This window comes from Streptomyces thermocarboxydus (assembly GCF_024760485.1).
In the GTDB taxonomy this organism is placed as follows: domain Bacteria; phylum Actinomycetota; class Actinomycetes; order Streptomycetales; family Streptomycetaceae; genus Streptomyces; species Streptomyces cellulosae.
Map to the genome: position 1 here is coordinate 6725837 of NZ_CP058273.1, position 113219 is coordinate 6839055.

Consider the following 113219-nt stretch of genomic DNA (forward strand, 5'->3'; position numbering starts at 1 on the left):
AGAGGTCCTTCAGGCCCGGCAGCACGCTCAGCCGGATCCCGGCGAACAGCACGGCCAGCACCACCACGGTCGCACCCAGCGCCTTCACCCAGCCGGGCACGCGCGCGGTCGGTCGCTTCACCGGAGTCGTCATGGTGACGGCCCTCCTTCCTCCCGTCCGCATGCCCGCCATCTCAGGGAACAGGCACGGGAGTTGGGGGACCGGCCCTCGCATCGGGGGCACGGAGGGGCGCACGGGCGGGCGGACCCGCGGCGGTTACACCGGCCCGGGCTTCGACTCGGGCGCGGTCAGCGCCGCGTCCAGGGAGGGCCACGGCGGCAGCAGCCGGGTCAGACCGGTGATGCGCAGCATCCGCAGGGTCAGCGGATGGACGCAGACCAACTGCAGCCGCCCGTCGGCGAGACGGTGCCGGGCCCGGTAGAGCAGACGCAGCCCGGAGAGGTCGAAGAACGTGACGTGGGTCAGGTCGACGACGACGCGGGCGTCCGGCTCGGCGGTCGCCAGATCGAGGTGCGGCGTGATCTCCGTGGCGGCGGCGATGTCGATCTCACCGTGGAGCTCCAGCACGGTGTGGCCCCGGTCGCGGCGCACGCGCAGATGCCGCGTCAGCGGCGGGGGTTCGAACCGCACGACGCCATCGCCTCCAGCCAACCGGGTGCTCCGGGGAGGGCCGCCGGCCCCAACACCGGCCCCCGGCGCGCGAGTTACTTGCGGACGACTGCATTTGAGCATGTTCGAATGACATATGTCTTCGTCTTGCGACCGAGTTTTTCGCCACTTTGATCGATGGCTACGTCGTCGATGACTGAAAGGCGGGAGCGCGGACAGGCGTCCATGGGACGGGGCCGGACCGCCCCGCACCCGACTCCGCGGAGGAGACATGGCACTGGTGACCACGGGCGTGGTGGTGCTCGACTGCGCCGAACCCGAGAAACTCGCCGAGTTCTACAAGGAGTTGCTGGAGGCGGAGCATGTCGACGCGACCGCCAACCGGGTGGAGCTCCGCTCCGCCGACGGCTTCCGCCTGGCCCTGCGCCGCGACATGAACGCGACCGCGCCGAGCTGGCCGCGCCCGGAGAACTCCCTCCAGGCGCACCTCGAGTTCGTGGCGGAGGACCTGGACGGGGTGGAGCGGAAGATCGTGAGTCTGGGCGGGCGCCCGACGGAGAGCGGTGATGCGGCCGGCGCCGCGGAGGAACGCGGGTATGCCGACCCTGCGGGTCACAGCTTCACCGTGCGGAGGGGTGTGCCTATGGCACCCAAGCAGGGGTGAGCGTGTCGGGGGCTGCGCCCCTCGCCCCCTTTCGGCCCTGGCGGGCCCCGTCCTCGAACGCCGGACGGGCTACATGCAGCCCGTCCGGCGTTCGAGGACCGGGGCTCGGGGCGGAGCCTCGTGACGGTGACGGTCAGTCGCGGCCACCCGTGTCGGGAACGGGCCACGTCCCCGTGGACCGTTCGATCGCCTTCGCGCCGGCGCGGTCCACCGCACTCCGCACCGCCGCGAAGATCGCCCCCTGAATCGCCGCGGCCAGCAGAATCTCGCCCCAGCCGCGGTCGCGGTCCAGCGCGTCCGGCGCGTTGTCCTCCTTCCTGATCACCTTCCAGGTCTTCTGGAAGGCCATGCCCGCCACGGTGCCGCTGGTCCAGCCCAGCGCGAAGCCGATCGGCTTGTACGCCAGGGGCAGCTTCTTCTTCGCCTTCTTGTTCTTCTTCGCCACGTCGTTCTCCTAGATCGGCTGCGTACCGTCTGCGTCGTCAGGGGTGGTCGGTCAGGGGCGCCCCCGCTCCGGGATCTCCTCGCCGGGCGGCACCGGGCCGGGCGGGGTGCCGTCGCCGAACGGCCGGCCGCCCAGCTCCTCACGGTGGTGGGGAGTCGTCCAGCCGGACAGGTCGGGCCCGAGGGGGACGATGCCGGACGGGTTGATGCCGGTGTGCACCTGGTAGTAGTGCCGCTTGATGTGGTCGAAGTCGACGGTGTCGCCGAACCCCGGCGTCTGGTACAGGTCGCGGACGTACGCCCACAGCACCCGGTTCTCCGCCAGCTTCCACAGGTTGCACTTGAAGTGGCCGTGGTACACGGGGTCGAACCGCACCAGCGTCGTGAACAGCCGGATGTCCGCCTCCGTGATGGTGTCCCCGACCAGGTACCGCTGCCGCTCCAGCCGCCGCTCCAGCGACTCCAGTCGCCGGAACAGCCTCGTGAAGGCCGCCTCGTACTCCTCCTGCCCGGTGGCGAAACCCGCCCGGTACACCCCGTTGTTGACGTCCCGGAAGACATCGTCCATCACCGCGTCGATCTCGTCGCGCAGCTTCTCGGGATACAGGTCGGGCGCCCCCTCGCGGTGCAGGGCCGTCCACTCGGTGGCGAAGTCCAGGGTGATCTGCTGATAGTCGTTGGTGACCAGCTTCCCGCTGGGCACGTCCACGATCGCCGGCACGCTCACCCCGCCCGGGTAGTCCGTCTCCCGCCGGTCGTACGCCTCGCTGAGGTAGCGGATGCCGAGCACCGGGTCGCGTCCGTCCGGGTCCAGGGTGAAACGCCAGCTGCGGTCGTCCTGGACGGGGTCCACGACGGCCAGGGACACCGCGTCCTCCAGCCCCAGCAGCCGCCGCGACACCAGAGCCCGGCTCGCCCAGGGGCAGGCGCGGCTCACCACCAGCCGGTAACGCCCGGCCTCCACCGGCCACCCGTCCCGCCCGTCCGCGGTGATCCGGTCCTGGAAGTGCGCCCGGGACCGCTTGAACGCCTTCCTGCCGTACGCGCTGTTGCCGCCGCCCGCGTCGTCGCGGCCGCTCATGGTGGTCTCCCTCTGTCGTCGTAACTCGTCGGAACTCGTCGGTACGCGTCGGTCCTGCGCCGTCCCTGTCACCGCGTTCCCCGTTTTCCCCCGGCCGCACGGTATGAGCTGCGCCGACCGGGGCAATCGGCCGTCGTGACTACACGATCGGATCGCAAGACACGGCTCACCGTCCTGGTGGCGCTCGCGGCCAACCTCGTGATCGCCGCCGCCAAGGCCGTAGGCGGCCTGGTCGCGTCGTCCCCCGCGCTGCTGTCGGAGGCGGCGCACTCGGTGGCGGACAGCGTGAACGAGGTCTTCCTGCTCGCCGCCCTGCGCCGCAGCCGCCGCCCGGCCGACCGCCGCCACCCCTTCGGCTACGGCAAGGAACGGTTCTTCTGGTCGCTGCTCGCGGCCGTCGGCATCTTCGTGATGGGCGGCTGCTTCTCCTTCTACCAGGGGATCGACGCCCTGCGGAACGGGGGAGAGGAGCACCTGAGCGGTTACGTCGCCGGGCTCGTCGTGCTCGGCGTGGCGTTCCTCGCCGAGGGCGGCTCGCTGCTGCGCGCCCTGTACCAGGTGCGCCGCCAGGGCGGCGGACTGAGCGATCCGGCACTGCGCACGGTCATCGCCGAGGACGGCACCGCGGTCGTCGGCGTCACCCTCGCCATGGCCGGCATGGTCCTGCACATGGTCACCGGGCAGGTGGTGTGGGAGGCGTCCGCCTCGCTCGCCATCGGGCTGCTCCTCGGCTACGTCGCCTACCGGCTCGGCTGCGAGGCCCGCGACCAGCTCATCGGCGAGGCCGCCGACCCGCGGACCGGCGACCGGATCCGGGAACTGCTGCGCGCCCAGCCGGAGATCGACAGCGTGGAGGCGCTGTTCACCATGAAGACCGGGCTGGACACCGCCCTGGTGGCCGCCCGTGTCGACCTGGTGCCGGGACTGGACAGCGAGCGGGTGGAACAGGTCGCCGTGCGCATCAAGCGGTCCATCGTCCGGGTGGTCCCCGAGGCGGCCCAGGTGTTCCTCGACGTCACCGAGCGCGGGGCGGCGGAGGCATGGGAGGGCCCCGCCGCGACGGGGGAACGCGGCGGGGCCTGACGCTCGTGTGCCCGGCGGCCGGGGCTTCATGCGCGGCCGGTCCGAGAAATTCTCGACGTTTCCCGGGACGTCCGCGTCCACCCTCAGCCCTGGTCGGTCCGCTCCAGCACGAAGACCGGAATCTCCCGGCTGGTCTTCTTCTGGTACTCCTCGTACTGCGGGAACGCCTCGACCGCGCGCTTCCACCACACGGCCTTCTCCTCGCCCGTGACCTCACGGGCCGTCATGTCCCACTTGTCGGGGCCGTCCTGGAGCTCGACATGCGGGTGGGCCTTCAGGTTGTGGTACCAGACCGGGTGCTTGGGCGCGCCGCCCAGCGAGGCGACCACCGCGTACCGACCGTCGTGCTCCACCCGCATCACCGGGGTCTTGCGCAGCTTGCCGCTCTTCGCGCCCCGGCTGGTGAGCACGACGACGGGCTTGCCCTGCAGCGTCGTCCCCTCCGTGCCGCCGGACCGTTCGATCAGCTCCACCTGTTCCCGCACCCAGGCCGTCGGGCTGGGCTCGTACTCGCCTTCGAGAGGCATGGCATCCGTCCCATCGTTCTCGCGTTGTGCGGCCGGGTCGATCATCGCTCCGCACCCGCCGCACCCGGAAGTCGTACGGGCCGGGCGTGTCCGGCCGAGGAGGACCAGTGCCCAGGAAACACCGTCCGACCCCGCCGTGCGGGCAGGACGGCCGGGCGAGTTGCGCGCGGCGCCGGGACCCCGTTTCCATGGACCAAGGCCCCTCCGCGCATCGTCGCCCCCCCTTCGGCGGCCCTGACGTGCGGCACAGGTGCGACCGACCCCGGGAGGCTGGACCGTGGCAGCACCGGACGCGCGACCGCCCGGCCCGGAGGAACTCCTCGAGGGCTCCGCCGGACCCGTACTGCGGTCCCTGCTCACGCACGCGGGCCTCGGGCTCGCCGTGTGGGACACCGAGCTGCGCTGCGTCTGGGCCAACGACGTCCTCACCCGGTACGACGGCATCCCCCGCGAGCAGCGGCTCGGCCTGCCGCCCCACGCCTCCCTGTCCGGTGACGCGGCCGCCCTGGAGTCGACCCTCCGCGAGGTGCTCGACACCGGCGCCTGCGTCATCGGCCGCCCCTACCGCGTCCCCGTGGGCCAGGGCGACCGGCGGCCCCGCTTCCTCGCCGCCACCGCCCTGCGCCTGGACGACCCCGACGGCCGCCCGCTGGGCGTGGCCCTGCTGGTGCTGGACGTACGCAGCGGACGCGGTGTGCAGGACCGCCTCGCCGTGGTCAGCGAGGCCGGCGCCCGTATCGGCACCACCCTGGACGTCGTGCGCACCGCGCAGGAACTGGCCGACTTCACCGTGCCGCTGCTCGCCGACTACGTCACCGTCGATCTGACGGAGGCGGTACGGCTCGGAGGCGAGCCGCTGGAACGCCTCGGCACCGCCGACGGACGCGTGCCCACCTTCCGCCGCGCCGGCGTCGCCTCCGTCCACGACGGCGCCCCCGAGTCCCTGTGGGCGTCCGGGGAGGCGGTGTACGTCCCCGAGGCGTCGCCCTTCATGCGGGTGCTGCACACCGGCCGGCCCCTGCTGGAGCCGCACATCGACACCTCGCCCGGCACCTGGCTGGACCACGACCCGGCGCGCGCCGAGAAGATCCGCCGGTTCGGCATGCACTCGCTGCTGATCGTCCCCCTCCAGGCCCGCGGCCTGCTCATGGGCGTGATGGTCCTCGTCCGCGCCGACAACCCGGCCCCGTTCGACGACGGCGACCGGCTGCTCGCCGAGGAGATCGCCGCCCGCGCCGCGCTCAGCCTCGACAACGCCCGCCGCTACACGCGCGAGCGGACCGCCGCGCTCACCCTCCAGCGCAGTCTGCTGCCGCGGCGGGTGGACGGGGGCGACGCCATGGAGGTGGCCGCGCACTACGTCCCCGCCGACGCCGAGTACAGCGCCGGAGGGGACTGGTTCGACGTGTTCGGGCTGTCCGGGGGGCGGCTCGCGCTGGTCGTCGGGGACGTGGTGGGACACGGGATCGCTGCCGCGGCTGCGATGGGGCGGTTGCGGACGGCGATCCGTACGCTCGCCGACCTCGATCTTCCTCCGGCGGAGTTGCTGACCCGGTTGGACCGGGCGTCCGTGCATCTCGTGGAGGCGGACGAGGCGGACGCGGAGTGTTGCTCCGTCGGGGCGACGTGTGTGTACGCCGTGTACGACCCGGCTGCCCGTACGTGCACGGTCGCCCTGGCGGGGCATCCGCCGCCGGCCGTCAGCGGGGCCGACGGGAGCCTCGGCTTCCCCGATCTGCCGCACGGGACTCCGCTCGGGTACGGGCTGCCGCCCTGCGAGGCTGCGGTTCTCGAGCTGCCCCCGGGTGGGCTGATCGCCCTCTATTCGGACGGGCTGGTCGAGGACCGTCGGCACGACATCGACGTCGGGATGGAGCGGGTGCGGAGGGCTCTTGACCGGGCGGGCCGTGATTCCTCCCTGACGGAGTTGTGCACGGCGGTCGTGGACACGCTGCCGCGGGCGCCGGAGGACGATGTCACGTTGCTGCTGGCGCGGGCGCGGTGAGGGTGCGGCGGGGTGCCGCACGAGGTGTTCCGCCCCCGCCGCCCCTTCCCCTACCCGACCCCGGAGCTCCGCCCCGGACCCCGCTTCTCACGTGCCGGAGGGGGTGCGGGTAACCCGGGCTTCGTTCCGGGCGCGGTTCCTCAAGCGCCGGAGGGGGTGGGGTAGTCCGGGGTTCCGTCCCGGACCCGGCTCCTCGCGTGCCGGAGGGGGTGCGGGTGGCCCGGGGCTTCGTTCCGGACCCCGCTTCTCACGCGCCGGAGGGGCTATCCGGGTGCCAACGCCATCCGCAGTGCCAGCGCCGTCATCACCCCGCTCGCCACCAGCGCCGTCGCCAGCCGTCCCCGGTGGCCGGTCAGTGCGTGGCCCAGCAGGGCGCCGCCGCCCGCCAGCAGGACCTGCCAGCTCGCCGAGGCCGCGAAGGCCGCCGTCACGAACACCGACCGCTCCGTCGCCCCGGCCGCCGACCCGCCCTGCGAGCCGAGGACCAGAGCCGCGAAGTAGATCACCGTGGTCGGATTGAGCAGGGTGAGGCCCAGCAGCGCCAGATACGCCCGCAGGGCGCCCGGAGGCGGCGGCGCGGTCCGCGTGGTGAGGCGGCGGCCGCGGTACTGCCGTAGCGCTCCGGCCGCGCCCCATGCCGCCAGGGCGGCCAGGACGAGGACGCACACCCAGCGCAGCGGGCCCAGGGCGGGGCGCAGCGCCGAGGCGAGGGCGGAACCGCCGAGGACCGCGGCGAGCGCGTACAGGCCGTCGGCCGTGGCGACGCCGAGCGCCGCGCACACGCCGGTGCGCAGGGACGTACGGGCACTGAGGGAGACGAGGTAGGTGCCGACGGCGCCCACGGGGACCGCGATGCCGTACCCGGCGAGCAGCCCCGCGAGCAGCGCGGCGGTCACGGACGCGGGCGAGTCGTGCCTTCCCGGGCGCCGGACTGCTGCTGTCGGCCCGCGACGACGGCGAGGGCGGACGGGAGCAGAGGGAACATGTGCGTGGACATGGGAGGGATCCTGGGGGCCGACGCCCGGTACCGGCAAGCGGTTTTCGCTGGCTAGGGTGCCGGGGTGACCGAGAAGCCCTTCCTCTACGTCGTCGTCTGCGCCGCCGGTGTCGCCGCGGACGTCAGCAAGCTGATCACCGCCGCGCAGGAGCGGGACTGGGAGGTCGGCGTCATCGCCACCCCGACCGCGATGAACGGCTTCTTCGACGCGGCCGCCGTCGAGACGCAGACCGGCCGACCGATCCGTTCCGCATGGCGCCGCCCCGACGACCCGCGTCCCTTCCCGGCGCCCGACGCCGTGGTGGTCGCCCCGGCCACCTTCAACACCGTCAACAAGTGGGCCGCCGGCATCGCCGACACCCTCGCCGTCGGCACCCTGTGCGAGGCGGCCGGGCTCGGCGTGCCGATCGCCGTCCTGCCCCGCGTCGCCGACGCGCTGGCCGCGCACCCCGCCTACCAGGACTCCGTCGCCCGCCTGCGCGGCATGGGCGTCCGCTTCGCCGACCCGTACGCGGGGGAGGGGGAAGCAGGCGGCACACAGCGGGAGTTCGGCTGGGAGCGGGTCCTGGACCTGCTGCGCAGCCGCTGAGCGGCACTCCTCTTCGAGTGCGCGCGAAGACGTACGCTCGCTCCTGCGACAGCAACCGTTCCCGACGGCAGGAGCAGCAACGATGCAGTACGTGAAGCTCGGTTCGACGGGCCTGGAGGTCTCGCGCGTCTGCCTGGGCTGCATGACCTACGGCGACCCCGGCCGCGGCAACCACGAGTGGACCCTCGACGAGGAGGCGTCCCGGCCGCTGATCCGGCAGGCGCTGGAAGCGGGGATCACCTTCTTCGACACGGCGAACGTGTACTCGGACGGCACCAGCGAGGAGATCGTCGGCCGGGCGCTGCGCGACTTCGCCCGCCGCGACGACATCGTCCTCGCCACCAAGGTGCACGGGCGGATGCGGCCCGGACCCAACGGCGCGGGCCTCTCCCGCAAGGCGATCATGACCGAGCTGGACCACAGCCTGCGCCGCCTCGGCACCGACTACGTCGACCTCTACCAGATCCACCGCTGGGACCCGCACACCCCGGTCGAGGAGACGATGGAGGCGCTGCACGACGCCGTCAAGGCGGGCAAGGTCCGCTACATCGGGGCCAGTTCGATGTACGCCTGGCAGTTCTCCAAGGCGCAGTACACCGCCGAACTGCGCGGCTGGACGACGTTCGTGTCCATGCAGAACCACTACAACCTGCTCTACCGCGAGGAGGAGCGGGAGATGCTGCCGCTCTGCGCGGACCAGGGTGTCGGCGTGCTGCCGTGGAGCCCGCTCGCCCGCGGCCGGCTCACCCGCGACTGGAACGTCACCACGGAGCGCAGCGCCACCGACCAGTTCGGCAGCACCCTCTACCAGGAGGGCGACCGCGCGATCGTCGAGGCGGTCGCCCGCGTCGCCGAGGCCCGCGGCGTCCCCCGCGCCCAGGTCGCCCTCGCCTGGCTGCTCCACCAGGACACCGTCACCGCACCGATCGTCGGCGCGGCCAAGCCGTCCCACATCGAGGACGCGGTGGCGGCGGTCGACCTCACCCTGACGGACAAGGAGCTCGAGGAGCTCGCCGAGCCGTACACCCCCCACCCGATCGCGGGCCACTGACACGTCCGGCCCCGGCGGGGACCGCCGACCTCCACGGAAGCGGTCCCCGCCGGGGTCACTCCATGTCCGCCAGCGTCAGCTCCGCCCAGATCGTCTTGCCCTCCGCCGTGTGGCGGGTGCCCCAGCGCTGGGTGAGCTGGGCGACCAGGAGCAGGCCGCGGCCGCCCTCGTCCCAGGTCTTGGCGCGGCGCAGATGCGGAGCCGTGTGGTTGGCGTCGGAGACCTCGCAGATCAGGGTCGCCTCGTCATGGATGAGGCGCAGCCGGATCGGCGGGGCGCCGTACCGGATGGCGTTGGTGACCAGCTCGCTCACCACCAGCTCCGCAGTGAACGAGGCCTCGGTGAGCTCCCACGCGGCGAGCTGGTCGAGGACCTGCTTGCGGATGGGCGCCACCAGCGCCGGATCGGCCGGGATGTCCCAGGTGGCGACCTGCGAGGACGGCAGCCCCCGCAGCCGGGCCAGCAGCAGCGCCACGTCGTCCGTCGCGCCGCCCGGCGCCAGCACGCTGTTCAGCACCCGGTCGCACGTCTCGTCCAGCGGACCCGACGCCCCGGACAGCGCCTCCAGCAGCAGGACCTCGCCCTGGTCGGGGTCCCGCCCCCGCGAGGTGACCAGCCCGTCGGTGTAGAACGCCAGCACACTGTCGTCGGCCAGCTCGAACTCCGCCGACTCGAACGGCAGTCCGCCGAGTCCCAGCGGCGGCCCCGACGGCAGTTCCAGATGGTGCGCGGTCCCGCCCGGCGGGATCAGCACGGGCGGCGGATGCCCCGCCCGGGACAGCGTGCAGCGCCGTGACACCGGGTCGTACACCGCGTACAGACAGGTCGCGCCGACCTCTCCGGGCCCGGAGTCGCCGGCGGCCTCCTCCGACAGGTGCAGCACCAGGTCGTCGAGGTGGGTGAGCAGTTCGTCGGGGGCGAGGTCGATGTCGGCGAGGGTGCGCACGGCCGTGCGCAGCCGGCCCATCGTCGCCGACGCCTGGATGCCGTGCCCCACGACGTCCCCGACGACCATGGCGACCCGCATCCCGGACAGCGGGATCACGTCGAACCAGTCGCCGCCCACCCCGGAGCGCGCGGCCGGCAGATAGCGGCTGGCCGCCTCCAGGGCGGCCGTCCGCGGCAGGGTGCGGGGCAGCAGGCTCCGCTGGAGGGTGAGCGTGGTCTCCCTCTCCCGCGAGTAGCGGCGGGCGTTGTCGATGCAGACGGCGGCGCGCGCGGTGACCTCCTCGGCCAGCAGCACGTCGTCGTGGGTGAACGCCTCAGGCTGGCTGAAGCGGGCGAAGGCGGCCACGCCGAGGGTGGTGCCGCGGGCCTGGAGCGGCACGGACAGGATCGCGTGCACGCCGAACTTCTCGATCCGCCGGGCCTGCGTCTCGTCCTCCGACAGCCAGGAGTCCAGATCGCCGGCCGGCACGGAGGCCACGATGCTGTGGCCCGCGGCCAGCGAGTCCGCCTGCGGCGAGTTCTCCGGGTAGACGATCACCTCGCCCACCTGGGCGGAGTCCGAGGGGGTGTCGCGGGTCAGCGCCTGCCGGGCGACCCGGCGCAGCGACACCGGCGGGGTCAGCCGGCCGGACGCCTCGCCCCCGTCCTCCGGCTCCAGCAGTTCCACGGAGACGAAGTCGGCGAGCGCGGGCACGCAGACCTCCGCGAGCTCCTGTGCCGTGCGGGTGACGTCCAGGGTGGTGCCGATGCGGGAGCTGGCCTCGTTGACCAGGAGCAGCCGCTCCCGGGCCCGGTACTGCTCGGTGAAGTCGTGGGCGGTCACGCACACGCCCCGCACCCGCCCCGACCGGTCGGTGAGCGGCGCGAGCCGGGCCAGCCAGGCGTGCGGGTGGGCCTCGGCCCTGGCCTTCATATGGGTCTGCATGTCGTGCGGCCGTCCGGTGCGCAGCACGTGCCGCAGTTGCCGCTCCAGCTCGCTGTGCTGCGCGCGGCCCCCGATGTCGGTGGGCCGCAGCCCGCGCAGATGGTCGGCCGGCAGCCCGAGGAGCCGGGCCATCGCGTCGTTGACCCCGCGTAGCCGCAGCCCCTGGTCGAAGACCATCGTGGCGCAGGGCGACTGGAAGACGGCCTTCCTGACCAGCGGATCGTCGGGCAGGTCGTGGTCGGTGGCCTCCAGCGGGGTGACCGCGAGCCACTCGCCGGGGCCGTCCCCGGAGGGCTGCCGGTGGTGGGCGAGGACCCACGCGCTCACCGTGCCGCCGTCGCGGTGGCGCAGCACCAGCGTGCCGCTCCAGCGGTCCTCGGGCAGCGGGAGCGGTCCCGTGCTGTCGGCCAGCAGGTCGGCGGCGGGGCGGCCGACGACCTCCTCGGGCCGGTGTCCCAGCAGCAGGCGTGCCCCCTCGCTCCACCGCGTGAGCGTGCCGTCGGCGGCGATGACGGCCCGGGCCGTCACCGCATCGTCGAACGGGTCGTCCGGCCTCATCGTCGCCACTCCATCGCGCACACTCACCGTGAACCGGTGTATCGCCAGAGTCCCAGCCTAGTGCGTCCGCGCGCGACATGAACGGGAACCGGTGCTGCCGCCTCCGTACCGCCCCGAAGCGCCCTCTTCGTGTCACGACCGTTGACGGGGTGTCACATCTGCCACAACCATGGGCGGCGCACGGAGTTGGGAGCGCTCCCATTCGCGCCCCTGTACCCCCGTACCTCCGCAGAGGAGCCCAGACGTGAAACGACGCAGAACCGCGCTGCTGACCCTCACCGGTCTGCTGGCGACCGCGCTGGCCGCGATGCCCGCAGCCCCGGCCGGGGCGGACGAGGTCGAGCAGATCCGCAACGGCACGTTCGACAACGGCACCGACCCCTGGTGGGCCTCCGAGGGCGTCACCGCGGGCGTCTCCGACGGCCGCCTGTGCGCCGACGTGCCCGGCGGCACCGCCAACCGCTGGGACGCGATCGTGGGCCACAACGACATCACCCTCCAGGAAGGGGAGACGTACCGCTTCTCCTTCAGCGCGACCGGCTCGCCCGCCGGTCACGTGGTCCGGGCGGTCGTCGGCCTCCAGGTGGACCCGTACGACACCTACCACGAGGTGTCGCCGCAGCTCAGCGCGTCCGGCGACACCTACTCGTACACCTTCACCGCGCCGGCCGGCACGGAGCGGGCCCAGGTCGCCTTCCAGCTCGGCGGCAGTCCCGACCCCTGGCGGTTCTGCGTGGACGACGTGTCGCTGCTCGGCGGCGTCGCCCCCGAGCCGTACGAGCCGGACACCGGGCCGCGCGTCCGGGTGAACCAGGTCGGCTATCTGCCCGACGGGCCGAAGAACGCCACCCTCGTCACCGACGCCACCGAGAAGCTGGCCTGGCAGCTCAAGGACGGCGCCGGCCGGGTGGTCCGCACCGGCTGGACCGTGCCGCGCGGCGTCGACGCCTCCTCCGGGCAGAACGTGCACTCCGTCGACTTCGGCTCCTACCGGGGACGCGGCACCGGATTCACCCTGACGGCGGACGGCGGGACCAGCCACCCCTTCGACATCGACGCGAAGATCTACGAGCGGCTGCGGCTGGACTCGGCGAAGTACTACTACACCCAGCGCAGCGGCGTGGCGATCCGCGAGGACCTGCGCCCCGGCTACGGCCGCGCCGCCGGTCACGTCGACGTCGCCCCGAACCAGGGCGACGGCGCGGTGCCCTGCCGGCCCGGGGAGTGCGACTACACCCTGGACGTCACCGGCGGCTGGTACGACGCCGGCGACCACGGCAAGTACGTCGTCAACGGCGGCATCAGCACCTGGGAGGTGCTCAGCACCTACGAGCGCGCCCAGCACGCCCGCACGGGCCGGGTGCACAAGCTCGGCGACGGGACGCTGAACATCCCCGAGAGCGGCAACAAGGTCCCCGACCTCCTCGACGAGGCCCGCTGGGAGCTGGAGTTCCTGCTGAAGATGCAGGTGCCCGACGGCGAGCCGCTGGCCGGCATGGCCCACCACAAGATCCACGACGAGCAGTGGACCGGGCTGCCCTTGCTGCCGAGCGACGACCCGCAGAAGCGCGAGCTGCACCCGCCGACCACCGCCGCCACCCTGAACCTCGCCGCCACGGCGGCCCAGGCGGCGCGGCTGTACCGCCCCTACGACAAGCAGTTCGCCGACCGCGCCCTGGCGGCGGCGCGCAAGGCCTGGGCGGCGGCGCTGGCCCACCCGGACCTCATCGCGGACCCGGACGACGGCATCGGCGGCGGCGCCTACCCCGACGACACCGTGTCCGACGAGTTCTACTGGGCGGCCGCCGAGCTCTACCTCACCACCGGCGAGCGGAAGTTCAGGGACCACGTGGTGAACTCGCCGGTGCACACCGCGGACATCTTCGGCCCGACCGGCTTCGACTGGGCGCGCACCGCCGCGGCCGGCCGGCTCGACCTCGCCACGGTGCCGAACAAGCTGCCCGGCCTCGACACGGTGCGCCGCTCCGTGGTCGCGGGCGCCGACCGCTACCTGGCCACCCTGAAGGCGCACCCGTACGGCCTGCCGTACGCGCCGCAGGGCAACGTCTACGACTGGGGCTCCAACCACCAGGTGCTCAACAACGCCGTCGTCCTCGCCACCGCCTACGACCTCACCGGCGCGGCGAAGTACCGGGACGGCGCGCTGCAGAGCATGGACTACATCCTCGGCCGCAACGCGCTCAACATCTCCTACGTCACCGGCTACGGCGAGGTCCACGCCAAGAACCAGCACAGCCGGTGGTACGCCCACCAGCTCGACCCGAACCTGCCCAACCCGCCCGCCGGCACCCTGTCCGGCGGACCCAACTCCAGCATCCAGGACCCGTACGCCCAGTCGAAGCTCCAGGGCTGCGTCGGACAGTTCTGCTTCATCGACGACATCCAGTCCTGGTCGACCAACGAGCACACCATCAACTGGAACGCCGCCCTGACCCGCATGGCCGCCTTCGTGGCCGACCAGGGCTGACCGTCCCCCTTCCCGCGCGGGCCGGTGACCACCAGGGTCACCGGCCCGCGCCCGTACTCTCCGGTACCCCGCCGCACCCACTCCGACCTGCGGCTATTTACTGTTCAGTACCCGAGCGGTACCGTAATCCCATGCCAGCTCTCAACGTGGAGTTCAGCGACCGCGAGCTCGAGGACCTGCGGCAGATCGCCAAGGAACGCGGTACGTCCATGAAGGCGCTCGTACGGGAGGCGGCAGCGGCGGACATCGCCCGTCACCGCGCCCTCCAGGAGGGCGCCGAGGCCTTCCGCCGCTTCTTCGCCACGCACGCCGACGAGTTCGCCGCCGCGTTCCCCGACGACGAACCGCCCGCCAAGGGCGCGGGACGGGCCGCCTGACCGATGCCGCCCGTGCTGCACATCGACGTGCCCTGGCTGCTCCAGCGGCACGAGGAGGTCCTCCCGGACCAGCCCACGATCAACGACTTCTCCGCCCTCGTGGCGGCCGTGGCCCGGCACCGCGTCGACCCGCCCCGGCTCGGCGTGAACTCCGACGCCGCCTGGCGGGCCGCCGCCCTGCTGCACACCCTCGCCGTGCTCCGTCCGCTGCCCTCGGCCAACGCCCGCTTCGCCTGCGCCACGGCAGTCGCCTACATGTACGTCAGCGGGGCCGGCATCGACCCGCCCTACGGCGCCCTGGTGGACCTCGCCCGCGTCCTGATCTCCGGCGCGACCGACGTGTACGGCGCCGCCGACCGGCTGCGGTCCTGGCAGATCTGACGCCCGCCCACAGCTGAGAGACGCCTTCCCGTGGCCGCCGGCCGAGGGGCGGGAGGGAGCGGGCCGGCGGCCGGGCGCGCGGAAGTGCCGCCGTCGCCGCGCGTGACCTCCGAGAAGGGTTCCCCCAGTGCACCGCGCCCGCGCGTCCTCCGGCAGCGTGCGCGGCCCGGCGGTGCGGACGCGCCGTTCACACGGGGTGCGCACCGCGGAAAAGACGCACCGGGGGAGTGGCGCGCGCCTTCGCATCACACCTTGGCCACACCTTCCCGTCACCCCTTTTCAGGGAACCCCTCACCGTCCCGGAAAAGGGGCCGTGAATGCCGGAACGCGACGTGCGTAGCGCTTTCTCCTTTTGACTTTCTGTCAACGCGGGGATGTTGCCCGACCGCCTTGTTGGCCGCACACGGGTTGTGCGAGAGTGAGCCACCCGTGAGGGGGTAAAGGCCGGGGACGCTCGCGAGTTGATGAACCGGTTCGGAAGCGCCGCCGACAATTCCCGCCCCCCGCGCCACACCAAGAGGTATGCACCAGTCCTGCATCCCTTTTCGGTGTCGGAAACGCTCGAATGTCACATGCGCTGTGGGAAGGAACCAATCTCAGTGCACACCCCCCACCCCCCTCGTCCTCCCTATCCCCCGCCGGGCGGTGATCCCGGGGAGTCCGACGAGGCGCTGGCCGCGCGGCTGCGGGGACGTCCGGAGGCGGAAGCCGCGCGTTCCGTCGCCCTGCTGACGGCGCGCCACTGGCACGCGATGCACGACTACGCCACCGTGTGCCTCGCCTCCGGCGGGCGGACCGCCGCCATGGTCACCGGGGCCGCCCTGCACCGTGTGCTCGACCGGGTCGCCCTCGGCGAGTCCGCCGTGGCCCTCCGTCCCGTCCTCCTCGTGGGAGTGCGGGACACGGTCCGCGAGTGGGCCGCCGACGACCGTGTGGCCGAGGTGCTGCCGGGGCTGCTGAAGCCGGCGGGCGGACGGGGCATGCGCGCGGCGACGACGATGACGCCGGAGAACCGCACCCTCGCCCAGCGGGCGTACCGGTCCCTGCCCGCGCTCGCCCGCTGCCTGCTCTGGCACGTCGAGGTCGAGGCCGAGCCGATATCCGTGCCCGCCGGACTGCTCGGCACGGACGTCGACCTCGCGTCCGGCGCCCTCGACCAGGCCCGCGACAAGTTCCGCCAGGGACTGGTCCGCGCCCACCAGGAGCTGGCGCCCACGCAGGAGTGCCGCTTCTACAACCGGCTGCTCGACGTGCCCATCCGCCGGGGCGGCGAGCTCCTGCCCGACGTGCGCCGGCACATGGCCGAGTGCCGCTACTGCCGCAACGCGGCCGAGCAGCTCGGCCACTTCGAGTCCGGACTGGGCACGCTCCTCGCGGAAGCGGTGCTGGGGTGGGGGGCCCGGCGCTACCTCGACTCACGACCGGGCCGCGCCGGGTCAGGACCGCGCTCCGGCCGCGCCGGACGCCGCCGTCGCCGTGGCGGCGGGGACGGCCGGGCGGGCGCCCGGGCACCGGCTGCTGTCCCGCATCCCGGTGCCCGACCGGCTCGCCATGGCGCTGCCCGACCCGGTGCGCTCCACCCGCACCCTGCTCACCGGACTCGGCGCGGTGTCCGCGGGCGTGCTGGTCAGCGTGCTCATCGCCGGCTCGTCCACCCCGGACGGCGGCACCGCCGACCCGACCGGAGCCACCGGCGCGGGCGGCCGGGCCGCCGTGCCGTCCGCCTCCCCGCCCGGCGCGGCCGGGCTGCCCTCGGCGCCGGACCGCACCCGGCTGCGCAACATCGCCTCCGGCCTCTGCCTGGACACCCGCGAGGAGCCCCAGGACGGCTCCGGCGCCCGGCTGGCGGAGTGCTCCACGGCGTGGACCCAGCAGTGGACGTACGAGGAGGACGGGCTGCTGCGCAGCGTGGCCGACCCGGGGTTGTGCCTGGACTCCCACAAGGACGCCGGCGTGGTCGTGCTCGGGGCCTGCGCCGACTCCGGCGACCGGACCGCGAACGACGTGCGCTACGACCTCACGGTCCAGGGCGAGCTGGTGCCGCGCTGGGACGTGCAGCTGGCACTCACCCCGGCGACCCCTGACGCGAATGCCGACATCGTCGTCAAGGTGCGCGACCGCACCGTGGAGCAGCGCTGGGCCGCCGAACCGGTCCGGTCCGCCGACGCGTCCAGCGAGTCCCTCTCCGTCACCGGCCCGACGGCCCCCGACGCCCGCTACGCCGGCCTGTCCTGACCGGTGGGCCGGCCCGCGCGCCTCCGGGGCGGCCTCCACGGCCGCCCCGGACGGAACGTCAGGGCGTCGCCTCCGTGAGGTCGCGGGGACCCACCGTGCCCGGGCCTGCGTGGCCCGACAGGGCGAGGGTGAGGTCGAGTTCGGCGAGCAGACAGCGGATCACGTGCTCCACGCCCGCCTGCCCGTCCAGGCCCAGTCCGTACACATAGGGACGGCCCACCAGCACCGCGCGGGCGCCCAGCGCGAGTGCCTTGAAGACGTCGTCGCCGGTGCGCACCCCGCTGTCGAACAGCACGGTGAGCCGGTCGCCGACGGCCCGTACCACCTCGGGCAGCGCGTCCGCCGCGGCGACCGCGCCCGCCACCTGCCGGCCGCCGTGGTTGGACACCACGATGCCGTCCATGCCCGCGTCGGCCGCGAGACGGGCGTCGTCGGGGTGGCAGATGCCTTTCAGGACGATCGGACCGTCCCAGTTCTCCCGCAGGAACGCCAGATCCGGCCAGGTCTTCGCCGGGTCGGCGAACATGCCCACGAAGTGCATCACCGCCGCGTTCGGGTCCTCGTGCACGGGCTTGGCGAGCCCCGCCTGGAACGCCGGGTCGGAGAAGTAGTTGGCGGTGCCCACGCCGTGCAGGAACGGCAGATACGCCTGGTCGAGGTCGCGCGGCCGCCAGGACAGCAGGGGCGTGTCCAGGGTGACGAAGAGCGCGGTGTACCCGGCGGCCTTCGCCCGGTTCAGGAAGGACCGCGCCACCTCCACGTCCTTCGGCCAGTACAGCTGGAACCAGCGTTCCGCGTCCCCCATCGCCTCCGCGACCTGCTCCATCGGCGTGCTGGACGCGGAGGACAGCACGAACGGCACGCCCTGCGCGGCCGCCGCGCGCGCGGCCGCCGGCTCGGCGTCCGGGTGCATGATCGACAGCACCCCGACCGGTGCCAGGGCGAGCGGCGCGGCGAGCTGACGGCCCAGCACCTCCACCGACAGGTCGCGCTCATGGACGTCCCGCAGCATGCGCGGCACGATCCGGCGGCGGTCCAGGGCGGCCCGGTTGGCGCGGGCGGTGCTGCCGTCGCCCGCGCTGCCGGCGACGTACCCGACAGGGCCGGGGCCGAGGCGCCGCTCCGTCAGCTCCTCCAGCCGGGTCAGGTCCGTCGGCAGCCGCGGCACGGCCCCCGTCATCCCGTTCAGGTAGATCTCGTACTGGAAGTCGGCCCAGTGCTTCGCCATCCGTCCCGCCCTGTCTCGTTGCCTCGGGGTGCCTCGTGGCCCCGACGCATACTGGCCGGTATGTGCCGGTCGCGTCCAGCGTCCGGTGACAGGACGTTCCCTCGGGCGCGGGGGACGCGCGGGGTGTTCGGAGATGACCGGGGAGCGTCCCTTTCATGACCGCAAGGGGTTTCTATTCGCCCTGCGCAGGACGGAATCGGAATGTTTCAGGCCGATTAACGGGCGGCGGAAATTCGGCCATCTGGCCACTTCAGTGTCGCGGGAGCCGTGCGATTACCGGGTTGACGCGCGTCCGCTTGGTCACTTCGCGCCACTGATTCAATACGCAATGTTACTGAAATGCATGGGGTCGAGGTGAGTTTCCGCCGGGGACTCGGCAGACTCCGGCACGCCGGTCCGGCACCAACCGAGCACGGGTCGGCAACCGAAGAAACGAAGCGGAAGGATGCACACAATGCGGAACACCGCGCGCTGGGCCATCACCCTCGGTCTCACGGCCACCGCCGTTTGCGCCCCCCTCTCCGGGGTCGCGCTCGCCGCCTCGGGAGATGCCCCGTCCGCGCTCTACGCCCCCTCTGCCCTGGTGCTCACCGTCGGCAAGGGCGTCAGCGCGACGACCGCCACACCGGAACGCGCGGTCACCCTGACCTGTGCCCCGGGTCCCTCCGGCACCCACCCCGCCGCCGGCTCGGCCTGCGCGGATCTGGGCGCCGTCGGCGGTGACCTGAGCGCGTTGACGCGGACCGGGGACGCGCTGTGTCCGATGATCTACGACCCGGTGGTGATCACCGTGGACGGCGTCTGGCAGGGCAAGAGGGTGTCCTACGAGCGCGTCTTCTCCAACGACTGCGAGATGAACGCGCACGGCTCGAGCGTGTTCGCCTTCTAGAGACCGGGATCGCACGGTTCCCGTGACCGCGTGGGGTCCGCGGACTGGGGAGTACGGGGCACCGCGCGGGCAGTGCGATCCCTTTGGGAGGCCGGCGGGCGGAGTGGGGCCGCCCGCCGGCCTCCGGGCTTTTCCGCACGGTTCGCGGGGACCCGTTCAACGCCGTGCGGGTACGCGGCTGGTCGCGCAGTTCCCCGCGCCCCCCTGGGGGTGCTGCCACCACCGCCAGTCGCTGCGGGCAGTCGTGCCTCCCCCAGGGCGATGGGGGTAGCTCCCGCTCGAGCGAAGCCGAGAGTGGGGGAGGGTGGGCGCAGCGGCATCTTTGCGGCGCCGGGTGCGGGTCGCGCGTGGCTGGTCGCGCAGTTCCCCGCGCCCCTGGAGGGTGCCTCCGGCACGGCGCTTGAAGCGCCCCGTCACCGGCAGGCACCCCGCGGCCGAAGGCAGGCTGTGGCTGGTCGCGCAGTTCCCCGCGCCCCTGAGGGGGTGCTTCCACCGCCGCACCTTCGTCACGTCAGCCGCGGTCGCGGTGGCTGGTGTCGCACCAGGGGTAGCGGCGGCTGCGGCGGCAGGTGCACAGGGCCACCTGGAAGCGGTCCGAGGACACGACCGAACCGTCCTCCAGCTCCACCTCCACCGGCCCCTCCACCAGCATCGGCCCCTTCCGCCGCATCACGACCCGGCGAGCCTCGCCGGACGGCCAACGCTCAGGTTCAGACGGGCTGTTCGGCACGGACCACCACCAGCTCCTCGTCGTTCTCGGCCGGGGACAGCAGCCCGCGCTCCCGCAGCCACTCCACCCGCCTCCGCATCACCGGGCCGAAGGCGATCCGCTGCCGCTGTGTCACCGCCGCCTTCAGCCCCGCGGCCCGCAGACAGTCCACGGTCGCTCCGGCATCGCTGAGCGCCGACTGCACCAGCAGCAGCACCCCGCCAGGCCGCAACAGCCCCGGCGCCTCGAGGCAGATACGGTCGAGCACGAGGCGCCCGTCACCGCCCGCGTCCCACGCGCGGGCCGCGCCGCGCGGCGGCCGGTGCGCCGTGGGGGCGGGCACGTACGGGGGGTTGGCGAGGACCAGGTCGAACGACCGTCCCCGCACCGGTTCGAACAGGTTGCCCCGCACGACCTCGACCGGGAGGCCGGCCCGCAGCGCGTTCAGCCGGGCCGCACAGACGGCCCGCCGTGACACGTCGACCGCGGTCACCCGGGCGCCGCGCCGGGCGGCCGTCAGAGCCAGGGCACCGGAGCCGGTGCCGACGTCGAGGACGGCCGCGCCGGGCGCCACCGGCTCGTCGGCCAGGGCCGCCGCCAGCAGCTCGGTGTCCTCTTGAGGGGCGTACACGCCCGGAGGTACCAGACTTTTCACAGGCGGCCGAGTACCCCGTTGGTCAAGAGCCATGGGTGACCTCCTGTGACAGGGGAGTACGCAGGGCGGAGCGGCCCTCGCCCCAGTCGGCGAGCAGCCGGTCGCCGAGCCGGTCCTCCGTGAACACCGTGGCCGCCACACCGAAGGCGACGTCCGCCTCCAGTTGCGGCTCGTCCTCCAGGAGGCCGCCGATGACGTCCTTGCGGACCACCTGCTCATGCACCGCGTCCGCCTCCACGTGCTCGTCGTAGAAATGCTCGGCGGCGGGGCCCGCGCCCGTGCGGCGCATGGCCTCGGCGAGCCGGCGGGACCCCGGCGAGGACGTGATCTCGACCGCCGCGAAGTGGCCCACCAAGGCGCCCCGCAGCGTGCGGTGCAGCCCGAACAGCGACATCAGGTTCACCGTGGCCAGCAGCTCCGCGCAGGCCGCGTCGAGATGGCGGCCGTACGTCGTGTCGAGGCCCAGGTCGTCCATCAGGTCGGCCCACAGCCGGGCGTGCACCCGGTCGGCGCGCCCGCCGCCGTACTCGTCGAACTCCACGGCCGCCATCGCCGCCTTGGCCCGGCCGCGCAGCCGCGGCAGCACCCAGGCGTGCGGGTCGGCCTCCTTCAGGTGGTACAGCGAGCGCAGGGCCGCGTACTCGCGCAGCTGCCACAGCTCGCCCTTGTCGCGCAGGAAGTGGCTGACGCCCGTGCCGTCCACCGGCTCGACGAGGATCCCGGCGAGCGCGTCGTCCACGCTGTCGTGGTGCGGGGCGTCCTCGCGCAGGGCGGCGAGGAAGCGCCGCTCCATGGCGGCCCGGGTCCGCAGCAGGTCCGGGTCCCACTCCAGGGTCGGCGCGACGTCCGCGAAGCCGCGGTAGTGCAGTTCGTAGCAGAGGTAGAGGGCCAGCTGGAGGTCCTCGCCGTACACCGGGGCGGCGGCTGCCTCCGCCTCGGAAGGCAGCGGGCCGGCGCCCCGCAGATACGTCGTCACGGCGCGGCTGAGCGGCCCGCGCGGGGCGGGCAGCAGAGGTTCGTCTCGGGGGTGGTCCATGGACCCCGAGTACCCGGACGGCGCACGGAAACGCCCTGCGGCGTGGCGGGGGCGGGCGCGCGGGGTACCCCATGACCTCATGAAGGCACTGGTGATCAACTGCACGCTCAAGAAGTCCCCGGAACCCTCCAACACCGAGGCGCTGTTCCGGACCGTCACCGAGCAGCTGGAGCGGGAGGGCGTCGGGGTCGACGTCGTGCGCGCCGTGGACCTGGACCTCGCCCCCGGCGTGGTCAGCGAGGCCGTGCACGACGGCGACGACTGGCCCGGGGTGCACGAGAAACTGCTCGCGTCCGAGATCCTCGTCATGGCCTCGCCGACCTGGCTGGGCCAGCCCTCCTCGGTCGCCAAGCGCGTCCTGGAGCGCATGGAGGGGATGATGTCCGAGACCGACGACGACGGACGCCCGGTCGCCTACAACCGGGTCGCCGGCGTCGTCGTCACCGGCAACGAGGACGGCGCCCACCATGTGATCAGCCAGATCACCGGCGGGCTCCAGGACATCGGCTACACCATCCCCGGCCAGGCGTGGACCTACTGGAACCAGGGCCCGGGACCCGGCCCCAGCTTCCTGGAGGGCGGCAGCGGGCACGACTGGTCCCAAAAGACGGGCCGGGCGATGGCCGCGAACCTGCTGGGCGTCGCCCGCGCCCTCGCCGCGAACCCGCTCGGGGCGCCGCCGCAGTAGGGCGCGGTCACATGCCCTCCCGCACCGGGGCGCCGGCGCGCGGCTACTCGCCCTGCGACTCCTCCTGCGCCTGCGTGTTCGGCGTGATCGCCTCTCCCGCCTCGCTTTGGTGGCGGCGGTCCTCGTCGGACTCCTCGGTGCGGCGCTCGGCCTCCTCGACCTCCCGCAGCACCTCCTCGACGGCCGACTCGGTGTGCTTCGGTGTCTCGTCGTGCTCGGACAACGGGGTCTCCTCATCTCGTGCTGGTCGTGCTGGTCGTGCTCGTACCGCTCAGTGCCGGGCGGCGGCGATGCGCAGCGGCACCGGGCCCGCGCCGTCCGGCTCCTTCTCGCTGCGCCGGGCGACCTCCGCCCACCAGGCCGGGCCGTCCTCCACATGGCGCAGCAGCACCCCCTCGCGCAGTGCCCAGGGGCAGATCGTCACCGTCGCCAGGCCGGTCAGCTTCATCGCGGTGTGCGCCACCACGGCGCCCGCCAGGCTCTGCGTCGCGCGGGGCGCGGAGATGCCGGGCAGCCGGGCGCGTTCGGCGGCGGGCAGCGCGGCCAGCCGGTCGACGGCACCGCGCAGGTCGGCGGCGGACAGCACCCGCTCCATGAACGGGCCGTGCCGCCCGGGCGCCGCCCCGCACAGCCGGCCGAGCTGCTGGAAGGTGCGGGAGGTGGCGACCGCCGTGCGCGGGCCCTCCCAGCGGATCCTTGCCGCCGCGTCACGCAGCTGGTGACGGACCCGCCGGCGCAGGGCCCGCACCCGGTCCGGCGAGGGCGGGTCCTCGTCCTCGAAGTACTCGTGGGTCAGCCGCGCCGCGCCCAGCGGCAGCGAGGCGGCGAAGTCGGGCAGCCGGCCGCGCCCGAAGGCGACCTCCAGGGAGCCGCCGCCGATGTCCAGCATCGCCAGCGGACCGCAGCGCCAGCCCATCCAGCGGCGCGCGGCGAGGAAGGTCAGCTCCGCCTCGACCTCGCCGGGCAGGGTGCACAGCTCGACGCCGGTCCGCTCCCGGACCGTGCGCAGCACCTCCTGCCGGTTCGGCGCCCCGCGCACCACCGCCGTGGCGAAGGCGAGGGGACCCGCGGCGCCCCACCGCGCGGCCGCCCGGTCCGCCGCCGCGACCGCGTCCACCAGGTCCTCCACGGCGCGCTCCGGCACCGGCCCGCCGGGCGTGACCTGTTCGGACAGCCGCAGCCGCCACTTGGCGGTGTGCACCGGCAGGGGCGCACCGCCCTCCGTGTCCGACACGACGAGCCGGACGGTCTTCGACCCGACGTCCACCACGCTGGTCCGCATGGCCCGTGGGTACCCACTTCCCGCCCGCTGCAACGGACGGACCGCCCCGCGACGGCGAAGACGCGCCACACGGGAGGGGCCTCCTCAGGCCATCTGGCGGCGTACCAGCTCGTGCAGCCGGCCCTGGGTGTCGGCGAGCAGCTCGGCGGGCGTGCCCTGCTGGACGACCTTGCCGGCCTCCATCACCACCACCCGGTCCGCGTCCAGCACCGTCGACAGTCGGTGCGCGATGACGATGCGGGTCGCCCGCAGCGCCTTGGTGCTCTCGATGACCGTGCGCTGCGTCTCGTTGTCCAGGGCGCTGGTCGCCTCGTCGAAGAACAGGATCCGCGGCCGGCGGATCAGCGCCTGGGCGATCATCAGCCGCTGCCGCTGACCGCCTGAGACCGCGCCGCTGCCGGACACGATGGTGTGCAGCCCCATCGGCATCCGCCGGATGTCGTCCGCCAGACCCGCCATCTCGGCCGCCGCCATCGCCTCCTCCGGCGTGTACGGCTCGCTCCCGCAGATCACGTCCATGATCGACCCGGTGAACGGCTGCGCGTGCTGGAGCACCACACCGCACTGCCGGCGCACCGCCGACTGGTCGAGCGCCGCCAGGTCCTGTCCGTCGTACAGCACGCTGCCGGACTGCGGGCGGTCGAAGCCGATGAGCAGCCGCAGCAGCGTCGACTTGCCGCAGCCGCTGGGGCCGACCACCGCCACGAACTCGCCCGGCCGCGCCTCGAACGACACGTCGTCCAGCACCAGCGGACCGTCGTCGGAGTAGCGGAACGACACCCGCCGCGCCTCGATCGCGCCGGTCAGCGGCCCCGGACGGGTGCTCGCCGTGCGCACCTCGGGCGTCGCGTCGAGGACCGGCCGGATCTGCTCGAACAGCGGCAGCGCCGCGACCGCCGACACGAACGAGCCGGTCAGCTGCGTCACCGACGTCAGCACCATCGTCACCGACGTGTTGAACGTAAGGAACTCCGCCGCCGTCATCGACCCGCGCGCCGGGCCCGCAAGCAGCATGAACATCCCCAGCGTGCACAGCGGCAGATACACAGCGCCCAGCACCGCCGTCAGGTTCTTGATCCGCCCGGCCTTCTGCTGCAGCTCGCGGCTGCGCGCGAACTGCGACGCCCACGCCGCGTACGCGTAGTTCTCCGCCGCGGCCACCCGCAGCTTCGGCAGGCCGCGCAGCGTCTGGAACGCCTGGTTGTTCAGCTTGTTGCTGAGCACCACCAGACGCCGCTGCCAGCGCACCTGCCACAGCCCGAGACCCAGGAACACACCCGCGATCACCACCAGCATGCCCATCGCCGCCAGTGCCATCGGCACGCTGAACCACAGCAGCAGCGCCAGGTTCACCGCGCCCACCGTGAGCGACTGCGTGACCGTGGGACCGACCCCGGCCAGCATCCGGCGGATCGCGCTGATGCCCATCGCCGCGCTCGCCAGCTCACCCGTGGACCGCTCGGTGAAGAACCGGGTCGGCAGCCTGAGCAGCCTGTCCCACACCGCCGGCTGGAGCGTGGCCTCCACCCGGCCCTCGAGCCGCAGCAGCGTGAGGTTCTGCAGCAGCATGAACGCGGCCGCGACCACACTGCTGAGGATCACCGCGAGACACACCTGCACGATCAGGTCCGTCTGCGCCTTCGGCACGTACTCGCCGAGCACCCGGCCCGTCGCCAGCGGCACCAGTGCCCCCAGCACCACCGTCACCAGACCGCTGAGGATCAGCCCCGTCAGGTCGCCCCGGGTGCCGCCCATGCAGAACCGCATCAGCCGCAGCGGGCTCAGCCGCCGCTCGGGCAGCGGACGGTAGAACATCACCGCGCGCGGCTCGAACTCCTCGGCGTTCGCCTTCTCCACCGGGGTCTCCCGGCCCGTCGACGGATGCACGGCCACATAGCCGCCGCGCCGCCACAGCAGCGCCACCGGCGCCCCCGACAGGGCGCGGTGCCCCACCAGCGGCCCCACGTCGTCGCGCCACCAGGGGCCCTCGAGACGCACCACCCGGGTGCGCAGCCGCGAGGCCAGCGCCACCTGCTCCACCGGGTCGAGCCGGTCGGCGCCCGTGCCGGACTGCGCCGGCGAGGCCAGGGTGATCCCTGCCGCCCGCGCCACCAGCTCGCAGGCCGCGTACGTGGCGTCCGCGTCCGCGGCCGTCGTGCGCTGCCCCGACCGCTTGCCGATCGACGCGAGCAGCGTCCGGTCGGCCTGCGCCCGCACCGCCTCACCGGCCGCGATGCCCTGCGCGGTGCGCGACTCGTGCGTCTCCTCCAGCTGCTCGATCCACCGGTCCAGCGTGGTCATGAGCCGGTACTGCTGGTCGACCATGCTCTGCCACAGCGACGGGTCCATCAGCAGGTCGGCCGCGGCCTCCGCGCCGTACAGGGAGCCGTACTGCACGCTGCCCGGCGGCACCTGCATCCAGAACACGTCGTCGTCGGTGGGCGCCGCCGCCCGCTCCGTCGCCATCGGCGCCTGGAACAGCACGGCGAGACTGCGGCCCACGCCCAGCGCGAGCGCGTACTCCAGCGGGCTCGTCGTCGGCGGCACGTACTGCGGGTTGCCGTACTCGTCGTACGACCAGGTCTGGGTGTGCGCCTCCTGGTACAGCTCGCGCAGCGCGATGCGGTGCACCACGCAGTCCCGCAGCGGCCGCGCCACCAGCGTGTGCGCCGGACCCGCCACCGGGCCCAGCACCAGTGAACCCGCCTCCAGACGGCCCAGGTGGTGCCAGTGACCCTGCTGCTCCGCGTCCACCGCGAACAGGTCCACGGCGCCCGACGCGATCAGCCACAGCACCTGCGGCCCCTCCAGGTCCAGCTTCCCGAACCCGGAGCAGTCGATCGGGGTGCCCAGCGCGCCGAGCGCGCCCAGGACGACGTCGCCGCCCTGCCCCTCGTGCACGGCAGTCATCTCATCGCTCCCTGACCAGCGCCGCGTACGCGCCGCCGCGCGCCACCAGCTCCTCGTGCCGCCCGCGCTCCACGACCGTGCCCTGGTCCAGCACGACGATCTCGTCGCTGTCGCGGACCGTGGACAGCCGGTGCGCGATCACCACGCACGCGCAGCCGCGGCGGCGCAGGTTGTCCATCACCACCAGCTCCGTCTCGGCGTCCAGCGCGCTGGTCACCTCGTCGAGCACCAGGATGCTCGGCCGGCGCACCAGCGCCCGCGCGATCTCCAGACGCTGGCGCTGACCGCCGGAGAAGTTCCGGCCGTCCTGCTCGACCGGGCTGTGGATGCCGCCCGGACGGCGCACGATCACGTCGTACAGCGCCGCGTCCTTCAGCGCCTCGACCACCGCCTCGTCCGGGATCGACGGGTCCCACAGCGCCACGTTGTCCCGCACCGTGCCCTCGAACAGGAACACGTCCTGGTCGACGAAGGACACCGACGCGGCCAGCGCCCCGCGCGGGATGTCCTCGATGCGCTGCCCGTCGATCCTGATCACGCCCTCCCACGGGGTGTAGAGCCCCGAGATCAGCCGCGACACGGTCGACTTGCCGCTGCCCGAGCCGCCCACCAGCGCCACCTGCTGACCCGGACCGACCGTCAGGTCGAACCCGGTCAGCAGCGGCTTGTCCAGCGGGTTGTAGCCGAAGGTGAGGTTCTGCAGCTCCACATGGCCGTGCAGCCGCCGGGTCGACGCACCGGCGCCCGGACGCCCGTACAGCGGGTCCGTCCGGAAGTTCTCCACGTCCTTCAGCCGGGCCACGTCGGCGGCGAAGTCCTGGATGCGGCCCGCCACCCCGTTCAGCCGGGTCAGCGGCGCCGTGAACCGGGCGACCAGCGCCTGGAAGGCGACCAGCAGACCGACCGAGATGTGTCCCTCGACCGCCCGCATGCCGCCGATCCAGAGGATCAGCGCGCTGTTCAGCGTGGCCAGCGTCGGCGCGACGACGCCGAGCCACGCGCTCGGCACCCCGAGCCGCTGCTGCTCCTCCAGCGTGGTGGCGTGCTGCCCCGCCCACTTGCGGAAGTAGCCGTCCTCGCCGCCGGTCGCCTTCAGCGTCTCGATCAGCTGGAGCCCCGTGTACGCGGTGTTGGTGAGCCGCGCCGTGTCCGCGCGCAGTTTCGCCGTGCGGGTGGCGCGCAGCCGGATCACGATCCGCATCGCCAGGATGTTCAGCAGCGCCACCCCGATGCCCACGAACGTGAGCTGCGGGTCGTACGTGTACAGCAGCACCGCGTACAGCACGACCACGATCGCGTCGACGCCCGCCGCCGACAGGTCACGGGCCAGCGTCTCGGCCACCGCGTCGTTGGACTGCAGGCGCTGCACCAGGTCGGCGGGGCTGCGCTGGGAGAAGAACGTCACCGGCAGCCGCAGCAGATGGCGCAGGAACCGGGCGCTGGACAGCGTGGACGAGATCAGCCGGCCGCGCAGCAGATTCGCCTGCTGGAGCCAGGTCAGCAGCAGCGTCAGCAGGACGCAGGCGCCCATCGACGCGAACAGCACGTCCAGCATCGACGTCTGCTGCCCGATCAGGAACTCGTCGATGAAGGTGCGGCTCAGGCCGGGCAGTGCCGCGCCCACCGCGACCAGCAGCAGACTGGTCAGCACCACGGCGGGCATGGTGCCCGCGGTGCCGCGCAGCCGGGCCGGCATCGCGCCGAGCACGCCCGGCTTGCGGCCGCCGCGGGTGAAGTCGTCGCCGGGCTCCATCACCAGCACCACGCCGGTGAAGCTGCCGTCGAACTCCTCCAGCGGCACGAACCGGCGGCCCTTGGCGGGGTCGTTGACGTACACCCCGCGGCGGCCGAAGCGGCGGCCCATGCCGTCGTAGACGACGTAGTGGTTGAACTCCCAGAACAGGATGGCCGGCGCCGTCACCTCGGCGAGGGCGGCCAGGTCCATCTGCATGCCCTTGGCGGTCAGCCCGTAGCTGCGGGCCGCCTTGAGCAGGTTGCTGGCGCGCGAGCCGTCCCGCGAGACGCCGCACGCGATGCGCAGCTCCTCCAGCGGGACGTGGCGGCCGTAGTGGCCCAGCACCATCGCGAGCGAGGCTGCGCCGCACTCCACGGCCTCCATCTGGAGCACGGTGGGCGTTCGGACCGTCTTGGCGCGGGACTTGGGCACCTTGCGGCGGGGCGGGGCGGCGCGGCGTCTGCCGCGGGTCTCCTGTGCGGTGCTCACGGCAGCAGCCAATCCACGGGACGCTGGTCGGACAGCCGGATGGAACCGGTGGCCAGGGTCATCGACGTCAGCTCGAACGGCGGGCCGTCGGCCGAGGACCACGCGTAGCCGCTCTCCGTGCCGGACGACCGCTTCAGCTTCACGGTGACCGCGACCGGCCTGCCGTCCCGGGTGAACTCCTCGCCGAGCTGGCTGTCACCCAGGAACGCGGCGATCTGGCGCGGGGACTGGGCGGAGCGGTCCACCTTCGTCACCTCGCCGCGCAGCACGCCGTACTCCTGGCTCGGCACCGACTGCACCGTCAGGTCGACGGAGGCGTGCGCGGGAATGCCGGCGGCCTTCTGCGCGGGGACGTACACCGTGGCGTACAAGGGGGGTTCGGAGCCGCGGACCTTCTCGACCGCCGCGACGTCCGCGCCGGTCGCGATGATCTGCCCGGCGCTGGCGGCGAGCGCGGTGATGCGGCCCGCCTGGAGGGTGCGCACGACCTGGTCGCCGTCCGGGGTGCGGACCTTGAGCACGGGGGAGTTCGCCGGCAGCCGCTCGCCCTCGCGCGCGAGCACGGCGGTGACCTGGCCGGCGACGGGGCTCTGCAGGATGTAACTGCCCTGCCCGTACGTGAGGATGGCGGGCGCCTGGACCGTGGAGGTGACCGAACCGGTCAGCGCCCACACGGACGCGGCGGCCATCGCGACCAGGGTGACGGACAGCACCAGCCAGCCCTGCGGGCGGGCGAAGCGCACCGGGAGGTCGAGATCCTCCGGCGACTGGAGCTTGGCGAGGGCCTGTTGGCGGAATTGCACGGGTCTTCCCTCACCTGGGTGAACTGTGCGACGTGACGGAAGGACTGGAAGGACCGCGAACGCACCACAGAGCCCCGGAGCCGGGGTACGGCTCCGGGACTCGGTGGAACAAGGACGCGATCAGAGACCGGCGACCAGGTTGGTGACCGGGGCCGTGTTCAGGCCGGTGACACCCTCGACGGTGCCGACGGCGGTGTCGACCAGGCCGGAAACCGGGGCGATGCCGTCCAGGGCGCCGGTGAGGGTGTTCACGGCGTTGACGGACAGACCGCCGGAAACGGCGTCGAGCTCGGCGTCGGCGATCTCGACGGTCTCGACCTGGGGGGTGGAGTTCATGATGGAACTTCCCTTCGTATGGACTTTCACAAGGGGGGAGCGGCCCCCCTCTGGGGACAGATGAAGGCCGCGACCGCGGGCGCTCCGAGCGCCCGTCGCCGGGAGCCCGGAACGGCCTTGCGGTGCGATGGATCAAAGCACGCGGCGACCGGCCGCTTCCAATCCCTCACGCGTCCCACCAGGCAACTTGCGCCCAGGAGGCACCCAACCGTGCAGACGGGCGCACGCCTCGGCAGCGAGTTCTTCACATGGGCCACGGCATCGACGCATCCGGCCGCTTGCACCCCCCGGCCGGAATGCGACACACCGGCCGCAAAGGCGTGTCGCGGATACGCGACCTGTGAACGGACGGCGGGTCAGGTGACCGGGTTGAGTATTCGGTGTGCAGATTCGCCGAAGCCGGGATTCAACCAGGAATCGAACACCGAGCGTTCCCGGCCATAAGCGGAAGGTGACCGCCGTCGATGCGTTGAACACCGCTCAACTCCCTTGCGTACCAACGACCGTCCAGGCGCCCCGAACCGCCGCCGGACGGCGGCACGACTCCGGTCCCCCCAGGAGGTCGAGAAGTTTGAGTCACAAGCGAATCCCGAAGCGCAAGGCCGCGATAGCGGTGGGCGGTGTGGTGGCCCTCGGCGCCGCCGCGATCCTCCTCCCCAACGCCAACGCGTCCCAGGACGGCGCGTCGGACGGCGTCGCGGCCGCGCCGAAGACACTCAAGGCGGGCGACGCCTCGGACCTGGCCACCCGGCTCTCCGGCATGCTCGGCGACGCCTACGCGGGCGCCTGGTACGACGGCGAGGACAAGCGACTCGTCGTCAACGTGGTGCGCGGCGAGGGCGATCTGGCCCTCACGGTCCGCAGCGCGGGCGCCGAGGTCCGCGAGGTCGACAACAGCATGGCCGAACTCGAGGCCGGGGCAGGCACCTTGAAGACGGAGGCGTCCATTCCGGGCACCTCCTGGGCGGTCGACCCACGCACCAACAAGATCCTCGTCACCGCGGACAGCACGGTCACCGGCGCCAAGTGGGACCAACTGGAGTCCACCGTCGAGAGCCTCGGCTCCGGCATGGCCACCCTCAAGAAGTCCGCCGGCACCTTCCGCACCTTCGCGTCCGGCGGCGACGCCATCTTCGCGGGCGGCGCCCGCTGTTCGCTCGGCTTCAACGTCACCGCCGGCGACGGCAGTCCGGCGATCCTCACCGCGGGACACTGCGCCGCCGCCGGCGACGAGTGGTCCGACCAGCAGGGCGGCGAACCCATCGCGACGGTCGACCAGGCGCTGTTCCCCGGCGCGGGCGACTTCGCGCTGCTCACCTACAACGACCCGGCCACCGAGGCCCCGAGCGAGGTGAACGTCGGCGGCCAGACGGTCCCGATCGTCCAGGCCGCCGAGGCCACCGTCGGCCAGCAGGTGTTCCGCATGGGCAGCACCACCGGCCTCGCCGACGGCCAGGTGCTCGGCCTGAACGCCACCGTCAACTACCCCGAGGGCACGGTCACCGGGCTCATCCAGACCAATGTGTGCGCGGAGCCCGGCGACAGCGGCGGCTCGCTCTTCACCCAGGACGGTCTGGCCATCGGCCTGACCTCCGGCGGCAGCGGCGACTGCACGGTCGGCGGAGAGACCTTCTTCCAGCCCGTCACCACCGCCCTGGAGGCGGTCGGCGCGACCCTCGGCGACGGCGGTGCGGGCGCCGGCGGCCAGGAGGGCGGCCAGGAGCAGGGCGCGGGCCAGGAGGCCGGTGACGGACAGGCAGGCGCGGGCGACCAGGCGGGAGCCGGAGACCAGGCCGGTGACCAGGCGGGCGCCGAGGACCAGGCGGGCGGCCAGGACGCCGGCGCGGGGCAGGACGGCGTGGGCGGACAGGACGCGCAGGACCAGGACGGTACGGGCTCCGGCCGTCACTCCGGCCGGGACTCCAGGCCGACCCGGACACACTGACCCGCACGCTCCCGTGTGCGTGAGGAGCCCCCCGGCCGTTGCGGGCCGGGGGCTCCCTTCTTGGCGCGTGCTTGCCACCGCCCCAGCTGCGGGCAGTCGTGCCTCCCAGGGCGGCACGGGTGTCCCCAGGGCGATGGGGGTACCTCCCGCTCGAGCGAAGCCGAGAGTGGGGGAGGGTGGGCGCAGGGGCACCTCTGCGGCGCCGGGTGCGGGTCGTCCGTGGCTGGTCGCGCAGTTCCCCGCGCCCCTGAGGGACGTCCCAGCTGCGGGCAGTCGTGCCACCCCGGTGTGTTACGGGCCTGGGAGGTGTGCCAGGGCGATGGGGGTACCTCCCGCTCGAGCGAAGCCGAGAGCGGGGGAGGGTGGGCGCAGGGGCACCTCTGCGGCGCCGGGTGCGGGTCGTCCATGGGTGGTCGCGCGGTTCCCCGCGCCCCTGAGGGACGTCCCAGCTGCGGGCAGTCGTGCCTCCCAGGGCGGCACGGGTGTCCCCAGGGCGATGGGGGTACCTCCCGCTCGAGCGAAGCCGAGAGTGGGGGAGGGTGGGCGCGGCGGCACCTCTGCGGCGCCGGGTGCGGGTCGTCCGTGGCTGGTCGCGCAGTTCCCCGCGCCCCTGAGGGACGTCCCAGCTGCGGGCAGTCGTGCCTCCCAGGGCGGCACGGGTGTCCCCAGGGCGATGGGGGTACCTCCCGCTCGAGCGAAGCCGAGAGTGGGGGAGGGTGGGCGCGGCGGCACCTCTGCGGCGCCGGGTGCGGGTCGTCCGTGGCTGGTCGCGCAGTTCCCCGCGCCCCTGAAGGGCGCCTTCGCAGCCCCCGTGTCACGGGGCCGGTCGGCGCGGCAGGGACCTCAGCAGCAGCACCGCCGTGTCGTCCAGCCGGTCCGCCGAGTGCGGGCCGTGCCGCATCAGCGCGTCCGCCAGGTCGTCCAGCGGCAGGTCGCCGAGCTCGGTGAGCCGCCGGCACAGCTCGGCGAGGGCGTCCTCGAAGTCGACGCCCGGCGACTCCACCAGACCGTCCGTGTACAGCACGAGCAGCGAACCCGGCGGCAGCGCCACCTCCGTCGACGGATAGGCCGCCGTGCCGTCGATGCCCAGCAGCGGCCCGCCGGCCAGGTCGAGCACCCGCACCCGCCCGTCGGGCCGGCGCAGCAGCGGCGGCGGATGCCCCGCCCGCGACATCACGGCACGCCCCCGCACCGGGTCGAGCCGCAGATACAGACAGCTCGCGAACAGCTCCGCGCCCAGGTCCAGCAGCAGCCGGTTCGTACTCCGCATCACCTCGTCCGGTGCCTGCCCCACCGCCGTGTACGCCCGCACCGCCGTACGGACCTGGCCCATCAGCCCCGCCGCCGTCACGTTGTGCCCCTGCACGTCCCCGATCACCGCCGCCGCCACGCCCCCGGTCGGCACCAGGTCGTAGAAGTCGCCGCCGATCTCCATCCCCCGGGTGGCGGGCAGATACCGGGCGGCGGCCTCGATCCGCTCCAGCGCCGGCAGGGTGTGCGGCAGCAGCGCCTCCTGCAGCCCGTGCGCCAGCCGGTGCTTCACGTCGTAGAGCATCGCCCGCTCCAGGGCCTGCGCGATCAGCCCCGCGAGGCTCGTCAGCACCGCTCGCTCCTCCGTGGCGAACCGGTGCGGCGCCCCGTACGACACCACGCACGTGCCCACCGGGCGGCCCGAGGCGATCAGCGGCAGGTACGCCCACGCCGAGAACTCCGACGGATCCGTCTGCAGCGCCGGGTACAGCCGCTCCAGTTCCTCCCGTGACTCGAAGAAGGCGGGCACCCCGGTGCGCAGCACCTGGCCGCCCGGCGTCGGCTCGGACAGCGGCAGCCCGTCGAACCGCTCCACCACCGCCGGCTCTGCGTACCCGCGGTGCCCGAGCACCCGCAGCCGGCCCCCGCGCGAGCCGAGCACCACCAGGCCCTGGCCGCCCACCGCCGGCACGATCTCGTCCGCGACCAGCTGCACCACGTCCTGCACCCCGACCGCCTCCGTCAGGGACCCGGCCAGGCTCAGCACCTGCGTGATGGTCACCAGCCGGTCCGTGCCGACGCCCGGGTGCGGCGGCACCGCACGGTTCATCTCGGTCACCGCGCGGGCCCTGGTGATCCGCATGCTGATTCCGGTCGTGCTCGGGTACAGCCGGAAGGACAGCCAGGTGTCGGGCGGCCGCAGCGCGACGAACGACGTGACGTGCTGGCTGAACAGCGCCGCCCGGTACCGGTCCTCGTACACCGGGTCGTTCAGCCACGGCACCGCCGCCCACAGATGCGCGCCCGGCAGCCGGTCCGGCGCCACGCCGAGCAGGTCGGACGCGGCGTTGTTGGCGAACGCGACCCGCCCGTGCAGATCCAGCGAGCACAGCCCGTACGGCAGCCGGGACACCATCCGCGCCGCCTCCACCGTGCCCAGCGAGCCGGCCACCCCGCCCACCACCGGCGCGGCCAGCAGGTCCGGCTCGTGCGCGAGGGTCAGGCTGTGCTCGGCGGCCCGCTCCAGCCGCACCGCCAGCCGGTCGCAGGCGGCGGTGAGGTGCTCACGCTCCCACTCCGACAGCTCCGGCGGGTGGGAGGCCGGCCAGGTCACGAAGGCCGCGCCGTACGTCGTCGACCCCGTCGCCACCGGGAGCGCGGCCAGGCAGAAGGGGTAGGGGAGGACCATCGCGATCCGGGGGTAGTGACGCGCCATCTCCTCCCCGCCGCCCACCCACACCAGCCGGCGTTCGCGCACCGCGTCGGAGACGGGCAGCGGCGCGCTCAGCGCGACCCGCTCCCACGGCGCGGCGAAGGCGCGCGGCAGGCCCGCCATCACGGCCATCTCCAGCACGGGCTGGTCGGGGGAGAGCAGGTACACGGCGCCGGAGTGGGCGTGCACCTCGTCCATCAGCGCGGCCAGCGTCAGCGACAGCAGGGGCCGGCCGACGGGGGCGCGCGCCGACGCGGACGCCTGTCCCTCGGACACGCCGACCACCTCCTCGCACGGCCCGCACCCTGCACGTACCCCGTAAGAGGGCCGTAAGGCGAGAAACAGCCCCTCCTGCGTTCGAGGAGCGGGGTCCGGGGCGGAGGCCCCGTGGACGTCCGGGCGGCCCCGGCCATGTCCCGCCGCGGGTTCGCGAACCGCGCGCAGGGCGCGAACCGCGCGCAGGGCGCGACCCCGCGTGGAAAGCGGTGCGGCCCAGCCGCGCGCCGTTCGCGCACAGGGGCTGCGCCCGTGACCCTTTAGCGCTGTAATGGCCAACGTGGTCGGTGAGGGCGCTGCGGGACGCAGCACGAGAACGCTGCGCGCCGAAGGTGCCCTGAGCGCGATCGCGGCCGACCCCCAGGCGCCCGACCGGCTGCGCCGCGTCCTGGAGCAGGCACTCGTCTTCGCGGGGGCCGCCTTCGCGGGCTTCTACACCCTCGGCGAGGACGGCGAGCTGCTGTGCCTGGCGGAGGCCGCCGGGCTGCCCCGCACCCTGTGCGGGGTGCGCGACTGCTACTCCGCCGCCGGCCACACCCCGGTCGCCGAGGCGCACCGGGGACGCACGGTGTGGCTCGGCCCGAGGGACCTGGCCGCCCAGTCCCAGTCCCGCCGCACGCCCCGCCGCGAGTTCCACCTCGCCGCGCTGCCCGTGCGCCACGACGGCGGCGGGTGTCTGCTCGCGGTGAGCGAGCGGCCCGGCGGTTTCGACGCCGACGACCGGGCGTGCCTCGGCCTCGTCGCCGACGCCGTCGCCTTCCCCGAGCCGCCGGTCACCGCCGAGGGCGCGGACCTGCCGCCGGGCGGTTTCAGCCTCGCCATGGACACCGGCCGGGTCCGGGTGCACGACGACGTCCTGGAGCTGTTCGGACTGGACCCGGACGACTTCGACGGACGGGTGGAGACCCTGCTGGGCCTGACCGTCCCCGAGGACCTGCCCTCGCTGATGTCCGTGGTGGAGGCCGACCACATGACGATCGGCGACCGCGAGCTGGAGTTCCGGGTGCTCCAGCCCGACGGACCGCCCCGGTGGCTGCGGCTGCGCGGCCGCCTGGAGCACGGCGGCGAGGGACGCCCGGCCCGTCTCGTCGGCACCGTCACCGACGCCTCCAAGCTGCGCGCCGACGTCACGGACGTGGCCCGGGTGCAGCGCCTGGCCGCCGCCCTGTCCACCGCCGTCACCGTGCGGGACGTCGGCAAGGCCGTGGTGGCCGCGCTGCGCCGCCCGCTGCGCGCCGACCGGATCGCGCTCGCCGAGCTGGAGAGCGACCGGCTGGTCGTCACCGTCCTCGACCCGCCCGAGCCGGAGGCCTGGCCGGAGGTGTGGCGGTCGGAGTGGCGCACCGAGTGGCCCGACGCTCCCGTGCGCACCATGCCGACCCTGGCCGCGGCGCTGCGCGAGGGCCGCCCCGCGATATGGCCGGCCGGCTCCCCGCTGGAACCGGCGCTCGCCGAGGTCGGCCCGGGCGGGCTCGCCGTACTGCCGCTGCCCGCCGGCAACCGCATGGCGGGCGCCTGCCTCGTCGGCTGGGACGCCCCGCACGACATCGGCGCAGACGAGCGGACCCTGCTCACCGCCGCCGCCAACCTGGCAGGGCAGGCCCTCATGCGGGCGCGCGCCTTCGACGCCGAGCACGAACTGGTCGGCATGCTCCAGCGCCAGCTGCTGCCGCGCAGGCTGCCCCGGCTGCCGGGCGCGGTAGCCGTCGCCCGCTACCTGCCCAGCACCGCCGGCCTCGAGCTCGGCGGCGACTGGTACGACGTCATCCCGCTGCCCGACAACCACGTCGCCCTCGTCATCGGCGACGTCCAGGGACACAGCGCCGGCGCCGCCACCCTGATGGGGCAGATGCGCACCGCCCTGCGCGCCTACGCCGTCGAGGGCCATCCCCCGGACGTGGTGGTCTCGCACGCCAACCGGCTCCTCGTCGACCTGGAGACCGACCTCTTCGCCACCTGCTGCTACGTCGACGTCGACATGGAGGAGGGCAGCGCCTGGTGCGTGCGCGCCGGGCATCTGCCACCGGTGCTGCGTCACCCGGACGGGCGTACCGAGATCGCCGAGGCGGAGGGCGGTCCGCCGCTCGGGGTGGTGCGGCAGTGCGACTTCCCCATGAACCCGCTGCGGCTCCAGCCGGGCACGCTGATCGCCCTCACCACGGACGGCCTGGTCGAGTCGCCCGACTCGGACATCGACGCGGGCATGGAGCGGTTCGCCCGGCAGGTCGGGGCCGCCGACCCGGCCGACCTCGGGCCGGTCGCGGACGCGCTGCTCGGCAAGGCGCTCCGCAGCGACGACGTCGCGCTGCTGCTGATGCGCTACGACGGCATGGACACCCGCCCGCTGCGGGAGAGCTGGACCGTGTGGCGGGTCCCGCAGGCGGTCGGCCACGCCCGCCGCTTCACCCGGCGCACCCTGCGCTCCTGGGGCGTCACCGAGGAGATCGACGCGCCGCTGCTCGCCGTGTCCGAGCTGGTCACCAACGCCCTGGTGCACACCGACGGCAAGGTCCGCCTCGACCTCACCCTGATCGGGGACCGGCTGCGCATCGCCGTCGCGGACTCCTCACCGCGCTCGCCGGTGAAGCCCACCAGCATCGGCTGGGAGGCGACCGGGGGCCGCGGCATCCTCCTCGTCGAGGCGGTGTCGGCGGCCTGGGGCACCCTGCCGGTGAGCGGCGGCAAACAGGTCTGGGCGGAGTTCACCGTACGGCGCTGACGGTGCCGCCCGCCGCGCGGCGGGTACCCGCCCCTCACCGAGCCGGCCGAGGAGGCCGGGCGAGCCGAGGGAAGGGAACCGTCATGGCCCAGTACGTCCGCGACCTCATGACCGCCGCACCGATGTCCGTCGGGCCGTGCACGTCCGTCGCGCAGGCCGCGCGCCTGATGCGCGACCACGACCTCGGCGCCGTGCTGGTCACCGACGACGGGCGGCTGCGGGGGCTGGTCACCGACCGGGACCTGGTGGTGCGTTCGGTCGCCGACGGCGTGGACCCCGAGGAGACCACCGTGGTCCGCGCGTGCAGCGAGGAGCTGGTGACCGTGGGGCCCGACGACGAGCTGGACCTCGCGGTGCGGCTGATGCGTGAGCACGCCGTGCGGCGCGTCCCGGTGGTCGACGGCGAACACCCGGTCGGTGTCCTGTCGTTGGGGGACGTCACCCTGGAGCGTGACCCGGACTCCCCGCTCGCCGACATCGGCGCCGCCCGTCCGAACACGTGAAGTCTCCGCGTTTGTGCCGAAGTTGCACATTTTTCCGCTCGTGGTGTTTGGCCCCGGCGGCACCGGGGGACCCGGCCCGCCGGTGACCACAGAAGGAAGTTGATGCGACGTGATCGCGGAGAGCACTGACAAGCCCCGGACCCGGCGTCCGGAGACCGGCTGGGCGCGCGCACGGCGACTGCGTGGCCAGGAGCCGCTGCGGACCTGCCTGCCGGCGGTCGACCGGGACACCACACCGGCCGCCCCGCTCGTCGCGGCCGAGGAGAACATCGTGCGGGGTGAGGACTGACCCCCGAGGCGGACCGGACCCCCGTCGCCGTTCACCGGGCCCGCAGCCCCCAGGGTGCGAGGCCCGGCGGCGTGCACGCGCCCTTCACCACTCCCGCCCTCTAGGCTGCCCACCGTGCGTCTGCTCCTGATGTCCGACACCCACCTGCCGAAACGCGCCAAGAAGCTCCCCGAGCAACTGCTGGAGGAGATCCCCCGCGCCGACGTCGTCGTGCACGCCGGGGACTGGGTCGACACCGACACCCTCGACCTGCTGGAGAGCCGCAGCCGCAGACTCCTCGCCGTGTACGGCAACAACGACGGCCCAGCCCTGCGCGCCCGGCTGCCCGAGGTGGCCCGCGCGGAACTCGGCGGGCTGCGCTTCGGGGTGATCCACGAGACCGGCCCCGCGCAGGGGCGGGAGAAACGGTGCGCCGAGCGTTTCCCGGATCTCGACGTGCTCGTGTTCGGACACAGTCACATCCCGTGGGACACCACGGCTCCCACGGGACTTCGCTTGCTCAATCCGGGGTCCCCGACGGATCGCCGCCGGCAGCCCCACTGCACCTATATGACCGCCACGGCCGACGACGGCCTGCTCATGGAGGTGGCCCTCCACCGGCTGCCGCCGCGTTGACGGTCCGGACCGCTTCGCCTCGGTGGAAACGGCCCGGGCGCTGCGAGTAGATGCGACTCTTCCACGGACCCCCTTCCAGCGATCGGAGGTGATACGTGGCGACTACCCGTACCCATCCGGCTCACACACCCCGGCCGACATTCTTCTTCCGGGCGTTCCGTCGCCGCATCCGCAGCACGGACACGGCCACCGCCACGACCGCCGCCAGCGCCGCGACGGCCCGCGCGGCGACCGGCAGTCCCGCGGTGCGCAGGAGGTCGAGCGGCTCCTGTGACGCGGGCCGCGGGGTCGTGACCTCCGCGCGCCCCTTGTTGCCAGCGGCCGTGGGCTGCTCGGAAGCCTCGTCGGCGGCCGTGGGCTCCTCCGGAGTCTCGTCCGCCCGCTCCCTCAGCCGCTCCGCGAGGCACGCGGCGAACCGGCCGATGATGCGCTCGCCCACCTCGCTCAGCACGCCCCGCCCGAACTGCGCGGGCCGCCCCGTCACCGTCAGGTCGGTGTGCACGGTCACCGCCGTCACCCCGTCTCGCTCACTCAGCGTGCCGGTGACCGTGGCGCGGGCCGTGCCCTGCCCCCGAGCGTCCCGGCCGCCCGCGACCAGCACCACCCGGCGGGCCTGTTCGTCCCGCTCCTCGAAGACCGCGGTCCCCTTGTAGGTGACGGTCACCGGGCCCACCTTGACCCGCACCGACCCGGTCACCGTCTTGTCGTCGAACTCCTCCACGGTCGCCCCCGGCAGACAGGGCGCGACCCGTTCGATGTCGAGGAGGGCCCTCCAGGCGTCGTCGACCGGGACGGGCACGGTGAACTCGTGACGCAGCTCCATGACTTCCTCCTGTCAGGCGGGGCCGTCGGACGGGGCGGCGGCCGGACCGGCGGCCGGCCGGGGCGGATGCACCGCACCCCGGGTCGCGGTGAGCGGCGCGCCCGAGCCGCCCCAGCGCAGGGCGACGATCTCGGCCGCCACGGACACGGCCACCTCCTCGGGCGTACGGGCGCCGAGGTCCAGGCCCACCGGGGAGCGCAGCCGGGACAGCTCCGCCTCGGTCAGCCCGGCCTCCCGCAGGCGCGCGGCACGGTCCTCATGGGTGCGGCGGCTGCCCATCGCGCCGATGTACGCGGCCGGGCGGCGCAGCGCCTCGGTCAGCAGCGGCACGTCGAACTTCGGGTCGTGGGTGAGGACGCAGATCACCGTGCGGTCGTCGGTGTCCGTGTCCGCCAGGTAGCGGTGCGGCCACTCCACGACCACCTCCGCCTCCTCGGGGAAGCGCCGGGCCGTGGCGAACACCGGGCGGGCGTCGCACACGGTCACCCGGTAGCCGAGGAACACACCGATCCGGGCGACGGCCCCCGCGTAATCGATCGCGCCGAAGACGAGCATGCGGGGAGGCGGGGCGAAGCTCTGCAGGAACACCTCCACCGCGTCCTCACGCCGCTGCCCCTCGGGGCCGTAGTGGCGCAGCCCGGTGGCGCCGAGGGCGAGTCCGCCGCGCGCGTCCGCGGTGACCGCCACGTCGAGGCCCGCCGTCCCGAGGGTGCCGGCGACCCGGTCGGGCCACACGGCGAGGGTGGCGCCGCGCCGCGCGGGACCCGAGGTGACCGTCGCCACCGTCACCGGCTCGCCCGCCGCCACCGACGCGGTGACCTCACCGAACGCCGGGTCCAGTTCCGGCGTCACCGGCCGCACCAGCAGGGTGATCTCGCCGCCGCAGGTCAGGCCGACCGCGAAGGCGTCCTGGTCGCTGTAGCCGAAGGTCTCCAGGCGCGCCTCGCCGTCGGCGACCACCTCCCGCGCCAGCTCGAACACCGCGCCCTCCACGCAGCCCCCGGAGACGCTGCCCACCACCTCGTCGTCCGGGCCGACCGCCATGGCCGCGCCCGGGTCGCGCGGCGCGCTGCGGCTCACCCCGACGACCGTGGCCAGTCCGAACGGCGCCCCGGCCGCGTACCAGCGGCCGAGCACCGGCAGAACGTCACGCATCATCCGCTCCTTCCCGGGGCGTGCCCTCCGGCGGGCGGCCTCCCCGCACCACGGCCGCCAGCCGCTCCAGCGCGGCGAGGCTGTGCCCCTCGACGAACGCGTCCACGCTCGGCAGCGCCGCCGCCATCCCGGCCGCGAGGGGCGCGTAACCGGGCCGCGCCCTCAGCGGATTGGCCCAGATCACGCGGTGCGCGAGCCGGTGCAAGCGTCGCATCCCCTCGGCGAGCGGCTCAGGATCGCCACGCTCCCAGCCGTCCGACAGCAGCACCACCACCGCCCCGCGGGCCGTCCCGCGCCGCCCCCAGCGGTCCAGGAACTCCTTGAGCAGCTCCCCGAGCCGGGTCCCGCCGCGCCAGTCGGGCACGGCCCGGGCCACGGCCGCCATCGCCGCGTCCGGGTCCCGGTGCGCCATCGCGCGCGTGACCCGGGTGAGCCGGGTGCCGACGGTGAACACCTCGGTGTGCCCTCCGCGCGCGGCGGCGTGCGCGAACCGCAGCAGGGCGTCCGCGTACGGCGCCATCGACCCGCTGACGTCCACCAGCAGCACCACCCGGCGCGGACGCTCGGCCCGCATCCGGTGCCGGAGCCGCACCGGCTCGCCGCCGTTGCGCAGCATGGCCCGCACGGTGCGGCGCGGGTCGGTCTCCCCGCGCCGGGCCGGACGCCGCACCGGCGCGCAGCGCCAACGCGGCCAGCAGCCGTCTCACCTGCTCCCGCTCGCCGCCGCTCAGCTCCGCCACGTCCCGGTGACGCAGCACGTCGGTGGAGGCGGCGACGCGGGCAGCCGAGGCGCCTGCTCCTCGGGCACGCCCGGTCTCCCGGTCGGGACGGTCGCGTTCCGCGGGACGGCCCGCTCGCCGGCGCCGAACCACGCCGCGAACTCCCGGTCGTAGCGCGCCACGTCGTCCGGGCCGCCGCACAGGGTGAGCCGGCCCGCCCAGTACACGTCCGTCCGCGCCCACGGCCGCAGCGCCTCCGTCGCGCGCAGGAACGCCCGCATCCGTTCCCCGCTCACCTCCGCGCCGGCCGCGCGCAGCCGCCGGGCGAACCCGACGAGCAGCGCGGCCGGATCACCGGCGGCCTCGGACGCCACACCGGTCACCCCCGCCCCGCCAGCACCGCCGCGAAGTCCAGGCCCCGCGCGCGGTCCGCGTCCTCGCGGTACTTCAGCACCGAGCCCAGCGTGGCCCTCGCCAGGGACGCGTCCACCTCGCTCGCGCCCAGCGCGTCGAGCGCGCGCACCCAGTCGATCGTCTCCGCCACCCCGGGCGGCTTCACCAGATCCTGCCGCCGCAGCTCCTGCACCAGCGCCGTCACCTGCTCCGCCAGCCGTGCCGTGACCTCCGGCAGCCTCCGCCGCACGATGGCCAGTTCACGGGCGAAGTCCGGGTGGTCGAACCAGTGGTACAGACAGCGCCGCTTCAGCGCGTCGTGCACCTCACGGGTGCGGTTGGAGGTCAGCACCACCAGCGGCGGCGCCTCCGCCCGCACCGTACCCAGCTCCGGGATCGTCACCGCGAAGTCCGACAGCAGCTCCAGCAGGAACGCCTCGAACTCGTCGTCCGCTCGGTCGATCTCGTCCACCAGCAGCACGCACGGCGCGCTCTCCAGCGCCCGCAGCAGCGGCCGGGCGAGCAGATAACGCCGGTCGTACAGCACGCCCTCCAGCTTCTCCGGGTCGGTGACCCCGGCCGCCTCGGACGCCCGCAGCCGCAGCAGCTGACGCGGGAAGTCCCAGTCGTACAGGGCCTGCGAGGCGTCGATGCCCTCGTGGCACTGCAACCGGATCAAAGGCGCGTCCAGTACCTCCGCGAGGGCGGACGCGAGCGCGGTCTTGCCGGTGCCCGCGTCGCCCTCGCAGAAGACCGGGCGGCGCAGCCGCAGTGCCAGGAAGCACGCGATCGCCAGCCCCTCGTCGACGAGGTAGCCCCTCTCCTCCAGAGCGGCCCGCACCTGCTCCGGGCCGCCCGGCCACTCCTCGGCGGTGATGGGCCTCACCCCATTCCGGCGGCGGCGAGCACCGCCCGCCCGGTCAGCACCCGCGCCAGATGCGCCCGGTACTCCGGCGACGCGGAGGTGTCCCGCGACGGCCGGGTGCCCTCGGCCGCCTCCCCGGCCGCCCGCTTCACGGCCGCGGCGTCGCCCGCTCCCGCGAGCGCCTCCTCGGCCGCCGGTGCGCGCAGCGGGGTCGAGCCCATGTTGGTCAGCCCCACCCGCGCCTCGGCGATGCTCCCGCTGTCGCGCCGCACCAGCGCGGCCACGCCGACGATCGCGTACGCCTGCGCCACCCTCTGGAACTTCTCGTAGTGGAAGCCCCAGCCGTCGGTCGACGGCAGCCGTACCTCCACGAGCAGCTCGTCCGGCGCCAGCGCGGTCTCCAGGTAGTCGGTGAAGAACGCGCGGGCGGGGATCGTGCGCCGGCCGCGCGGCCCCACCGCGACCAGCTCGCCCTCCAGCGCCAGGATCACGGCCGGCAGATCGGCGGCCGGGTCGGCGTGCGCCAGCGACCCGCCGAGGGTGCCCCGGTGCCGTACGGCCGGGTCGGCGACCGTCGCCGTGGCGGCGGCCAGCAGACCGGCGTGCCGGCGCACCAGCGCGTCGCGCAGCACGTCGTGGTGCGTGGTCATGGCGCCGACGACCAGCGTGTCGCCCTCCATGCGGCTGCCGCGCAGGCCGGGGATGCGGCCGGTGTCGACGAGCAGCTGCGGGAACGCCATCCGCAGCCGCATCAGCGGCAGCAGGCTCTGCCCGCCGGCCAGCACCTTCGCGTCCTCGCCGCCGTCGGCGAGGGCCCGCACCGCCTCCTCGACGGTGTGCGGGCGGACGTAGTCGAACGCGGGGGGAATCATGCCGGGTCCTCCTCACCGTGGATCGCCCGCCACACCCGCTCCGGGGTGCACGGCATGGGCACGTCCCTCACCCCCAGCGGCCTCAGCGCGTCCACGACCGCGCCGACCACCGCCGGGGTGGAGGCGATGGTCCCCGCCTCCCCGACGCCCTTGACCCCGAGCGGGTTCGACTCGGCGGGCGTCTCCGTCCGGTCCGTCACGAAGTCCGGCAGGTCCACCGCCGACGGCACCAGGTAGTCGGCCATCGTGCCCGACAGCAGGTTGCCGTCGTCGTCGTACACGGCCTCCTCGTACAGCGCCTGCGCGATGCCCTGGGCGAGACCGCCGTGCACCTGGCCCTCGACGATCATCGGGTTGACCACCCGGCCCACGTCGTCCACGCACACGTAGGAGCGGATGCGGGTCATGCCGGTCTCGGTGTCCACCTCCACCGCGCACAGATGGGTGCCGTGCGGATAGGAGAAGTTCTCCGGGTCGAGCACGTGCTCGGCGTTGATCGTGGGTTCCATGCCGTCGGGCAGGTCGTGCGAGGTGAACGCCTCGAACGCCACCTCCTGGATGGTCTTCCGCGCCTCCGGCGATCCCTTCACCGAGAACACGCCGCCGGTGAACTCCAGGTCCCGCTCGCTCGCCTCCAGCAGATGCGCGGCGACCTTCCGCGCCTTGTCGACCACCTTGCGGGCCGCGTGGTGCACCGCCGCGCCGCCCACCACCAGCGAGCGCGAGCCGTAGGTGTCCATGCCCTGCGGGGCCGCACGGGTGTCGCCGTGCACCACCTCGACGTCCTCGAACGGCACGCCCAGCACGTCCGCCGCGATCTGGCTCCATGACGTCACATGCCCCTGCCCGTGCGGGCTGGTGCCGGTGACCACCTCGACCTTCCCGGTGGGCAGCATGCGGATGCTCGCCGCCTCCCAGCCGCCCGCCGCGTACCGCAGGTCCCGCAGCACCCGGCTCGGCGCGAGCCCGCACATCTCGGTGTACGTCGACACCCCGATGCCGAGCCGTACGGTGTCCCCGCGCTCGTTCCGCTTGCGCTGCTCCTCGCGCAACTCGTCGTAGCCGAACAGGGCGAGCGCCTTGTCGGTGGCCGCCTCGTAGTTGCCGCTGTCGTAGGTGAGCCCCGCGATCGAGTCGTACGGGAACTCCTCGTGGCGGATCCAGTTGCGGCGGCGCAACTCCACCGGGTCCATGCCGAGTTCGGCGGCCAGCTCGTCCATGATCCGCTCGATGGCGTACGTCGCCTCCGGACGTCCCGCGCCGCGGTAGGCGTCGGTGGGGGTGCGGGTGGTGAACACGCCGGTGCAGCGGAACTCGTAGGAGTCCATCTTGTAGATCGCCGGGTACATGAACGCGCCGAGGATCGGCACGCCCGGGGTGACCAGCATCAGGTACGCGCCCATGTCGGCGAGCAGGTCCACCTTCAGGCCGCGCAGCCTGCCGTCCCGGTCGGCGGCGATCTCCACGTCCTGGATCATGCCGCGGCCGTGATGGGTGGCGAGGTACCCCTCGGAGCGGGACTCGGTCCACTTCACGGGCCGGCCGAGGCGCCGCGCGACGGCCAGCGCGATCGCCTCCTCGCCGTACACCTGGAGCTTCGAGCCGAAGCCGCCGCCCACGTCGGGGGCGACGACCCGCAGCTTGTGCTCGGGTATCCCGGTGACCATGGCGAGCATCACGCGCAGGATGTGCGGGATCTGCGTGGCCGAGTACACCGTGTACTCGCCGGACGCGGCGAGCGGCGTGACCACGACCGAACGCGGCTCCATCGCGTTGGGGATGAGCCGCTGCTGGTGGTAGCGGCGTTCGAGGACCACCTCGGCGCGTTCACGGACCGCCGCGTAGTCCTCACCGGCCCTGAGCGGCCAGTCGTAACAGCGGTTCGTGCCCTTGTCGGCGTGGACCAGCGGCGCGTCCTCGGCGAGCGCCGCCTCCAGGTCGAGCACCGCGGGCAGCGGCTCGTACTCGACCTCGACCGCCTCCAGCGCGTCCGCCGCCGCGTACCGGTCGCGGGCCACCACCACCGCCACCGGGTCGCCGGCGTGCCGCACCTCGTCCACGGCGAGCGGCGGATGGTCCGGGTGCACCATGTCCTCCGTCACCGGCCACGCGCACGGCAGCGATCCCATCCCCTCCGCGAGATCGCTTCCCGTGAACGCGGCCACCACGCCCGGGAGTTCCAGGGCGGGGGAGACGTCGACGCGCTCCAGGCGCGCGTGCGCCATGGGGCTGCGCAGGATCGCCAGGTGCAGCATCCCGGCGGCCTGGATGTTGTCGGTCCAGTGGGTCTGCCCGGTGAGCAGCCGCGCGTCCTCCTTGCGCAGCCGCGCCCGGCCGACCTCGGCCTCGACGGCGCCCTCGGTCATGCCCGCACCTCCTCGTCGGAGGCGGCGGCCAGCACCGCGCGCACGATGTTCTGGTAGCCGGTGCAGCGGCACAGGTTGCCCTCCAGGGCGTGCCGCACCTCGTCGGCCGTGGGGCGGGGGTTCTCCTTCAGCAGGTCACGGGCCGCCATCAGCATGCCGGGCGTGCAGTAGCCGCACTGCAGCGCGTGCCGCTCGTGGAAGGCGCGCTGCAGGCCCGTCCACTCGCCGTCCGTGCTCAGGCCCTGCACGGTCGTCACCGCACAGCCGTCGGCCTGGACGGCCAGGACCGAGCAGCTCTTGACGCTCACCCCGTCCAGATCGACGGTGCAGGCCCCGCAGTTGGAGGTGTCGCAGCCGACGGGCGTCCCCGTCAGGCCGAGCCGGTCGCGCAGATGGTGGACCAGCAGCAGACGGGGTTCCACCTCGTCCTCGTACGTCGTGCCGTCCACCTTCACCGAGATACGGGTCATGTGCCCTCCCAGAAGCGTGCGAGGGATACCGGTCGGTCGCCGGACGTGATGCGCGTCACTCTAAGGCGACGGTTCGTGACGGGGCGAGAGTCGGGACGCCGGTTTTTGTTGAGCATTAATCCGTTGTGCGTCCGCCGCCCGTCTGGTCCACTGCCGGAAGACCCGACCAGAAGCGAGGAGAAGGCCGTGCGCGCACCGTTCATGTCCGCCCAGGAAGGAACTCACCACTCTTCGAAGGACATGACGCTTCGTGCACGTGCTCAATCTGGGAATCCTCGCCCATGTCGACGCCGGTAAGACCAGCCTGACCGAGCGGCTCCTGCACACCGCGGGGGTGATCGACGAGATCGGCAGCGTCGACGCCGGCAGCACCACCACCGACACCCTCGCGCTGGAGCGCCGGCGCGGCATCACCATCAAGTCCGCCGTCGTCTCGTTCCCGCTCGACGACATCACCGTCAACCTGCTGGACACCCCCGGCCATCCCGACTTCGTCGCCGAGGTCGAGCGGGTGCTCGGCGTGCTGGACGGCGCCGTGCTGGTGCTCTCCGCCGTCGAGGGCGTCCAGGCGCGGACCAGGGTGCTGATGCGCGTCCTGCGCCGGCTGTCCCTGCCCACCCTGCTCTTCGTCAACAAGATCGACCGCCGCGGGGCGCGCGAGACGGACCTGCTCCGCGAGATCGCGGCGCGCCTGACCCCCTCCCTCGTGCCCATGGGCACCACCGAGCGGCTCGGCACCCGGGACGCCCGCTTCGTGCCCGGCCCGGTGCCGGCCGCCCTGGACGTCCTCGCCGACCACGACGACGGCCTGCTCGCCGCGTACGTGGACGGCACGCTCACCCCGGCCCGGGTGCGGGAGGCCGTGGCCGAGCAGACCCGCCAGGCCCTTGTCCACCCGGTCTTCCTCGGCTCCGCCGTCACCGGCGCGGGCGTCGGCGAACTGCTCGACGGCGTACGGGAGTTGCTGCCCCTGTCCGGCGGCTCGCCCGACGGGCCGCTCTCCGGCACGGTGTTCAAGGTGGAGCGGGGACCCGCGGGGGAGAAGATCGCCTACGCGCGCCTGTTCTCCGGCACCCTGCGCGCCCGCGACCGGATCCCGTTCGGCGTCGGGACGTTCACGGAGGGGCGGGTCACCGGGCTCAGCGTCTTCGAGCACGGCGCCGACAGCCGCGCGGACGCCGTGGAGGCCGGCCGGATCGCCCGGCTGTGGGGGCTGGCGGACGTCCGCATCGGCGACGCGATCGGCGAACCACCCAAGGAACAACAGCGGTTCTTCTCCCCGCCGACCCTCGAGACCGTCGTGGTGCCCGGCGCGGGCGTCGACCCCGGTGCGCTGCACCTGGCCCTCGCCCAGCTCGCCGAGCAGGACCCGCTGATCGGCCTGCGCCACGACGAACGGAGGCGCGAGACCTCCGTGTCGCTCTACGGCGAGGTGCAGAAGGAGGTCCTTCAGGCCACCCTGGCCGAGGAGTACGGCCTCGACGTCACCTTCCGCGGCACCACCCCGCTCTGCATCGAGCGCCCCGCCGGGACCGGAGCGGCCGCCGAGTTCGTCAAGGGCGACGGCAATCCGTTCCTCGCGACAGTGGGCCTGCGCGTCGACCCCACGCCTCCCGGCTCCGGAGTCGACTTCCGCCTGGAGGTCGAACTGGGCTCCATGCCGTACGCCTTCTTCAAGGCGGTGGAGGACACCGTGCTGGCCACGCTCGCGCAGGGGCTGCGCGGCTGGCAGGTCACCGACTGCGTGGTCACCATGACCCACTGCGGCTACTGCCCCCGCCAGAGCCACGCCCACCAGGGCTTCGACAAGAGCATGTCGAGCACCGGCGCCGACTTCCGGGGGCTCACCCCGCTGGTCCTGACGGACGCGCTGCGGCGGGCGGGCACGGTGGTGCACGAACCCGTCCACCGCTTCAGGATCGAGGCCCCGGCGGACACCCTGGGCGCCCTGCTGCCGGTTCTGGGCAGCCTCGGCGCGCTGCCGCGCACCACGGACACGCTCGGCGCGCTCTGCGTGCTGGAGGGCACGGTGCCGGCGGCGCGGGTGCGGGAACTGGAGCAGCGGCTGCCGGGGCCGACCCGGGGCGAGGGCGAGCTGGAGAGCCGGTTCGGCCACTACGCGCCCGTCACCCACGGCCCGGTGCCGTCCCGCCCCCGCACCGACCACAACCCGCTGGACCGGAGGGAGTACCTGCTCAACGTGACGCGTCGGGTGGGGAGTTGATGCCGGCCTTCCGGAGGGTGGCGAGTTGATTCCGGCTCTCCGGGTGCCGGTCAGCCGCCCGAGGGCCCGGTCCAGCCCTCCCGCACATGCCCGAGCCGCACCCGCTGCGGGTGGTCGCCGACCGGGACCGACACGGTCTTCTCGCCCGTCGCGAAGTCGATCGCGGTGACCTGGTCGGCGCCGCTCTCGGAGACCACGCAGGACTCCCCGTCGCCGCTGACGGTCGCCCAGTACGGCTTGGCGACGGGGACCAGCGGGCCGTGCTCGAAGGTGTCGCGGTCGACGACGGTCGCGTAGTCGTCCATGGTGCCCGCCACGCACAGCTTGGCGCCGTCGGGCTTCATGGTGATGCCGTGGTGGCGCGAGTCGTTGACCCAGGTGGTGCGGTCCTCGCTGGTGGCCGGGTTCTTCGGCAGGGTCTTGACGCGGCTGATCCGGTCGGTGGCGACGTCGTACTCGAAGAAGCCGTTGAAGAACGACACCTGGAAGTACAGCTTCGACTCGTCGGGGGAGAAGGCGGCGGGGCGGACCGCGTCCGAGTACCCGGTGAAGCCGGCCGCGTCCAGCCGCTCCCGCATGTCGATCACCCTGACCTGCTCGAACGTCCGCGCGTCGGCGACCGTGATCCTGCGGTCACCCTTCGTGAAGTCCAGCCAGGGCGCGTCCAGGTCGTTGTTCACCTCGCCGATGGACATGTTCCAGATGTAGCGGCCGTCGCGGGTGAAGACGTTCTCGTGCGGCTTGTCGCCGGTCTTGAACCTGCCGACCTCCTCGCCGGTCTCGATGTCCAGGACGTGCACGGTGTTGGACGTCGAGGCGGAGACGGCGACGCGCCTGCCGTCGGGGGAGACCGCCATGTGGTCGGAGCGGTAACCGGACACCGGGAAGCGCCAGTTGACCCGTCCGGTGGCCAGGTCGAGGGAGACGACGTCCGCGAAGCTGGGCCGGGAGACCACCACCGCGGTGCCGTCCGGGGTGGAGTACATGTCGTCGACGAACTGGTCGTGGCCCTCGCCGACGGTGTTGCGGATGCCCATGAAGTAGATCCAGCGGATCGGGTTGGCGTTGATCTCCGCCATCCGCCGGTCCTTGTCGGGGATCACGTTGATCCTTCCGACCCGCCCGAAGTCACCGCCGGACTCGATGACATCGGCGGTGCCGTCCCAGTTGTTGCCCACGAACAGCACCTCCCGCAGGTCCTCGGAGGACGTCTGTCCGGCGGCGCTCGCCACGGCGCCGGGGGCGGTGAGGGTCAGGACGACGGCGGCGAGGGTGCACAGATGCCTGCTGCGGATCGGCATGGCGGGGTCTCCTCTGCGGGTGGGGGCGCCATGAGCGGGACATGCCAAGGGAAGGGAGAGGAATCTGAACAGGCGTGCTTTCAGATTGAACTTACTGAAAAGTAGGGACCGTCAGGGGTTCTCCACAAGACCGCGGACGCGACAAAATTGCCGGGCGCGGCGAGAGGAGAACCGGTGGCGGGCAGACTGAGCGCACCGAGCGGCCGGTACGCCGGGAAGTCCGCGGAGGAGCGGAAGGCCGAGCGGCGCCGGCGCTTCCTCGACGCGGCCCTGGAGCTCTTCGGCGCCGGACCCGGCTACCGGAACACCACCGTCGCCGCCCTCAGCGAGGCCGCCGGACTGTCCACCCGCCAGTTCTACGAGGAGTTCCGCACCCTGGAGGACGTCCTTGCCGCGCTGCACCTCCAGGTCAACGACTGGGCCGAGGCGGCGGTGCTCGCCGCGGCGGCCTCGACGGCGGACGCGCCGCTCGCCGAGCGCGCCGCCGCGATCTTCCGCGCCTACGCCGCCGACGTCACCCGCGACCCGCGCCGCATCCGCATCGCCTTCGTCGAGATCATCGGGGTGAGCCCCCGCCTGGAGGAACAGCGGCTGGCCCGCCGCGCCCGCTGGGTCGACCTGATCTGCGCCGAGGCGGACGCGGCCGTCGCCCGCGGCGAGGCGGCCCCCCGCGACCACCGTCTCGCCGCGACGGGCTTCATCGGCGGCGTCAACGGGCTGCTGCACGACTGGAACGCGGGGTGGGTCGAGGCGAGCCTCGACGAGGTCGTGGACGAGCTGGTGCGCCAGCTGCTGGCGATTCTGCGTCCGCCGGAGACGCCGTAGCCGCGGGAGCCGCTGTAGCCGCGGGAGCCGCCGGGATCGCCGGAGGCGCCGGGGAGGCGGGAGACAGCGGATGCGCCGAGGCCGACTGCGCCGGGACCGCCGGTCGCGTCGGACGTGCCGAACCGACCGGACGCGCCGAACCGACCGGATGTGCCGAACGGACCGGACGTGCCGAACGGACCGGATGTGCCGAACGGACCGGAGGTGCGGAACCGACCGTGCCGACGCCGACCGCTTGACGGAGCGTCAACCGGTCGGCGTCGAGGCGCCCCGGCGGGGCGACGGAGTCAGACGGCCGGCGCGAGGTCCCCCGCGAAGACGATCATCTGGTCGATCAGTCCCCGCCGCAGGTGGACGACGTCGGTCCCGGCGAGCCGGGGACCACCGTCCGGGGTGGTGAACACCCACCGGTACCGGGCCCACTCGTCCGGCATGTCCACCCCCGAGCAGCGGACCATCGTGCCCGGTCCGGCCGGGTGCCGCCGGATGTCCAGCACGAACCGCTCCACCGCCTCGACGCCCTCGCTGCGGCCGAGCGGACCCCAGAGGACCACGTCCGAGGTGAGCGCCTGTGACAGCAGCGAGGTCACGTAGGCGTCGTCGGAGGCGTTGAACGCCGAGATGAACGTGTCGATGGCCGACTGGGCGGTGTCTGCATGCATGCACCCAGTCATACCAGCCTGTCTCACGCCCCGGCCGGGGTCCGGGTGGTGAGGAGATCGGTGAAGCCGATGCGGTCGTAGAAATCGGCGCGGATCCGGTCGGCGACGTCGCTGACCTGTTCCGAGCCGTCGTCCGCCGGGTCGATCGTCACCCGGAACGGGCGCTCGCCCTTCGGTGCGTCCACGACCGCCACGATCGTGCGGGCAACCTCGCCGGGGTCCGCGTCCGGCGGCGCGAGAGCCGCGAGCCGCTTGCCGACGTCGTCCATCAGACCCTCGTACAGCTCGTCGTACGCCTCGGCCGTCGCCGTGTCCGCGGGGTGCATGGCGTGCGCGAAGTGGTTCGTGCCGGAGGTGAAGGAGCCGGGCACCACGATCGACGTGTCGATGCCGAACCAGGACAGCTCGACGGCGTAGCTCTTCGCCAGGTGGTCCATGGCCGCCTTGGCGCCGAAGTACGGGGCGAGATACGGGGGCGTCCCGCCGAAGGTACTGGTGGAGCCCACCCACACGAGCAGCCCGTCCCGGCGCTCCCGCATCTGCGGCAGCACCGCGCGGTTGACCCGCTGCGTGGACAGCACGTTGGTGTCGTAGATCTCGGCGAGCTGCTCCGGAGTGAACGACTCGGCGGGGCCCAGCACCATGTGCCCGGCGTTGTGCACGACCACGTCGACGCCGCCCGCCTCCTCGGTGACCGCCGCGACGGCCGCGTCCACCGACTCCTGCCGGGAGACGTCGAGTTCGACGGTGCGCAACTCGACGCCGTGCTCGTCGGCGTAGGCGCGGGCGTCGGCGACCGCCGGGGCGTTGCGGCCGGTGGTCTGCCGCATCCCGGCGTGGACGGTGTGCCCGGCGTCGGCCAGGGCGCGGGCGGTCATCGCGCCGAAACCGCTGGACGCGCCGGTGATCAGAACGACGTGGGAGGACATGAGGTGCTCCGTCACAAGGAGGGGAGGTCAGGGGAAGACGATGACGCTGCGGCCGCGCGCGGTGCCCGCGTCCATCGCGTCCAGCACGGCCAGGGCCTCGTCCAGGCCGATCGGGGTGACGTCCGGGAGGATGTCGTGCGAGGCCGAGAAGGCCAGGGTGTCGCGCAGGTCGTGCGGCGAGCCGGACGGGGAGGCGCCCACCCGCAGCCGGTTGAGGATCATCGGCTGGGCCGGCAGCACCAGCGGCTCGGGACCGTACCCGCACAGCATCAGCGTGCCGTCCGGGGCGAGCCCGCCCAGCGTCGCCGTCGCCGCCTCGGTCGACGGGGAGGCGTTCAGCACGAGGTCCGCGCCGCCGTCCCACTCCTTCAGCGCCTTCGCCGGGTCCGACTCCTGCGCCGCGACGAACAGTTCCGCGCCCAGTGCCTTCGCCGCGTCCTCACCGCGCCGGGACCGGCCGACCACGGCGACCCGCGCCCCCATCGCGACGGCGTACCGCACGGCCAGCGCGCCCACGCCGCCCGCGCCCACCACGGCGACCCGCGAGCCGGGCCGGATCCCGCCCTGGCGCAGCCCGTTGAACGCGGTCAGCCCGGCGCACATCAGCGGCGCGGCGGCCACCGGGTCGAGCCCGTCCGGCAGCGGGGTGACGAAGCCGGCCTTCATCACCACATACGGGGCGTAGCCGCCGTCGGCGACGATGCCGGTGATCACCTTGCGGGGGCAGAGGACCTGGTCGCCGCGGACGCAGTAGTCGCAGTGACCGCACGAGTCGTACAGGAACTGCCCGCCCACCGCGGCGCCGACCACGGGGAAGATGACGCCGGGGCCGACGGCCGTGACCACGCCGGTGATCTCGTGGCCCGGCACGACCGGGAAACGGGCGAACGGATAGTGGCCGCGCAGCAGGTTCAGGTCGGTGAAGCAGACCCCGCACGCGGTGACCTTGACGAGCACCTCGCCCGGACCGGGTTCGGGCACTTCCAGGTCCTGCAGGGCGAGCGGGGCGCCTGCCCCGACGGCGACGGCGGCACGCATCATGGCGAACACTCCAGAAGATGGGGGAGGGGGAGGCGGGCGGGGGATCGATGCCCCCCGCAGTACGTAACCAGCGTGACCTGGGGTTTCCCGGAGGTCCAATGCTTCCTTCGGTGCCTACGATGACGTGGGCGCATCGGTGCAGGCGGCAGGGGAGAAGGCGGCATGGACGGCGGACAGACGGATCTGGACCTGCGCCGGCTGCGCTCCTTCGTGGCCGTCGCCGAGCGGCTGCACTTCGGGCAGGCCGCGGCCGCCCTGCACGTCACCCAGCCCGCGCTGTCCCGGCAGATCCAGCAGCTGGAGCACGACCTCGGCGTGACGCTGTTCCGCCGCAGCAGCCGGGAGGTCGCCCTCACACCCGCGGGCGAGCAGTTCCTGCGGGACTCACGGGAACTGCTGGCCGTCGCCCGCGCCGCGCAGAACCGCGTCCGGCGGATCGCAGCGGGCGAGGGCGTGCTCAAGGTCGGCTTCATGCTCAGCTCCGACATCACCGCGCCGCTGCACGCGTTCTCCGCGCGGGAGGCGCAGGTGCGGATCGAACTGGTCCGGCTGCGGTGGTGGAGCCAGTCCGCCGACCTCCTCGACGGCACCGCCGACGTCGGCTTCGTACGCCTGCCCGTCGACGCGGAGCGCCTGCGGGTGCTGCCGCTCTTCCAGGAGGGGCTCTGCGTCGTCCTTCCCGTACGGCACCCCCTGGCCGGCGAGGACACGGTCGGGCTGCGCGCCCTCGCCGACGAACCTCTGCTGCGCTACGCGGGCGCGTCCCCGGCGTGGTCCGCCGTCTGGAACGCCGACCCGCGCCCCGACGGCACCCGGTGGCTGCGCGGCCCGGACGTGCACGACATGGAGGAGATCCTGGCGTACGTCCGGGCCGGCAGCGGCGTCGTGATGGTGCCGGAGTCGGTCGCGGCTGTCTTCCCGCGCCCCGACATCGCCTACGTCCCGCTCGCGGACGTACCGCCCGGCACGGTCGCCCTCGCCTGGAACGGCGACCGTCCGTCCCCGCTCGTCGAGACCTTCGTCGACGCGACGGGGACGACGGCGCCCGGTGTCACTCGTCCCACGCCTGGATCAGCACCTGCCCCGTGATCTTGCCGTCGCGCAACGTCAGCATCGACTCCGAGAGCACCCGCACACCGTCCGGGTAGAGGCAGCTCTCGCAGTAGGCGGCGTGATCGCCCTGCACGACGCACGCCTCCAGCGCGTGCGTCATGTCGCGGCTGTAGACGTCGTCCAGCATCGCGGCGATCTCGTCCTTGCCGTGCAGCACCTTCGGGTGGCTCGGCCCGCTGACGTGATCCACGACGCGCAGCTCCGCGTCGTCCGCGTAGAGCGACTTCAGCATGTCGGGCGTGTCCGCCTCGACGCCCCGCCGCAGGGTGTCGGTACCGAACACGGGCTGTGCCGCGGTCGTCATGATGACCCACCTCCTCGGAGGCCCCGGGCCCGGAATCAGGCCACGTAGGCCTCACCTACGAGCGTCCTCCCCGGGACGGGCGGGGGCAAGCGCGACGCCCGGCCGGCGGGGGGTGGGGACGGGTGGCCGCACCCCCTCCGGTGCCGGGCGCCCAGGTGCGGTTTCCCTCTTCAGCCCGCCGTGGCCAAGAACTGCGTAGCCGCCAGCTCCCCGTACAGCGGGTCCGACGTGACCAGTTCCCGGTGGGTGCCGACCGCGCGGACGCGGCCCGCGTCCATCACCACGATGCGGTCCGCCGCCGTCACCGTGGAGAGGCGGTGGGCCACCACCAGAACCGTCGTCGTGCGGGCGACGTCCGCGACCGTGTCCCGCAGGGCCGCCTCGTTCACCGCGTCCAGCTGGGACGTCGCCTCGTCGAGGAGGAGCAGGCGTGGGCGGCGGAGGAGGGCGCGGGCGATGGCGACCCGCTGGCGTTCGCCGCCGGACAGCTTGGTGCCGCGGTGGCCGACGAGGGTGTCGAGCCCCTGGGGCAGGCGGGCGACCAGCCCGTCGAGCCGCGTGGTCTTCAGCACCCGCGTCAGCGCGTCCTCGTCCGCGTCCGGGTTGCCCAGCAGCAGGTTGTCGCGGAGGGAACCCGACAGCACGGGAGCGTCCTGCTCGACGTAGCCGATCGCCGCGCGCAGCTCCGGCAGGGCCCAGTCCGCGACGTCGCGGCCGTCCACCGTGATCACGCCGGACTCGGGGTCGTAGAACCGCTCGATGAGGGAGAACACCGTCGTCTTGCCCGCGCCGGACGGGCCGACGAACGCCGTCAGCCCCTGCGGGGGCACGGCGAACGTCACCCCGTGGTGGACGTACGGCAGGTCCTCGGCGTAGCGGAACCGCACGTCCTCGAAGGCGACCGCCGCCGGCGCGGCGCCGGGGGAGGGCAACGCGGCGGGCGGCGCGGCCGGTTCCGCGGGCAGCCGCAGCGCCTCCTGGATGCGGGCGAGCGCGGCACTGCCCGCCTGGTACTGCGTGACGGCACCCACGACCTGCGAGATCGGCGCCATCAGGTAGAACACGAACAGCAGGAACGCCACCAGCGTCCCGATGTCGATGGCCCCGGTCGCCACCCGCGCCCCGCCCACCGCCAGCACCGTGATGAACGCGAGCTGCATCGCGAGCCCCGCCGTGTTGCCCGCCGCGGCCGACCACTTGGCGGCCCGCACGCTCATCCGCCACGACTCGCGCGCCGCGTCGTGCAGCGTCCGCTCCTCCCGAGGCTCGGCGCCGGACGCCTTCACCGTGCGCAGCGCGCCCAGCACCCGCTCCAGCGACGCCCCCATCACGCCCACCGCTTCCTGCGCCCGCTTCGACGCCCGCCGGATCCGTGGCACGACCACCCCGAGCAGCGTCCCCGCCACCGTGAGCACGCCCAGCGTGACCGCCAGCAGCACCGGCTCCACCCAGCCCATCAGCGCCACCGTGGCGAGCAGCGTGAGCCCGCCCGTGCCCAGCCCGATCAGCGAGTCGGTGGTCACCTCCCGCAGCAGCGTGGTGTCGGAGGTGATCCGGGCCATCAGATCACCCGGCTCGGTCCGGTCCACGGCCGCGATCCGCAGCCGCAGCAGATACGAGGACAGCGTCCGCCGCGCCCCCAGCACCACCGACTCCGCCGCGCGCCGCAGCACGTACGAACCCACCGCGCCCAGCACCGTGTTGCCGATCACCAGCGCCGACATCAGCAGCAGCGCCCCGGTGACGGCCCGGTCGTGCGCGAGGTCGTCGATCAGCTCCCGCGCCACCAGCGGCAGCGCCAGCCCCGTCGCGCCCGTCACCAGCGAGAGCAGGGCGCCGGCCAGCAGCCCCCAGCGGTGCGGCCGGACGTACGACACCAGCAGCCGCCAGGCCGGCGGGCCGGACAGATCCTCGGCGATGCTCACATGCCCCCCTCGGCGTCGGACGGATGTTCAGGCTACGTCGCCCGGGCGGACGCACCGCACGGTGGGCGGCGGAGGCGATCATTCCCGCGTAGGGTCGGGAGACGACGGGGGAGACGGACAGACGAAGGAGTCAGCAGCATGGCGCAGGAAGTACGCGGCGTGATCGCACCCGGCAAGGACGAGCCGGTACGGATCGAGACGATCGTCGTACCCGATCCGGGACCCGGCGAGGCGGTCGTACGCGTCCAGGCCTGCGGGGTGTGCCACACGGACCTGCACTACAAACAGGGCGGCATCAACGACGACTTCCCCTTCCTCCTCGGCCACGAGGCCGCGGGCGTCGTCGAGTCGGTGGGCGACGACGTCACCGACGTCCAGCCGGGTGACTTCGTGATCCTCAACTGGCGTGCCGTGTGCGGCCATTGCCGCGCCTGTCTGCGCGGACGCCCCTGGTACTGCTTCGACACGCACAACGCGAAGCAGAAGATGACCCTCACCGACGGCACCGAACTCTCCCCGGCGCTCGGCATCGGCGCCTTCGCCGAGAAGACCCTGGTCGCCGCCGGACAGTGCACCAAGGTCGACCCGGCCGTGGCGCCGGAGGTCGCCGGACTGCTCGGCTGCGGCGTGATGGCCGGCATCGGCGCCGCGATCAACACGGGCAACGTGGGCCGCGGCGACTCGGTCGCCGTCATCGGCTGCGGCGGCGTCGGCGACGCGGCGATCGCCGGCTCCCGGCTGGCCGGCGCGGCGAAGATCATCGCCGTGGACATCGACGACCGCAAGCTGGAGACCGCCCGCTCCATGGGCGCCACCCACACCGTCAACTCCCGTACGACGGACCCCGTCGAGGCGATCCGCGACCTCACCGGCGGCTTCGGCGCCGACGTCGTCATCGAGGCCGTCGGCCGCCCCGAGACCTACAAGCAGGCGTTCTACGCCCGCGACCTGGCCGGCACGGTCGTCCTGGTCGGCGTGCCCACCCCGGACATGAAGATCGAACTGCCGCTGCTCGACGTCTTCGGACGCGGCGGCGCCCTCAAGTCCTCCTGGTACGGCGACTGTCTGCCGTCCCGCGATTTCCCGATGCTGATCGACCTGCACCTCCAGGGCCGCCTGGACCTCGGCGCGTTCGTCACCGAGACCATCGCCCTGGACGAGGTGGAGCAGGCGTTCGAGCGGATGCACCGCGGCGACGTGCTGCGCTCGGTGGTGGTGCTGTGATGACCGCCCGCATCGAACGCCTCGTCACCTCCGGCCAGTTCAGCCTCGACGGCGGCACCTGGGACGTCGACAACAACGTGTGGATCGTCGGCGACGACCACGAGGCCGTCGTCATCGACGCCGCCCACGACGCCGACGCCATCGCCGAGGCGCTGGGCGACCGGCGGCTGACCGCCATCGTCTGCACCCACGCCCACAACGACCACATCGACGCCGCCCCCGCCCTCGCCGAGCGCACCGGCGCCACGATCTGGCTGCACCCCGACGACCTGCCGCTGTGGAAGCAGACCCACCCCGACCGCGACCCCGACGCCTGGCTGGCCGACGGACTGGTCATCGAGGCCGGCGGCGCCGACCTCACCGTGCTGCACACCCCGGGCCACGCCCCGGGCGCGGTCTGCCTGTACGACCCGGGTCTCGGCACCGTGTTCACGGGCGACACCCTCTTCCAGGGCGGGCCCGGCGCCACCGGACGCTCCTTCTCGCACTTCCCGACGATCATCGACTCCATCCGGGACCGGCTGCTCACCCTGCCGCCCGAGACGAAGGTGCTCACCGGCCACGGCGACCCGACCACCATCGGCGCCGAGGCCCCGCACCTGGACGAATGGATCGCCCGCGGCCACTGAGCCGCCCCGGTCACCCGGACGTTCCGGCGTCCGGGTGACCCTACGGCCGTAAGCGCGGAAAAGGCGACAGAGGATGTCCGGCTTACCCGTCAGGCTCGTCGGCGTACGACGGACCGAGGCACGGGAGGCCATGCATGACACAGCCGTTGCGGGACAAGGTCGCACTGGTGGCCGGGGCGACCCGGGGAGCGGGACGGGGCATCGCCGTGGAACTCGGCGCGGCGGGCGCGACGGTGTACGTCACCGGCCGCACCACCCGCGCCCGCCGCTCCGAGTACGACCGGCCCGAGACGATCGAGGACACCGCCGGCCTGGTCACCGAGGCGGGCGGCCGGGGCATCGCCGTCCCCACCGACCACCTGGACCCGTCCCAGGTGAAGGCGCTCGTCGACCGGATCGCCGCCGAACAGGGCCGCCTCGACGTCCTCGTCAACGACATCTGGGGCGGCGAGACCCTCTTCGACTGGGACGCGCCCGTCTGGGAGCACGACCTCGACAAGGGACTGCGGCTGCTCCGCCTCGCCGTGGAGACGCACGCGATCACCAGCCACCACGCCCTGCCGCTGCTGCTGCGCCACCCCGGCGGACTCGTCGTCGAGATGACCGACGGCACGGCGGACTACAACCGCGACCACTACCGGGTCTCCTTCTTCTACGACCTCGCCAAGTCCTCGGTGCTGCGCATGGCGTTCGCCCTCGGCCACGAACTCGGCCCGCGCGGCGCCACCGCCGTCGCGCTCACCCCCGGCTGGATGCGCTCGGAGATCATGCTCGACCACTTCGGGGTGCGGGAGGACAACTGGCGCGACGCGCTGGAGAAGGTGCCGCACTTCGCCATCTCCGAGACCCCGCGCTACGTGGGCCGCGCCGTCGCCGCGCTCGCCGCCGACCCCGGCGTCGCCCGCTTCAACGGCGCCTCCCTGTCCAGCGGCGGCCTCGCCCAGGAGTACGGCTTCACCGACCTCGACGGCAGCCGCCCCGACGCCTGGCGCTACCTCGTCGAGGTGCAGGACCCGGGCCGTCCGGCCGACGTCACCGGCTACCGCTGACCCCGCCCGGACACCGGAGGAAAAGCCCGGCGCTATGATCGCCCGAGCCGCTACCGTCCCCCCCATGACGACGGACACAGGGCGCTTCGCGGGGTACGGGATTCTCATCACCGGGGCGGCGCGCGGCATCGGCGCCGCCACCGCGGCACGGTTCGCCGAGGAGGGCGCGCGCGTCCTGATCGCCGACGCCGACCCGGAGGCGGGGGAGCACACGGCGGCGGCGCTGCGCGACCGCGGACTCACGGTGGAGGCAGCCGCCTGCGACGTGCGGGACCAGGCGTCCGTCGACGCGGCGGTGGACCGTGCCGTACGCGGTTTCGGCACGCTGGACGTGCTGGTGAACAACGCCGCGCACTGCACGCCCGACGCGCCCCGCTTCGAGGACGAGCCGGAGGAGGAGTGGGCGGCGGACCTGGACGTCACCCTCACCGGCGCCTACCGCTGCTGCCGCGCCGCCCTGCCGCACCTGGAGGCGTCAGGGCGGGGCGCGATCGTCACCGTCGGCTCGGTCAACGGGCTCCAGGACTTCGGCAACCACGCCTACAGCGCCGCCAAGGCCGGCCTGGTCTCCCTGACCCGCACCCTCGCCGGCCACGCGGGGCCCCGGGGCGTCCGGGTCAACCTCGTCGCGCCGGGCACGGTCCGCACCCGCGCCTGGGACGGCCGGGACGACGACCTGGCGGCGGTCTCCGAGGTCTACCCGCTGCGCCGGGTCGGCGAGCCGGAGGACATCGCGGCGGCCGTGACCTTTCTCGCCTCCCGTGACGCGGCCTGGATCACCGGCACCACCCTCGCCGTCGACGGCGGCATCACGGCCGTCAACCCCGCTTTCCACCGGGTCATGGACCACACGGCGCGATGACCGGCCCCCGCGCCCCGCGCGCCGAACGGACGGTGACCGGCCCCACGCCCCGCGTGCTTCCGCGTGACACGACTCATACCGAAGTGCCCGCCGTGCCGGACATAACGGTCCGGTCGCGCGTACAACCGATTTCCCCCGTCCGCCGTCTACCTGGCAGAGTGCGCGGTCCAGCGCACGTTCCCGCGGGAGAGGCAGAACGGACCATGGGGGACTTGAGAAAACGGGGTGTCGTCGCCCTGGGGGTCACCGCTCTGGTGGCTCCGCTCACGCTCGCGATCGGTGCCACGCCGGCCCAGGCGGCCAGCTGCACCACGTCGGCGGGGCCGTACCAGAAGAAGGTCGAGAAGTTCCTCGGCCGCCCGGTCGACGGCAAGCAGTCCGCCGCCGACTGCAAGGCCATCCGCGCCTTCCAGAACAAGCACGGCATCCGGCCCAACATCGGGTACGCCGGCCCCGTGACCTGGGGCGTGATGGACCTGATGAACAAGCAGAGGGCCGTCGGCAAGAACCCGAACAAGGCGGGCAAATGCCCCACCAACAAGGGCCGTATCGCCTGCGTCAACCTCACCCTCCAGCTGAGCTGGATCCAGGACGGCAAGAAGCTCGTCTACGGGCCCGTCCCGGTGCGCACCGGGCGCAACGGCTACGAGACCCGCACCGGCCTGAAGAAGGTCTACTGGCGGAACAAGAACCACGTCTCGACCATCTACAACGTGCCGATGCCGTACAGCCAGTTCTTCGACGGCGGCCAGGCGTTCCACTCGGTCGGCGTCAGCATGTGGAACCCGCCCGGCTCCCACGGCTGCGTCAACATGACCAAGACCGCCGCCAAGAAGTACTGGTCGCTGCTGAAGAAGGGCGACGACGTCTACGTGTACGGCCGCAAGCCGGGCACCTGAGGTCCCCCGGCGCCCGGCCCCCGGGCCGGGCGCTCCCGCATCCCCGAGGGTGTGAACTCGCCCACCTCGCAGCGCAGATGGACGTGATCAGCGACACGTCCGAATTGCCCGACGGGCGTGCGATTACTCACAGCATCTTCACGTCGTGGGACGTATGCTTCACGGTATGTCCACCACTGTTGAACCCTCCTCCGAGCGATCGGCTGCCGAGGTCAACGAGGAGATCCGGGCCCTGTGGCTCCGGTCGGGCGGGACACTCAGCGTCGAACAGCGCGAGGAGTACCAGCGCCTGGTCCAGGAGTGGGCCTCGGCCCTCCCGCAGGCGGCCGCCGAAGCGGCCTGACCGGCCTCGGCAATGACGATCGGGCACCCGTGACCGCACGGGTGCCCTTGCCTTCTCACCCCCACATCGCCGAGTACTGCCTCCGGTACGCCTTGCGGTCCTGCTCGGCCCTGATCCACCGCGACGCCACCAGCGCCACCAGGCTCCCGCCGATCACCAGCAGCCCGGGACCCACGTTCCGCGGGTCCGACAGCCGCGACACCAGCGTCGACGGGTCCGGCAGGATGCCCCGCACCGGCGCCGACGACCCCGGCGTGGCCGCGCCCGGCGCCGCCACGCCCTGCGCCTGCGACGGACCGGGGGAGGGGCTGTCGCCGTCCGCCCCGGGCGCCACGATCAGCTTCAGATCCAGGTCCGCCAGCGCCTTCGTCACCGGCTGGAAGTACGTGATGCCGCCCGAGCGGCAGTCGCCGCTGCCGCCCGAGGTGACGCCCAGCGCGATTCCCTCGGAGAACATCGGCCCGCCGCTGTCCCCGGGCTCCGCGCACACGTCCGACTCGATCAGCCCGCCGACGGTCCCCTCCGGGTAGTTGACCGTCACGTCCAGCGCGGTCACCTCCCCGTCGCGCAGCCCGCTGGTGCTGCCGCTGCGGAAGATCCGCTGACCCACCGTCGGTTCGGCCACCCCGGTGATCCGCACACCCTTGCCGCCGCCCACCGCGACCACACCGGCGTTCTCGCCCGCCTTGCCGCCGTCGTACGCGATCAGCGAGTAGTCGTCGCCGGGGAAGCTGCCCTCGACGGTGGTGCCGACCTTCCGCCGGCCCCCGCTGTCGGAGAACCACACCGACCCCTGCGGCCCGCAGTGCCCGGCGGTGAGGATGAACTCCCTTTGCCCGTCGGTGACGTTGAACCCGGCCGAGCAGCGGCCGGCCGTCGACAGCACGGGCAGCCCGCCCGCCAGCCGGGTGGTGAAGGCGCCCTCCACCCGCTCCATGCGGACGAAGTCGCCGATGCCGTCGGCCACGTCGGTGAGGTCCGACCAGTCGTCCTCGGACACCGTGCTGTCGCCGCGCACCACCACCTGGTTCGACCGGTAGTCCTTCATCCAGGCCGTGCCGGGCACCCGTGGCGCCGAACTCAGCGTCTTCGTCGCGGAGTCGAAGTCGTCCATGCTGTGCCGCACCATCTTCGGCTCGGCGCCCGCCGCCCGCACCTCCGCCGCGGCCTCCTCGTCGGTGACCGCCACGACCGTCCGGCCGTCCTCGCCGACCCAGCTGCCCGCCGTACGGGACGTGCCGAGCCGCTGGACCAGCCCCGCGCCCGGACCGGACGCGTCCGCGGGGGAGGCGGTGGAGAACGGGACGGCGTCGGGCGTGCCGGGCTCACTCGCCACGGCGTGCGTGACCATCGTGCCGCCCAGCAGGAGTCCGCCGACAGCCGCCAGCCGTGTCACTCGCCGGACCACCCGTCGTCGTGCGTGCCTCATGCATGGCTCCAGAACCTCGACAGCGCGGTGCGCGCACCGCGGGGGCCTCCCTCGGGCAGAGCGCCCCTCGTCCATACGGCTCCGGGGCCCGCCGTGTTCACCGCGGGCGGGACCGGGTTCGCCTCAGCCGCCCGTCCGCACCGAGGGGTTGGGAACGGACAGGCCCAGCGCGACCGCCGTACGGCCGTCGCCCCACACCGACGCCGGGTCGACGTAGGGACGCAGCAGCGCCGTGAGCTCCGGGTCGCCGTTCCCGCGCAGGGCGTCGCCGGCCGCCTTGCGGGCGATCCCGGCGAGGAAGTCCGCCAGCTGCACCCGCGGATCGTCCCGCGCGACGACCAGCCGCAGCTCCGCCAGCGCGACACCGGACCGCCGGGCGGTCTCCTCGATCCACGCGATGCGCTCCGGCGTCAGCAGGTTCTGCCGGTCGTGCACCAGCCGCACCGGCCGCCGTTCCGGCCCGCTCCAGTACGCGGCCGTGGCGACGATCGCCGGGAGCAGCGGGTTGAGGACCGGGATACGCACCGCCGGGCCGTCGAGCAGCCCCGCCCGGTACGCCTCGGCCCGCCCGCGCCCCGCCGCCAGCCGCTCCAGCGCCGGACCGGCGTCGCTGCCGGCGTACGCCCGCCGCAGCTCGTCCAGCGTCTCGAAGAACAGCGGCACGGAGGACCCCGGCTCGGCCCCGTTGCGGGTGCGCAGCAACTGGTTCGCCCCGGACAGGAAGCGCTGCCAGTACTCCGCGCCCAGCGCTTCCCGGACCGACCGGTACAGCCCCGCCGCCGCGCCCGGGTCGTCGAGCAGCACGCGGGCCAGCCGGTCCACCACGAAGTACGACTTCTCGGTGAGATGCACCCGCGCCGCGCCGTGCAGCGGCCCGCCCGGCGCGAGGAACCACTCCAGCACCGCCCGGTGCTTCTCCCGCAGCAGATGGGTCGCCTTGTACTCGGTGGCGGGGGAGCGGATCCGGTCGCGGATCTCCCGCAGGGCCCGGGCCGCGTCCGCCGCGGGGACGTGGACACCGGCGTGCGCGAACACGTCCGTGTTCCCGCCGGTCAGGTTCTCGCCGTCCGACCCCGACTCGTCGCAGGCGACCTCCCGCACCGGCCCGTCGTCGCCGGGCGGCGCCCCGAAATCCTGATGTGGGTCCACACCACGCCCCCTATCGTGTGCTTCATGACCAGGATCCCGCACGATACGTCCGGTGAGCCGAATCCCCTCAACGCCTTTTCCCTCGATCAGCTGCGCCGCCGCACCAGCATGAAGTGGCGCACCTACCCGGAGGACGTCCTCCCGGTGTGGGTGGCCGAGATGGATGTGGCGCCGCCCGGACCGGTCGTGCGGGCGGTCACCGACGCGATGGAGTCCGGCGACACCGGATATCCCGCCGGGACCGCCTACGCCGAGGCGCTGGCCGCCTTCGCCGACAAGCGGTGGGGCTGGTCCGGGCTCGCCGTGGAGCGCACCGCGATCGTGCCGGACGTGATGCTGGGCGTGGTCGAGATGCTCCGGCTGGTCACCGGACCGGGCGACCCGGTCGTGGTGAACCCGCCGGTCTACCCGCCCTTCTACGACTTCGTACGCCACGCGGACCGCCGCATCGTGGAGGCGCCGCTGGGCGACGACGGTCGGCTCGACCTGGACGTCCTGGAGCACGCCTTCCGCGGGGCGACCGAGGGCGGCGGCCGGGCCGCCTACCTGCTGTGCAGCCCGCACAACCCCACCGGCACCGTCCACACCGCCGAGGAGCTGACCGCGGTGGCCGCGCTCGCCGAGCGGCACGGCGTACGGGTCGTCGCCGACGAGATCCACGCGCCCGTGGTGTTCGAGGGCGCGCGCTTCGTGCCGTACCTGAGCGTGCCCGGCGGCGAGCGCGGGCTGTCGCTGATGTCGGCGTCCAAGGCGTGGAACCTGGCCGGTCTCAAGGCGGCCCTCGCGGTCGCCGGGCCCGGCGCGGGCGACGATCTGGCCCGGATGCCGGAGGTGGTCGGCCACGGCCCGAGCCATGTCGGCATCCTCGCCCACACCGCCGCCCTGCGCGACGCCACCGGCTGGCTGGACGCCCTGCTCGACGGCCTCGACGCCAACCGACGGCTGCTCACCGACCTCCTCGCCGAGCACCTGCCAACGGTCCGCTGCCGCCCGGGAGACGCCACCTACCTCGCCTGGCTGGACTGCCGCGACCTCGGCCTGGGCGACGACCCCGCCCAGGTGTTCCTCGACCACGGCCGGGTGGCGCTCACCGGGGGCCTTCCCTTCGGCACGGGCGGCGCGGGCCATGCCCGGCTGAACCTCGCCACCTCGCCCGAGCTGCTCACCGAGGCGGTGCGGCGCATGGCGGCCGCCGTGCGCGCGGCGGGCGGCACCCGTGGCTGACGCCGCCTTCGCCCACCCCCGTCTCGCCGCCCTCTACGACCCGCTCGACCCCGACCGCAGCGACCTGGACGCGTATCTGGGCATGGCGCGGGAGTTCGGCGCCCGCCGGGTGCTGGACATCGGCTGCGGCACGGGTGTGTTCGCGCTGCTCCTCGCCGACGAGGGGATCGACGTCGTGGGCGTCGACCCGGCGGGCGCCTCCCTCGACGTCGCCCGCGCCAAGCCGGGCGCCGGGCGCGTCCGCTGGATCGAGGGCGACGCGACGTACCTGCCCCCGCTCACGGTCGACCTGGCCACCATGACGGCCAACGTCGCCCAGGCCGTCGCGGACCCCGGCACCTGGCAGGCCACCCTGCGCGGCGCCCACGCGGCCCTGCGCCCCGGCGGCCGCCTGGTCTTCGAGACCCGCGACCCGGCCCGGCACGCCTGGGAGAGCTGGACGCGGGAGCACTCGTACACCCGCGCCGACGTGCCCGGCGTCGGCGCGGTGGAGAGCTGGCACGAAGTGACCGTCGTGGACGGCCCGTTGGTCACGTTCCGCACGACGTACGTGTTCGCGTCGGACGGGCAGGCGCTGACCTCGGACTCGACGCTGCGGTTCCGGGAACGCGAGGAGGTCGAGGCGGACCTCAGGGGCCACGGCTACGTGCTGGAGGACGTACGGGACGCGCCCGACCGGCCCGGCCGGGAGTTCGTGTTCGTGGCGCGGCGGCCGTAGGTGGCCGCAGGGGGTGTCGGGTGGACGGCGTGCCGGCCGTGGCGCGCGGACAACTCCCGGCGGGACACGCCGGAGGAGGCCTAGACTCGACGCATGGACGACGCGTTGCGGGACCGGTTCGGGGCGGGGAAGTACCTGCTGCTCACCAGCTACCGGAAGAACGGCACGCCCGTCGCCACCCCGGTGTGGGTGGTGCGCGACGGTGACGCGCTCGGTGTGTGGACCGCCGCCGACTCGTGGAAGGTCAAGCGGATCCGCGCCCGCGGGGACGTCCTCGTGGGGCCCTGCGACCTGCGTGGCAATCCGACCGGCGACCAGGTCCCGGCCACCGCGGAAATCTGCGACGCGGACACGACCGCCCGCTACCGGCAGCTGATCGCGCGCAAGTACGGTCTGATGGGCCGCCTCACCCTGCTGGGCAGCAGGCTGCGCCGGGGCGTGGACGGCACGGTGGGCATCCGGATCACCCTCTGAACTCAGCCCGTTGCGCCGGACGTTGGGGCTGTCAGGTCCAGGCCCGCAACGGCTCGTCGACCAGCTGGAACACCGGCTCGCCGCGCACCGGGTCCTCGGCGGCCGACAGCCGTACCCGGTCGCCGCTGTGGATGCCGATCGGCGGGCCCATGACGCGGCCCCGCACCACGAACCCCTCGGCCATCTCTATCAGCGACACGTTGCGCGCCGCCGGGGTGTTGCGGTGCAGCACCGTCGAGTGGCGCACCGTGCCGAAACCCGCGCTGCGTTCCGTGCGCAGATCGCTGCCCTGGCAGACCGGGCACAGCAGCCGGTGGTACATCGCCGTGCCGCACCAGGTGCAGCGCTGGAAGAGCATGGCCTCCTGGTCGGTGCTCCGCCCGTCGGGGCCCTGCGGTTCGAGCAGGCGCGTGGAGCCGGCTGCCTGCTGAGCGACGCTCCCTGAGAAGTGGTACACGCTGGTCAACTCCCTGCACTCGGCCGGACTCCGCGTGACCGGTCGCCCGGCACGCGCCTGCCCGGTGGCCGTGCCACCGCGCACGGCCACAGAGTATGGCACTGAGTGCCACGAGTAAAGGCACTCCGTACCCTCTTCTGTGGAAGGGGAAGTGGAGGGGTCTGCACCGGCGCAGGCCGGGCATACGGGCAACACCCCTACGGAAGGAGCCCGTTCATGCTCGGCATAGTGGCGGCAGTGCTGTTCTTCATCGCTTTCCTCATCAACGCGGCGGACATCGCGACCAACGACGTGTTCTCCTCGGTGAACGTGATGCTGCTGGGGCTGACCGCCCTCGCTCTGCACGTCGCCGGCATCGGGGCCGGCCGGCCCGGCAGACGCTGACCCGTCCCCTCCGGGGCCCGGCGGCACGCACGACCGCCGGGCCCCGCTGCGTCAGTCGCAGGCGCGGGGGTTGGCCCACAGCTGACGGAACTGCTCGATGTACCGGTTGGTGACCCAGCCGTTGATCACCCGCAGCATCGCGTCGTTGGCGCGGGTCGCGGAGTTCTCCGTCAGGTTGTACGAGCCGACGAACACGGCCTTGCGCCACTGCCCGGCGTACTTCGCGTCGAGCACGATCACCTTGTTGTGGCTGTAGCCGTCGCAGCGGACGTCGGACGAGGCGATGCCCTTCGCCAGCAGGGTGTCCCGCCCGGCGCCCTTCTGCACCACGACCTTCACGTCGCAGCCCAGCGACTCCAGCCGGTTCAGCTGGGCGATCACGCCGGACGAGTAGGAGCTGGAGTCGAGCAGGCTCGCCTCCACCCACACCCGGTCGTTGCCCTCCGCGCAGTCGCTCACGTTCCCCAGGACGTCCGCCACCCGCGTGCTGTGCGGCTGCGGGAAGAAGTAGGCCTTCGACAGGTCGTTGCCGCCGTCGTGGGTGCGCGAGGCGTCCGTGCCCCAGGTGACCCCGTCGTAGGTCCAGCTCTTGGCGTTCAGCCGCCGCCAGTAGTTGACGTACGCCGAGAACAGCGCGGCGTCGTCCCGTACGACGAGCATGTTCTGCGCGTGCCGGGCCTGCGTCGAGCCGATGTTGCTGGACGACTGCATCACCAGCTTGGTGTCACCCTTCCTGATCAGGAAGAACTTGTTGTGCATCGCCCCCGACCCCGGGGTCGCGCAGGCGTCGGCGCAGTAGGTGATGCCGATGTCCGCCTTGGCCAGCTCCGTCTTCACCGCGGCTGCCGCGGTGCCGATCACCAGCCGGACGCTCACCCCGCTGTCGGCGGCGTTCACCAGCGACGAAGCCAGGGCGAGGCCGCCGCCGTCGGCCTTCCAGTCGTACAGGGCGATCCGGATGTAGTTGCCCGACTCCCCGGCCGCGGAGGCCCTCGCGGTCGCGTCGACCTTCCCCCTGATCCTGGAGACGAGGAGGGTGCTCTCCGTCTCCCCGTAGATGAAGCAGGTCTCGTAGTTTCCGTCCTCCTGGCAGCCGGCCGTGGCGGCCGACGCGCTCGGCACGCACACGACGGCGAGCAGCAGGGACAGGGTCAGCAGGAGGGCCGATCCGAGCGATCGCCCTTCACGCGCACGCCAGTTGGAGATCATCCGGCTGATGATAGAAGCGAACGCCGCTCCGCAGAGCAGCCCCGTCGGCCATCCTCCGCCGACTGCGGTGACGTCGTACCGGCGACCGCGCGACTGTGCGTCGGCTGTGTATCCGCCGTGCATCACCGCAGGTCGGACGGGTGGTGCACGCTCCTCCGCCCGGGGGTTCATCCGCGCGGCGAGGCATCATGGAGAGCCTGCCCCGCCGCCTACCCGACCGGAAGCACATGCCTGACACCTCCGCCGTCACCGTTCTGCTCGTCGAGGACGACGAGGTGATCCGCCGTTCCGTCGCCCTGGCCCTCGAGCGCTACGGCTACCGGGTCACCACGGCCGCCGACGGGTTCGACGGACTGGAACGGTTCCGGGACGACCGCCCCGACCTGCTTCTCCTCGACGTGATGCTGCCCGGCCTGGACGGCATCGGCCTGTGCCGCCGCATCCGGGAGACCAGCACGGCTCCCATCCTGATGATGTCGGCGCGCGGAGACTCCCTCGACGTGGTGTCCGGCCTCGAAGCCGGCGCCGACGACTACGTGGTCAAACCGGTCGACACCGCCGTGCTCGTGGCCCGTATCCGCTCCCTCCTGCGCCGCGCCACGTTCCCGCCCGCGCGCCCGGGAACGGGGAGAGGCACGGGGACGCCCGACCGGCTCGTCTTCGGCGATCTGGCCATCGACCCGGCCGCCCTGGAGGTGTACCGGGACGGCGAAGAGGTCGCCCTCGCCCCGACCGAGCTGCGACTGCTCCTGGAGTTCGCCGAGCACCCCGGCATCGTGCTGGACCGCCAGACCCTGCTGCGCAACGTGTGGGACTACGGCTGGGACGGCGACTCCCGCGTGGTCGACCTGTGCGTGCAGCGGCTGCGCAAGAAGATCGGCGCCGACCGTGTCGAGACCGTCCGCGGCTTCGGCTACAAACTCCGCCGGTGACCCGGACCACCGGCATGCCGATCGTACGAGCGCTGCTCAACCTGCGGTCCCTGCACTGGAAGATCATCCTCCTGGTGTCCGCCGCCTGCGCCGCGATGGCCCTCACGGTGGGCGTGCTGGTGCACGAGTCGACGCTGCGACGGTCGATGCACGAGGGCGCGGTCAAAGCCGTCGACCAGCTCGACCGGGCGCGACAGGAAGCCCGCCGCACCGGCCGTCCCGCGCCTCTCGCGGACCCGGCCGGGCTGCCGGACCCCCTTCTGCGCCAGGTCGAACGACACGGACAGGGCACCTACTACGAGGACGGCCCGCCCGCACCCGTCTACTGGGCCGCCGAGCAGAAGGACGGGCAGCTCTACGCGCTGAGGACGGACATGACGGCGGACCTGCTCACCCGGCAGGCCCTGGACCGGCACCTGTGGAAGTACTCCCTGGTCACCCTCGCCGTCGTGATCCCGGCGACCGCCCTCGTCATGGAGCTGCCCGCCCGCCGTCTGCGCCGGGTCGCCCGCACCGCACGCCGTATCACCGCGGGCGACCTCCAGGCGCGCACCGGGATGGGACGCCGGGGCGGCGACGAGATCACCGAGATCGCGGCGACGGTCGACGCGATGGCCGACAGCCTGCGCGACCGGCTGGCCGGCGAACAGCGCTTCACCGCGGACGTCGCCCACGAACTGCGCACCCCGCTGATGGGCCTGGTCACCTCGGCGGGCCTGCTGCCCGAGGGGGAGGCGACCGAACTGGTCCGGGACCGGGTGCGGGTGCTGCGCGACCTCGTCGAGGACCTGCTGGAGATCTCCCGCCTCGACGCCGGCGCGGAACGGGTCGAGCCACGGCGGGTGCCCCTGGCCGAGCTGATCGAGGACTCGGTGGCCCGCACCGGCCTCCCGGCGACGGTCACCGCGACCGGTGCCCCGGTGGCCGAGACTGACCCGCGTCGCCTGGACCGCATCGTCACCAACCTGGTGGTCAACGCCCACCGGCACGGCGCGACGCCCGTGGAGGTCGACGTCTCCGGCCTGACGATCACCGTGCGGGACCACGGTCCCGGCTTCCCGCCGGACCTGCTGGCGCACGGCCCGCAGCGGTTCCGTACGGGAGCGGAGCAGCGGGGCCGGGGTCACGGACTGGGTCTGACGATCGCCCAGGGCCAGGCGAAGGTGATCGGCGCACGACTCGACTTCCGTAACCGTCCGGACGACGGTGGAGCCGTGGCGGAGGTGCGTCTTCCGGACGGCGCCGACGACCGCTGAGCGGGGTGCCCGTCCGAGCGGGACGCCCGTCGTCTTACCGGGGGCTGATACACAACCGATGCCCGGCCGCGCGCCGCCCGCGCCCCGGAGTCCGCCGTGCGGACGCACCACCCCCGCAGCCTTGCTGCCGTACTCGACGTGCGTCAGCCCGGAGGTGGCCCCCATGTTGTCCCTGCCCTCAGTTCCCCGCCGCGTGTGGACGGCCGTCGGCGCCCTGCTGCTCCTGGCCGCCCTCACGGCGCTGGTGGCGCTGCCCCGGCCCGAGAACCGGGACGCGTCCGCCCGCCAGGGCAATGCCCCGACGAAGATCGTCGACAGCGACATCCCGTGGCCGAGGGAAGGACAGGCGGCCGTCGCCCTGGAGGGTTCCGGCCAGGTGCTCACGCACGGCGCGCAGCGGCCCGTACCGATCGCGAGCCTCACGAAGGTGATGACCGCGTACGTCGTCCTCACCGGGCACCCCCTGCGCCCCGGCGAGGAGGGCCCGCGGATCGAGGTGGACCGGCAGGCCGCGTACGAGGCCGGTGTGGGCGGCGAGTCGACGGTCGTCGTCACACCCGGCGACCGCCGCACCGAGCGCGAACTCCTGCAACTGCTGCTGCTCCCGTCGGCGAACAACATCGCCCGTCTGCTGGCGCGCTGGGACGCCGGGAGCGAGGAGGCGTTCGTACGGAAGATGCAGCGCGCCGCACAGGACCTGGGCATGCGCGACACGACGTACACGGACGCCAGCGGCATCGCGTCGGCGACCACCAGCACGGCCGCCGACCAGCTGAAACTGGCCCGGGAGGCGATGCGGAACCCCGTCCTGCGGGACATCGTGGCGACCCGTGAGACCACCGTGCCCGGGGCCGGCCCGGTGGCCAACACCAACACCCTCCTCGGCACGTCGGGCGTCGTCGGCCTCAAGACCGGCTCCAGCACCCCGGCGGGCGGCAACCTGCTGTGGGCGGCGGAGACCGACGGCACGCACCTGCTGCTCGGGGCGGTGCTGCACCAGCGTGCCAACACGACACCGGCAGAGGGCCTGACGGCCGCCCTGGAGGCGAGCCGCACCCTGATCGACGGCTTGCGCGCCCGCCTGCGGTCCGCGGGCTCCGAGAGCTGACCGACGACGATGACTGCCATGACAGCGGCCCCGGGGAAGCGCCCCCGAGGCACCCTCACCACCACCTGCGCCGTGCTCCTCGCCGCGGTGCTCGCCCGCCCCGAACTCATCCCGACGGCCCCGGGCCACCTGGGCAGCCTCACGGACACGCTGCTCCCCTGGACGGTCCTGGCCCTCCCGGCCCTGCTCGCGGCCGCCCTGCTGCGCCGCTCCCGCGCCGCCTTGGCAGCGGTGGCCCTGCCCCTCGTCCTGTGGCTGACCGCCTTCGGCGGCACCCTCACCGACAAGTCGGCCCCAGACGGTGACCTCACCGTGGTCAGCCACAACGTCAACCAGGACAACCCCGACCCGCAGGGCACCGCGCGCGGGCTGCTCGCCGCGCACGCGGACATCCTGGCCCTGGAGGAACTGAGCCCCGAGACGGCGCCGGCGTACGAACGGGCCCTGGCCCCCGCGTACCGCCACCACTTCCACCAAGGGACGGTCGGCATCTGGAGCGTGTATCCGCTGCACGACGCACGCAGCCTGCCGATCATGCCGTGGTCCCGGGCCCTGCGCGCCACGGCCGACACACCCCACGGCCCCCTGACGGTCTACGTCGCCCACCTCCCGTCGGTACGGGTGACCCCCACGGCCGGCTTCACGACAGCCGCCCGCGACGAGGCACTGCGCCGCCTCACGAACCGCATCCGGGCGGAGAACGCCCCTCGCTCCCTGCTGCTGGGCGACTTCAACGGCACCGCCGACGACCGCGCCCTGCGCCCGCTCACCTCCCGCTTCACCTCGGCACAGGCGACGGCGGGCGCGGGCTTCGGGTTCACCTGGCCGTCCGGCTTCCCGGTGGTCCGGATCGACCAGATCCTCGTCGAGGGGGGACGGGCCACGTCGGCCTGGACCCTGCCGGCCACCCGGAGCGACCACCTCCCGGTCGCGGCGACCATCACCTTCTGACGTGCGGGGACGGACGACCTGCGGAACGGTGGCGGGCAGAGCGATGAACTTCGCACGGCGACGGGGTCAATCCCTGTACGCCGACCGCCACCGGGCCGGCCCCGCCGCACCCCGAGGAGATCCTCATGACCGCGACCTACACCTTCGACGTCTTCTCCAGCCTTGACGGCTACGGCGCCGCCGGCGGCGACTGGACCGGCTACTGGGGCAAACAGGGCCCGCAACTCCTCGACCACCGGCTCGCCCAGCACGCGGGGGAGCAGCGCATGGTCTTCGGCGCGAACACCTACCGGGCCTTCGCCCGGATGCTGGCCGAGAGCACCGACGAGTCGGACGTCCGCGACCCCTGGGTCACCCGCATGCGCAACCTGCCGACGATCGTCGTCTCCAACACCCTTCAGGAGCCCCTGGAATGGCCGGACGCCACGGTCGTCAAGGGCGACGCGGTCGAGGTGGTGGCCCGTCTGAAGGAGGAGTCCGACGTGCCGCTGCGCTCGCACGGCAGCCTGTCGATGAACCGTGCCCTGATGGCCGCCGGCCTCGTCGACCGCCTCCAGGTGACGGTCTTCCCGGTCGTCACCGGCCGCACCGGCCTGGACCGCGTCTTCGAGGGCGCGGCCGACTTCGACCTCGAACTCCTGGAGTCCCGCACCCTGGACGACCGCATCCAGGAACTGGTCTACCGGCCCACGCCGCACTGACACCGCCGACCGCGACACAGACCCCGGCGGCCCGGACCGGCGTAGGACCCGAAGGGCCCCCTCCTTCCGCCTGCCGGCCGGAGTTACAGTGGGCGTCACTGCCAGCACGCGGGAGGGGACCTGCCGTGACCGGAACCGCACCCGCGACCCAGGTGATCGTTCACCACCCCGACCGGGCGACACGTCTTCGGCCGAGCACCGGCGTCACCCGGATCGGCGTCACCGGTCACCGCACGATCCCGCCCGCCGCGCAGCCCGCGGTGCGGGCAGGACTGCGCGCGCTGTTCCACGGCCACGGTGACGACGCACAGCTGGAGGCGCTGACCAGCCTCGCCGCCGGAGCCGACCAGCTCTTCGCCGACATCGCCCTGGCGCACGGGGTGCCGGTGACGGCCGTCATTCCCGGCATGGACTACGAGGCCCACCTGGGCGACGCCGCGACCGTGCACGACTACCGGCGCATCCTGCGGTCCTGCACCGAGAAGGTGCAGCTGCCGCCCGAGCCGACGCACGAGGAGGCGTACTTCGCGGCAGGCCGGTGGATCGTCGACCACGCCGACCACCTCGTCGCCGTGTGGGACGGCCGCCCGGCGCGCGGACTCGGCGGCACCGGCGACGTGGTCGCGTACGCGCGCCGCAGCGGGGTCCCGGTCACCGTGCTGTGGGAGCCGGGAGTCCTGCGCGACTGACCGTCCTCGGCGCCGCTAGCGTCCGAAGGTGCCGAGCCAGTCCGAGTGCTGAGGGGAGACCAGCCGTTCCGCCTCGGTCACCGCGTCCGCCCAGCCGCTCTCCGTCACCGTCGTCGTCATGGCGACCCGCAGGGTGTCCAGATCCTGTTCGACGAGCGAGTGGGCATAGGTGAGCGGCCGGTGCCGGCGCAGCTCCTGCCACGCCACGCCCGCCGCCGCGGCCGTGCTGAACAGCCCCGTCAGGTCCCAGCCGTCGAACATACCGAGGGCCCGCAGCACGGCGGCCATGAGCGCGAGCAGGGTCAGGAGGGCGGTGACCGACGACCAGAGCGCCGCGGCCCGATGGGCCTGTGCGGCACGGTTCTTGTACCAGAGCTGCTGTTCGAGCAGCCGGTCGCGCAGGTAGATGTCCCGGCGCACCTCGAACGCTTTGGAGCGCACCGCGCGCATCGTGGCCGTGATCTGTCCCGCCCCCCGGGCGGCGGGCCCGTTGCGGGGGTCCTGCCAGCCGACCTTGCGCAGCTCACGCAGCCGCGCCTCCAGGTGCTCCTCGAACAGAGCCTCGGGGTGGGGCACCCGGGAGTGGAACGGGCCGCCGTGCACCATGTACTGCCACGCCAGCGACTTCAGCAGTTCGGCCGCCGCCCGGTGCGCCTGCCAGCGGGTGCGGGCGCGACGCCGGGCGATGTGCAGGCCCAGACCGATGCTCGCGGCGTACAGCACCGCCGCGACCACGGCGGGGACGCGGCTGTCGAGACGCTCGGCCAGCATGGCGGCCGTGGTGGCGGCCAGCAGAACGAACAACTGCGTCCGGACGACGCGAAAGGATTCACTCTGACGGGCGATCGCCCATTGATCACTTGATTGGAACAGCGGCGGCAGGTCTCTGTCGCTGACCATGGTGCTGGGCCCAGGAAGAGCGGCGCTCATCGACCACCCCCGAAGTCTTCGGCCGCGCTGAGGGCTTACGAGTATGCGGTGGCAGCCGACCTATGGCTAGCGCCTGGGGTAGGGTCCGCCTCGAACCGTGCTGTCCCCACAGCAGTTGTCCGAGGACCACCATGGCACCGGACCTCAGGTCCCCCTGGACCGGGGACAAGCCGGTGCCCATGGAAGGAGACATCGGAACGATGAACGAACCAATGATCGCCGAGCGCACCTCTGAGTCCCGTCGACGCCTCACTCCGCTCGCGGCGATCGACCCGCGTGACGCCGCCAGAACTGCCGCCCGATTGAAGAACAGCGACGGTCGGTACCCTGCCAAGCCGGTCACGTTCGACTCTGCGCTCTGAGCCTGCTGGGAATTCGGACCGGACAATCGGAACACCGCAGCACGAGGCGGGTCCCGCCCGGCTCTGTTTCGCCGGGCGCGGCCCCTTCTGGTTCCGGGTCCCCTGCGTCGAGAACATCCTGTCAAAGTCGTAAACGCTGGGAGAATTGGCGCTTCAACTCAGGGCGGCGCGTAATTGACGTTAGAATGGCGCATTCCGCGTGCTGGGCCGTAGTCTGTCGTAAATGAAGGCCCCCGCGGGCGCTCCGCTCCGCCAACTCGTGCTCAAGATTCACAGTCGCTGTGATCTGGCGTGCGACCACTGCTACGTCTACGAGCACGCGGACCGCAGCTGGAAGGCGCGGCCCAAGGTGATGGCCGAGGAAACGGCCGCACGGACCGCCCGCAGGCTCGCCGACCACGCACGATCCCACCAGCTCGATTCCGTCAGCGTGATCCTGCACGGAGGGGAGCCCCTCCTCGCGGGCCCCGCCCGCATCCGCGCCATCTGCGCCGAACTGCGCACCACGGTGGGCGCGGTCACGGACCTGGACCTGGCCGTCCACACCAACGGCGTGCAGTTGAGCCGACGTCACCTGGACGTGTTCAAGGAGTTCGACGTCCGCGTCGGCATCTCCCTGGACGGTGACCGTGCCGCCAACGACCGGCATCGCCTCGACCGCCGGGGCCGCAGCAGCTACGACCGCGTCCTGACCGCCGTCCGGCTGTTACAGGAACCCGAGTACCGCCACCTGTTCGGCGGGCTGCTCTGCACGGTCGACGTGGAGAACGACCCCCTCGCCGTCCACGAGGCGCTCACCGCGCTCGACCCGCCCCGCATCGACTACCTCCTGCCCCACTCCACATGGGACACCCCTCCCCCTCGTGGTGCCTCCGGATCCTCGACGCCCTACGCCGACTGGCTGCTCGCCGTCTTCGACCGCTGGCTGGAGCAGGGGCAGAAGGTGCCGGTCAGAACCTTCGACTCCGTGCTCAGCACCCTGCGCGGAGGCCCCAGCCTGACCGAGGCCATGGGACTGGCGCCCTCCGACCTGGCCGTGGTCGAGACGGACGGCGCCTTCGAGCAGGCCGACTCTCTCAAGGTCGCCTACGACGGCGCCCCGGCCACGGGGTACGACGTCTTCCGGCACGGCTTCGACGAGTTCGTCCGGCACCCCGGTGTCCAGGCCCGGCGGCTCGGCATCGCGGGCGTCTCCGAGACCTGCCGGCGATGCCCCGTCGTGCAGTCCTGCGGGGGCGGCCTGTACGCCCACCGCTACAGCAGCGAGCGTCTGTTCGACAATCCGTCCGTCTTCTGCGACGACCTGCGCGCCCTCGTCGACGGCATCGCGGAACGCATCACCGAGCGGGCCTTCTTCCCGGGCGTCACCGACTCCGGCGAACTGCGCCTCGCCCAGCTCGAACGGGACCGTGAACTCCTCGCCCACCTCAACGAACGCCTCGCGGGCGACGCCGAATGGGACGAGATCTGGCAGAGCCTGCTGTACCTGGACGCCGACGCACGGACCGCCGATCACCTCGACCGGGTGCTGGCCCACAGCCACGTACGCGCCTCGCTGGCGTACGCCCCGGTCGGCGCCGAGGTCACCGCCCGTGTCGCGACCGTCGCGCTGTCGGCCGCCGTCCACGCCCGCTCGTCCCTGCGCCTGTCCTGGCTCCACCACGCCGACGTGCTGCACCTGCCGACGCTCGGCACGCTGACCCTGTCCGCCCCGGCACGCGTCCAGGCGGAGGTGGACGGCGCCTCGCTCACCATCACGATGCCGGACGGCGACCGCATCACGGTGAAGGGCGACGCTCCCGCCCCCGGGTGGCGGCCGTCGGTCCTCGTGGACATGCCGGGACGCGGGCAGCTGCTCGTCGACGACGCCGACCCGTGGCGCGACCGCTTCCAGACCGAGGTGGCCGAGCCCTTGGAGCTTGCTGAGCTTGCCGTCTTCGCGGAACGCCTGCGCACGGCCCACCGCATCCTGTCCAAGCAGGACCCCGACTGGGCCGACGGGCCCAACGCCCTGCGCGCCGACACCGTCACCCCGCTCGCCCCCGGCGCCGGGGTATGGCTCGACACCGACGGAACCGGCGCCCTCGGGGTGGCACTCGACGCCGATCCGGCCGCCGTCGCCGACGCACTGCCCCGGCTGGGCCGGCTCGCCCGCCTGGCGGACCTCCGCCGGGCCGCCGACCTCCATGTGCCGGGCACCCGGGCCGGCCGCCTGCTGACCGACGCCGTCGAGGCACTGGCACGAGGGGAACGGGCGCGGGCGGAGTCCGCCCTCGAGGAACTGGACGGCCCGGCGGCCCGCGACCTGACCGAGAACGGAGCCGCCCTCGTCAAGGAACTGCGGGCGGAGACGGGGCTGTTCCGTGGCTGACCGGGCGGCGTTACGGACCCTGTTCGAGAGTGCGGGCGTCCCCCGGGGAGGCGTGCTCATGGTGCACGCGTCCCTGAGCGGCACCGGCGCGGCCCCCGAGACGGTGCGCGACGCACTGCTCGACACACTCGGGCCCGGCGGAACGCTCGTGGTGCCCGCCTTCACCCCGGAGAACTCCGACACCTCCCGCGCCCACCGGCAGATCGTCGAGGGACTGGACGAACGGCAGGTCCGCGAGTTCCGGGCGACGATGCCGCCCTACGACCCGGACACCACCCCCTGCCCCACGATGGGCGCCCTCGCCGAATGCGTACGGACCACACCCGGCTCCGTGCGCAGCGCCCACCCGCAGACCTCCCTGGCCGGACTCGGTCCGCGCGCGGCCGAGTTGCTCGACGGCCACCATCCGCACTGCCACCTCGGCGAACGCTCCCCACTGGCCAAGCTGTACGAGGCGGACGCCCGCATCCTCCTGCTCCGCGTCGGGTTCGAGGCGTGCAGCGCACTCCACCTCGCCGAGTACCGGACCACTCCACCGCCGCCCCGCCGGACCTACCGGTGCGTGGTCGAGGAGAAGGGCAACTGGATCGAGTACGAGGACGCGGCCCTCGACGACAGCGACTTCGCACGCGTCGGACAGCGGCTGCCGAATGATCTTCTCGTACGCCGGGAATGGTCGGGACGACCGGTCGTGCAGTTCCGGATGCGTCCCGTCGTCGACGAGGCGATCCGCCAACTGCCGTGCCGTACGCCATGATTGGCGTGAAACAGCCGGTCCGCACGGGGTAGTTGTGGGGCACATTTGTTGGCCTCGGTCGGTGCCCGGACGGCGGGGGGCGGCAGCGGGTGGGGGGATGTGTTGAACGTACCCGGACGGGGACGGAGCCGGGCTTCGGACGATCAGCCCTACTTCTTTCTGAGTTACGCGCACACACCGCGTGTGGGCAACGGCGGCGGTGATCCCGATCATTGGGTGCGCGTGCTCTACCAGGACCTGTGCAGCACCATCATGCAGCTCACCGATCTGCCGGCCGACGTACCCGCCGGGTTCATGGACCGCGAGATGAGCTCGGGCGACGGCTGGCCCCAGGTCCTGAGCGAGAACCTCGCGCGCTGCCGGGTGTTCGTGCCGCTGCTGTCCCGGCGCTACTTCGCCAGCGAGATGTGCGGCCGGGAGTGGTACGCCTTCAACGAGCGGCAGCTGCAGGTCCAGGCCGTCGACGGCAGGGAGGTGTCCGCCATCGTGCCCGCTCTGTGGACCGGCATCGACTACACCCAACTGCCGGACTCCGTACGCCACATCCACCTCGACCAGTCCTCCTTCGGTGACCGCTACGCCACCAACGGCATCTACGGACTGATCAAGCTGAAGCGGCTGCGCGACGAATACGAGGAGACCGTGCACACGCTCGCCCAGCGCATCGTCCAGGTGGCCGAGCAGAGCGCACTCCCGCCGAGCAGGCCCCGCGACTACGAACACACCCCCAGTGCCTTCCGGCCACGCGGCGAAGGACCCCGGCGCATCCATCTCACCGTGGCCGCGCCCACCCGCCACACCCTCCCGGAGAACCGCGACCCCGGGCCCTACGGCGACGACGCCCAGGACTGGAACCCGTACCACTCGGAGTCCACCCGGCCGCTGCCCGCGATCGCCCAGGAGCTCATCCGCTCGCTGGACTACCGGATCACCGTCTCCTCCTTCGACGACGAGGACACCGACACCGTCCCGGGGGAGACCGGCCCAGGACCGGACGGCAAGGCGGAGGCCCGTCCCGGCATCCTGCTGGTCGACCGCTGGGCCCTCACCGACGACGAACGACGCCGCCGGCTGCGGGACTTCGACCGTGTGTCACGCCCCTGGACCAGTGCCATCGTGCCGTGGAACCGGGCGGACCTGCAGTGCCACAGCGAGCGGGGCAAGCAGCTGATCGCCACCCTGGAGGAGACGCTGCCGCACATCCTGGAACGCGGCAGACGCACCGACTGCCGTATCGCGGTCAACGGCGTCCCCACCCTGAAGGCGTTCACCGACGTGCTCCCCGCCGTCGTGGCGCACTCCACCCGGCAGTACCTCAAGCACGCCGAGGCCCATCCGCCGCCCGGCCCGCACGTACCGAGGCCACGGCTCATGGGCCCCGTCCAGCCGCCGTACCCGGCAGGCGAACCCGACGACGAAGGAGAAGCATGACGGCCGCGCGGGACGGACGCATCATCACGTTCTACTCGTACAAGGGCGGCACCGGGCGGACCATGGCCCTGGCCAACACGGCGTGGATCCTCGCCGCCAACGGCAAACGCGTGCTGGCGGTCGACTGGGACCTGGAGGCGCCCGGACTGCACCGCTTCTTCCACCCGTTCATGGACCTCGAGGCGCTGTCGGCCACCCCGGGTGTCATCAACATCATCGAGGACTACGCCTGGGCCGCGACCACCGGCCCCCGCGAGCGGCCCGACGACTGGCACCTCCCCTACGCGAGCGTGGAACAGCACGCGCTGTCCGTGAACCCGGAACGCTTCGACCTGACCTTCCAGGACGGCGGCTCGCTGGACTTCCTCTCCGCCGGACGCCAGGACCGTGCGTACTCGACCACGGTGACGTCCTTCGAATGGGACAACTTCTACGAGCGCCTCGGCGGCGGCAAGTTCCTCGACGCCCTGCGCGCCGACATGAAGGCGACCTACGACTACGTCCTGATCGACAGCCGCACCGGCCTGTCCGACAACGCCGACATCTGCACCATCCAGATGCCCGACGTCCTGGTCGACTGCTTCACCCTCAGCGACCAGTCCCTCGAAGGCGCGGCCGCCGTCGCCCGGAACATCGAGGAGGGCTACCGGCCGCGGCGCATCCGGGTGCTGCCCGTGCCGATGCGCATCGACGAGGGCGAGAAGGAGAAGGTCGATGCCGGCCGGGCGCTCGCCCGGGCCCGGTTCGAAGGGCTGCCCAAGGGACCCGGCGGCCGGGGACTCAGTGCCCAGGAGCTGAGCGCCTACTGGGGGAACGTCGAGATCCCCTACCGCCCCTACTACGCGTACGAGGAGACCCTCGCCACCGTCGGTGACGAGAGCGGCATCGCCAACTCCTTGCTGTCCGCCTTCGAGCGGCTGACCGCCGTCATCACCGACCGCGAGGTCACCTCCCTGCCGCCGCTCCCCGAATCCGTGCGGCTGCGCTGCCGCGACGCCTATGTGAGACGGCGGCCGCACGCGGCAGCAGCCGGTTTCCTCGTCGCCTACGCCGCCGAGAACCGCACCTGGGCCGACTGGGTCCGCCATCTGCTCCGCAGGGCGGGCTGCGACGTCACCCTGCACGACGTCTCGACCGGTCCCGTGACGCCGCCCGATCCGTCCGTCCGCACCGTGGTGCTGCTGTCGAAGGTGTTCGAGACGTCCCGGCACGCCGACTCCGTACGGCACGCCCTCGCCGGCCGGCAGGACGACACCGGCCGCCCGCCGGTCGTCACAGTGCGGGTGGACGAGGTCCAGCACCTTCCGGAAAGCTTCGTCGACCTCCTCCGCCTCGACGAGGAGGAGTGCGTGACCGCCCTGCTGCGCGCGCTCGACCTGCCCCTCCAGCCCGTCGAGTCGGCGTCCTCCGCACCCCGCTTCCCCGGAAACACACCGGCCATCTGGAACGCGCCGCAGCGCAGCGCCACCTTCACCGGACGCAACGCGATCCTGGAACGGGTGCGCAACCAGCTCGGCGGCACCGGCGGACCGCCCCAGCCCCAGGCCCTGTGGGGACTCGGGGGAGTGGGCAAGACCCAGCTGGCCGTCGAGTACGTGCACCGCTTCATGGCCGACTACGACCTGGTGTGGTGGACGTCCGCCGAGCACATCGACGACGTCGTCGCCTCGCTGGCCGAACTGGGAGTGCGGATCGGCGTGCCCGCCGGTGACGACATCGCCCTGGCATGCCAGGAAACCGTGCACCGTCTGTCCCGCGGACTGCCCACGAAACGCTGGATACTCGTCTTCGACAACGCCGACTCCCCGGAGCAGCTGGCCCGCTGCCTCCCCAACGGTGGAGGCGGCCACATCCTCGTCACCTCCCGCAACCAGGGCTGGGCCCAGCAGGGCCTGGCCGAGCAGATCGACGTCTTCCTGCGTGAGGAGAGCGTCGAGCACCTGATCCGCCGGACCGACGGGGGACTGACGCCCGAGGAGGCCGAACGGGTCGCGGAGGCCGTCGGCGACCTGCCGCTCGCGGTGGAACAGGCGGCGGCCTGGCTCGCCGAGACCGCCACCCCCATCGAGCAGTACCTGGAGCAGCTGTCCCGGCAGACCACCGCGGTGCTCGCGATGAACCAGCCGGCCGACTACCGTGCGACGGTCGCCGCCACCTGGAACATCTCGATCACCCAGATGCAGGAGCGCTCCCGCGCCGCCGTCCGGCTCCTTCAGCTGTGTGCCTTCCTCGGCCCCGAACCCATCTCCGCGCAACTGCTGTACAGCAAGGAGATGCTCGAGGCACTCAAGCCGTACGACCCTGCCCTGCAGGAGAGCCTGCTGCTCGGCCGGATCATCCGCGAGATCGGCCGGTTCGCCCTCGCCAAGGTCGACCAGAAGACCAACAGCATCCAGGTGCACCGCCTGGTGCAGGCGGTCATCCGCTCCCAGATGTCGCAGGAGGAGCAGCGGGAGGCCCTCCGCGTGGTGCACCAGGTGCTGGCCGGCGCACGCCCCGACGGCGACGAACCCATCGACGACCCCGAGACCTGGCCCCGCTTCGCCCTCATCTGGCCGCACCTCGCGGCCTCGGAGGCCCGCAGCAGCGAGGTGACCGAGACCCGCAGACTCCTCATCGACCGCGTCCGCTACCTGTGGAAGCGCGGCGACTTCCCCGCCGCCAGACGGCTCGCGGAGGACGTGCTCGACCACTGGCGCACGACGCTGGGCGAGGACGACATCCAGTACCTGTACCTGCGCTGCCAGCTCGCCAACATCTGGCGGTCGCAGGGGCGTTACGTGGAGGCGCGGGAGATCAACGAGGAACTGCTGGAACGGCAGACCCGCGTGCTCGGCCCCACCCACCCGCACACGTACGTCACCATGTCGTCACTCGCCAGCGACCTGGCCGCCCTGGGCGAGTACAGCAGGGCGGTGGAGCTCGCCGGCCAGGCGCACCGCGGCTTCGGCCAGATCTTCCACGAGTCGCACCGGCGCACACTGAGCGCGGCCAACAACCTCGCCACTGCCCTGCGCATGGTCGGCAAGTACGGCGAGGCGCGCAAGATCGACCAGGACACTCTGGACCGCCGCATGGACGTTCTGGGGCCCGAGCACCCCTACACGCTGGCATCCATGGAACGTCTCGGCCGTGACCTTCGAGAGGTGGGTCAGTACGCGGAGTCCGTGACGATGCTGGCGCGCGCCTACGAGGCACACAAGCGCCTCCTGGGCAAGGAGTTCCCCGGAACGCTGCGGTGTGCCAAGTCGCTGGCGGTGTCCCTGCGCAGGAATGGCCAACTCGAGGACGCCCGACGGCTCACCACGGCGACCCGGGAGCAGTACCGGGCCCAGTACGAGGCGCCGACGCCCGACTCACTGGCCTGCGATCTGAACATGGCGGCCGACCTGTTCGCGGCGGACGAGCACGAGGCCGCACGTGAGGTGGCCCTCGAAGCACTCGCCGAGTACATGAAAGTGCCGGGAGAGGCACACCCCTACACCCAGGCCGCGCTGAACAACCTGGGCATCTTCCACTGGGGTTGTGGTGATCTGGGGGAGGCGAAGGCTGTTTTCCTCAAAGTGCTGAACCGGATGACGGAGGTGCTCGGTGCGGAGCACCCGCACACCCTCTTCGCCGAGGCCAACTACGCCAACGTGCTGTTCGACGAGGGACAGTACGAGGAAGTGAGGGGCCGTGAGGAGCGTGCGCTGGCCGCGCTGCGCGTAGCCCTGGGCGAGCACCATCCCGAGGCGTTGGCGGTCGCTGCCAACCTTTCGCTCACCCTGCGGGCCCTAGGTCGCGAGGCGGAAGGGCTGGCACTGAGGGACGAGGTGCTGACGGAACTGCGTCGGCTGCTCGGCGAGGACAACGGCATCACCCGGGTGGCCACACGGGAGCAGCGCATCTACCGGGACCTCGAACCCCTGGGGGTGTGACGGTCAGCCGGAGAGCAGCCAGTCCAGGACCCGGGGGAGGGCCCGGAGTGCGGCGAAGTGGGCCGCCGCGGGCTCGAGGACGGCCGTGGCACGCGGGATGCGCTCGGCGAGCCAGGCCGAGTGCGACGCCGGGGAGAACACGTCCTCCTGCCCGTGCCAGAGCAGCACGGGCACCCGGATCGACGCCGGGTCGAAACCCCAGGTGCCCGTGATGGCGAGCCCGTCGTCGATCCAGCCGTAGGGGGATGTCCGCAGTGCTTCCCGGTAGGCGCGAAGCAGCATTGACCGGACGGTGTTGTCGGAGACGATCAGCCGGTCGTCGGCGGTGAGATCGTCGCGAAGTTCCTCAAGCAGCCGGGCCGGATTTTCCCGGATGCGCTCGGAACGCGGAATGATGCCGGCGGCGAACCGCTCCGGATCACTGACGGCCGTCCGGAACTCGGTGACGTTCGACGGGGCCATGCCCGCGAACCAGTTCAGCCCCCGCGCGTCCCGCGGTGCGAGCCCCACCATGGCGGCCGCCCTCGTCACCCGGCCGGGCAGCAGCGCCGCGCAGGCCAGGGCGTGCGGGGCGCCGCCGGAGCGGCCGACGACCGCGAAGCGGTCCAGGCCCAGGGAGTCGGCGACATGGGCGACGTCCTCGGCGACATCCGCGACCCGGCGTCCCGGCCGGCGGTCGGAGCCGCCGTAGCCGGGACGGTCGTAGCTGATGAGCCGCGCGCCCCGCTGGTACAGGAAGAGGGACCGGGGTCTGGGGCCGACACGGCTGCCCGGCATGCCGTGCAGCAGGAAGACGGGGCGTCCGCGGGGATCCCCCGAGATCTCGATCCGTAACCGCCGTCCGTCCGCCGTCCGCACATGGTCGGGCACCGCAGCAGCTCCCCCTCCCCGGATCCGCGGTCGAGGACCCGGCTGCCGGGACTCTGCCCGTGCCCCGCACCGCCGAAACGACGGGGAGGGGCCGGCGGCCGGGCCTTCGCGGCCGTTCCTATGATCGACACACGTCGCCCCGAGGAGCCCCGATGCCCGCCGCCTGCCCCCGCATCCTGTACGTCACCGATCTGGCCTACCCGGCCCGTGGGCGGCGGTACTGCGACGAGGACATCTTCCTCACCTCCCGGCTGCGCGAGGAGTTCGACCTCGCGCTCTGCCATCCGCGGGACGCCGCCGCGCTGATGGGCGGGTTCGACGCGGTCGTGGTGCGCAACAGCGGGCCCGTGCTCGGGTATCTCGACGCCTACGAGGAGTTCCGCGCGCGGGCTCTCGCCGGCGGGGTGCCCGTCTACAACCCGCTGACCGGGCGCGGGGACATGGCCGGCAAGCAGTATCTGCTGGACCTGACCGACGCCGGGATGCCGGTCATCCCCACCGTGGGCCGGCCCGAGGACCTGCACCGGCTGCCCCGCGCGGAGCGGTACGTCATCAAGCCGCGGCTCGGCGCCGACTCGCACGGACTGCGGATCGTCCCCGCCGCCGAGGCGTCCGCCCCCGCCGACGGCGACGTCCTCGTGCAGCCGCACGTCGACTTCGCCTACGAGGTCTCGTTCTACTTCGTCGACCACCACTTCCAGTACGCCCTTCACACACCCGACCCGGCCGCGCGCTGGCGGCTGGAGCCCTACCTGCCCACCTCCGCCGACCTGGACTTCGCCCGGCGGTTCGTCGAGTGGAACACCCTCGGCCACGGCATCCAGCGGGTCGACGCCTGCCGGGCCCCGGGCGGGGAGCTGCTGCTGGTCGAGCTGGAGGACCTCAACCCCTACCTGTCGCTCGACGCCCTCGACGACGCGACCCGGGACGCCTTCGTCGCCGCGATGACGGCCTCCCTGCACCGCTTCCTGCGGGAGACCGAGGGCCTCCGCGGCTGAACCGGCCGCGCCCCGGTCACGTATCTCACGCCGTAGGCGGCTCAACTCCCGCGTCAGGCACGGAAGGAGAGCGATGTGACCACCGCACCGGGGTCCGGGCCCCCCGAGGGGCCGCCCCTCGAACCCGTCCGCGTGCTGCGTCCGCGCCGCACGGACGCGCTCGCCGAACTGTTCCGGGACCTCGAGCGGGGCGACGGGGAGCACGAGGAGGTGCCGCCGCCCCCGTCACCGGCCGGGGCGGAGGACGTCACGCAGGAGCTTCCGCCGGTGCCGGGCGGCCTGCCGCCCGATTACGCCCGGCCGTCACGGCTGCGCCGGGCCGCGCCGGCGCTCGTGGTGGCCGTCGCCGCGCTGGCCGGGTTCGGCGGGGCGCTGCTCTTCACGGAGCGGCCCGCCGACGACCGCGCCACCGCCCCCGCCTCACCGCCCACGTCCGCCGCACCCGCGCCGCCGCGCACGGCCGCCCCCGCCGAGGACGGCTTCCTGCGCGAGGGCGACTCGGGCCCCGAGGTGGCCGCTCTCCAGGAACGTCTGCTGCGCATCCCGGACGTCTACCGCGACGGCACGACCGACGGCCGGTACGACGCGACCCTCCGCGAAGCGGTCGCCCGCTTCCAGCTCTGGTACGGCATCCGCGGCGACGAGGAGGGCGTCTACGGCGACGACACCCGCCAGGCACTGGAGTCCCGCACGGGAGGGCCGGGGGGTGAGGACGCGGCCTAGGCCATGGCCCTGCGCCCTACATCTCCTTCGGCACGCGTATGTCCAGCACGCACACGTCGTCCCGGCGCTCGTCCACCAGCATCACGTCCAGGAGGGTCCCGAGGGACCCGGGGGCGTCCTCGGGGTGGGCCGCCGCCGCGTCGGCGAGGCGCGTGAGGCCGACGTCGATGTTCTCGGGGGCGCGTTCCACCAGGCCGTCGGTGAAGAGGAGCAGCCGGTCGCCCGGTTCGAGGCGGTGCTCGGTCTCCTCGAAGTACGGGGCCGTGGTCGCGCCCAGCAGCATGCCCCGGGGCCGGCGCAGATACGTCGCCTCGCCGTCGCGGAGCAGCAGCGGCGGCGGGTGGCCGGCCTGCGCCCACACCAGCCGGCGGTCGGCCGGGTGGTAGCGGGCTATGACCATCGTCGCGGTGCCGTGCGCGTCCCGGGAGTGCAGCAGCAGCGAGTTCAGCCGGGACAGCGCGCCCGTGAGCGACGAGCCGGTGCTGACCATGCCCTTCGCGGTGAACCGCAGCTGCGCCATCGTGGCGACCGCGTCCACGCCGTGACCGGCCACGTCCCCGACGACGAACAGCGCGTCACCACCGGGCAGCTCCACCGCGCTGAACCAGTCCCCGCCCACATGGATGCCGGCCTGCGCGGGCAGGTAGGCGACCTCGGCGCGCAGCCCGGACAGGCCGACCACCTTGTCGGGCAGCGGCAGCAGCGCGTGCTGCAGCCGGGCCACCAGGACCCGCTCCGACTGGAGCACGTCGTGCTGGGTGAGGATCGCCCGTTCGCTCTCCACCAGCGCCAGTTCCGCCCGCCGCCGCGCGGTCAGGTCCTGCACGACCCCGTGCACGTCGAACGGGGTTCCGCGGGAGTCGGCCACCACCTCGGCGACCAGCCGCAGATGCCGTACGCCCCGCCCGCCGCGGACCCGGAACGGCGCGTCGAACGGCCGGCCCTCGCGCAGCAGCGCCTCGACGGCGGCCCGCAGCGCCGGCCGGTCCTCGGGAAGCGCGAGCTCCGGAAGGCCGTCGAGCCGCACCGGGCCGTCCGCCGGGTCCCGGTCGAGGATCGCGAACACCTGCGCCGACCAGGACGCCTCGTCCCGGGACAGGTTCCAGTTGGCCCAGCCGATGTTGCCCAGCCGCTGCAGCTCCGCCAGCCGCTGTTCCTGCCGGTCCGAGGAGGCGTGCCGCAGCCAGGTGACGACCAGCGCGTCCTCCAGCCGGGTCACCCGCACCGAGTACGTGGTCAGCTCCAGCGCACCGTCCACGGTCTCCTGGTGGGCGAACGGCTCGCTCTCGTACGGCCCGCCGCCCGCCAGGGTGTCGAGGCACCCCCGCCACACCGGCAGGTCCGTGAGGTCGGGCCGTATCTCCCGCAGCCGCCGCCCGGTCAGGTCGCCGGCGGAGACGCCGAGGAGGTCGGCCGCCTGGGTGGTGGCCGCGTCGACGCGGAAGTCCTCCACGTCGCCGGAGGACGAGGTGACGGGTGTCAGCATCAGCGCGGGGACCGGCAGCGCCGCGAACAGCGACTGGACCGCGTCCGCCTCGGCCTCGTGCAGCGGCACCGTCGAGGAGGTGAAGCTGCGCAGGCGTCCCGCGCACAGCCGTACGACACCCCGCAGATGCGTACGGTCGCGCTCGGTGAAGGCGCCCGGGCGTCCGCGCAGCACGCCGATGCACACGTCGGAGCCGTCCCCGGCGCGCAGCGGCAGCCAGACCCGGGACTGCCACCGCTCGGGCGGCTCACCGATCAGCAGGTAGCGCGAGCTGTCCCGGGAGAAGTCCTCCAGCCAGCGGGGCTCACCGGCACGCAGGGCGTCCACCACGGCCATCCCGCTGAACGGGGGGACGTGACGCCAGCGGGCGGCCAGGCCCTTGTCGATGCCGGCGTGCCCCGCCAGCTCCAGACCGCCGCCGGACCGGCGAACGTAGATCATCACCGACTCGGCGTCCAGTTCCGGGGCGAGGTGGTCCAGCAGGCACGCGGCCAGGGCCTGGTGTGTGTCCACGTGCACCAGGGCGCGGCCGAGACGGCTCAGGGCATCGGCGACGTCGTCGGGCGCGGCGAAGGGCTCCGGGGCGCCGTCGGCGGACGGGACGGCTGCTGCCGGGGCCCCTGTGTCCGCCGGCGGGCGGGGTGCCGCCCCGTGGTCGCGCGCAGGGGCCGGCGTCAGCTCGCCCAGGGTGATCCAGCACTCCTCCAGCAGAGTGCGGCGGGGGGGCCCGCTGGTCCAGGACCTCCTCGGCGGCCTCCGCGGTACAGCCGGCCAGACCCATCACGAGCCCTTGGCGCGCTCCACGACGACCGTCGTGGCGGCCTGCTCACGCAGCCGGTCCATCTCGGCGCGCTGCTGGGCGACGACCCTCGCCAGCCCGACCACGTCCGGAACGCTGCCGGACCGGCCGGGGCAAGCGATCGCTCTTCACCCGTCGAGCATTGCACACCTGCGCGTATTCGTTGACCGGCTGGCTCCCCTCGATCCCGGCCGGGACCCGCCAGGGCGGTCCCTGCGCCCCGTACGCGGCCGGCGGACGCGGTACGGACCGGCACAGGCCGTATACGGGACAGCACGGGTCGGTGCGAGGATCGGCACGGCGGGCGGGCCGTACGCCGGGTGTACGGACCGTGCGCACGCCGTACGGGAACGCCCGGTCGGTGTACGGGGCGCCGGCACGGGCCGGGCGGGCGCGCGCGCTCCGTGCCTGGGGTGGGGCGACGCACGGGGACGGCGCGGGTCTGTGCACGGGGCCGGGGGGCCCGTACGGGCTCCGTGACTGGGATGGGCGGCGTACCCCCGAGGCGGGCGCGGGCCGCCGGCCTCGGCACGCGGGGACGGGCGAAACGGCCCCGCAGGGCCGTGGCGCGCGGGCACGGGGTCAACCGCCGAGCCGTGATGCGCGCGGACGGGAGCGTGCTCCCGGGCCGGGCCGCACAGCCGTGGCACCCACGCGGATCCCAGGCCCGCGGCACGCGGTGACGCGAGGCGCGAGGACATTCGGAACGCCGATGCCGATGCCGATGCGCGGCCGCGGGCGGGACCGGAGACGCCGAGTCACGGTACGCGGGACGGGAGCGTGGCCGCCGGGCCGTGGAACGCGGGTACAGGAGCACCTCCCTCCCTCCCCGCTCGGCGCCGCGCTCAGCGCGGGCTCTCGCCCAGCGCCCGCGTGACCGCCCGCACGCTCCGCGCGATGTGCTGGAGCTGCATCAGCTCCGCCGCGTACAGCTTGATCGTGTGCTCGATCGCGCCCTCGTGCAGGCCGAGGCGGGGCAGGTCCGCGCGGGCGGTCTGCAGCGCGGTGCGCGCCACCCGTATCTCGTGCTCGACCTGGATCTGGGCGTGCCGGGCCAGCAGCACGGGGTGCCGGACGAACGCCGGGTAGCTCGCGTAGCGCGCCGGGACCAGCTCCCGCAGCCACTTGGCGGCCGAGCGTTCCCAGTCGTAGCTCCCGGGGGTCTTGACCTGGCACGGCCAGTCGGGTCCGAGGCGCGTGGACGTCGTCACAGGCATGTTCTTCGCTTCCGGGTGTACGGCGTCGCCGGCACGGGCGACGAGGTGGGGCGGCCCCGGTCTAGGGGATGACCGGGACCGCCACGGGTGGCCGGGCAGGGGAAGCCCGGCCGAACACCCTGGCCGCCGGAGCGGGTGGAGACCGACGGCCCGGGTGTTCGTGCGGATGCCCGGAAGGGACCCGTGCGGGTGGCCGCGGCGTCACATGGAAGCGGCGCATGGCGGCCCTCGGCCTTCCGGGCGGGCGGGTGCGGTGAATGGAGCGCGGTCCGGAGCGGCCGGGCCGCGATCCGTGAGCAGTATTTATATATGCCGTCTGCTTGGCAAGACGCATGAAAACATTCATGCCTTATTCAAAGTGCCCGAGGGGAGACCAACCGGGCGGTATCCGGAGTGCGGGACTCAGTCCCGGAGGAAGAAGTGGTACTCGTCGGCGACCTGCTCGTAGTCCTCGAGCCGGGCCTGTGTGCGTTCCGGGTCGGCGTCCGTCATGGCCTGCAGCAGCGCCGCGCACATCACGCCGGGCGCCGCGTACGAATCGAAGACCAGGCGGGAGCCGGTGCCGGTGGCGAAGGTGACGTCCGCCTCGTCCACGAGCGGACCGAGCGCCAGGTCGGTGATCAGCGCGACCTTCAGCCCGGCGCTGCGCGCCACCCGCACCGCCGTCAGCGTCTCCTGGGCGTGCCGGGGCATGGAGAACGCCAGCACCCACGTCCCGCCCGCTTCCCGCGACTGCAGCAGCGCGTCGTAGGCCACGCTGCCGCCGAGCGTCACCAGCCGCACGTCCGGATGGATGCGGCGGGCGGCGTACGCGAAGTACTCGGCCAGCGACACGGAGATGCGCAGGCCCAGCACGGTGAGCGGGGTGGATGCGGACAGGGCGCGGCCCACCTCGATGACGCGGTCGGTGTCGGCGAGGTCGCGGCGCAGGTTCTCCAGGTTCTCGATCTCGGCGTCGACCGCGGCCTGCAGCTCGTTGCCCCGGTGCTCCTCGTCGGGGCCCGCGCCGCCGCCGGAGCGCGTGCCGAGGGTGATCGACTGGAGCTTCTCCCGCAGCGCCGGGTAGCCGCTGAAGCCGACCGCCGACGCGAACCGGGTCACCGAGGGCTGGCTCACCCCGACGCGGTCCGCGAGATCGGTGATCGACAGGAACGCCGCCTCGGTGATGTGCTCGATCAGGTACTGCGCGATGCGCCGCTGTCCGGGGGAGAGCCGGGGCCGGTCGAAGAGGGCGCGGAGCTGGGCCGTGGGAGACAGCTCCGTCTCCGGGCCCGGTTTGGCCGAGGTGATCGCGGATGCCTGTGCGCGTGCCTGCTGCGGCGATGGCACCGGTGCGCCTCCCTTGTCTCCCACGAGGGTTCAACATAACCCAACCCCTCGCTCGACCAGCGCGGTCACCGACGGGGACCGGCCACGGGACGCGACCGACGACGACCGGCACGCCGCCTGCTCCGGGCGCACGGGCCGGTGCGTGCGGGAGCACCCGGGAAGCGGCCGGCGAGGCCCCGGCAAGACGCCGGAAAGCCCACGGCGAAGATCGTCCTCGCCTTACGGGGGATATCCGCGCCCGCCAGGGGAACCCGCCGACTCGGCGCTGCACGGCGACCCCGTGACACCACGCCACGACGCGACCGCCGCGCAGCGGCATCGAAACCCGGGCAAGACATTGCCGTCCCTGCAACACGAGGAGCACCGCGGACATGACCGTCCCCGAGGAGAACCGGCCCAAGACCCACGACACCGACGAGACCCTCGAGCCGCGGCGCGAGGGTGACGCGCAGGCGCAGGGCGGCACGGGCCGGACCATGCGCGAGGCGCTGGAAGAGGCCGAGATCAAGCCCGACGACTTCGAGGAGCGCTAGACCTGCCGTTCGGATCACGCCGCGCGGGACGGGGACCGCCGGGTCCCCGGTCGCGCGGCCTGGTCCGAACGCCATGCCCCCGCTTCACCACCCACTCACCACCACCCCCCACCCACCCCCATCCCGACGCGACCGAGTTTCGGCAGGTGACAGCATGAGCGCACTCAGCGCGCTGGAAACGGCACTGGAGAACCGATGGGAGGCCCTGTGGGCACGGATGTCCGGGCGTGATCCGCTCGAACTCGTCGACGCCCTGCGGCGCGAGTGCGACAGCAACGCGGTGGTGTGCCGAGCAGGGCGGGTGATGGTCCCCAACGCCTACGACGTCGAACTGTCCGCCCCCGTGCACGAGGAGCTGACCCGGCGCGGCGACAGCGTGGGCCAGGTGCTCACCGACCGGCTGGCCCGGCACGCCGCCCGCCACGGCTACGAGTGGGCCGGCCCGCTCACCGTGCACGTCCGCCGCTCCGCCGAGGTGCCCAACGGCCGCTACCGCGTGGTGAGTACGGTCATGCGGCACGTGAGCGCGGTCGGCTTCCAACGCGCCGCCCAGCCCGCAGACGGCTGAGCGGCCGTCACCATCGCCACGGCCATCTGCCCCAGCAGCAGGACGACCAGCACGGGCACGCCCCACCGCCGTGCCCACGGTCACCTGTCGCCTCATGCGCCCCACTCCGGCACCGACGCACGCCCGGCACGCGTCACCGTGCCGTTTGCGCCAAAGGGGGTGCCTGATCGGCCAGTTGCTCCAGCGCGCCGCCGGTCAGCCGGCACACCGTCCACTCCTCCAGCAGCTCCGCGCCCAGGGACTTGTAGAAGGCGATCGCCGGCTGGTTCCAGTCCAGCACGACCCACTCGAACCGCTCGAAGCCCTGATCCCGGCAGATGGCCGCCAGCGCGGCGAGCAGCGCCTTGCCGTGCCCGGCGCCCCGGGTGTGCGGGCGGACGTACAGGTCCTCCAGGTGCATGCCGCGCGTGCCGGTCCAGGTCGAGAAGCGCGGGAACCACAGCGCGAAGCCCACGACGTCGCCGGTGGTGTCGTCCTCGGCGACGAGGACGGACGCGGCCGGGTGCTCGCCGAACAGCGCGGCGCGCAGCTGGTCCTGGGTGGCGCGGGCCTGCTCGGCGGCCTTCTCGTAGGCGGCGAGTTCGCGGATCATGGCGTGGATCTCGGGGACGTCGTGCACGGTGGCTGCTCTGATCATGGAAGAGAGCCTGCTGTGCGGGACGCCTCCGCGTCCAACCGGTTCCGCCGGCCGGACACGGACCCGGCCGTCAGGTCAGCTCCTCCACCGGCACCACCAGGTCCGCGCGGTCCCGGGTGGCCGCCACCAGGGCCGCGTTGCGCTCGTCGGAGCGCTCCACCCAGGCGGCCGCCTCCTCGTGCGACTTGCCGAACCGTTCGTGACGGGCGACGAGCCGCCGCACCCGCCGCTCCTCGTCCGCCGCGCAGAACCACACCTCGTCCAGCAGCGGGCGCACCCGCGCCCATGCCCCGGTGTCGAGCAGCAGGTAGTTGCCCTCCGTGACGACGAGGCGCGCGTCCGGGTGCACGGGGATCGCCCCGGCCAGCGGCTGCTCCAGCTCGCGTTCGAAGGCGGGGGCGTACACCACCTCGCCCGCCCCGGTCTCGTCCCGGAGCCGTCGCAGCAGCGCCGCGTACCCGGCCGCGTCGAAGGTGTCGGGAGCGCCCTTGCGGTCCCGGCGGCCCAGCCGCTCCAGCTCCGCGTCGGCCAGGTGGAAGCCGTCCATGGGGACGTACGCCACCCTCGGCTCACCCGTGCCGTTCAGCTCACGGACCAGGCGTTCCGCGAGCGTGGACTTGCCCGCGCCGGGGCTTCCGGCGATGCCGAGGATCGCGCGCCGCCCGTCCCGGGGGAGGGCGCGGGCGCGGCGGAGGAGGTCGTCGAAGGTCAGCGCCACACAGCAGAGTGTGTCACCCGGGAAGCCGCACCCCGCCACCCGTGTGGCCCCCGCGCCGCCCACCGCCCCCGCCGCACGGGGAACCGTGACGGTATGACGGATCTCGGTCTGCCCGAACACATCGAGGCGTGCCTCTTCGACCTCGACGGCGTCGTGACGAACACGGCCGTGGTGCACGCAGCCGCGTGGAAGGAGATGTTCGACGCCTTCCTGCGCGAGCGGGACGGCGAGGGCTTCGCGCCCTTCACCGCCGCCGACTACGACGCGTACGTGGACGGCAGGCCGCGCGCCGACGGGGTGCGCACCTTCCTCGCCTCGCGGGGCATCGAGCTGCCCGAGGGGGGCCCTGACGACCCGCAGGCCGCCGCCACCGTGCACGGGCTGGGCAACCGCAAGAACGAACTGCTGCTCGCGAAGATCCGCACCGACGGCGTGGAGCCCTACGACAGCACCCTGCGCTATCTGCGTGCCGTGCGCGCCCGGGGCCTGCGCACCGCGATCGTCTCCTCCAGCGCCAACTGCCGTGACGTGCTGCGTTCCATCGACGCAGAGGACCTCTTCGACGTACGGATCGACGGGGTGGTCGCCGCCGAGCGGGGCCTGCCGGGCAAGCCCGCGCCCGACACCTTTCTTGCCGCCGCCCGCGAACTGGGCGTGGAGCCCGCGCGGGCCGCGGTGTTCGAGGACGCGATGGCCGGCATGGACGCCGGACGCGCCGGCGGGTTCGGGTACGTCGTCGGCGTGGACCGCGTCGGTCAGGCCGACGCCCTGTACGCGCACGGCGCCGACCGGGTCGTCAGCGACCTGTCGGAGCTCGGGGGGTGACGGGTGACCGGCAACGGCGCCCCTCACCCGCACTGACAGTACGGTCAGACGATTTTCGGCCGTACACCGCCTGCGTACCCCGCCGGTGCGGGATAGCTTTGGCCATGATTCCCTCATATCCGTCTTCCTCAAGACGTGGGTCCCATGGGGCCCATGGTGGGGGATGGCACTCCACACCGGCGGCAGCGAAGGACGGACGATGACCCACGGCGCCGGCGCCCCGCCGACCGTCACCCGGCGGAGCGAGGAACGCTCACGGCCGGCCGGCCCGAAGACAGCGCGCGACGCATGGCCGCTCGCGGTGCTCGCGGCCGTCTTCACCCTGACTCAACTGGTCGTGATCCGGCCGACCTTGGGCATGGGCTGGGACGAGATCGTCTACACCAGCCAGGTCACCACCCACCACCCGGCCGCCTTCTTCAGCGCCCCGCGCTCCCGTGGTGTCTCCCTGCTGGTCGCGCCCGTCGCGTCCTGGTCCGACTCCACCGTGCTGCTGCGGATCTACCTCGCGCTGCTGTCCGGACTCGGCCTGTACCTCGCCCTGCGCGTCTGGCGCGGCCTGTTCCCCACCCGTGTGCTGGTCGTCGCCGGCGCCTTCTTCGCCTCCCTCTGGGTGACCCTCTTCTACGGTCCCCAGGCCATGCCCAACTACTGGGTGGCCGTGGGCGCGCTCGCCGCGGTGGGGGCGTTCCTGCGCCACCGCGAGGACCCCTCGTCCACGGGCCTGCTGTGGACCGTCGTCGCCGGGGCCACGCTCATGGCCCTGATGCGGCCCACCGACGCCGTGTGGGTCACGATCCCGCTGCTCGTGCTCGCGGCGGTGTGGTGGCGCCCACGCCTCCTGGCGGCCGTCGTCGGCGGTCTGCTGGCCGGCGGGGTGCCGTGGGTGATCGAGGCGTACGCGTCGTACGGAGGCCTCTCCGAGCGGCTCGCCGAGGCGTCCCGCATCCAGGGCGGACTCGGCCTCCACATGGCCGTCGACGACCAGCTCCGCAGCCTCGGCGGACGCGCCCTGTGCCGCCCCTGCACCGGCGAGATGCCCCACCCGGTGATCACGCTGTGGTGGTTCGTGCTGCCGGTGCTCGCCGTGCTCGGCCTGGTCGTCGCCGTACGGGCCGGCCGCGCCCTGCGCACCGCCGTGCCGCTGGCCTGCGCCGCCACCGCCGCGCTGCCGTACCTGTTCACCATCGGCTACGCCGCGCCGCGCTTCCTCCAGCCCGCCTACGCACTGCTCGCGATCCCCGTCGCCGACGCCCTGTGGCACCTGGTCACGGCGCCGCGCGGACGGTGGCGCACGGTCCTGCGGACGGTGGCCGCGGTGGGCCTCGCGGGCCATCTGGCGGTCCAATTGACCGTGGCGGTGCACACGGCGAACCGCTCCGCCGCCTCCCGCGCGGACTGGGCCCGCACCGCCGAGGGACTGCACCGGCTCGGCGTCACCCCGCCCTGCCTGATCACCGGCCACGAATCCATCCCCATCGGCTACTACACGGGCTGCTCCTCCGGCGCGACCGCCGGCAACAACGAGAACATGACGGCCGAGGAGATCCGGCGCACCGCCGAACGCGTCCCGGTCGCCGAGATCACCCGCGTCGGCAGCAGACCCAACGGCTACGCGCGCTCCTGGCCCGTCCACCGCGTCGAGGACTACGACGTCCGCGTCGCGCCCGCCCCGGACCCGCGGCGGGAGTGAGATCCGGGGTTTTCCCGCAGGCCGGGCGGCTCACGGGGTTAGAGACCGCCTCACGGGAAACGCGGACCGGACACCGCGTCGGCACGGGCCGGCGCAGCACGACGCAGCACGACAGGGAGGACGCCATGGGCTCCGAACCGATGGGGGACGACGTCTACCAGCCCACCGGGGACAACGAGCAGCAGGAAGATGGCGCCCCGCTCGACCTGCAGGACGCCCTCGACGAGCCCGACTACGACGAGTTGCTCGACCAGGGCTACTCACCGCCGGAGAAGCCGGTGGGCGTCGTCAAGCACGGCGTCACGGCCGCCGAGCAGCACGACGGGGAGACCCTCGACGAACGGCTGGCCCAGGAGGTGCCGGACCCCGCCGCGGAGGCCGGCGACGGAGTGGGCGACCTGCCGGACGGCGAGGGTGAGCCGGTCGATCCCGAGGCGGGCGCCGCCCGTGCGGGACGCCTGGTCGCGCCGGACGAGGGCGTGCACACCGACACCACCAAGGAGTCCGTCGCCGACGACGTCGGCATCGACGGCGGCGCGGCGGGCGCGGAGGAAGCCGCCATGCACGTGGTGGAGGACGAGACGGAACTCCCCGACGACCGTTACTAGGCGCTCCGATCACCCGTACGAACGCCGTCGGGCCCGGCGCACAGCGCGTGCGCCGGGCCCGACGGCGTCCCGCTGCCGAGGGAGCGGGGACCGGGCCGTGCGGCGGTCTACGGAAGGATCTTCTCCATCGCGGAGGGACCTTCCTCGGCCAGCTTCCTCCTGGCCCACTCGATGTTCTGCGGGGTGAGGTCCTTGCCGCTGGCGAGAACCAGGTCTTCCGGCGACACCTCGGCGCCGGTGCGGGTGTGGAGCAGGCTGTCCGGGGTGGCGCGGTCCTCGCTCTGCCGGGACGCGTCGGGCTGGGACGTCGACATCTTCGGGCTCCTCGGGTCCGGATCGCTGATACGGCCCGGCGCCGGGCGCCGGGTTGCGTATTCAGCCTTCACCGCGGAGGCCCGCCGTGCATCCGGAGCGCCCCGGCGCCCGCCGTCGAGCGTCCGAGGCCCCGGGTGCGGGGCCTCCCCGTGCATGCCGGAGTACCGTGCCCCGCCCCGGGGAAACCTGCTCACCCGGTAGCCGGACTCACTCGAAGGGAGTGAGCGTCAGCCGCAGCGCGGTGGGCGCCGTGTCCTGGATGTACGAGGCGAAGTCCGCCACGTCGTCGAAGGCGAAGCCGTACGCCCTGCCGTCCTCGGTGGCCGCGTGCATGGCCTTCGCGTAGTGGTTGGTCAGCTCGGTCAGGTAGAACTCCGCGGGGTCGGCGGTGGGCTGCTCGGGGTGGCTGAGCAGCGTCGAGCGGTTGAAGCCGGCGCCCAGGATCGCGGCGACCGGACCCGTGGTGCCGTCGTTCGGGGCCGCCAGGGCGCCGTCGCAGAACAGCACGTCCCGGGTGGACGGCTTGTCGAACGCGACCTGCGCGGGTCCGTCGAAGGTGAACCGGTCCCCGCGCACCCGCCCGGTGAACGTGCCGGCATTGGTGGTGACCTTCAGATCCCGGCCGGTGTACGTGCTCCACACCTCGTCGATGTACGGGGCGAAGTAGTCCTCGGCGAACAGCCCGGCGTCCAGGCCGTGCCCGGGCGCGATGATCCGGGTGTCGTCGACCACCAGCCGGCCGAAGCCCTCGGCGCCCTTGACGGCGGCGAACGCGGCGGCGCGGCCCCCGGGGCGGACCGTGCCCGTGGTCTGGTCGTCGGCGCCGGTGAGCCGGATGGCTAGCGGCACGCTGAACATGTCGACCATGGTGGTGTTGCAGAACAGGCCGGCGGAGTTGTACGTGAACTCCGCGCAGTCGTGCAGCACGCCGAAGTTCGGGTCCGAGGAGACCCAGCCGGCCGGGTACTGCAGCGCGGCCGCGCCGTTGCCGTCCGCGACGGCCTTGAACTTCAGCTTCTCGCCGAGCGCGACGTAGATGCGGCCGGACATGTACGGCAGTGACAGCGTTGTCTCGTTGCCGCTGAGGCTGATCGCGTAGTCGGTGAAGCCGTCCTCGCCGTTGTCGGCCAGGTCGATGGGGGCGAGCGTGCCGTCGGGGGTGAGGCGGACCTGGCGGCCGTCGGCGTTGCCCACGACGTACAGGTGCACCGAGGCGTTGTCGAAGGAGCCGCTGCCGTTGACGATCGTCAGCGGCAGCGAGGCGGCCGCCTTCGTGCCGGACCCGCCCTCACCGGACTGGCCGGCGAGGGCGTGGGGGGCGATCGCCGCGGCCGCGGGCAGTGCCACGGCGGCTCCGCCGAGGGCGAAGAGCAGCTTGCGGCGGCCGAGGGTGCGCTGGTGCCGAGGAGTCATGTGGGGGGTCTCCAGAGTGCTCGTGCGATTGCGGTGGGGGCACACCGGCCGACCGGTCCGGGAGCGAGTGAGAGCGCTCTCAGACCGTGCGTCGGGACCGGCACGCGGCACCGATGGTAGGGACCAGGACCGGGCCCGCCAACGGGTCCGACTTGTCCCCAACACGCCCTGACCTGCGGCTACTTCAATGGACGACAAAGCGCGCACGATCGCTTAACCGGTCCTTAAGGATCGTTTAAGCCACGAGGAGCGGGCCGTGCACGCACCGCACCGGCCGCACTCCGCAGGGTGTCGATCCGCGCTGGCCGGCCGGCTCTCAGTGGGTGCCGCTGTGCAGCAGCGTCTCCGCGGTGGAGAGGATCTGGGTGACGGTGAAGGCGAACCGCGCGTCGCACGGGTGCGGCTCCTTCGAGCCGGCCGCGGAGATCAGCGCGTCCACGGCCCGGCCGAGCGCCGGGACGGCGTCCCCCCGGGCCTCCGGCAGCTGGGTCACCCCGGACTCGCCGCGCAGCTCCACCATGGCGCCCGCCGCGGCCGGGGGAGCGGTCAGACTCAGCGTCGTACTGCTCGACGCCCCGCCGGAGTGGTCCAGCACGAGATGCACGGTGTCACCGGGCCCGTACGCCGCCGCCGTCACCCGGCGCGGCTCGCCCAGCACCGGCAGCAGCACGGACAGGGCGTGCGGGCCGACGTCCCACAGGGCGCCCTTCTCCTGCCGCCAGGGCGAGGCGGCGAAGGGGCTGTCCTCGGAGGTGAACACCGCGCCGAGCCACTGCGCCCGCCCGGTGAACCAGCCGCCCACGCGCGCCTGTTCCTCGATCCAGGCCTGCGGCTCCGGCTGGAAGCGGGTGGTGAAGAAGACCACGGACGCCACGCCCGCCGCGTCGACGGCCTCCACGACCGCGCGCCCCTGCGCCACCGTCGTCGCGAGCGGCTTGTCGAGCAGCAGATGGCGGCCCGCCCGCGCGGCCCGCACCGCCAGCTCCGCCTGTACGGCCGGCGGCAGCGCGACGGCGACGGCGTCCACGTCGGCGAGCAGAGCGTCGACGTCGTCGTACGCCCGGACGCCGTGCACCGCGGCCAGCTCACCGGCGGCCTCGGGCCTGCGGCCCCACACACCGACGAAGTCCAGGCCGGGGTGTGCGTCCAGCGCGGGGGCGTGTGCCGCCCGCGCCCAGGGTCCGGTGCCGAGCAGTCCGATCCGCATGCCGCCGCCTCTCCCCGGGCCGCCTCGCGCCGCCGGGCCCGTCTCCGCGCCGCGCCCCGCCGGCGCGCGCCAGGCCTGCACGATGATCCCCGCCGGAACGCGGTGTCAACCGCCGGCCGGCCGGGCCGTGTCTCAGCCCCGCGGGGTGCCGATGTCCACCAGCCACGGGACGCCGTACCGGTCCGTGCACATCCCGAAGATGTCGCCCCACATCTGCCGCTCCATCGGCACCGACACCTGACCCCCGTCGGACAGCTTCTCCCAGTAGCGGCGCAGCGTGTCCTCCTCCTCGCCGCTGAGGCTCACGGCGAAGTTGTTGCCGGGGGCGTACTTCATGCCGGGAGGCCCGTCCGACCCCATGAGCGTGAAGCCGTCGGGGGTGGTGAGCATGGCGTGCATGATCTTGTCGGCGAACTCCTCACCGGCCGAGCCGCCGATCTCCCCGAAGGTGTGCAGGTTCAGCTCCCCGCCGAAGACCTCCTTGTAGTACTCCATCGCCTGCCGGGCGTTGCCGTCGAAGGTGAGGTACGGATTGAGCAGCGGGGCCATCGGAACCTCCGGTACGGGGGCAAAGGGTCGGTTTCGCGCAGCGTATCGCCGGGGGCGGAGGGGCGCGCGGTGAACAGGGCCGGTGCGGGCCGGGCCGATTCAGCGACCGGCCCGATGAATGCGTTCGGATTTCCCTGTTGGATTTCCGGGCACCCTGCGGCAAGGCTGGTATGCGCTTTCCACGAACGCCAGCACGACAGCCGGAAGGGGCTTCGCGCACATGCACACGCGACGTATCGGTGAGGTCGAGGTGTCCGCGATCGGGCTGGGCGGGATGCCCATGTCGATCGAGGGGCGGCCCGACGAGTCCCGTTCGCTGGCCACCCTGCACGCCGCCCTGGACGCCGGTGTCACCCTGATCGACACCGCGGACGCCTACCACCGGGACGCCGGGGAGGTGGGGCACAACGAGACCCTGATCGCCAAGGCGCTCTCCACCCACGAGCGGGGCGGAGACGTCCTGGTCGCCACCAAGGGCGGGCATCTGCGCCCCGGCGACGGCAGCTGGACCCTCGACGGGCGTCCGGACCATGTGAAGCGGGCCTGCGAGGCGTCCCTGCGCCGGCTGGGCGTGGAGGCGATCGGCCTCTACCAGTTCCACCGGCCCGACCCCGACGTCCCGTACGCCGAGTCCGTCGGCGCGATCCGTGACCTGCTCGACGAGGGCAAGATCCGCATGGCGGGCATCTCCAACGCGAACCCCGAGCAGATCCGCCAGGCCCAGGAGATCCTCGGCGGGCGTCTCGTCTCCGTGCAGAACCAGTTCTCGCCCGCCTTCCGCTCCAGTGAGCAGGAGCTGGAGCTGTGCGACGAGCTCGGTGTCGCCTTCCTGCCCTGGAGCCCGTTCGGCGGCATCTCCAGGGCCGGCGAACTCGGCTCCACCTACGCGCCGTTCGCGCGCGTGGCGCAGAAGCACGGGGTGAGCGCGCACCAGGTGTGCCTCGCCTGGATGCTCGCCAAGTCGCCCGTCGTCGTGCCGATCCCGGGCGCCAGCCGCCCCGAGTCCGTCCAGGACTCCGTGCGCGCCGCCGACCTCGAGCTGAGCGCCGAGGAGATCGCGGAGCTCGACGCGGCCTGAGAGGCCGTACCACCCGCGCCCGGCGCCCCTTGGCGGGCGCCGGGCGCCGTTCGTGCGCCGCGATCCGCCCGGGGCGGCGCTTCACAGGGGGAGGACCACCGCCCATGGCATCGCCGCAGATGAGACCGCTGGACCACCGCTACCGGGGCGAGCATCCCGTTCGCACGCTCGGCTACCTGTTCCGCGCGGACCGCGCCCGGCTGGCCGCGGCCGTCGTCGTCTTCACCGTCAAGCACAGCCCCGTCTGGCTGCTGCCGCTGATCACCGCGTCCATCATCGACACCGTCGTCCAGCACCAGCCGGTCTCCCGGCTGTGGACCAGCACCGGCGTCATCATGTTCATCCTGCTGGTCAACTACCCGCTGCACGTGCTGTACGTCCGCCTCCTCTACGGCAGCGTCCGCCGCATGGGCACCGCCCTGCGCTCCGCGCTGTGCACGCGGATGCAGCAGCTCTCCATCGGCTACCACTCCCGGGTCAGCGCCGGCGTGCTCCAGGCCAAGGTGGTCCGCGACGTCGAGACCGTCGAGCAGATGGTGCAGCAGACCGCGGAGACCGGGCTCGGCGCGCTCACCGTGCTGGCCGGCGGGCTGGTCATCATCGGCGTGCGCACCCCCGAGTTCCTGCCCGTCTTCCTCGTCGTCGTGCCCGCAGCGGCCCTGCTCGTCGCCCGGCTGAGGGCCCGCCTGCGCACCCACAACGAGCACTTCCGGCACGAGGTGGAGACACTGTCCTCCCGTGTCACCGAGATGACCCGGCTGATCCCCGTCACCCGCGCCCACGGACTGGAGGGCAAGGCGCTGCGCCGCATGCACGGCACCCTCGACCGGCTGCTCACCTCCGGGATGCGTCTCGACCTGGTCAACGGGCGGTTCGGCTCGCTGGCGTGGGTGGTGCTCAACGTGGTCGGCGTGATGGTGCTGGCCGGCGCCGCCCTGGTGTCGTACTACGACGTCTGGGGCGTCACCCCCGGCGACGTGGTGATGCTCAGCGCCTTCCTGACCACGCTCACCAACTCCACCACCACGCTGGCGGGTCTGGCCCCCGTCATCACCAAGGGGCTGGAGTCCGTGCGCTCGGTCGGCGAGGTGCTGCAGGCGCCGGAGCTGGAGGACAACGAGGGCAAGGCCGAACTCACCGCGCTGCGCGGCGCGGTGACCTTCGAGGGCGTGGGGCACGCCTACGACGGCGACGACCGCCCCGCCGTACGGGACTTCACCCTAGACGTCGCACCGGGCGAGACCGTCGCCCTGGTCGGCGCGTCCGGGGCGGGCAAGTCCACGGTGCTCAACCTCGTCATCGGGTTCATCCGCCCCACCTCCGGCCGGCTGCTGGTCGACGGCACCGACATGAACACCCTGGACCTGCGCACCTACCGGCGCTTCCTGTCCGTGGTGCCCCAGGAGTCCATCCTCTTCGACGGCACCGTGCGGGAGAACGTCGCCTACGGCATGGACGACGCGGACGAGGAGACGGTGCGGGCCGCGCTGCGCGACGCCAACGCGCTGGAGTTCGTCGACCGGCTGCCGCAGGGCCTGGACACCCTCGTCGGGGAACGCGGGGCACGGCTGTCGGGCGGTCAGCGCCAGCGGCTCGCCATCGCCCGCGCCCTGATCCGGGACCCCAAGGTGCTGGTGCTGGACGAGGCGACATCCGCCCTGGACACCCGCTCGGAGGCGCTGGTGCAGGAGGCGCTGGCCCGGCTGCTGCGCGGGCGGACCACGTTCGTCGTCGCGCACCGGCTGTCCACCGTGCGCGGGGCCGACCGGATCGTGGTGATGGCCGACGGGGCGATCCAGGAGGTCGGCACGCACGAGGAGCTGCTGCGGCGGGGAGGCGCGTACACGGCGTTGCACAGCGGGCAGGTGGCCTGAGGCGCCATTCTTGCCCTGCGTGGCCCGGGCGGCCCGGGCGCCCCGGGCTGTCCGGTCGCAGAGCGAATGTTTTCGGTCATTTTCGAACAGTAGGGCGCGGGATGTGCGTGGTTTCGTCGTCTTCGGGCATGCGGACCGAAAACACGAGAGGGGAGCCACGTGCTCGCACCGGATCCGAAGGTCGTCAGGCAACTGCTGACGCGGTATGCGACGCTGCGGATCGCGCAGGCGGAACGGCACACGGCGGCGGTGGCCGAGGAGTTGGAGGACGTCACCCGCCGGCTGTGCGTGACGATGGGCACGGCCGGCATCCACGACGCCGTCGCGCGCGCCGACGACCTGCTCACCCGGGCCCGGACGGACCTCCGCCGGTCACCCGAGGAGGACGGGGAGAGCGGCCTGTCGCTGGCCGTCTGAGCCCGGGACCCCGCCGTCCGCCCGGACGGCCGCGGCGCGCCCGCCCCGGAACGACCGGCGATAGGCGTACGGGGTCGTGCCCACCACCTTGCGGAACCGCTCACGGAACGCCGTGGGCGACCCGAACCCCGCCTGCTGGGCGATCCGTTCGATCGTGTGGTCGCTGTTCTCCAGCAGGTACTGGGCGCGCCGCACCCGGGCCCGCAGCAGCCACTGCAGCGGCGTGGTGCCGGTCTGCTCACGGAAGCGGCGGCTGAAGGTGCGCTCGCTCATCCCGGCCCGCGCCGCCATCGCGGCGAGCGTCACCTCGTGCGCCAGGTTGTCCTCGATCCACTCCAGCAGCGGCTCCAGGTCCGAGCCGCGCGGCACGGGTGGATGCTCGTGCACGATGAACTGGGCCTGCCCGCCCTCGCGTTCGAGCGGCATCACCGACATCCGCGCCGCGTTCGCCGCCACCGCCGACCCGACGTCACGGCGGATCATGTGCAGGCACATGTCCAGCGCGGCGGCGGCGCCGGCCGAGGTGAGGATCCGCCCGTTGTCCACGTAGAGCACGTCCGGCTCCACCCGCACCCGCGGATACGCGCGCGCGAACTCCTCGGCGGCCACCCAGTGCGTGGTGGCGCGCAGCCCGTCCAGCAGGCCCGCCTCCGCCAGCACGAAGGCGCCCACGCACACCGACGCGATCCGCGTGCCGGCCGCGGCCGCCTTCCGCAGCGCCGCGAGCACCGCGGGGGAGGGCGGCGGCGAGTGCGCGGCGCGCCCCGGCACGATCACCGTGTCGGCGTCCGCCAGCGCCTCGAGACCGCGGTCGATGCGCAGTGCGAAGCCGCCGTCCGCGGCCACCTCAGGCCGCTCGGCGCACAGCCGGACGCGGTACGGACGCCGGCCGTCGGGCAGCCGCGTGAAGTCGAACACCTGCATGGGGGCCGCCATGTCGAACGGCACCACACCGTCCAGTACGAGGATCGCCACGGAGTGCATGAACGCCACCCTAGGCGGATTCCCGCCACTCGTCCTGACCCGGTCCTGCGTACGGCGTGCCTGGTCGGGGCTGTTGGCGGGAATCCGTGGATAACTGTCGATCCAGCCGCTGTCCGGCCGCCGCGACGGGGCCTAGCGTGAGCCCGGCATCCCGCCGATCACTTCGTCCTGCAAGGAAAGAGCCCCGGTGACCAAGCTGCTCCTGTCCCTCCATGTTCTGGCCGCCATCGTCGCCGTCGGTCCGGTGACCGTCGCCGCCAGCATGTTCCCGCCGGCCGCGCGCCGCGCCGCCCCGGCGGACGGGACCGACCCCGGCCCGCGCGCGGCCGGCACCGTGGAACTGCTCCACCGGATCTGCCGCGTCTACGCCGGACTCGGCGCGCTCGTACCGGTGCTGGGCCTCGCGACCGGTCTCGCGATGGGCGTCCTCGGCGACGCGTGGCTCGTCGCCTCGATCGTCCTCACCGCGGTGGCCGCCGGTACGCTCTTCGCCCTTGTGCTCCCCCGTCAGGACGAACTCGTCGCGCAGGTGACCGAGCGACGGCCCGTCGACCATCGCAGCACCGTCCAACTCGCCATGTTCACCGGCGTGTTCAACCTGCTCTGGGCGACCGTCACCGTCCTGATGATTGTGCGGCCCGGCTCCACGACGGGCGCCTGACGCCCGGAACGCGCACTTCACCCCCGTTGGCCGCATACACTCGGCACTCGCGGCCCCGCACCGGGGACGCCGAGCAGAAAGGCACGTTGTCGGGTGTTCCAGGATTCCCCCATCTACGACCGACTCATCGCGGAGTGCGGCGACGTGCCCGCACAGGTCCGCCGCGAGGCCGAACGCGTGTCCAGGGAACTGGAGTCGGTCATGCGGCCGCTGCGGTCGCCCGGCTACGGCCCCGGCCTCGACCGGCCGCAGCAGGCCCCTGGCAACGGCTGGCAGCGCGCGGCACTGCTGCCCGGACCCCGGCCGCACTGACCCACGTACACACCCCCGCGTCGGCGCGGCGCACACAGCTCACCGCGCCGTGGTGATCGAACCGGCCGGCTCGGTGGGCTCCTCGGGAACCGGACGGGACAGCCACTCCGCGATGGTCCGCGCGATCGGCTGTTCCGTCTCCACCTCGACGAACCCGAACTGTCCGGACTGGTTGCACTCCAGGAACCACCACATCCCGTCCGCGTCCTCGGCGAAGTCGAAGGCGCCGTACGCCAGTTGCGCCCGGCGCATGTAGTCGAGCACGGCGTCCGCGGTGCGCGGCGGGACCTCCACCGGCTCCCACGGCGGGCCGGGCGCGGCGAACCGCACGTCCACCACCTGCGGGTCGGCGTCCGGCGCCGTCGCCTTCCGGGCGGCCAGCAGCACGTCGCCCACGACGGTGAGCCGGATGTCCGCCCGCTTGGCGATCCGCCGCTGCAGCAGCGTCGGCCCGTAGGCCACCGCCGAGAAGTCCGTGTCCGGCGCCACCCTGCTCGTCGGCACCGCCCGCGGCGGATCCTGCGGATGCGCCCCCGACACCGGCTTCACCACCAGGTCGGGGAAGCGCTCCGCGAACTCCCGCGCCGCGCGCGGGAACGTCGTGATCACCGTCGCCGGCACGGGCAGCCCGCAGCGCTGGGCCAGGCGCAGCTGCCACGGCTTGTGGCGGGCCTGCCGCGCGGCGTCCGGGTGGTTCATCCATCGCGCGTCGCAGCCGCGCAGCATGCCGTAGAGGGCCTGCGACGCCTCCTCGGTCAGCCAGGCGGACGGCTGCGGGGCGCGCTCGGCCGGAGAGCCGGGGCGGCGCACCCACACCGACCGCAGCCCGCCGATGCTCACCAGCCGTCCGCCGGCGGACAGATGGCCGCGGAACCGGCCGTGGACGTACTCGCCGGACAGCGAGACGCCACCGGTGAGATCGGCGGGGTCGAGACGGACCACCGGCACCCCTGCGCCGTTCAGATGGACCACCACCATGTCGGCGGTCACATCCTCCTCGCAGGTGAGGATCAGCACGGTCATGGTCTACGGTCCGCGTTCAGTCGTCGAAGTGGGTCTTGGAGCCCGCGGTGGACGTGGTCGTCCCCACCTCGCGCAACAGGGCATGGTCGCAGGCCGCGATCCGCCCGTCACCGAGGACGTTCAACTGCAGTCCGGAGTCATACGCATACGGAGTGGCAACGGCCAACTCCACCGCCGGACGGGCGTAGTTGAGCGCGAACGGTTGCATCGTCTCTCCCTCGTCGGTGCTGCGCCGATCAGGCAACGGTCGTCTGTGCGCCGCCGCTTGGTCCGCCGACTTGCGTTGGCTTCCAGAGACTTATACGAATCGAACGGGTGGTTGGTTTCCTCACGGAGCGTAATCATCGGCGGGTTGCCGTCCCGGGCGCCTTCCGGGCACTCCGGGCGTCCCCGCGCCGAGGGAACCACGCATGGTGCGCAGAGCGAGCAGCAGAACGCCGATGTCGTCCAGGTACACCGGATCGGGTACCAGATCGGCAGGAAGTACCAGATAGAGCACGGCGCCCCAGAAGACCCAGCGGGGCCCGGTGGGCAGCCCCGCCCGCCGCAACTCCCGCCGTGTGCGGACCAGACGGACCAGCACGGCCACGGCGCCCGCGAGCACCAGGGCCGCGAGGACCGCGGCGCCCCACACCACGGTCGTTGTGTCCAAGGTCACTGCCCACCTCCCGGCGGCCGCGTGGTGCGGCCTCGCCTCCCGACACAGTCCTCGAGGAAACGGATTCCCGTTCCGGGCCCCGGTATGGCGGCGGGGACCGGCCATGCGCGCTCGCGACCGTTGCCCCGTGAACAACACCCGAAACACGGAATCGTCGCAGGTCATCCCTGCGGCTCAGTCAAGTGGCAGCACGCGGTGGGGGAGCCTAGTAATGGTCATCAGTCTTCCCCAGGAGTCGATCATGACCACTTTCTCCTCGTCCTCCTCCAACGAACCCGGTATACCCATGGATACGGCCGCGGCCCCGCCCGTCGGCACGACGGGCACCGCGACCGGCGCCCACCGGCCCGAACCGTCCTGGGCGCGCCACCGGACGGCGGATCACACGACTCCGGCCGACGCGCGGTACGCGGGCGGCGCGGGCGCGGACACCGCGCCCCCGCGTGATCCGTCCGGGGCACACCGCGCGGCTCGTCCGGCCGACGCCGGCTACTCCCGCGATCCGGTGCACGGCAACCATCCACGCGACCCGGTCGACCGGCCGCGCGAACCCGCCGGGGCGGACGGGAACCGGGACCCGGTGGCGCTCGTCGACCTGGTGGATCCCGTGGACACCGACATCCCCGCCGGGCCGCCGGGTGCGGAACCCGGGCCGCCCGGGGCGAACGGACCGACCGGGCGGGTGTACCCAGACCCCGTCACCGACCTGGTGCACGCCGCCGTGTCCGACCGGCCCCTCGAAGAGGTCGTCGACCTCATCACCGCGCTCGAACGGTCGCCCGAGCACACCCGCGCCGTCGTCGACGCGCTGCGCGCCGCCGGCGTCGACCGCTCGGTGGAGGACGTCACCCGGCTGGTCGCCCTGCTGACCCGTCCGCCCCGCGACGCCGCCAGCGCCGACGAGACGATCCGTGCGGCCGCCGCCCACCGCTCGGTGGAGGACGTCACCCTCCTCGTCGCCCTTCTGCACAACGAGCCCCTCCCGCCGCACTGCCGCGAGGAGGTTCTGCGCGCCGCCGCCACCGGCCGGTCCGTCGACGAACTGGTCGAACTGATCGACCGTCTGGCCGCCCACCGTCCCCCCGAGCACCTCCTGCGCGCGGCCGTCGCGGAGGCGGCCCGGCCCGCGGAGGAGACGGAGAACGGGCAGGAGGGGCCCCGGCCTGAGCCGCAGCGCACCCCGGCCTCCCGCGCCGGCGGCGCACTGCGGCTCGGGCGCGACGCCGCCGCGCCGCCCCCTGCGGCCGGTCCGCCGTCCCCGCCCCGCCGCGCGCACCCGCCCCTCACGGCCCGTGCCCCGGGCGGCGATCTGGACCAGCTGGCTGGCGGCCGTCGCCCTCGCGGTCTGCGCGGTGACCCACTTCCCGCTGCAACGTGACGGCGTGTCACTCAACGTCCATGCCCTCGCCGTCGGCCTGTCGGTGCTGTGCACGGTGCTGGCGCTGATCCTCGTCGTACGCCCGGCGGTGGTCGTGCTCGCGGCGGGGGTGGCGGCGGCGACGGCACTGGCCGTCGCGCACGCCTACGGCGGCTCGTTCACGGAGGCGACCCTGCCGAGGGCGGTCGACCTGGCCCTGGCACCGGACTGGCTCGCCACGTCGGCCGCGATCGCGGCGGCACTGCTGGCCCTGGCGGCCCTGGTGGTCCGCGTGGCCACCCCGCTCCCGGACACCCGCTGGTCCCCGTGGCCCCCGGCAGAACCGCACCACGCGACGGACTGACCGACCGAAGCGGGCGGCGGGCGGTGACGGGGAGACACCCACGGTGTGCCCTCCACCGCCCGCCGCCCGCCCGGCTCGTCCTCGGCCGATGTTCTGCTTCCGGTACGGGCGAAAGGGCCGTCTCATCCGGGGGCGCCGGGCCTCGGTTGCTCCGGCGTGATGGTGAGCCCCGTCCGTCGCTGCGGTCCGTGCCGCGGTGCCGGGGCGACCGCTCGTCAGGAAGTTCCGCTTCCGGAGTTCGTCTGCGCCGGACGACTGGCCACGTCGGGACCGGCCGGTGCGGGCCGGGCTGCGGGACCGCCGACGGGGCGATCCTCCCGGACCGCCGACCGACGGCATGCCGTGGCACCCGGGTTCGCCGCTCGCCCGGGGGGGCCCGCTGCCGGTTCGGGTGCCGAGGACAACTCCTTCCCCAGGCGCGGTGGGACGCACGGGCCGAGGCGCGACGGTGGCGCCCCCAGCCATCGCCCACCGCCCCCCCTCATCCCTTGTCCGGAGCCTCCGCTTCCGGCTCAGGCCCCGGCGCTGTCTCCTCCGGGGTGGGCCGGCCGCGGCGGGAGGCGCCCGGCTTCAGGCGTTCCAGGGTGCGTGTCAGGTGCTGGAGCGGGGCCGGGGTTCGCGGGCGGGGCGGCTGGGCGGCCGGGGGCGGTGGGGTGAGGCCCATTTCGCGGTACGCGGCCAGCGCCTCGTGGGCGCGTTCCGCGGCCTCGCGGTACAGGTCGCGGGACTTCGTCATCGCGTCCAGCGCCTCGGCGTACATCGCCACCAGCGCCCGCTCCCGCTCCAGTTCCTCCGCGAGGGTCAGCAGGTGCCAGTCCCCGCGCAGCGCGGTCAGCGCCTCCTCGGCCCGCTCCGGCAGCTCCCTCGGCAGCGCGTCGTGGCGCAGCACCGCGTCCACCAGGTCCGTGGGCTCCGTGCCGTCGAGGAACACCGCGCGCACGGCGAACGCGTCCGGCTCGTACCCCTCGGGGACCGGACGGCCGGGCAGCACCGCCGCGCCGCCCCGGGGGACCTCCACGTCGAACTCCCGCAGCGCCCAGTTCGTCACCCGCGCCTGCTGCGGGGTGGCCCGGTGCTCGACGACCCGGTGCCGCAGACCCGGCGGCAGCCAGTGCGCGAGCGGGATGTAGCCGCGCTCGTCCGGGGTCATCGCCTCGTGCACGACGACGTGGACGTACCAGGGGTCGCGGGCGCAGTCCCGCAGCCGGCGCCGTACGTCCTTGTCGTCCTCCGGGAGCATGTTGATCTCGCCGGGGCGCAGTCCTGACGCCGGGTCGTGGTTCCAGGCGGCGTCCGGCTCCTGCGGCCAGAACATCGTGACCGGGGACGGCCAGGAGGGGTCCCAGGGGCGTTCCGCCTCGGCGACCAGGAGCCAGTCGCGGTCCGGTCCCTTCGCCCTGGCGGGGGAGAGGGCCAGGCGGGCGCGGACCGTGACGCCGTCCCCGACCCGCGTCCGGGACTCGAACACCAGGTCCGGCTTGGTGTCGTCCTCCGGAAGTTCGAGGAAGTCGTCGATGGCCCCGGCGGCCTTCAGGGCGGAGAGGCCGCGCCGGAGGGTCTCGTCGGCCCGCTCCCCGACGTAGCGGCCGCGGGTCGTCCGGACGGTGGGAGGGACGGTGGGGCGGGCTGTGGCAGAGATCGGCATGGGTCCAGTCGTCAGCGGGGGCACGTGCTCTCTTCAGTATCGTCGCCCGCGCGGCATGACCGGACGCCGGGTTCGTCCGTACGGCGGTCCGGCCGGCGTGCGGCCCGCCCGGACGGCCGACACCCGGCCGTTGACGCGCACGACTGTTCCCGTACGTCTCCGGGAACCGCCCGTACGGGCCCCGCGTCCCGCCCTGTACCGGACGCGAGAAGCGCGGACCCTATCAGCGTCCCGATGCCCCTGTCGCATATTCCACGGGAAAACGCCAAAGCCCTCACCTCGGTCGAGCACACACCGTAGCGTCGACGTCACGTTCGCGGTACAGCCGTGCGAGGAGGGGGATCCGGCGTGCCCGGAATCGACGAGAGTCTGCTGGAAGCCATGCGACTGCCCGGGGCCCGGGGCGCCCTGGTGGTCGACTGGATCAGCGGGCTCGCCCTGGGCGCGGTGGGCGAGGCGCCGGGCGGCGACGTGGAGGCGACCGCCGCCGAGACCGCCGAACTGGCCCGCCTGGCGATGGAGAGCGGCGCCCTCGCCCCCGCGCACGCCGGGCAGGGCAAGGAGCCGCCCGTCGAGGACCTGATCCTCACCACCGCGGACGCCTTCCATCTGCTGCGGTTCGTCGTCACCACCTTCGACAGCACGGTGTTCCTGTTCCTGTCGCTGGACCGCGCCGACGGCAACCTCGCCCTGGCGCGTATCCGGCTGGCCGAGATGGCGGACCGGATGGTGCTCGGATGACCGCTGCCGCCGCCCCCGCGGACGGATCCGCCCCCGAACTGCTGGGCACCCTCGCCGCCGACCGGGCCACCGGGGCGCTCACCACCCGCTCCGGGATCTTCTACCTCGCCGCCGGACACGTGGTCCACGTCGAGTCCGCGCACAGCCCCGCCCTCGGCGACCTGCTCACCCGCAGCGGCGCCCTCGCCCCGGCCGGCTGGTGGGAGGCCGTCGAGCGGGCCGGCGCCCGGCAGCGGGTCGGCCGCCAGCTCGTCGACAGCGGACGCCTCACCGCAGGCGCCCTCGAACTCGCCCACCTGGGCGCGCTGTTCGACGCCGCGTACTTCGCGCTCGCCCACGACGGCACCGCCCTGCGGTTCCGCCCCGGCGTCGCGCACTGGCTCGGCGCGGTCCGCCCCGTGCCGTGGCGACCGTGCTGCGAGTCGTACCGCCGCCGCGCCCTGCTGGACCGCACCGCCCCGCTCACCCGGACTCCCGACGCCGGCCCGGCCGTACTGCCGCCCCGCAGGGGCCGCGCGTTCGCCCTGGTCGACGGCGGACGCACCGCGGCGCAGATCGCCTCCGCCCTCGCCCACCGCACCTTCCACACCCTCGTCGAGCTGCGCCGGCTGGCCGCCGACGGACTGGTCGCCCCCGCACCCCCCGCGCCCGCCCCGCCCGTCCACCCCGTCCCCGGCGCGGGCCGCGCCGACTGGGACGAGCCCGACACAGCGCTGCTGAGACGGCTCCTGGACGCCTTGGAGGCACTGTGATCCGCACGCGCCGGCAGCGTGCCGAAAGGAGACTGCTCATGGCCGTCGAGACCGACGTGCTGGACGAACTGCGTCGGCTCCGCACCCGCGTCCCGCGGCTGGCGGGCTCCCTCGCGGCCACCGTCGACGGACTCGTCCTCGCCCACGACGTGCCCGGCACCGAACCCGAGGGCCTCGCCGCGCTCACCGCCGCGGCGCTGGGCGTCGCTCACCGGATGACGGACGCGGCCGGGCGCGGCGACTTCCGCGAACTGCTGGTGCGCGGCGCCCAGGGCTACATCGCCACCTACGCCGCCGGCACCACCGCCGTGCTCACCCTTCTCGCCGACGACCGGGTCAACGTCGGCCGGCTCCACCTGGAGGGCCGCCGCAGCGGCACCCGGATCGCGGAACTGGTCGACGCCCGCATCGGCCCCGGCGGCGGACGCCACGCCGACCGGCCCGCCGCCCGCGACGGCGCCCCGCACCCGGCCGACGGGGCCCGGCCCATCGGCACCCTCCCCGTACGCACCCCGCAACGTCCCGCCCACCGGCCGAGGACCGGCGGCTGACCCGCACCTCACCCGATCTCACCACCCGGCCGGACGCCCGCACACCGCCGGCGCCGGCCCGCACCACCCTTCACGATCCGGAAAGGACACCACCCATGGCGAACACCGAGACCTCG

General features: G+C 73.3%; 109 protein-coding genes and 1 pseudogene (2 of these 110 running past the window's edge). 57 read left to right on the plus strand and 53 right to left on the minus strand.

The window, feature by feature from the left end:
* Together AY578_RS30760 and AY578_RS30765 are read right to left on the minus strand one after the other, a co-directional pair.
* Window positions 1-133, minus strand: the start of a protein-coding gene (locus AY578_RS30760) for a DUF4230 domain-containing protein (RefSeq protein WP_210635226.1). The gene continues 530 nt to the left of window position 1, outside the view; only the first 133 of its 663 coding nucleotides appear in the window; the start codon lies at window positions 131-133; its stop codon lies beyond the left edge, outside the window.
* A gap of 123 nt (window positions 134-256) precedes the next feature.
* Entirely contained in the window at window positions 257-631 is a 375-nt protein-coding gene (locus tag AY578_RS30765; protein WP_019521275.1) for an anti-sigma factor antagonist, read from the minus strand.
* A 250-nt stretch (window positions 632-881) separates the two neighbouring features.
* Here AY578_RS30765 and AY578_RS30770 point away from each other — a divergent pair, with 250 nt between their 5' ends.
* The gene (locus tag AY578_RS30770) at window positions 882-1274 is read left to right on the plus strand and encodes a VOC family protein (protein ID WP_028959009.1); all 393 of its coding nucleotides are present in this window, start codon (window positions 882-884) and stop codon (window positions 1272-1274) included.
* A gap of 133 nt (window positions 1275-1407) precedes the next feature.
* Here AY578_RS30770 and AY578_RS30775 read toward each other — a convergent pair whose 3' ends face one another.
* Together AY578_RS30775 and AY578_RS30780 are read right to left on the minus strand one after the other, a co-directional pair.
* Window positions 1408-1719, minus strand: a complete 312-nt coding sequence (locus AY578_RS30775; RefSeq protein WP_019521273.1) for a DUF4235 domain-containing protein — start codon at window positions 1717-1719, stop codon at window positions 1408-1410.
* A gap of 51 nt (window positions 1720-1770) precedes the next feature.
* Window positions 1771-2799, minus strand: coding sequence for a glutathione S-transferase family protein (locus tag AY578_RS30780; RefSeq protein ID WP_019521272.1), 1029 nt, complete (start codon window positions 2797-2799; stop codon window positions 1771-1773).
* A gap of 135 nt (window positions 2800-2934) precedes the next feature.
* On the opposite strand from AY578_RS30780, the gene AY578_RS30785 reads away from it, so the two are divergent.
* Window positions 2935-3882, plus strand: a complete 948-nt coding sequence (locus tag AY578_RS30785; RefSeq protein ID WP_052183218.1) for a cation diffusion facilitator family transporter — start codon at window positions 2935-2937, stop codon at window positions 3880-3882.
* Window positions 3883-3965: 83 nt separating this feature from the next.
* Here the strand turns inward: AY578_RS30785 and AY578_RS30790 are convergent, their stop codons facing one another.
* The gene (locus AY578_RS30790) at window positions 3966-4409 is read right to left on the minus strand and encodes a nitroreductase family deazaflavin-dependent oxidoreductase (protein WP_019521270.1); all 444 of its coding nucleotides are present in this window, start codon (window positions 4407-4409) and stop codon (window positions 3966-3968) included.
* Between the two features lie 277 nt (window positions 4410-4686).
* Here AY578_RS30790 and AY578_RS30795 point away from each other — a divergent pair, with 277 nt between their 5' ends.
* Window positions 4687-6414 carry a SpoIIE family protein phosphatase gene (locus AY578_RS30795; protein WP_136237546.1) on the plus strand — a complete coding sequence of 576 codons (1728 nt, stop codon included), beginning with the start codon at window positions 4687-4689 and terminating at the stop codon, window positions 6412-6414.
* Window positions 6415-6677: 263 nt separating this feature from the next.
* Here AY578_RS30795 and AY578_RS30800 read toward each other — a convergent pair whose 3' ends face one another.
* The gene (locus AY578_RS30800) at window positions 6678-7310 is read right to left on the minus strand and encodes a LysE family transporter (RefSeq protein WP_028959006.1); all 633 of its coding nucleotides are present in this window, start codon (window positions 7308-7310) and stop codon (window positions 6678-6680) included.
* A gap of 165 nt (window positions 7311-7475) precedes the next feature.
* On the opposite strand from AY578_RS30800, the gene AY578_RS30805 reads away from it, so the two are divergent.
* Window positions 7476-8000 (plus strand): flavoprotein, encoded by a 525-nt coding sequence (locus tag AY578_RS30805; protein ID WP_136237544.1) that lies wholly within the window; start codon window positions 7476-7478, stop codon window positions 7998-8000.
* Between the two features lie 82 nt (window positions 8001-8082).
* A complete protein-coding gene (locus AY578_RS30810; protein ID WP_019521265.1) occupies window positions 8083-9051 on the plus strand; it encodes an aldo/keto reductase in 969 nt (322 codons plus the stop codon).
* Window positions 9052-9106: 55 nt separating this feature from the next.
* Here AY578_RS30810 and AY578_RS30815 read toward each other — a convergent pair whose 3' ends face one another.
* A complete protein-coding gene (locus AY578_RS30815) occupies window positions 9107-11482 on the minus strand; it encodes a SpoIIE family protein phosphatase (protein WP_019521264.1) in 2376 nt (791 codons plus the stop codon).
* Window positions 11483-11726: 244 nt separating this feature from the next.
* On the opposite strand from AY578_RS30815, the gene AY578_RS30820 reads away from it, so the two are divergent.
* The 3 genes from AY578_RS30820 to AY578_RS30830 all read left to right on the plus strand — a co-directional run bounded on the left by AY578_RS30820 (window position 11727) and on the right by AY578_RS30830 (window position 14728).
* Complete coding sequence (locus AY578_RS30820) at window positions 11727-13970, plus strand: glycoside hydrolase family 9 protein (RefSeq protein ID WP_215047853.1); 2244 nt, start codon at window positions 11727-11729, stop codon at window positions 13968-13970.
* Between the two features lie 131 nt (window positions 13971-14101).
* A complete protein-coding gene (locus AY578_RS30825) occupies window positions 14102-14347 on the plus strand; it encodes a hypothetical protein (protein ID WP_026243285.1) in 246 nt (81 codons plus the stop codon).
* Window positions 14348-14350: 3 nt separating this feature from the next.
* Window positions 14351-14728, plus strand: coding sequence for a toxin Doc (locus tag AY578_RS30830; protein WP_258906515.1), 378 nt, complete (start codon window positions 14351-14353; stop codon window positions 14726-14728).
* A gap of 596 nt (window positions 14729-15324) precedes the next feature.
* Here the strand turns inward: AY578_RS30830 and AY578_RS34180 are convergent.
* Window positions 15325-16074 (minus strand): hypothetical protein, encoded by a 750-nt coding sequence (locus AY578_RS34180; RefSeq protein WP_420341323.1) that lies wholly within the window; start codon window positions 16072-16074, stop codon window positions 15325-15327.
* Window positions 16075-16204: 130 nt separating this feature from the next.
* On the opposite strand from AY578_RS34180, the gene AY578_RS34185 reads away from it, so the two are divergent.
* Window positions 16205-16963, plus strand: coding sequence for an RICIN domain-containing protein (locus AY578_RS34185; protein WP_420341324.1), 759 nt, complete (start codon window positions 16205-16207; stop codon window positions 16961-16963).
* Window positions 16964-17021: 58 nt separating this feature from the next.
* On the opposite strand, the gene AY578_RS30840 is transcribed toward AY578_RS34185, so the two are convergent.
* Entirely contained in the window at window positions 17022-18191 is a 1170-nt protein-coding gene (locus AY578_RS30840; protein WP_136237541.1) for a lactate 2-monooxygenase, read from the minus strand.
* Window positions 18192-18645: 454 nt separating this feature from the next.
* Here AY578_RS30840 and AY578_RS30845 point away from each other — a divergent pair, with 454 nt between their 5' ends.
* Window positions 18646-19080, plus strand: a complete 435-nt coding sequence (locus tag AY578_RS30845; RefSeq protein ID WP_215047855.1) for a subtilase-type protease inhibitor — start codon at window positions 18646-18648, stop codon at window positions 19078-19080.
* Between the two features lie 511 nt (window positions 19081-19591).
* Here AY578_RS30845 and AY578_RS30850 read toward each other — a convergent pair.
* From AY578_RS30850 to AY578_RS30860, 3 genes are read right to left on the minus strand one after another with little or no spacing between them, the layout of a single operon-like run.
* Complete coding sequence (locus AY578_RS30850; RefSeq protein WP_206310355.1) at window positions 19592-19810, minus strand: CDGSH iron-sulfur domain-containing protein; 219 nt, start codon at window positions 19808-19810, stop codon at window positions 19592-19594.
* Entirely contained in the window at window positions 19791-20477 is a 687-nt protein-coding gene (locus tag AY578_RS30855; RefSeq protein ID WP_136237539.1) for a HemK2/MTQ2 family protein methyltransferase, read from the minus strand. Before AY578_RS30855 ends, AY578_RS30850 begins: the two co-directional genes overlap by 20 nt.
* A complete protein-coding gene (locus AY578_RS30860; RefSeq protein WP_136237538.1) occupies window positions 20467-21480 on the minus strand; it encodes an iron-containing redox enzyme family protein in 1014 nt (337 codons plus the stop codon). Before AY578_RS30860 ends, AY578_RS30855 begins: the two co-directional genes overlap by 11 nt.
* Window positions 21481-21559: 79 nt before the next feature.
* Between AY578_RS30860 and AY578_RS30865 the strand changes: the two genes are divergently transcribed.
* Window positions 21560-22168, plus strand: coding sequence for a flavodoxin family protein (locus tag AY578_RS30865; protein ID WP_019527175.1), 609 nt, complete (start codon window positions 21560-21562; stop codon window positions 22166-22168).
* 43 nt (window positions 22169-22211) lie between these two features.
* Here AY578_RS30865 and AY578_RS30870 read toward each other — a convergent pair whose 3' ends face one another.
* From AY578_RS30870 to AY578_RS30895, 6 genes are all read right to left on the minus strand, one after another.
* Complete coding sequence (locus AY578_RS30870) at window positions 22212-22391, minus strand: hypothetical protein (protein ID WP_136237537.1); 180 nt, start codon at window positions 22389-22391, stop codon at window positions 22212-22214.
* 48 nt (window positions 22392-22439) lie between these two features.
* On the minus strand, window positions 22440-23450 hold the full coding sequence (locus AY578_RS30875) for a Ppx/GppA family phosphatase (protein WP_028959000.1): 1011 nt from the start codon (window positions 23448-23450) through the stop codon (window positions 22440-22442).
* Between the two features lie 84 nt (window positions 23451-23534).
* Window positions 23535-26360: an NHLP bacteriocin export ABC transporter permease/ATPase subunit gene (locus AY578_RS30880; protein ID WP_028958999.1), complete on the minus strand. Its 2826-nt coding sequence runs from the start codon at window positions 26358-26360 to the stop codon at window positions 23535-23537.
* A 1-nt stretch (window position 26361) separates the two neighbouring features.
* Window positions 26362-28584, minus strand: coding sequence for an NHLP family bacteriocin export ABC transporter peptidase/permease/ATPase subunit (locus AY578_RS30885; protein ID WP_215047856.1), 2223 nt, complete (start codon window positions 28582-28584; stop codon window positions 26362-26364).
* Window positions 28581-29387, minus strand: coding sequence for an HlyD family efflux transporter periplasmic adaptor subunit (locus AY578_RS30890; RefSeq protein WP_019527180.1), 807 nt, complete (start codon window positions 29385-29387; stop codon window positions 28581-28583). The genes AY578_RS30885 and AY578_RS30890 overlap by 4 nt, the downstream gene beginning before the upstream one ends.
* A 120-nt stretch (window positions 29388-29507) precedes the next feature.
* A complete protein-coding gene (locus AY578_RS30895) occupies window positions 29508-29723 on the minus strand; it encodes a hypothetical protein (protein ID WP_019527181.1) in 216 nt (71 codons plus the stop codon).
* A gap of 571 nt (window positions 29724-30294) precedes the next feature.
* Here AY578_RS30895 and AY578_RS30900 point away from each other — a divergent pair.
* On the plus strand, window positions 30295-31668 hold the full coding sequence (locus AY578_RS30900) for a S1 family peptidase (RefSeq protein WP_215047857.1): 1374 nt from the start codon (window positions 30295-30297) through the stop codon (window positions 31666-31668).
* Window positions 31669-32482: 814 nt separating this feature from the next.
* Here AY578_RS30900 and AY578_RS30905 read toward each other — a convergent pair.
* A complete protein-coding gene (locus AY578_RS30905) occupies window positions 32483-34636 on the minus strand; it encodes a SpoIIE family protein phosphatase (RefSeq protein ID WP_370879118.1) in 2154 nt (717 codons plus the stop codon).
* 262 nt (window positions 34637-34898) lie between these two features.
* Between AY578_RS30905 and AY578_RS30910 the strand changes: the two genes are divergently transcribed.
* The 4 genes from AY578_RS30910 to AY578_RS30925 all read left to right on the plus strand — a co-directional run bounded on the left by AY578_RS30910 (window position 34899) and on the right by AY578_RS30925 (window position 38753).
* On the plus strand, window positions 34899-37346 hold the full coding sequence (locus tag AY578_RS30910) for a SpoIIE family protein phosphatase (protein WP_136237531.1): 2448 nt from the start codon (window positions 34899-34901) through the stop codon (window positions 37344-37346).
* A gap of 83 nt (window positions 37347-37429) precedes the next feature.
* The gene (locus AY578_RS30915) at window positions 37430-37849 is read left to right on the plus strand and encodes a CBS domain-containing protein (protein ID WP_136237530.1); all 420 of its coding nucleotides are present in this window, start codon (window positions 37430-37432) and stop codon (window positions 37847-37849) included.
* Between the two features lie 109 nt (window positions 37850-37958).
* Entirely contained in the window at window positions 37959-38138 is a 180-nt protein-coding gene (locus tag AY578_RS30920; protein ID WP_136237529.1) for a hypothetical protein, read from the plus strand.
* Between the two features lie 114 nt (window positions 38139-38252).
* The gene (locus AY578_RS30925; protein WP_026244172.1) at window positions 38253-38753 is read left to right on the plus strand and encodes a metallophosphoesterase family protein; all 501 of its coding nucleotides are present in this window, start codon (window positions 38253-38255) and stop codon (window positions 38751-38753) included.
* A 121-nt stretch (window positions 38754-38874) separates the two neighbouring features.
* Here AY578_RS30925 and AY578_RS30930 read toward each other — a convergent pair whose 3' ends face one another.
* From AY578_RS30930 to AY578_RS30965, 8 genes are read right to left on the minus strand one after another with little or no spacing between them, the layout of a single operon-like run.
* The gene (locus AY578_RS30930) at window positions 38875-39576 is read right to left on the minus strand and encodes an SRPBCC family protein (protein ID WP_136237528.1); all 702 of its coding nucleotides are present in this window, start codon (window positions 39574-39576) and stop codon (window positions 38875-38877) included.
* A 12-nt stretch (window positions 39577-39588) separates the two neighbouring features.
* Window positions 39589-40731 (minus strand): XdhC family protein, encoded by a 1143-nt coding sequence (locus AY578_RS30935; protein ID WP_028958993.1) that lies wholly within the window; start codon window positions 40729-40731, stop codon window positions 39589-39591.
* Window positions 40724-41401 (minus strand): vWA domain-containing protein, encoded by a 678-nt coding sequence (locus tag AY578_RS30940; protein ID WP_258906544.1) that lies wholly within the window; start codon window positions 41399-41401, stop codon window positions 40724-40726. Before AY578_RS30940 ends, AY578_RS30935 begins: the two co-directional genes overlap by 8 nt.
* Before the next feature lie 57 nt (window positions 41402-41458).
* Window positions 41459-41824 (minus strand): hypothetical protein, encoded by a 366-nt coding sequence (locus AY578_RS30945; RefSeq protein ID WP_258906545.1) that lies wholly within the window; start codon window positions 41822-41824, stop codon window positions 41459-41461.
* Window positions 41825-41829: 5 nt separating this feature from the next.
* Window positions 41830-42729 carry an AAA family ATPase gene (locus AY578_RS30950; RefSeq protein ID WP_240800984.1) on the minus strand — a complete coding sequence of 300 codons (900 nt, stop codon included), beginning with the start codon at window positions 42727-42729 and terminating at the stop codon, window positions 41830-41832.
* Window positions 42726-43580: an FAD binding domain-containing protein gene (locus tag AY578_RS30955; RefSeq protein ID WP_028958990.1), complete on the minus strand. Its 855-nt coding sequence runs from the start codon at window positions 43578-43580 to the stop codon at window positions 42726-42728. Before AY578_RS30955 ends, AY578_RS30950 begins: the two co-directional genes overlap by 4 nt.
* On the minus strand, window positions 43577-45946 hold the full coding sequence (locus tag AY578_RS30960; RefSeq protein WP_019527193.1) for a xanthine dehydrogenase family protein molybdopterin-binding subunit: 2370 nt from the start codon (window positions 45944-45946) through the stop codon (window positions 43577-43579). Before AY578_RS30960 ends, AY578_RS30955 begins: the two co-directional genes overlap by 4 nt.
* Window positions 45943-46416 carry a (2Fe-2S)-binding protein gene (locus tag AY578_RS30965; RefSeq protein ID WP_019527194.1) on the minus strand — a complete coding sequence of 158 codons (474 nt, stop codon included), beginning with the start codon at window positions 46414-46416 and terminating at the stop codon, window positions 45943-45945. The genes AY578_RS30960 and AY578_RS30965 overlap by 4 nt, the downstream gene beginning before the upstream one ends.
* Window positions 46417-46666: 250 nt before the next feature.
* Between AY578_RS30965 and AY578_RS30970 the strand changes: the two genes are divergently transcribed.
* The gene (locus AY578_RS30970; RefSeq protein ID WP_215047859.1) at window positions 46667-48640 is read left to right on the plus strand and encodes an elongation factor G; all 1974 of its coding nucleotides are present in this window, start codon (window positions 46667-46669) and stop codon (window positions 48638-48640) included.
* 50 nt (window positions 48641-48690) lie between these two features.
* On the opposite strand, the gene AY578_RS30975 is transcribed toward AY578_RS30970, so the two are convergent.
* On the minus strand, window positions 48691-49941 hold the full coding sequence (locus AY578_RS30975; RefSeq protein WP_136237524.1) for a YncE family protein: 1251 nt from the start codon (window positions 49939-49941) through the stop codon (window positions 48691-48693).
* Window positions 49942-50115: 174 nt separating this feature from the next.
* On the opposite strand from AY578_RS30975, the gene AY578_RS30980 reads away from it, so the two are divergent.
* Window positions 50116-50766: a TetR/AcrR family transcriptional regulator gene (locus AY578_RS30980; protein ID WP_019527197.1), complete on the plus strand. Its 651-nt coding sequence runs from the start codon at window positions 50116-50118 to the stop codon at window positions 50764-50766.
* A gap of 287 nt (window positions 50767-51053) precedes the next feature.
* On the opposite strand, the gene AY578_RS30985 is transcribed toward AY578_RS30980, so the two are convergent.
* The 3 genes from AY578_RS30985 to AY578_RS30995 are packed head-to-tail and all read right to left on the minus strand — an operon-like array spanning window position 51054 to window position 53398.
* Entirely contained in the window at window positions 51054-51428 is a 375-nt protein-coding gene (locus AY578_RS30985; RefSeq protein WP_258906552.1) for a nuclear transport factor 2 family protein, read from the minus strand.
* 23 nt (window positions 51429-51451) lie between these two features.
* A complete protein-coding gene (locus AY578_RS30990) occupies window positions 51452-52357 on the minus strand; it encodes an SDR family oxidoreductase (protein ID WP_258906553.1) in 906 nt (301 codons plus the stop codon).
* 27 nt (window positions 52358-52384) lie between these two features.
* On the minus strand, window positions 52385-53398 hold the full coding sequence (locus tag AY578_RS30995) for an alcohol dehydrogenase catalytic domain-containing protein (RefSeq protein ID WP_258906555.1): 1014 nt from the start codon (window positions 53396-53398) through the stop codon (window positions 52385-52387).
* A 162-nt stretch (window positions 53399-53560) separates the two neighbouring features.
* Here AY578_RS30995 and AY578_RS31000 point away from each other — a divergent pair, with 162 nt between their 5' ends.
* Entirely contained in the window at window positions 53561-54487 is a 927-nt protein-coding gene (locus AY578_RS31000) for a LysR family transcriptional regulator (RefSeq protein ID WP_258906561.1), read from the plus strand.
* Here AY578_RS31000 and AY578_RS31005 read toward each other — a convergent pair.
* Together AY578_RS31005 and AY578_RS31010 are read right to left on the minus strand one after the other, a co-directional pair.
* The gene (locus AY578_RS31005) at window positions 54450-54815 is read right to left on the minus strand and encodes a nuclear transport factor 2 family protein (protein WP_019527199.1); all 366 of its coding nucleotides are present in this window, start codon (window positions 54813-54815) and stop codon (window positions 54450-54452) included. The two genes, AY578_RS31000 and AY578_RS31005, sit on opposite strands and share 38 nt — an antisense overlap.
* A 170-nt stretch (window positions 54816-54985) precedes the next feature.
* Entirely contained in the window at window positions 54986-56740 is a 1755-nt protein-coding gene (locus AY578_RS31010; protein WP_258906563.1) for an ABC transporter ATP-binding protein, read from the minus strand.
* Between the two features lie 138 nt (window positions 56741-56878).
* On the opposite strand from AY578_RS31010, the gene AY578_RS31015 reads away from it, so the two are divergent.
* The 6 genes from AY578_RS31015 to AY578_RS31040 all read left to right on the plus strand — a co-directional run bounded on the left by AY578_RS31015 (window position 56879) and on the right by AY578_RS31040 (window position 61746).
* Window positions 56879-57964 carry an S-(hydroxymethyl)mycothiol dehydrogenase gene (locus AY578_RS31015; RefSeq protein ID WP_028958984.1) on the plus strand — a complete coding sequence of 362 codons (1086 nt, stop codon included), beginning with the start codon at window positions 56879-56881 and terminating at the stop codon, window positions 57962-57964.
* Entirely contained in the window at window positions 57964-58593 is a 630-nt protein-coding gene (locus AY578_RS31020; protein ID WP_019527202.1) for an MBL fold metallo-hydrolase, read from the plus strand. The genes AY578_RS31015 and AY578_RS31020 overlap by 1 nt, the downstream gene beginning before the upstream one ends.
* 134 nt (window positions 58594-58727) lie before the next feature.
* Window positions 58728-59642 carry an SDR family oxidoreductase gene (locus AY578_RS31025; RefSeq protein ID WP_026244173.1) on the plus strand — a complete coding sequence of 305 codons (915 nt, stop codon included), beginning with the start codon at window positions 58728-58730 and terminating at the stop codon, window positions 59640-59642.
* Window positions 59643-59706: 64 nt separating this feature from the next.
* Entirely contained in the window at window positions 59707-60504 is a 798-nt protein-coding gene (locus AY578_RS31030) for an SDR family NAD(P)-dependent oxidoreductase (protein ID WP_136237519.1), read from the plus strand.
* A 203-nt stretch (window positions 60505-60707) separates the two neighbouring features.
* Window positions 60708-61403 (plus strand): L,D-transpeptidase family protein, encoded by a 696-nt coding sequence (locus tag AY578_RS31035; protein ID WP_026244174.1) that lies wholly within the window; start codon window positions 60708-60710, stop codon window positions 61401-61403.
* Between the two features lie 154 nt (window positions 61404-61557).
* On the plus strand, window positions 61558-61746 hold the full coding sequence (locus tag AY578_RS31040) for a hypothetical protein (RefSeq protein ID WP_019527206.1): 189 nt from the start codon (window positions 61558-61560) through the stop codon (window positions 61744-61746).
* Between the two features lie 55 nt (window positions 61747-61801).
* Here the strand turns inward: AY578_RS31040 and AY578_RS31045 are convergent, their stop codons facing one another.
* Together AY578_RS31045 and AY578_RS31050 are read right to left on the minus strand one after the other, a co-directional pair.
* On the minus strand, window positions 61802-63175 hold the full coding sequence (locus AY578_RS31045) for a S1 family peptidase (RefSeq protein ID WP_037953023.1): 1374 nt from the start codon (window positions 63173-63175) through the stop codon (window positions 61802-61804).
* A 123-nt stretch (window positions 63176-63298) separates the two neighbouring features.
* Window positions 63299-64324 (minus strand): hypothetical protein, encoded by a 1026-nt coding sequence (locus AY578_RS31050; RefSeq protein WP_020700222.1) that lies wholly within the window; start codon window positions 64322-64324, stop codon window positions 63299-63301.
* 24 nt (window positions 64325-64348) lie between these two features.
* Here AY578_RS31050 and AY578_RS31055 point away from each other — a divergent pair, with 24 nt between their 5' ends.
* The 3 genes from AY578_RS31055 (at window position 64349) to AY578_RS31065 (ending at window position 66740) form a co-directional block, all read left to right on the plus strand.
* A complete protein-coding gene (locus AY578_RS31055; RefSeq protein WP_026244175.1) occupies window positions 64349-65548 on the plus strand; it encodes a MalY/PatB family protein in 1200 nt (399 codons plus the stop codon).
* Window positions 65541-66266 (plus strand): class I SAM-dependent methyltransferase, encoded by a 726-nt coding sequence (locus tag AY578_RS31060; protein ID WP_028958978.1) that lies wholly within the window; start codon window positions 65541-65543, stop codon window positions 66264-66266. The genes AY578_RS31055 and AY578_RS31060 overlap by 8 nt, the downstream gene beginning before the upstream one ends.
* Window positions 66267-66359: 93 nt before the next feature.
* Window positions 66360-66740 (plus strand): PPOX class F420-dependent oxidoreductase, encoded by a 381-nt coding sequence (locus tag AY578_RS31065; protein WP_028958977.1) that lies wholly within the window; start codon window positions 66360-66362, stop codon window positions 66738-66740.
* 31 nt (window positions 66741-66771) lie between these two features.
* Here AY578_RS31065 and AY578_RS31070 read toward each other — a convergent pair whose 3' ends face one another.
* A complete protein-coding gene (locus AY578_RS31070; RefSeq protein ID WP_019527212.1) occupies window positions 66772-67197 on the minus strand; it encodes a Zn-ribbon domain-containing OB-fold protein in 426 nt (141 codons plus the stop codon).
* 216 nt (window positions 67198-67413) lie between these two features.
* Between AY578_RS31070 and AY578_RS31075 the strand changes: the two genes are divergently transcribed.
* The gene (locus AY578_RS31075) at window positions 67414-67581 is read left to right on the plus strand and encodes a hypothetical protein (RefSeq protein WP_167338209.1); all 168 of its coding nucleotides are present in this window, start codon (window positions 67414-67416) and stop codon (window positions 67579-67581) included.
* Between the two features lie 51 nt (window positions 67582-67632).
* On the opposite strand, the gene AY578_RS31080 is transcribed toward AY578_RS31075, so the two are convergent.
* Entirely contained in the window at window positions 67633-68790 is a 1158-nt protein-coding gene (locus AY578_RS31080) for a phospholipase D-like domain-containing protein (RefSeq protein ID WP_019527214.1), read from the minus strand.
* A gap of 227 nt (window positions 68791-69017) precedes the next feature.
* Between AY578_RS31080 and cseB the strand changes: the two genes are divergently transcribed.
* The 6 genes from cseB to AY578_RS31110 all read left to right on the plus strand — a co-directional run bounded on the left by cseB (window position 69018) and on the right by AY578_RS31110 (window position 74427).
* A complete protein-coding gene (gene cseB / locus AY578_RS31085; RefSeq protein WP_019527215.1) occupies window positions 69018-69722 on the plus strand; it encodes a two-component system response regulator CseB in 705 nt (234 codons plus the stop codon).
* 14 nt (window positions 69723-69736) lie between these two features.
* Window positions 69737-70978, plus strand: a complete 1242-nt coding sequence (locus AY578_RS31090; RefSeq protein ID WP_026244176.1) for a sensor histidine kinase — start codon at window positions 69737-69739, stop codon at window positions 70976-70978.
* A gap of 163 nt (window positions 70979-71141) precedes the next feature.
* Complete coding sequence (locus AY578_RS31095) at window positions 71142-72086, plus strand: D-alanyl-D-alanine carboxypeptidase family protein (protein ID WP_078504682.1); 945 nt, start codon at window positions 71142-71144, stop codon at window positions 72084-72086.
* 18 nt (window positions 72087-72104) lie between these two features.
* Window positions 72105-73037, plus strand: a complete 933-nt coding sequence (locus tag AY578_RS31100) for an endonuclease/exonuclease/phosphatase family protein (RefSeq protein WP_019527218.1) — start codon at window positions 72105-72107, stop codon at window positions 73035-73037.
* Window positions 73038-73162: 125 nt separating this feature from the next.
* Window positions 73163-73738, plus strand: coding sequence for a dihydrofolate reductase family protein (locus tag AY578_RS31105; RefSeq protein WP_019527219.1), 576 nt, complete (start codon window positions 73163-73165; stop codon window positions 73736-73738).
* Between the two features lie 155 nt (window positions 73739-73893).
* Window positions 73894-74427 (plus strand): hypothetical protein, encoded by a 534-nt coding sequence (locus AY578_RS31110; RefSeq protein ID WP_051101725.1) that lies wholly within the window; start codon window positions 73894-73896, stop codon window positions 74425-74427.
* Between the two features lie 15 nt (window positions 74428-74442).
* Here the strand turns inward: AY578_RS31110 and AY578_RS31115 are convergent, their stop codons facing one another.
* Window positions 74443-75327, minus strand: coding sequence for a DUF4231 domain-containing protein (locus tag AY578_RS31115; protein WP_237490768.1), 885 nt, complete (start codon window positions 75325-75327; stop codon window positions 74443-74445).
* A 615-nt stretch (window positions 75328-75942) separates the two neighbouring features.
* Between AY578_RS31115 and fxsBH the strand changes: the two genes are divergently transcribed.
* The 4 genes from fxsBH (at window position 75943) to fxsT (ending at window position 84198) form a co-directional block, all read left to right on the plus strand.
* Window positions 75943-78090, plus strand: coding sequence for a radical SAM/SPASM protein FxsBH, inactivated beta-hydroxylase extension form (gene fxsBH / locus AY578_RS31120; protein WP_026244179.1), 2148 nt, complete (start codon window positions 75943-75945; stop codon window positions 78088-78090).
* A 58-nt stretch (window positions 78091-78148) separates the two neighbouring features.
* On the plus strand, window positions 78149-78847 hold the full coding sequence (locus AY578_RS31125; protein WP_019527223.1) for an AAC(3) family N-acetyltransferase: 699 nt from the start codon (window positions 78149-78151) through the stop codon (window positions 78845-78847).
* A gap of 99 nt (window positions 78848-78946) precedes the next feature.
* Window positions 78947-80278, plus strand: coding sequence for a TIR-like protein FxsC (locus AY578_RS31130; protein ID WP_234008006.1), 1332 nt, complete (start codon window positions 78947-78949; stop codon window positions 80276-80278).
* Window positions 80275-84198, plus strand: coding sequence for an FxSxx-COOH system tetratricopeptide repeat protein (gene fxsT / locus AY578_RS31135; protein WP_161232894.1), 3924 nt, complete (start codon window positions 80275-80277; stop codon window positions 84196-84198). Before AY578_RS31130 ends, fxsT begins: the two co-directional genes overlap by 4 nt.
* Before the next feature lie 3 nt (window positions 84199-84201).
* Here fxsT and AY578_RS31140 read toward each other — a convergent pair whose 3' ends face one another.
* A complete protein-coding gene (locus AY578_RS31140; protein WP_019527226.1) occupies window positions 84202-85068 on the minus strand; it encodes an alpha/beta fold hydrolase in 867 nt (288 codons plus the stop codon).
* A gap of 152 nt (window positions 85069-85220) precedes the next feature.
* Here AY578_RS31140 and AY578_RS31145 point away from each other — a divergent pair, with 152 nt between their 5' ends.
* Complete coding sequence (locus AY578_RS31145; protein ID WP_161108684.1) at window positions 85221-86066, plus strand: ATP-grasp domain-containing protein; 846 nt, start codon at window positions 85221-85223, stop codon at window positions 86064-86066.
* Window positions 86067-86141: 75 nt separating this feature from the next.
* Entirely contained in the window at window positions 86142-86789 is a 648-nt protein-coding gene (locus AY578_RS31150) for a peptidoglycan-binding domain-containing protein (RefSeq protein ID WP_161108683.1), read from the plus strand.
* Window positions 86790-86805: 16 nt separating this feature from the next.
* On the opposite strand, the pseudogene AY578_RS31155 reads toward AY578_RS31150, so the two are convergent.
* The 3 genes and pseudogenes from AY578_RS31155 to AY578_RS31165 form a co-directional block, all read right to left on the minus strand.
* Window positions 86806-89206 (minus strand): annotated as a pseudogene (locus AY578_RS31155) (SpoIIE family protein phosphatase).
* Window positions 89207-89919: 713 nt separating this feature from the next.
* Window positions 89920-90291, minus strand: a complete 372-nt coding sequence (locus AY578_RS31160) for a hypothetical protein (protein WP_019527230.1) — start codon at window positions 90289-90291, stop codon at window positions 89920-89922.
* A 402-nt stretch (window positions 90292-90693) separates the two neighbouring features.
* Window positions 90694-91620 carry a MurR/RpiR family transcriptional regulator gene (locus AY578_RS31165; protein ID WP_161108682.1) on the minus strand — a complete coding sequence of 309 codons (927 nt, stop codon included), beginning with the start codon at window positions 91618-91620 and terminating at the stop codon, window positions 90694-90696.
* 371 nt (window positions 91621-91991) lie between these two features.
* Between AY578_RS31165 and AY578_RS31170 the strand changes: the two genes are divergently transcribed.
* Together AY578_RS31170 and AY578_RS31175 are read left to right on the plus strand one after the other, a co-directional pair.
* A complete protein-coding gene (locus AY578_RS31170) occupies window positions 91992-92153 on the plus strand; it encodes a hypothetical protein (protein WP_189900175.1) in 162 nt (53 codons plus the stop codon).
* Between the two features lie 154 nt (window positions 92154-92307).
* On the plus strand, window positions 92308-92721 hold the full coding sequence (locus AY578_RS31175; protein ID WP_019527233.1) for a DUF3662 domain-containing protein: 414 nt from the start codon (window positions 92308-92310) through the stop codon (window positions 92719-92721).
* A 133-nt stretch (window positions 92722-92854) separates the two neighbouring features.
* On the opposite strand, the gene AY578_RS31180 is transcribed toward AY578_RS31175, so the two are convergent.
* Together AY578_RS31180 and AY578_RS31185 are read right to left on the minus strand one after the other, a co-directional pair.
* A complete protein-coding gene (locus tag AY578_RS31180; RefSeq protein ID WP_019527234.1) occupies window positions 92855-93358 on the minus strand; it encodes a GNAT family N-acetyltransferase in 504 nt (167 codons plus the stop codon).
* Window positions 93359-93428: 70 nt separating this feature from the next.
* Window positions 93429-94076: a nucleoside/nucleotide kinase family protein gene (locus tag AY578_RS31185; RefSeq protein WP_019527235.1), complete on the minus strand. Its 648-nt coding sequence runs from the start codon at window positions 94074-94076 to the stop codon at window positions 93429-93431.
* Window positions 94077-94169: 93 nt separating this feature from the next.
* Between AY578_RS31185 and AY578_RS31190 the strand changes: the two genes are divergently transcribed.
* From AY578_RS31190 to AY578_RS31200, 3 genes are all read left to right on the plus strand, one after another.
* The gene (locus AY578_RS31190) at window positions 94170-94901 is read left to right on the plus strand and encodes an HAD family hydrolase (protein WP_258906589.1); all 732 of its coding nucleotides are present in this window, start codon (window positions 94170-94172) and stop codon (window positions 94899-94901) included.
* A gap of 199 nt (window positions 94902-95100) precedes the next feature.
* Window positions 95101-96594 (plus strand): hypothetical protein, encoded by a 1494-nt coding sequence (locus tag AY578_RS31195; protein WP_258906590.1) that lies wholly within the window; start codon window positions 95101-95103, stop codon window positions 96592-96594.
* Between the two features lie 125 nt (window positions 96595-96719).
* Complete coding sequence (locus AY578_RS31200; protein ID WP_019527238.1) at window positions 96720-97202, plus strand: DUF5709 domain-containing protein; 483 nt, start codon at window positions 96720-96722, stop codon at window positions 97200-97202.
* 107 nt (window positions 97203-97309) lie between these two features.
* Here the strand turns inward: AY578_RS31200 and AY578_RS31205 are convergent, their stop codons facing one another.
* The 4 genes from AY578_RS31205 to AY578_RS31220 form a co-directional block, all read right to left on the minus strand.
* The gene (locus tag AY578_RS31205) at window positions 97310-97516 is read right to left on the minus strand and encodes a hypothetical protein (protein ID WP_019527239.1); all 207 of its coding nucleotides are present in this window, start codon (window positions 97514-97516) and stop codon (window positions 97310-97312) included.
* Between the two features lie 208 nt (window positions 97517-97724).
* Window positions 97725-98930, minus strand: coding sequence for a glycoside hydrolase family 64 protein (locus AY578_RS31210; RefSeq protein ID WP_019527240.1), 1206 nt, complete (start codon window positions 98928-98930; stop codon window positions 97725-97727).
* Window positions 98931-99246: 316 nt separating this feature from the next.
* Window positions 99247-100137, minus strand: a complete 891-nt coding sequence (locus tag AY578_RS31215; RefSeq protein ID WP_019527241.1) for a Gfo/Idh/MocA family protein — start codon at window positions 100135-100137, stop codon at window positions 99247-99249.
* A gap of 132 nt (window positions 100138-100269) precedes the next feature.
* Window positions 100270-100686 carry a VOC family protein gene (locus tag AY578_RS31220; RefSeq protein WP_019527242.1) on the minus strand — a complete coding sequence of 139 codons (417 nt, stop codon included), beginning with the start codon at window positions 100684-100686 and terminating at the stop codon, window positions 100270-100272.
* Between the two features lie 220 nt (window positions 100687-100906).
* Between AY578_RS31220 and AY578_RS31225 the strand changes: the two genes are divergently transcribed.
* The 3 genes from AY578_RS31225 to AY578_RS31235 all read left to right on the plus strand — a co-directional run bounded on the left by AY578_RS31225 (window position 100907) and on the right by AY578_RS31235 (window position 104055).
* The gene (locus AY578_RS31225) at window positions 100907-101764 is read left to right on the plus strand and encodes an aldo/keto reductase (RefSeq protein ID WP_161232401.1); all 858 of its coding nucleotides are present in this window, start codon (window positions 100907-100909) and stop codon (window positions 101762-101764) included.
* A gap of 104 nt (window positions 101765-101868) precedes the next feature.
* Entirely contained in the window at window positions 101869-103638 is a 1770-nt protein-coding gene (locus tag AY578_RS31230) for an ABC transporter ATP-binding protein (protein WP_020700223.1), read from the plus strand.
* 159 nt (window positions 103639-103797) lie between these two features.
* A complete protein-coding gene (locus AY578_RS31235; RefSeq protein ID WP_136237511.1) occupies window positions 103798-104055 on the plus strand; it encodes a DUF5133 domain-containing protein in 258 nt (85 codons plus the stop codon).
* Here AY578_RS31235 and AY578_RS31240 read toward each other — a convergent pair.
* Window positions 104011-105039, minus strand: coding sequence for a GlxA family transcriptional regulator (locus tag AY578_RS31240; protein WP_037779394.1), 1029 nt, complete (start codon window positions 105037-105039; stop codon window positions 104011-104013). The genes AY578_RS31235 and AY578_RS31240 overlap by 45 nt on opposite strands.
* A 187-nt stretch (window positions 105040-105226) precedes the next feature.
* Between AY578_RS31240 and AY578_RS31245 the strand changes: the two genes are divergently transcribed.
* Complete coding sequence (locus tag AY578_RS31245) at window positions 105227-105700, plus strand: membrane protein (RefSeq protein ID WP_019527247.1); 474 nt, start codon at window positions 105227-105229, stop codon at window positions 105698-105700.
* Between the two features lie 93 nt (window positions 105701-105793).
* Window positions 105794-106012, plus strand: a complete 219-nt coding sequence (locus AY578_RS31250) for a hypothetical protein (RefSeq protein ID WP_019527248.1) — start codon at window positions 105794-105796, stop codon at window positions 106010-106012.
* Window positions 106013-106051: 39 nt separating this feature from the next.
* Here the strand turns inward: AY578_RS31250 and tgmB are convergent, their stop codons facing one another.
* From tgmB to AY578_RS31265, 3 genes are all read right to left on the minus strand, one after another.
* Window positions 106052-107035 (minus strand): ATP-grasp ribosomal peptide maturase, encoded by a 984-nt coding sequence (gene tgmB, locus AY578_RS31255; RefSeq protein ID WP_019527249.1) that lies wholly within the window; start codon window positions 107033-107035, stop codon window positions 106052-106054.
* Between the two features lie 16 nt (window positions 107036-107051).
* A complete protein-coding gene (tgmA, locus tag AY578_RS31260; RefSeq protein WP_004935783.1) occupies window positions 107052-107243 on the minus strand; it encodes a putative ATP-grasp-modified RiPP in 192 nt (63 codons plus the stop codon).
* Between the two features lie 120 nt (window positions 107244-107363).
* Window positions 107364-107687: a YkvA family protein gene (locus AY578_RS31265; protein WP_037779395.1), complete on the minus strand. Its 324-nt coding sequence runs from the start codon at window positions 107685-107687 to the stop codon at window positions 107364-107366.
* 247 nt (window positions 107688-107934) lie between these two features.
* On the opposite strand from AY578_RS31265, the gene AY578_RS31270 reads away from it, so the two are divergent.
* Together AY578_RS31270 and AY578_RS31275 are read left to right on the plus strand one after the other, a co-directional pair.
* Window positions 107935-109071, plus strand: a complete 1137-nt coding sequence (locus tag AY578_RS31270) for a hypothetical protein (protein ID WP_258906604.1) — start codon at window positions 107935-107937, stop codon at window positions 109069-109071.
* A 4-nt stretch (window positions 109072-109075) separates the two neighbouring features.
* Window positions 109076-109414, plus strand: a complete 339-nt coding sequence (locus AY578_RS31275) for a hypothetical protein (RefSeq protein ID WP_258906606.1) — start codon at window positions 109076-109078, stop codon at window positions 109412-109414.
* A 481-nt stretch (window positions 109415-109895) separates the two neighbouring features.
* On the opposite strand, the gene AY578_RS31280 is transcribed toward AY578_RS31275, so the two are convergent.
* A complete protein-coding gene (locus tag AY578_RS31280) occupies window positions 109896-111059 on the minus strand; it encodes a hypothetical protein (RefSeq protein ID WP_019527251.1) in 1164 nt (387 codons plus the stop codon).
* A 348-nt stretch (window positions 111060-111407) separates the two neighbouring features.
* On the opposite strand from AY578_RS31280, the gene AY578_RS31285 reads away from it, so the two are divergent.
* From AY578_RS31285 to AY578_RS31300, 4 genes are all read left to right on the plus strand, one after another.
* On the plus strand, window positions 111408-111800 hold the full coding sequence (locus tag AY578_RS31285) for a hypothetical protein (RefSeq protein WP_019527252.1): 393 nt from the start codon (window positions 111408-111410) through the stop codon (window positions 111798-111800).
* Entirely contained in the window at window positions 111797-112552 is a 756-nt protein-coding gene (locus AY578_RS31290; RefSeq protein ID WP_258906610.1) for a hypothetical protein, read from the plus strand. Before AY578_RS31285 ends, AY578_RS31290 begins: the two co-directional genes overlap by 4 nt.
* Before the next feature lie 38 nt (window positions 112553-112590).
* Window positions 112591-113103 carry a roadblock/LC7 domain-containing protein gene (locus tag AY578_RS31295; RefSeq protein WP_136237509.1) on the plus strand — a complete coding sequence of 171 codons (513 nt, stop codon included), beginning with the start codon at window positions 112591-112593 and terminating at the stop codon, window positions 113101-113103.
* Window positions 113104-113198: 95 nt separating this feature from the next.
* A protein-coding gene (locus tag AY578_RS31300) for a roadblock/LC7 domain-containing protein (protein ID WP_136237508.1) crosses the window boundary here: on the plus strand, window positions 113199-113219 show its beginning. It continues 354 nt past the right edge of the window; 21 of the gene's 375 nt are visible here — the first part of the coding sequence; its start codon is at window positions 113199-113201; its stop codon lies off the right edge, out of view.

Coding starts and splice junctions, on each gene's coding strand:
- AY578_RS30770 (WP_028959009.1), top strand. CDS start 882: ATGGCACTGGTGACCACGGGCGTGGTGGTGCTCGACTGCGCCGAACCC.
- AY578_RS30780 (WP_019521272.1), bottom strand. CDS start 2,799: ATGAGCGGCCGCGACGACGCGGGCGGCGGCAACAGCGCGTACGGCAGG.
- AY578_RS30790 (WP_019521270.1), bottom strand. CDS start 4,409: ATGCCTCTCGAAGGCGAGTACGAGCCCAGCCCGACGGCCTGGGTGCGG.
- AY578_RS30810 (WP_019521265.1), top strand. CDS start 8,083: ATGCAGTACGTGAAGCTCGGTTCGACGGGCCTGGAGGTCTCGCGCGTC.
- AY578_RS30815 (WP_019521264.1), bottom strand. CDS start 11,482: ATGAGGCCGGACGACCCGTTCGACGATGCGGTGACGGCCCGGGCCGTC.
- AY578_RS30825 (WP_026243285.1), top strand. CDS start 14,102: ATGCCAGCTCTCAACGTGGAGTTCAGCGACCGCGAGCTCGAGGACCTG.
- AY578_RS30830 (WP_258906515.1), top strand. CDS start 14,351: ATGCCGCCCGTGCTGCACATCGACGTGCCCTGGCTGCTCCAGCGGCAC.
- AY578_RS30840 (WP_136237541.1), bottom strand. CDS start 18,191: ATGGCGAAGCACTGGGCCGACTTCCAGTACGAGATCTACCTGAACGGG.
- AY578_RS30845 (WP_215047855.1), top strand. CDS start 18,646: ATGCGGAACACCGCGCGCTGGGCCATCACCCTCGGTCTCACGGCCACC.
- AY578_RS30855 (WP_136237539.1), bottom strand. CDS start 20,477: ATGGCTCTTGACCAACGGGGTACTCGGCCGCCTGTGAAAAGTCTGGTA.
- AY578_RS30860 (WP_136237538.1), bottom strand. CDS start 21,480: ATGGACCACCCCCGAGACGAACCTCTGCTGCCCGCCCCGCGCGGGCCG.
- AY578_RS30865 (WP_019527175.1), top strand. CDS start 21,560: ATGAAGGCACTGGTGATCAACTGCACGCTCAAGAAGTCCCCGGAACCC.
- AY578_RS30875 (WP_028959000.1), bottom strand. CDS start 23,450: ATGCGGACCAGCGTGGTGGACGTCGGGTCGAAGACCGTCCGGCTCGTC.
- AY578_RS30880 (WP_028958999.1), bottom strand. CDS start 26,360: ATGACTGCCGTGCACGAGGGGCAGGGCGGCGACGTCGTCCTGGGCGCG.
- AY578_RS30895 (WP_019527181.1), bottom strand. CDS start 29,723: ATGAACTCCACCCCCCAGGTCGAGACCGTCGAGATCGCCGACGCCGAG.
- AY578_RS30910 (WP_136237531.1), top strand. CDS start 34,899: ATGGCCAACGTGGTCGGTGAGGGCGCTGCGGGACGCAGCACGAGAACG.
- AY578_RS30915 (WP_136237530.1), top strand. CDS start 37,430: ATGGCCCAGTACGTCCGCGACCTCATGACCGCCGCACCGATGTCCGTC.
- AY578_RS30930 (WP_136237528.1), bottom strand. CDS start 39,576: ATGGAGCTGCGTCACGAGTTCACCGTGCCCGTCCCGGTCGACGACGCC.
- AY578_RS30935 (WP_028958993.1), bottom strand. CDS start 40,731: ATGCGTGACGTTCTGCCGGTGCTCGGCCGCTGGTACGCGGCCGGGGCG.
- AY578_RS30955 (WP_028958990.1), bottom strand. CDS start 43,580: ATGATTCCCCCCGCGTTCGACTACGTCCGCCCGCACACCGTCGAGGAG.
- AY578_RS30960 (WP_019527193.1), bottom strand. CDS start 45,946: ATGACCGAGGGCGCCGTCGAGGCCGAGGTCGGCCGGGCGCGGCTGCGC.
- AY578_RS30965 (WP_019527194.1), bottom strand. CDS start 46,416: ATGACCCGTATCTCGGTGAAGGTGGACGGCACGACGTACGAGGACGAG.
- AY578_RS30975 (WP_136237524.1), bottom strand. CDS start 49,941: ATGCCGATCCGCAGCAGGCATCTGTGCACCCTCGCCGCCGTCGTCCTG.
- AY578_RS30985 (WP_258906552.1), bottom strand. CDS start 51,428: ATGCATGCAGACACCGCCCAGTCGGCCATCGACACGTTCATCTCGGCG.
- AY578_RS30990 (WP_258906553.1), bottom strand. CDS start 52,357: ATGTCCTCCCACGTCGTTCTGATCACCGGCGCGTCCAGCGGTTTCGGC.
- AY578_RS30995 (WP_258906555.1), bottom strand. CDS start 53,398: ATGATGCGTGCCGCCGTCGCCGTCGGGGCAGGCGCCCCGCTCGCCCTG.
- AY578_RS31000 (WP_258906561.1), top strand. CDS start 53,561: ATGGACGGCGGACAGACGGATCTGGACCTGCGCCGGCTGCGCTCCTTC.
- AY578_RS31005 (WP_019527199.1), bottom strand. CDS start 54,815: ATGACGACCGCGGCACAGCCCGTGTTCGGTACCGACACCCTGCGGCGG.
- AY578_RS31015 (WP_028958984.1), top strand. CDS start 56,879: ATGGCGCAGGAAGTACGCGGCGTGATCGCACCCGGCAAGGACGAGCCG.
- AY578_RS31020 (WP_019527202.1), top strand. CDS start 57,964: ATGACCGCCCGCATCGAACGCCTCGTCACCTCCGGCCAGTTCAGCCTC.
- AY578_RS31025 (WP_026244173.1), top strand. CDS start 58,728: ATGACACAGCCGTTGCGGGACAAGGTCGCACTGGTGGCCGGGGCGACC.
- AY578_RS31030 (WP_136237519.1), top strand. CDS start 59,707: ATGACGACGGACACAGGGCGCTTCGCGGGGTACGGGATTCTCATCACC.
- AY578_RS31035 (WP_026244174.1), top strand. CDS start 60,708: ATGGGGGACTTGAGAAAACGGGGTGTCGTCGCCCTGGGGGTCACCGCT.
- AY578_RS31040 (WP_019527206.1), top strand. CDS start 61,558: ATGCTTCACGGTATGTCCACCACTGTTGAACCCTCCTCCGAGCGATCG.
- AY578_RS31045 (WP_037953023.1), bottom strand. CDS start 63,175: ATGAGGCACGCACGACGACGGGTGGTCCGGCGAGTGACACGGCTGGCG.
- AY578_RS31055 (WP_026244175.1), top strand. CDS start 64,349: ATGACCAGGATCCCGCACGATACGTCCGGTGAGCCGAATCCCCTCAAC.
- AY578_RS31065 (WP_028958977.1), top strand. CDS start 66,360: ATGGACGACGCGTTGCGGGACCGGTTCGGGGCGGGGAAGTACCTGCTG.
- AY578_RS31075 (WP_167338209.1), top strand. CDS start 67,414: ATGCTCGGCATAGTGGCGGCAGTGCTGTTCTTCATCGCTTTCCTCATC.
- AY578_RS31080 (WP_019527214.1), bottom strand. CDS start 68,790: ATGATCTCCAACTGGCGTGCGCGTGAAGGGCGATCGCTCGGATCGGCC.
- cseB (WP_019527215.1), top strand. CDS start 69,018: ATGCCTGACACCTCCGCCGTCACCGTTCTGCTCGTCGAGGACGACGAG.
- AY578_RS31090 (WP_026244176.1), top strand. CDS start 69,737: ATGCCGATCGTACGAGCGCTGCTCAACCTGCGGTCCCTGCACTGGAAG.
- AY578_RS31095 (WP_078504682.1), top strand. CDS start 71,142: ATGTTGTCCCTGCCCTCAGTTCCCCGCCGCGTGTGGACGGCCGTCGGC.
- AY578_RS31100 (WP_019527218.1), top strand. CDS start 72,105: ATGACAGCGGCCCCGGGGAAGCGCCCCCGAGGCACCCTCACCACCACC.
- AY578_RS31105 (WP_019527219.1), top strand. CDS start 73,163: ATGACCGCGACCTACACCTTCGACGTCTTCTCCAGCCTTGACGGCTAC.
- AY578_RS31115 (WP_237490768.1), bottom strand. CDS start 75,327: ATGGTCAGCGACAGAGACCTGCCGCCGCTGTTCCAATCAAGTGATCAA.
- fxsBH (WP_026244179.1), top strand. CDS start 75,943: ATGAAGGCCCCCGCGGGCGCTCCGCTCCGCCAACTCGTGCTCAAGATT.
- AY578_RS31125 (WP_019527223.1), top strand. CDS start 78,149: ATGGTGCACGCGTCCCTGAGCGGCACCGGCGCGGCCCCCGAGACGGTG.
- fxsT (WP_161232894.1), top strand. CDS start 80,275: ATGACGGCCGCGCGGGACGGACGCATCATCACGTTCTACTCGTACAAG.
- AY578_RS31145 (WP_161108684.1), top strand. CDS start 85,221: ATGCCCGCCGCCTGCCCCCGCATCCTGTACGTCACCGATCTGGCCTAC.
- AY578_RS31160 (WP_019527230.1), bottom strand. CDS start 90,291: ATGCCTGTGACGACGTCCACGCGCCTCGGACCCGACTGGCCGTGCCAG.
- AY578_RS31170 (WP_189900175.1), top strand. CDS start 91,992: ATGACCGTCCCCGAGGAGAACCGGCCCAAGACCCACGACACCGACGAG.
- AY578_RS31175 (WP_019527233.1), top strand. CDS start 92,308: ATGAGCGCACTCAGCGCGCTGGAAACGGCACTGGAGAACCGATGGGAG.
- AY578_RS31180 (WP_019527234.1), bottom strand. CDS start 93,358: ATGATCAGAGCAGCCACCGTGCACGACGTCCCCGAGATCCACGCCATG.
- AY578_RS31190 (WP_258906589.1), top strand. CDS start 94,170: ATGACGGATCTCGGTCTGCCCGAACACATCGAGGCGTGCCTCTTCGAC.
- AY578_RS31195 (WP_258906590.1), top strand. CDS start 95,101: ATGACCCACGGCGCCGGCGCCCCGCCGACCGTCACCCGGCGGAGCGAG.
- AY578_RS31200 (WP_019527238.1), top strand. CDS start 96,720: ATGGGCTCCGAACCGATGGGGGACGACGTCTACCAGCCCACCGGGGAC.
- AY578_RS31205 (WP_019527239.1), bottom strand. CDS start 97,516: ATGTCGACGTCCCAGCCCGACGCGTCCCGGCAGAGCGAGGACCGCGCC.
- AY578_RS31210 (WP_019527240.1), bottom strand. CDS start 98,930: ATGACTCCTCGGCACCAGCGCACCCTCGGCCGCCGCAAGCTGCTCTTC.
- AY578_RS31215 (WP_019527241.1), bottom strand. CDS start 100,137: ATGCGGATCGGACTGCTCGGCACCGGACCCTGGGCGCGGGCGGCACAC.
- AY578_RS31220 (WP_019527242.1), bottom strand. CDS start 100,686: ATGGCCCCGCTGCTCAATCCGTACCTCACCTTCGACGGCAACGCCCGG.
- AY578_RS31225 (WP_161232401.1), top strand. CDS start 100,907: ATGCACACGCGACGTATCGGTGAGGTCGAGGTGTCCGCGATCGGGCTG.
- AY578_RS31230 (WP_020700223.1), top strand. CDS start 101,869: ATGGCATCGCCGCAGATGAGACCGCTGGACCACCGCTACCGGGGCGAG.
- AY578_RS31240 (WP_037779394.1), bottom strand. CDS start 105,039: ATGCACTCCGTGGCGATCCTCGTACTGGACGGTGTGGTGCCGTTCGAC.
- tgmB (WP_019527249.1), bottom strand. CDS start 107,035: ATGACCGTGCTGATCCTCACCTGCGAGGAGGATGTGACCGCCGACATG.
- tgmA (WP_004935783.1), bottom strand. CDS start 107,243: ATGCAACCGTTCGCGCTCAACTACGCCCGTCCGGCGGTGGAGTTGGCC.
- AY578_RS31270 (WP_258906604.1), top strand. CDS start 107,935: ATGACCACTTTCTCCTCGTCCTCCTCCAACGAACCCGGTATACCCATG.
- AY578_RS31280 (WP_019527251.1), bottom strand. CDS start 111,059: ATGCCGATCTCTGCCACAGCCCGCCCCACCGTCCCTCCCACCGTCCGG.
- AY578_RS31290 (WP_258906610.1), top strand. CDS start 111,797: ATGACCGCTGCCGCCGCCCCCGCGGACGGATCCGCCCCCGAACTGCTG.
- AY578_RS31295 (WP_136237509.1), top strand. CDS start 112,591: ATGGCCGTCGAGACCGACGTGCTGGACGAACTGCGTCGGCTCCGCACC.